Source organism: Pseudomonas sp. PHC1 (assembly GCF_046487845.1).
GTDB classification, from domain to species: Bacteria; Pseudomonadota; Gammaproteobacteria; order Pseudomonadales; family Pseudomonadaceae; genus Aquipseudomonas; species Aquipseudomonas sputi.
In genome coordinates this window covers 114,551-228,696 of sequence record NZ_JBJXHJ010000002.1, presented here as the reverse complement: position 1 = coordinate 228,696, position 114,146 = coordinate 114,551, and the positions used below count along the sequence as shown (strand labels likewise).

Genomic DNA, 114,146 nt, shown 5'->3' with positions numbered 1-114,146 from the left:
CTGGTGCTGTTGGGTGTGATGGTGTTGCGGGTGTTGTGGCGTTTTGTCAGCCCACCGCCGCCAACGTTGCAAAGCTACAGCCGCATGACCCGCATCGGCGCCAGGTTCGGCCATGGGTTTCTGTACCTTGCGCTGTTCGCTGTGATGATTGCCGGTTACCTGATTTCCACCGCAGACGGTGTCGGGATCCCGGTGTTTGGCCTGTTTGAAGTTCCTGCACTGGTTTCCGGACTACCGGATCAGGCAGATACCGCCGGTGTGATTCATCTCTGGCTGGCATGGGCGCTGGTAATTTTTTCCGGCCTTCATGCGTTGGCAGCATTGAAGCACCACTTTATCGATCGTGATGCGACCCTGACACGAATGCTGGGACGCAAAGCCTGATGTTCAACCTCGACTCCAAAGGAAAACAAAGCATGTTGAAAAAGACTCTGGCCGCTCTGGCAATCGGCTCCGCCGTCCTGTCCGCCAACGTGATGGCCGCTGACTACGTGGTTGACAAAGAAGGCCAGCACGCCTTCGTCGACTTCAAGATCAGCCACCTCGGCTACAGCTACATCACCGGTACCTTCAAGGACATCAGCGGCAAGTTCAGCTTCGACGCCGCCAAGCCTGAAAACAGCAAGATCGAGTTCGACGTGAAAACCGCCAGCGTGTTCACCAACCACGCCGAGCGCGACAAGCACATCGCCAGCAAAGACTTCCTGGACGTGGGCAAATTCGCCGACGCCAAGTTCGTTTCCACCAGCGTCAAATCCACCGGCAAGAACGCCGCTGGCAAAGACACGGCTGACGTGACCGGCGACCTGACGCTGCACGGCGTGACCAAGCCGATCGTGGTCAAGGCTACGTTCCTGGGTGAAGGCAAGGATCCATGGGGCGGCTACCGTGCCGGCTTCGAAGGCACCACCAGCATCAAGCGCTCTGATTTCGGCAAGATGATGGATCTGGGCCCACAGTCCGACAACGTCGACCTGTACATCTCGTTTGAAGGTGTCAAAGCGAAGTAATTTTCGCCGGCCACACAAAACGCCCCCGGTCTTGCGGCCGGGGGCGTTTTTTATTGCCTGCAGAAACACTCATCTCGACAGGGCCCATAAAAATGCCCCGGTTTTCAGGCCGGGGCATTTTTCACTGCAGTCGAAAACTCAGCGATTGCGGGTCAACAAGGCCGGTTTTTCACCGCGTGGGCGGCTTGGCAGTTGATCCAGCTGCTCAGGCGTCGGGAAGCGGTCGGCTTTCGATTCCTTGTGCATGATCTTCGGCCCGCTGCTGCGCGGGTTCTGCACGGCCGGTTCAGCGCGTTGCTGATCGTCACGGGCCGGGCGGCGGTTGCGCGAGTTTTCGTCGCGACGACCCTGGCCGTCACGCGGTGCACCGTTGCGTGGGCCATTGCGTTTGCCTGGCGGGGTGCCGGTGCTCGAACCGTTGCTGTTACGCGGGCCGTTCTGGCGACCTTGCGACTGACCGCCGCGTGGTGCGCCCGAACCTGCGCCTTGCGCCGGAGCGCCTGGACGACGGTTGCGACCACCGGCCGGTGCCTGCTTCGGCACGTAATCGACACGGTTACCGAAGTTATCGATATCGTCGTCGAGGAACTCGTCCGGAGCACGGTCAGCAGCGGCGCGTGGCGGCTGGCTTGGCTGGCGCTGTTCGCGGGCCGGAGTGCCTTCACGCGGCTTTTGTTGACGGGCTGGACGCTCGCCACGTTCGCCGGCCGGTTTTTCCTTGCCCTTGTCTTTGCCTTTGTCTTTACGACCGCCGCCACCGCCGCCGCCATTCGGGCCGTCACCGCGTGGGCCGCGGGCATTGCGCGGGTTGCGCATGTCCGGACGTTCACGGGCTTCCGGCTTCTCGGCCTCGATGGTACTGGCATCGAAGCCCATCAGGTCGCCGTCGGCGATTTTCTGCTTGGTCATGCGTTCGATGCTTTTCAGCAGTTTTTCTTCGTCCGGCGCGACCAGCGAGATCGCCTCGCCCGAGCGACCGGCCCGGCCGGTACGGCCGATACGGTGCACGTAGTCTTCATCGACGTTCGGCAGTTCGAAGTTGACCACGTGTGGCAACTGGTCGATGTCCAGGCCACGGGCGGCGATGTCGGTGGCAACCAGGATGCGCACTTCACCGGCCTTGAAGTCGGCCAGGGCTTTGGTGCGGGCGTTCTGGCTCTTGTTGCCGTGGATCGCCACAGCCGGCAGGCCGTGTTTGTCCAGGTACTCGGCCAGACGGTTGGCGCCGTGCTTGGTGCGGGTGAACACCAGCACCTGTTCCCACGCGCCGGCGGTGATCAGGTGGGCCAGCAGCGCACGCTTGTGGCTGGCCGGCAGACGGAACACGCGTTGCTCGATGCGCTCGACCGTGGTGTTCGGCGGCGTCACTTCGATGCGTTCCGGGTTGTGCAGCAGCTTGCCGGCAAGGTCGGTGATGTCTTTGGAGAAGGTCGCCGAGAACAGCAGGTTCTGACGCTTGGCCGGCAGACGGGCGAGGACTTTCTTCACGTCGTGGACGAAGCCCATGTCGAGCATGCGGTCGGCTTCGTCGAGCACGAGGATTTCAACGTGGGACAGATCGACGCTGCCCTGGCCGCACAGGTCGAGCAGGCGACCCGGGCAGGCAACGAGGACGTCCACGCCACGGGACATGGCCTGAACCTGCGGGTTCATGCCGACGCCGCCGAAGATGCACGCGCTGACGAATTTCAGGTCGCGGGCGTAGATCTTGAAGCTGTCGTGGACCTGGGCCGCGAGTTCGCGGGTCGGCGTCAGGACCAGCACGCGCGGCTGGCGCGGGCCGTGGCGCTGGGATTTGTCCGGGTGGCCGTTGGGGAACAGCCGCTCCAGGATCGGAAGGGCGAAACCGCCGGTTTTACCAGTACCTGTCTGAGCCGCAACCATCAGGTCGCGACCTTGCAACACGGCGGGAATGGCCCGCTGTTGCACCGGAGTAGGCTCGGTATAGCCCGCATCTTCGATAGCGCGGACCAAAGCCTCGGAGAGACCGAGGGAAGCAAAGGACATGAGTAATCCTGTTTCAGTTAGGGCTTGGCCCAATGGGAGTCTTGCCTGGCGCGAATGGCGTTTAAGAGGACGCAATCCCGTCCGGTCCTGCTGCGGTTCCGAAGGCACGTCCGGAGCGCTCGCGCGGGCTGAAAAGCTGCGCTGTAGCGGGTCGGGAGGCCTGTTACGGTTCCGGGCGTCCGGGCGTGAGCCTGGCGGGAACGCCGGAGTATAACAGAGCAATCACTGCGCGCCGCTTTCCTGCTGCTCAACGGTTTTGCCGCTGGCGGTGGCGCTGCCCAGCGGCGTCGTCAGGGCCGGGGCCGCGCCGTAGCGGGCGCTGAGCTCGGCGTAGGCCGGCTCGCGCTTGAAACGCTTGAGTTCGGCGCCAAAGCGCTGCACCAGCAAATCCATCCCGGCATTGCGCCGCACGGCCAGAAACTGGCTCTGGCGGCTGATGACCGTGGGGTTTTCAGTGATCTTGTCGCGAATGCCCAGTTCATCGAGCAAATGCTGACCCACGCGGCGATCGGTGATCAGCAGGTCGATGCGCCCGCGCACCAGTTTGCCGAAGTTGGCTTCATGGGTCGGGGCCGGTTCGCGGGTGAACAACGTCGATTCGCGAAAATCGGAGCTGTACAGATAACCCGGTGAGGTGCCGATGGTCAGGCCCTTGAGGTCTTCCAGGCTGCGAAAAGGGTGCGGTCGCTCGTTGGCGTAAAACATCACGAACTCGACGTCCGACAGCGGTTCACTCGGGTAGAGCAGGGTGGCGTCGCGTTCATCGCTGTGGAAGATGTCCAGCGCGCCGTCGGCCTGGCCGGTTTCGAGCATCGACAGGCAGCGCTTCCATGGCAGGAACTGCCATTCGACTTCGATGCCCAGGCGCTTGAACACAATGGCGGTGGTTTCGTAGTCCAGTCCGAGGTTCTTGCCGTCTTGTTCATAGACGTACGGCGCCCACGGTTCGGTGACGATACGCAACTTCTCGCCCCGAGCGGCAAAGCTCAGGCAAGTAAAAACCAGCACGGCGAATAACTGCGTGATCAAAGGCATGGCTTGAGATTACGACGAGAAACGGCAAAGAGCCAGAAACTGGCCGCAGAAGCTCTGTTTCGGGCGTTAAAAGCAAAAGATCGCAGCGGCGAAAGCGCTGTAGGCGCGGTCGCGACTGCGATCTTCTGGTCCTGCAGTTACGTCTTTTAGCGCGGCAACTTCAGGTTGTTCCAGATCGCCAGGCTCGGTTCGGCCTGGTTCATGGAATAGAAGTGCAGGCCGGGTGCGCCGCCTTGCAGCAGGCGTTCGCACATTTCGCTGACGACCTGTTCGCCAAAGCGCTGAATGCTTTGAGTGTCATCACCGTAGGCTTCCAGCTGCTTGCGGATCCAGCGCGGGATTTCCGCACCGCAGGCGTCGGAGAAGCGCGCGAGTTTGCTGTAGTTGGTGATCGGCATGATCCCTGGCACGACCGGGATGTCCACGCCCAGCGCCTGCAAACGCTCGACAAAGTAGAAGTAACTGTCGGCGTTGAAGAAGTACTGGGTGATCGCGCTGTCGGCACCGGCACGGGCCTTGCGCACGAAGTTGGCCAGATCGTCCTCGTAGTTGCGCGCCTGCGGATGCATCTCCGGGTAGGCGGCGACTTCGATGTGGAAATGATTGCCGGTTTCTTCACGAATGAATTCAACCAGTTCATTGGCGTGACGCAGCTCGCCGCTGGTCATGCCCATGCCGGACGGCAGGTCGCCACGCAGGGCGACGATGCGCTTGATACCGGCAGCCTTGTATTCGTTCAGCAGGCCGCGCAAGTCGTCCTTGCTGTCGCCGACGCACGACAGGTGCGGAGCGGCGGGGATTTTGACTTCGCTTTCCAGCTGCAACACGGTGTTCAGCGTGCGGTCACGGGTCGAGCCGCCCGCGCCGTAGGTGCAGGAAAAGAAATCAGGGTTGTAGGTGGCCAACTGACGGGCAGTGGCGAGCAGTTTTTCATGCCCAGCATCGGTCTTGGTCGGGAAGAACTCGAAGCTGTAGCGACGGTCTTGGGACATGGAGGGGACCTCCAGCTACAAGCTGCAAGCTTCAAGCTGCAAGAGCAGCGGAGGTGCGCTGGTCTCTTGTGCCTGAAGCTTGCGGCCTGACACTGTTTTGACAAATAGGGGCAGAGCTTTCGGGCTTCGCGCGGCAAGCCTGGCTTGTGGCCCTGCTTGCCGCTTGAAGCTTGAAGCTCGCAGCTGCTCTTAGTAGCGGTAAGCGTGCGGCTTGAACGGGCCTTCGACGGTCACACCGATGTAGTCAGCCTGTTGCTTGGTCAGTTGAGTGACCACGCCGCCGAAGCCGCGAACCATTTCCAGGGCCACTTCTTCGTCGAGTTTCTTCGGCAGTACTTCAACGGTCAGGCGCTCGGCTTTCTGGGCTGGCGACAGGTCGGCGTATTTCTGGCCGAACAGGAAGATCTGCGCCAGCACCTGGTTGGCGAACGAACCGTCCATGATGCGGCTCGGGTGACCGGTGGCGTTGCCCAGGTTCACCAGACGGCCTTCGGCCAGCAGGATCAGGTAGTCGTCGTTCTGTGGGTCGAACGAGCCAGCACCGGTACGGTGGATCTTGTGTACCTGTGGCTTCACTTCTTCCCATGCCCAGTTCTTGCGCATGAAAGCGGTGTCGATTTCGTTGTCGAAGTGACCGATGTTGCAGACAACGGCGCGCTTTTTCAGGGCTTTGAGCATGTTCGCGTCGCAAACGTTGACGTTACCGGTGGTGGTCACGATCAGGTCGATCTTGCCCAGCAGCGCTTTGTCGATGCTTGCTTCGGTGCCGTCGTTGATACCGTCGATGAACGGCGAAACCAGTTCGAAACCGTCCATGCAAGCTTGCATGGCGCAGATCGGGTCGACTTCGGACACTTTGACGATCATGCCTTCCTGACGCAGGGACTGGGCCGAACCCTTGCCCACGTCACCGTAGCCGATGACCAGCGCTTGCTTGCCGGACAGCAGGTGGTCGGTGCCGCGCTTGATCGCATCGTTCAGGCTGTGACGGCAGCCATACTTGTTGTCGTTCTTGGACTTGGTCACCGAGTCGTTGACGTTGATGGCCGGGATTTTCAGCTCGCCCTTGGCCAGCATGTCCAGCAGACGGTGTACGCCGGTGGTGGTTTCTTCGGTCACGCCGTGAACGCGGTCCAGAACCTGTGGGTATTTCTTGTGCAGCAGCTCGGTCAGGTCGCCGCCGTCGTCGAGGATCATGTTGGCGTCCCATGGCTGGCCATCCTTCAGGATGGTCTGCTCCAGGCACCACTCGTACTCTTCTTCAGTCTCGCCTTTCCAGGCGAAAACCGGGATGCCGGCAGCGGCGATGGAAGCGGCGGCCTGGTCCTGAGTCGAGAAGATGTTGCAGGACGACCAGCGTACTTCGGCACCCAGGGCAACCAGGGTTTCGATCAGCACGGCGGTCTGAATGGTCATGTGGATGCAGCCGAGGATTTTTGCGCCTTTCAAAGGCTGCTCGGAAGCGTACTTGCGGCGCAGACCCATCAGGGCCGGCATTTCCGATTCGGCGATGATGGTTTCGCGACGGCCCCAGGCAGCGAGGGACATGTCGGCAACTTTGTAATCGTTAAAATCGGCAGGCGTGATAACAGCGCTCATGAAGAGCCTCCATTCGTAATGTATGCGAATGGGCGCCGTTGTGCGTTTAGTGTCCGGCGTGAGCCGGTCAACGCCCCATCCGAGCCTGACAGGTTGAACCTGCTGCAGCGCCCCTCGGACAGGTGGCGGGAAAACGGTAGCAAGTGAAGGTTACCGTTTTGAAACGGTGGCGATTATAGCCGTCTGGACTGATCTTCCAAAGGGTTTCTGTCGGCCAGATGAAGATCGCTTATCGCGACCATAGTAGAAGCCTGATGGAGCATGACCGCTCAGTCTGCCAAGATGGCGCCATCATTCGGCAAGACGCTCAGGAGTGAAGATGAATTTCCACACCCGCAAGTGGGTAAAACCCGAAGACCTCAACCCCAACGGCACCCTGTTCGGCGGCAGCCTGCTGCGCTGGATCGACGAAGAAGCCGCCATCTACGCCATCGTTCAACTGGGCAACCAGCGTGTGGTGACCAAGTACATTTCCGAGATCAATTTCGTCAGCGCCTCGCGCCAGGGCGACATCATCGAACTGGGCATCACCGCCACCGAGTTCGGTCGCACCTCGATCACCCTGACCTGCGAAGTGCGCAACAAGATCACCCGCAAGAGCATCCTGACCGTCGAGAAGATGGTCTTCGTCAACCTCGGCGAAGACGGCCTGCCGGCGCCGCACGGGCGAACCGAGATCAGATACGTCAAAGACCAGTTCAAGGATGACGTGCCCGTTACCGAGTAATCGCGTCACACCGGCGAACGGAAGCCGAGCGGCGCGTGTCGTAGCCTTATGACCCCGCCACCGGTTTCCCGCCATGACCACACCTACAGACGGCAAGACCCCCGACCTCTCGGCCAAGGAACAACACGAAGTCGAGAAAAACCAGCCGCCCCGCGCGGCGGTTCTGCATGAAATCATCCGCAAACAGGGCGACCAGGAACTGGAGCGCAGCATCGCCGCGCTGTGGTGGTCGGCGCTGGCAGCCGGGCTGACCATGGGCCTGTCGCTGATGGGCATGGGCCTGCTCAACTCGCGTCTGCCCGAGGGCGACGAATTCAAGGTGATTGCCAGTTTCGGCTACTGCGCAGGCTTTCTCGCGGTGATCCTCGCCCGCCAGCAACTGTTTACCGAAAACACCCTGACCGCTGTGCTCCCGGTGATGACGAAGCCGACCCTGGCCAATTTCGGCCGGCTGATCCGGCTCTGGACCGTGGTGCTGTTCGGCAACCTGTGCGGGACGATTCTGGTGGCGTACGTGATGCTCGAACTGCCGATCTTCGACAGCAAGACCGACTTGGCTTTCCTCGAAATCGGTCGCAAGGTCATGGAGAACCACGCCGGCCAGATGTTCGCCAAGGGCATCGTCTCGGGCTGGATGATCGCCACCATGGTCTGGATGATCCCGTCCATGGAGAGCGCAAAGATGTGGATCATCATCCTGATCACCTATTTCATGGCGCTGGGCGATTTCACGCACATCGTGGTGGGTTCGGCGGAGGTGTCGTATCTGGTGTTTGCCGGCGAGTTGCCGTGGAGTGATTTCTGGGCGGTGTTTGCCGGGCCGACGCTGGCGGGGAATATCATCGGCGGCAGTTTCATCTTTGCCCTGATCAGTCATGCGCAGATCCGCAGTGAAAGCGGCGCGCCGAAGGAGTCTGCGGATCAGGCCGGAAAGCCCGATCCGCAGTCGATCGAAAAATGATCAGTGGTGCGCGGGCTCGGCAGCGGTCGCCGGCTCATCGCGGGTTGCGTGCTTGACCAGTTTGCCGATGGTCAAGCCCTGCAACAGGATCGACGACAGCACCACGATGTAGGTGATGCTCAGCAACAGATCGCGCTCCGGGCCCAGCGGCAGGGCCAGGGCCAATGCCACCGAAACACCGCCGCGCAATCCGCCCCAGGTCAGGATCCGGATGGTGCCGCGTGGCACCGTGCGCCAGCGGCGCAGCAAGACAATGGCCGGGGCCACGGTGAGCAGGCGCGACAGCAGGATCGCCAGTGCCAGTAGACTCGCCGCCGCCACGTGCAGCCAGTTGAACGGTAGCAGCAACAGCTCCAGGCCGATCAATGCGAACAGCAGAGCGTTGAGCATGTCGTCGAGCAATTCCCAGAAACCGTCGAGGTATTTGCGGGTCATGTCGTTCATCGCCAGGTTGCGACCCAGGTTGCCGATGATCAGACCGGCGACCACCATCGCAATCGGCGCCGAGACGTGCAGTTCGGTGGCCATCGCCGAACCGCCGATCACCAGCGCCAGGGTCAGCATGACTTCGATCTGGTGTTGCTCGATGCTCTTGATCATCAGGTACACCAGATAACCGATCAGCCCGCCGAACAGCACACCGCCCACCGCTTCGTGGACGAACAGCATGGCCGTGGCACCGACGGTCGGGGTTTCGCCCAGTTGCGCGATGCCCAGCAACACGGTGAACACCACCACGGCGGTGCCATCGTTGAACAGCGATTCGCCGACGATGGTGGTTTTCAGCGGTTTCGAGGCATTGGCCGTACGCAACACACCGAGTACCGCAATCGGGTCGGTCGGGGAAATCAGCGCGCCGAACAACAGGCAGTAGAGAAAGCTCACGTGCCAGCCGAACAGGGCAAAAATGTAGTAGGCGAGGCTGCCGATCACGGCGGTGGCGATCAGTACGCCGAAGGTCGCCAGCAGGCCGATGGGCCAGCGGTAGCTGCGCAGGTCGTTCAGGTTCACGTGCAAGGCACCGGCGAACAGCAGGAACGAGAGCATCCAGTTCATCAGCAGATCACCGAAGTCGATCTGGCCGATCAGTTGCTGCACGCGCTCTTCCAGACCGGGGTAACCGAGCAGGCTCAAGCCTTGCAGCAACAGGGAAAACATCAGTGCGGTAACCATCACGCCGATGGTCGGAGGCAGGCCGATGAAGCGGAAATTGACGAAGGTGAGGAGGGTGGTGAGGCAGATGAAAGCGGCGACGAGTTCAAGCATCCGGGGTCCTTTGGATGGGGTGAGAAGACAGCGCGCCCATTCATGAGCGCAAGAGTTGGATGGGCTGACGCCGGGTGGGGACACAAACGTGTCCCCGGGAAAATCAGCCGGGCACATTGACCGCAGCGACACCGCGACGTTGCAGGTAGATGAAAAACAGCGCCGTCAGCACGGTCAGCACGCCCACCAGCGCGCCGGTCCAGGGCAAGTCCGCGAGGTCCGCGCCACTGGCTACCACCAGCCCGCCGATCCATGCGCCGGCAGCATTGCCGAGGTTGAAGGCGCTCTGGTTCAGGGTCGAACCGAGGTTCGGTGCTTCATGCGCCTGATCGATGATCAGCAGTTGCAGGATCGGGCACAGGGCGAAGGCAAAGATCCCCCACAGCACCAGCGTGATCGCCGCCGGAACCACCGAACGACTGGTCTGGCTGAACGCCGCCAGAATCACCACCACCGCCAGCGCCACACCCACCAGCGACGGCAGCAGGCGGCTGTCGGCCAGGCGCCCGCCGAGCATGCTGCCGCCGGTCAGGCCGACACCGAACAACAACAGCATCACTGTCACGCCGTGAGGGCTGACACCGGTGATGTCCTGCAGAATCGGCGCGATGTAGGTGAACACGCTTAACAGACTGGTGGACGCCAGCACGCTCATGCCCAGCGCCAGCAACACGTTGACCTTGCCCAGCACCTTGAACTCGCTGGCGAGGTTGGCCTTGTCCATCGGGATGTGTTTCGGCAGCCACAGCCATTGGGCGAGGGCGGCGATCACGCCGATCACCGAGACCGCCCAGAAGGTCGAGCGCCAGCCGGCGTACTGGCCGAGCGCGGTGCCCAGCGGTACGCCGAGGACGTTGGCCAGGGTCAGGCCGGTGAACATCATGGCAATCGCCTGCGCCCGTTTGTTCGGTGCGACCAGCCCGGCGGCCACCACCGAACCGATGCCGAAGAACGCCCCGTGGCACAGCGCGGTGACCACCCGCGCCGCCATCAGCGTCGCGTAGTTCGGTGCCAGTGCGCACAGCACGTTGCCGAGGATAAACATCAGCGTCATGCCCAGCAGCGTGGCCTTGCGCGGCATGTTGGCGGTGCCGATCGCCAGGATCGGCGCACCGAATACCACGCCCAGGGCATAGCCGGTGATCAACAGGCCGGCGTGGGGAATGCTCACCGCGAGGTCGCGGGCAACATCGGGCAGCAGGCCCATGATGACGAATTCAGTGGTGCCGATGCCGAAAGCGGCAACAGCGAGGGCAAGCAAGGCGAGTGGCATGCGCAAGGTCTCTGTCGGTAGTCTTGACGCTTTGATCAGGCATACGCAGGCCGGCAACCGGTCTCGGGCGAGAGCGGGGCAGGCAGGAATTATTGGAATTTATCTGTGCGCAACTGAGTGCGGCGTGGTCGCTTGCAGTATAAACAGCTGCTGACACATCGCGAATCAATAATCTGACTAATTGGCTCAGGCTCAACAACAAGAACAAAGGAGTGGCACGTGCTGGCGACAGCTCTGGTGTTGGTGGCGGCGCTGCTGCACGCGGCGTGGAACACGTTGATCAAGTTCAGCGCCGAACGGCTGCTGGTGGTGGCCTGCATGGACACCGTGGCGCTGTTGTTCGTGGCGCTGGCGTTGCCCTTCATCAGCCTGCCGCCGCCGGAAATCTGGCCGTGGATTCTGGCGTCGGCGGCGTTCGAGCTGCTCTATCGCTATCTGTTGATCCAGGCCTATCGGGTCGGCGATCTGGGGCTGGTCTATCCGTTGATGCGCGGATTGTCGCCGCTGGTGGTACTGGCGCTGACCCTGATCTTCGCCGGCGAAGTGCTGACCCCCCAGCAGATCTTCGGGATCCTGTTGATCCCGCTGGGCATGGCTTGTCTGCTCTGGCAGGGCGGCGGCGGGAAACACTTGCCGTGGTCGATGCTGCCGGTGGTGGCGCTGATCGGGTTGTGCATCGGTTGCTACACCTACATCGATGGCCAGGCGTTGCGGCGTTGGTCACATCCGCTGGACTACCTGGTCTGGGTCACGCTGCTCAGTGCCTGGCCGTTCCCGTTGCTGGCGTGGGTGGCCAAACGGCCGGCGTTCATGCTGTTCTGGCGCGAGCAATGGACGCTGGGACTGGCGGTCGGGTTCTGCGTGTTGTTCAGCTACGCTCTGGTGCTGTGGGCGATGCAGTTGGGCTCGATTGCCGAAGCAGCGGCGTTGCGTGAAATCAGTGTGATCCTGGTGGTGCTGTTCGGTATGCGTTACCTGAAAGAACCTTTCGGCCGGCCGCGGCTCTTAGCCTGTGGGCTGGTGCTGATCGGCATGCTGGTGATGAAGCTCTGACCGCCCGGAAACTCTAAAACTCGAAAGAAGGACGGCGTTATGACAGTGGCTTTGTGGTGTGTGTTGATCGCGATCTTTCTGCCCTATCTGTGCACCGTCGTGGCCAAGGCCTCGGGCGGTTTCAGACTGCGGGACAATCATGATCCCCGGGACTTTCTGGACAGCGTGGATGGCGTGGCCCGGCGTGCCCATGCGGCGCAACTGAACAGTTTTGAAGTGACCCCGGCGTTTGCGGCGGCGGTGATCGTCGCGCACCTGGTGGGCACGGCAGAATTGGTGACGGTCAATGTGCTGGCGGTGCTGTTCATCACCAGTCGCCTGCTCTACATCATTTGCTATCTGGCGGACTGGGCGGCTTTGCGCTCGTTGGTCTGGTTTGTCGGGATGGCGCTGATTGCCAGCTTCTTCTTCGTTTCGGTCTGAACCTGAAAAGATCGCAAGCTGACGAGGCCTGCGATCTTTTGCGTTGTGCTTACGGCTTGTCGGCCACCTGCGGCACTTGCGGCAACGCCGCGCCTTTCGGCCAGAGCATCCAGATCTGCCCTTGCTGCTTCATGTCGCCAGCCAGTTGACCGGCGGCATCGCCGGTGCCCCAGAACAGATCCGCACGAACCTCACCGGCAATCGCGCCGCCAGTGTCCTGTGCAGCCACCGGGCGTACCAGCGGCGTGCCGTCGGGGCGAGTGGTTGATAGCCACAACAGGCTGCCCAACGGAATCACTTTGCGGTCCACCGCCGCGCTGTAACCGGCGGTCAGCGGTACGTTCAGCGAGCCGCGCGGCCCTTCGTTGCTGTCCGGGTTGCGGGTGAAGAACACGTAGCTCGGATTGCTCGCCAGCAGTTCCGGAATGCGCGACGGGTTGGCCTTGGCCCAGTTGCTGATCGCGCCCATGGTCACCTCTTCTTTTTTCAGCTCGCCCTGTTCCACCAGCCAACGGCCGATCGGCCGGTACGGGTGACCGTTCTGGTCGGCGTAGGCGATGCGCAGTTGGCGACCGTCATCGGTCTGGATCCGCCCCGAACCCTGAATCTGCAGGAATTGCAGGTTCATCGGGTCGGTCAGCCAGGCCACGACCGGTGCCTTGACGCCCTGACTCTCGATGGTCGCCGCATCGTCGTAAGGCTTGAGCACGCGACCTTCGAGGCGACCGCGCAGGCGCTTGCCTTTCAGTTCCGGGTAAATGCTGTCCAGCGAGACAATGATCATGTCTTCGGGCACGCCGTACACCGGCACGTTGGCGGTGGCAGTTTGCGTCAGGCTGCCGGGATAGACCGGTTCGTAGTAGCCGGTGATCAGACCGTTGGGATTGTCGTTCTCGGCGCGCAGGCCGAAGACGTCGAGGTTCTGCTTGAGGAAGGCGCGGATGTCCCCAGCACTTTGCGGGACGTTGGCGGCGGCTGCACAGGTCGGGCCCCAGACCGGGTCAGCCTTGAGCCGGGTGCAGGCGCTGCGCCAGGAACCGAAACCGGCCACCAGATCGCTGTCGGACACTGCGGGCAGGGCTTCCCAGGTGGCACTTGAGTACGTGGCCAGGGCGTGGGTTTTCGGCTTGGCGCTGTCGCCACCGGTGCAGCCGGCGAGGATCGCCAGCAGTGGGAGCGTGACGATGAGCGGATGACGCCAGGCCTTGAAACGGCTGTTCATGGAGAGTTTCCTGTGCCGGTTGCAGAAGTGCTCCATGCGCTCCAGCAACCCGTATTGTTAATAGGGCTATTGGTGTTTGGCGGTGACCCGAGGATACTGGCCGCCGATTTCCGCGACCTGAAGCCACCATGACTCTTAAACGAATTTCTGTTGTATTGCTGGCCTGCCTGACCTTGTCCGCCTGTGGCGGCGTCGACCCGAATTCCCCGCTGGGCCAGCGCAAGGCGATCTTCAAGCAGATGCTCAAGACCGGTGAAGACCTGGGAGGCATGTTGCGTGGGCGCATCCCGTTCGACGGAGCGAAATTCGCCGAAGGCGCGGTCAAGCTCGATGCGTTGTCCCATGAGCCGTGGAAACATTTCCCGCAGGTGCGCGAAGAAGATCACACCAGTGCCAAGGACGATGTCTGGCAGAAACAGGCCCGTTTCCAGGAGATGGCCCGCACCCTTGAAGCGGCCACCGGTGAACTGGTGATCGCCAGCCAGGTGCAACCCTACAAGGCCAGCAACCTGGGGCCGGCCGTGCAGAAAGTCGAAGATGCCTGCAGTGCCTGCCATAAAGAGTTTCGCGACCACTGATGTTCGAGGAATCACGGCTTTTGGCTGTGATTCCTGGCTTTCTTACTTGTCGAGTTCGTCCAGCGCGTCCTGCAATTCCTTGCGCGATTCGGCGAGCTTGTTCTTGCGCTTGTCGATCTTCTCCGGATCGCCTTTCTTCATGGCCTTGTCCAGATCGGCCTGACGCCTGCTCACTTCGTGCTTGGCGTCGAGCACCTTGTTTTCGCGTTCTTTCTTCAGGCCAGCGTCGGTGCAGTGTTCGGTGACTTCGCGCAGTGCGGTTTCGAGACCGGCCTGCTGGTCGGCGTTACCGCGGGACTTGGCCTGTTCGATCTGGTTGATGATGCCTTGCTTCTTGGCAGCACAACCGGTCAGGCCCGGTGCGTCTTCGTCGGCCATCACGGGGGCGGCGAGGACGGCGCAGAAAGACAGCAGGGCGAGCGGTGCGAGAAATTTCATAAAAGCTCCATGTGCAAAGGCAATCGTATCGGTGAAGCACTGCGCTGTTGGAGCGCTCCGGCGGAGTTGGGTTCCCGGCGGGCCGGGGACTGCGTGTTCAGAAGCCGTCGACACCGGCGGCTTGCAGGGTTTCACTCAGGGCCAGTACCTGCGGGTCGCGAAAAAAGGCGCTCAATTGCGCCGCGCGGCCCGGGCCGATTCCGGCTTCTGCCTGCCATTGTTCGGTGCTGCGTTGTGCCAGCGCCTGCCATGAGTCGGCGAGTGTTGCCTGACCGGTCGGTGGCAACCCCAGGGCTTTGAGCCACTGTAGGAACGGCCGTTGGCGGGCGCTGTGAAAACTGTGCAGCAGGCGGGCGCTGCTGCGCTCGCCGAGACCGGCAATGTTAGCAAGCTCCGGTCCGTCGAGGGCCAACCAATCCAGCAGGCTGTTCAGGCGGCCTGTTTCCAGAAGTTTCTCCCAGGTGCCGCGCCCCACATGGGGCAGGGCCAGTCCCTGTTTGCCGCTCAGCCAGGTCAGGCGCGCGAGGAACTGGCTTTCGCAGCCCGGCGTCGGCTGCCAGCAGCTCAGAGCATGAAAGTCACTGGCCAGCGGAACGTCCAGCTCGGCTCGTGCGGTGCTGCGCAGCACCACGCTGTCGAGACGTGGAATCGTCAGCCCGGCCAGACTGATTGCGACCTGATCGCCGGGGCGGATGTCTAGTTCCTGCCAGCGCCTGAGCGAACTGACGCTGACCCGTTTGATCTGCCGGTCATCGAGCATCACCGGCGACAGCTCGAGCACCGGCGTGATGCGCCCGGTGCGGCCGACCTTGAAGTTCACCTTGCGCACATCGGCCAGTGCCTGGGCGAACGGGTATTTCCAGGCGACGGCCCAGTAGGGCGGACGAGCTTGCCAGCGTTCGGCCGGCGGTCGCTGGCTCTGGCGCAGGACCACCCCGTCCGTGGCGAATGGCAAGGGCGAGTGGTACCAGTGATCGCGCCAGTGTTGAGCATCGTTCAGGTTGGCGACGGCCTGGGTGTAGGGTTCGGTGGTGGGAAAGCCGAATTGCGCCAGGGCCGCGATTCGCTCCGGCACGTCCTTCGGCCCTTGCGGCCAGTCCCAGACAAACAGCCCGATGCCGGCGGCGTGTTCCGCGTCGAGATCCTTGCGCCCCAACAGACCGGCCACGGTGGCGCGGGCGTTGGCGCTGCCGGCACGTGCCTGCATGTGCCCGTTCAAGCGCCAGTAGAGTTCGCCTTGCACCAGCAGATCCTGCGGTTGCGTCAGTCGTTGCGGAATGGCTTCGATCTTTTTTGCCGAAGCCGTCCAGTCCTGCCCGCGTACGCCATCCCCGCGACTGATCGCCTGATGCAATCGGCCGTTGCGGTAGATCAGGGTGACCGCCACGCCATCGATCTTGGGTTGCACCCAGACGTTTTGGCGGTCGTGCAGCCAGTTTGCGATGTCCGTGGCGTCATGCAGTTTGTCCAGGCCAGTGTGTGCGACCGGGTGCGCAACCGGGCCTGATGCGGTGCGCAACGGCTCGGGCGGTGAAGGAAGCTTGAAGCACTGGCGCCATTGGTTCAGGCGCAAGCGGGACTGATCGTAGAGCTCATCGGCGATCACCGAGCGACCTTCTCGATGATAGGCGTCGTCCCAGCGGTCGATCTGTTGCTGCAGGGCGGCGACTTCGCTCGATGCCCGGGCAGCGGCCCAGTCAGGGCAGTCATCAGCGAAGGCGTTGAAGTGCAAAACTGGCAGGAAAAACAAAAACAGGCGCAGTGTGGCAAGCATCGTGAGCGTCCTTGCTCAGAGAGATACCTGAAGGCTAGCCGGGATTTCGAAGTGGGCCGGGCGGCTGTTTTGCCGGTTGTTTCGCGGCCATGAAAAAGCCCCGCACGGCGAACCGTGCGGGGCTTCTTGTACCGCCAGGAAAATTACAGGCCGGCAGCGGAACGCAGAGCGTCGGCGCGGTCGGTTTTTTCCCAGGTGAACGTGGAGAAGGTGTCTTCGCCAACGGTCTTGGTCTGCGGAGCGCGGCCGAAGTGGCCGTAGGCTGCGGTTTCCTGGTACATCGGGTGCAGCAGGTCCAGCATGGTGGTGATCGCGTATGGACGCAGGTCGAACACTTCACGCACCAGTTTGATGATCTTGTCGTCGCTGATCTTGCCGGTGCCGAAGGTGTTCAGCGAGATCGAGGTAGGCTGGGCCACACCGATCGCGTAGGAAACCTGGATCTCGCAACGCTCGGCCAGGCCGGCAGCGACGATGTTCTTGGCAACATAACGGCCAGCGTAGGCCGCCGAACGGTCAACCTTGGATGGATCTTTACCGGAGAACGCGCCGCCGCCGTGACGGGCCATGCCGCCGTAGCTGTCGACGATGATCTTGCGACCGGTCAGGCCGCAGTCACCTACCGGGCCGCCAATGATGAACTGGCCGGTCGGGTTGATGTGGAACTGGGTGTCCTTGCTCAGCAGTTCGGCAGGCAGCACGTGCTTGACGATCAGCTCCATCACGCCTTCGCGCAGGTCGTTGTACGACACTTCAGGGTTGTGCTGGGTCGACAGGACCACGGCGTCGATACCCACAACCTTGCCGCCTTCGTAACGGCAGGTCACTTGCGACTTGGCGTCCGGACGCAGCCAAGGCAGCAGGCCGGATTTACGGGCTTCGGCCTGACGCTGCACCAGTTGGTGCGAGAAGGTGATCGGTGCCGGCATCAGCACGTCGGTTTCGTTGCTGGCGTAGCCGAACATCAGGCCCTGGTCGCCGGCGCCCTGATCTTCAGGCTTGGCGCGGTCAACACCCTGGTTGATGTCAGGGGACTGCTTGCCAATGATGTTCATCACGCCGCAGGTCGCGCCGTCGAAGCCGACGTCGGAGCTGGTGTAGCCGATGTCGCAGATCACGTCACGAACGATCTGCTCCAGGTCGACCCAGGCGCTGGTGGTCACTTCACCGGCAACGATGGCCACGCCGGTCTTGACCAGGGTTTCCACCGCAACGCGTGCGTGCTTGTCCTGGGCGATGATGGCGTCCAGCACTGCATCGGAAATCTGGTCGGCGATTTTGTCCGGATGCCCTTCAGACACGGACTCGGAGGTGAAGAGGGAGTATTCGCTCATCTCGATGTTTTCCTGAATTTACCGATGGTGAGTGTCGCCAGCCGGTCGCTGAAAATGGCGAACCTGGATCTGGAAACCATTACGTAAGCCTACATAGAGGCTTTCCCCGGGAACGAGTCCCGCAGCGGTGGCCCAACGGGCCAGATCGTCCTGTTCAAACCCCAACCACAGATCACCGCAGGCCTCCCTGGCCCAACTCTGGTTGTGGCTACATAACTCTGTCACGAGCAGGCTACCGCCCGGTTGCAGCAGGCCGGCCAGGTGCTTGAGCGCTTCGGCCGGCGCGGCGAAATGGTGCAACACCATGTTCAACACCACGCAATCGGCCTGAAGGCTTGTGCCATTCAATGCATCGGCCAATTGCAGGCTGACGTTAGCCAGCTGTTCACGTTCACATACCTGACGGGCCAGTTCGAGCATCGCCGCGCTGTTGTCCAGAGCGGTTACGGTGCCGAAGCGACGCGCCAGTTCCGGCAGGAATGCACCATCACCGGGGCCGACTTCAATGGCCGTGGCTGCGCCATCGAAATTCAGTTTGTCGAGCAGGGCCAGCACGCTTTCACGGTATTGCGGCAGGCCGGCAATCAAATCCTGCTGGGCGCGGAATTTCTCCGCGACCCGGGCGAAAAAGTCCTGGCTGTTGGCGGCGCGTTGCCCGTGAACCTGTGCGATCCGGGTTTCCACGTCGGCCGGCAGCGGCAGATTGTCGACTTCTTCTAACAACGCCGCGTGCAACTTGCCGCCCAGCAACTCGGTGTGGGGCAGGGCGCGACGATAGAACACCGCATTGCCTTCACGGCGAGTCGCCACCAGATCGGCCTGCGCCAACACCTTCAGGTGATGGCTCATGCCGGACTGGCCGATACCGAAAATCTGCGCCAGTTCCAGTACGCCGAACGAGTCGTTGGCCAGGGCGCGCAATACATTCAGCCGCAGCGGATCGCCGCCGGCCTTGCACAGGGCCGCCAGCTCGTCGCAATCGTCATGGCGAATGGAAGGCACGCGTAGGTTCATAGGGCTGGCAGTCTAGTGACGGCCCGGATGCATCGCAAGGTCTATATCAAAAAGTTTTGATATTGCTCGATGGATGGTGCATCCGATTGCACTTCTCACTGCCCGCTCAACTCTACAAAAGAACAGCGGAAAGGTTTCACCTGCCGAAACCGATGTTATCCAATGGAAAAACGCCTCCGGATGACTATCTGTCATTGCCCCGAGGCGCTCGGGTGAGGGAAAATGCCCTCCTTTTTTCCGTTTCAATCTATTCACACCCAGGAGATCAGCGATGCCTAGCCGTCGTGAGCGTGCCAACGCCATTCGTGCCCTCAGCATGGATGCCGTGCAAAAAGCCAACAGCGGCCATCCCGGTGCCCCCATGGGTATGGCAGATATCGCCGAAGTGCTTTGGCGCGACTACCTCAAGCACAACCCGAGCAACCCGTCGTTCGCCGACCGTGACCGCTTCGTGCTGTCCAACGGCCACGGCTCGATGTTGATCTACTCGCTGCTGCACCTGACCGGTTACGACCTGTCGATCGACGACCTCAAGCAGTTCCGTCAACTGCACAGCCGCACCCCGGGCCACCCGGAGTTCGGTTACACCCCGGGCGTTGAAACCACCACCGGCCCGCTGGGTCAGGGTCTGGCCAATGCCGTGGGCTTCGCCCTGGCTGAAAAAGTCCTAGGTGCGCAGTTCAACCGTCCTGGCCACAACATCGTCGACCACCACACCTACGTGTTCCTGGGTGATGGCTGCATGATGGAAGGCATTTCCCACGAAGTCGCTTCCCTGGCCGGCACTCTGGGCCTGGGCAAGCTGATTGCCTTCTACGATGACAACGGCATCTCCATCGACGGCGAAGTCGAAGGCTGGTTCACCGACGACACGCCGAAGCGTTTCGAATCGTACAACTGGCAAGTGATCCGCAACGTCGACGGTCACGACCCGGAAGAGATCAAGACCGCCATCGAGACCGCGCGCAAGAGCCCGCTGCCGACCCTGATCTGCTGCAAGACCACCATCGGTTTCGGTTCGCCGAACAAGCAAGGCAAGGAAGATTGCCACGGCGCCCCGCTGGGTGACGCGGAAATCGCCCTGACCCGTCAGGCGCTGAACTGGAACCACGGCCCGTTCGAAATCCCGGCCGATATCTATGCCGAGTGGGATGCCAAGGAAAAGGGCCGCGCTGTCGAAGCCGAGTGGGACCAGCGTTTCGCTGCCTACTCCGCCGCGTTCCCGACCGAAGCCAACGAACTGATCCGTCGCTTGAGCGGCGAACTGCCGGCCGACTTCTCCGAGAAGGCTGATGCCTACATCGCCGACGTTGCGGCAAAAGGCGAAACCATCGCCAGCCGCAAAGCCAGCCAGAACGCCCTGAACGCGTTCGGCCCGCTGCTGCCGGAAGTACTGGGCGGTTCGGCTGACCTGGCCGGTTCCAACCTGACCCTGTGGAAAGGCTGCAAAGGCGTCAGCGCCGAAGACGCCAGCGGCAACTACATGTACTACGGCGTGCGTGAGTTCGGCATGACCGCGATCATGAACGGCGTTGCCCTGCACGGGGGTCTGGTGCCTTACGGCGCGACCTTCCTGATGTTCATGGAATACGCCCGCAACGCCGTGCGCATGTCCGCTCTGATGAAGCAGCGCGTGATCCACGTCTATACCCACGACTCCATCGGTCTGGGCGAAGACGGCCCGACGCACCAGCCGATCGAGCAACTGACCAGCCTGCGCAGCACGCCGAACCTCGACACCTGGCGTCCAGCCGACGCCGTTGAATCGGCGGTGGCCTGGAAAAACGCTCTGGAGCGCAAGGACGGCCCGTCGGCGCTGATCTTCTCGCGTCAGAACCTGCAGCACCAAACCCGTGATGCCGGCCAGATCGCCGACATCAGCCGTGGCGGTTATGTGCTGAAGGACTGCGCAGGCGAGCCTGAGCTGATCCTGATCGCCACCGGTTCGGAAGTCGGCCTGGCCGTTCAGGCCTACGACAAACTGACCGAGCAAGGCCGCAAGGTGCGCGTGGTTTCCATGCCGTGCACCAGCGCGTTCGACGCTCAGGACGCCAGCTACAAGCAATCGGTCCTGCCGTTGCAGGTCAGCGCGCGGATCGCGATCGAAGCGGCCCACGCCGACTTCTGGTTCAAGTACGTGGGTCTGGAAGGTCGCGTGATCGGCATGACCACCTACGGCGAATCGGCTCCGGCTTCGGCACTGTTCGAAGAGTTCGGCTTCACCCTGGAAAACATCCTGGGTCAGGCTGAAGAGCTGCTGGAAGACTGATCCAGATCAGGTGTCGTCCGGACTGACGCCCTCGCGAGCAAGCTCGCTCCCACAGGTTCTTTGGTGTACACAAAATGTGTGACCAACCTAGAACACTGTGGGAGCGAGCTTGCTCGCGAAAGCGGTGGCTCTGACCACACTGCAATAACGGATTTACCACGGTAATCGAGAACCCCATGCCTCAACCGCGTCCCTACAAAGTTGCACTCAACGGCTACGGCCGGATTGGTCGTTGCGTCTTGCGTGCGTTGTTCGAGCGAGGCGAAAAGGCCGGGTTCGAGATTGTCGCGATCAACGATCTGGCCGACATGGCCAGCATCGAATACCTGACACGCTTCGACTCCACGCATGGCCGGTTCCCCGGCGAGGTGAAGGTCGATGGCGATTGTCTGCATATTAATGGCGACTGCGTGAAGGTCCTGCGCAGTGCCACCCCCGAAGGCATCGATTGGGCGTCGCTGGGCGTCGATCTGGTGCTCGAATGCTCCGGCGCCTGGCACACCCGCGCAGACGGCCAGCGTTTTCTCGACGCCGGCGCGCCGCGTGTGCTGTTTTCCCAGCCGATGGCCAGCGAGGCGGATGTCGATGCCACCATCGTCTACGGCGTCAATCAGGATTGCCTGACCGGCGACGAACTGCTGGTGTCCAACGCCTCCTGCACCACCAACTGCGGCGTACCGCTGTTGCGTCTGCTGGATCAGGCGGTCGGCCTGGATTACGTGTCGATCACTACGATCCACTCGGCGATGAACGATCAGCCGGTGATCGACGCCTATCACCACGAAGACCTGCGCCGCACCCGTTCGGCGTTCCAGTCGGTGATCCCGGTGTCCACCGGTCTGGCGCGCGGCATCGAGCGCCTGCTGCCGGAACTTGCCGGGCGAATCCAGGCCAAAGCCGTACGCGTGCCGACGGTCAACGTGTCCTGCCTCGACATCACGATGCAGACCGCAAGCGACACCGACGCGGGCGAGGTCAACCGGATCCTGCGCGACGCCGCCACCAGCGGCCCGCTCAAAGGTCTGCTGGCCTACACCGAATTGCCTCACGCCAGTTGTGATTTCAACCATGACCCACATTCGGCCATCGTCGATGCCAGTCAGACCCGCGTTTCCGGCCCTCGGCTGGTGAACATCCTGGCCTGGTTCGACAACGAATGGGGTTTTGCCAACCGAATGCTGGATGTTGCAGAACACTATCTGCAAACAGCGACTTCAAAAAAACCGTAGGAAGTGCGACCCATGACCGTGTTGAAGATGTCCGACCTCGATCTGCAAGGTAAGCGCGTATTGATCCGCGAAGACCTCAACGTCCCAGTCAAGGACGGTGTTGTCACCAGCGATGCGCGTATCCTGGCTTCGCTGCCGACCATCAAGCTGGCCCTGGAAAAAGGCGCGGCCGTGATGGTCTGCTCGCACCTGGGTCGTCCGACCGAAGGCGAATTCTCCGCCGAGAACAGCCTCAAGCCAGTCGCTGAGTACCTGAGCAAGGCCCTGGGCCGCGAAGTGCCGCTGGTGGCCGATTACCTGGGCGGCGTTGACGTCAAGGCCGGCGATATCGTGCTGTTCGAAAACGTGCGCTTCAACAAGGGCGAGAAAAAGAACGCCGACGAGTTGGCCCAGCAATACGCTGCCCTGTGCGACGTGTTCGTGATGGACGCTTTCGGTACCGCTCACCGCGCCGAAGGTTCGACCCACGGCGTGGCCAGGTTCGCCAAGGTCGCCGCTGCCGGCCCGCTGCTGGCTGCTGAGCTCGACGCGCTGGGCAAAGCCCTGGGCGCACCGGCCAAGCCGATGGCGGCCATCGTTGCCGGCTCCAAGGTGTCGACCAAACTCGACGTACTGAACAGCCTGAGCCAGATCTGCGATCAACTGATCGTCGGCGGCGGCATCGCCAACACCTTCCTCGCTGCGGCCGGTCACCCGGTCGGCAAGTCGCTGTACGAGCCGGACCTGCTGGACACTGCGCGGGCCATCGCCGCCAAGGTCAGCGTTCCGCTGCCGGTGGACGTGGTGGTTGCCAAGGAATTCGCCGAGAGCGCCGAAGCGACTGTAAAACTGATCGCTGACGTGGCTGCCGACGACATGATCCTCGACATCGGCCCGCAAACCGCGGCCAACTTCGCCGAACTGCTGAAGTCGTCGAAAACCATCCTGTGGAACGGCCCGGTCGGCGTCTTCGAATTCGACCAGTTCGGCAACGGCACCAAAGTACTGGCCGAAGCCATCGCCGAAAGCGCGGCGTTCTCGATTGCCGGCGGTGGCGACACCCTGGCGGCCATCGATAAATATGGCGTGGCGCAAAAGATCTCCTACATTTCCACCGGCGGTGGTGCGTTTCTCGAATTCGTCGAAGGCAAGGTGCTGCCGGCCGTTGAAGTCCTGGAAAGCCGGGCCAAGGCCTGAGGCCGCCCGTTTGGCCAGGCAAAGGAGTGTTCAGATGGTCAAGTCGTTAGCGCTGTTGCTGCTGACCGGTGCGCTGGCGGCCTGCGGGAGCAACCCGAAGGCCGAGCCGACACCGGCACCGGGCGAGGCCCGGAAAGGTTGCTACCAGGCCGACTGGCAGGCCGAAACCAACCCGGTGCTGAACAAGCGCTCGGGGCCGGAAGGCCTGGACAAATACGAGACGCAAACCCCGGCCAAGGAACATGGTTGTCCTTGACCGGTCTGACTCTTTAACTCAGGGCCGGCGGCGTGCGCTGCCGGTCGAGGAACACGGATGAAAGGCTTGATCGCCGTTGCGGCACTGGGCTTGTTGGGTGGTTGCGCGCAGTGGAACCCGTTCCAGTCGTCCAGCCCTGTGGATAACTGGACCACCTGGACCTGCGACAGCCAGGCCAAGGTGCTGTGGCGCTACACCGATGCCGCCCGCCAGGAAGTCGATGTGCGCCTGGGCGGCGGCGATCAGGTCTATCGCCTGAAAGAAGAGCCGGGTGCCTCGGGCGCGCTGTACAGCGACGACATGCTGGCGTTTCACATCAAAGGTGAGGAAGGCCTGGTTTACTGGGTCGCCACCAATGATCTGATCGGCCGTGGCTGCAAGGCCGAATAAAACAGAATTTGCTTTATCGAATCACCAGGCCGGGCCTCAACCCCCGATCTGCAATCACTTGAATAGCCGCCGCCGCTCCGGCAGGCTGGCACGATTAACGACCCAAACCGGGAGAGAGACACACAATGGCACTTATCAGCATGCGCCAGATGCTGGACCACGCAGCCGAGTTCGGCTACGGCGTTCCAGCCTTCAACGTCAACAACCTTGAGCAGATGCGCGCCATCATGGAAGCCGCTGACAAGACTGACTCCCCGGTGATCGTCCAGGCTTCGGCCGGTGCCCGCAAATACGCCGGCGCCCCGTTCCTGCGTCACCTGATCCTGGCCGCGATCGAAGAATTCCCGCACATCCCGGTGTGCATGCACCAGGACCACGGCACCAGCCCTGACGTCTGCCAGCGCTCCATTCAACTGGGCTTCAGCTCGGTCATGATGGACGGCTCCCTCGGCGAAGACGGCAAGACCCCGACCGACTACGAATACAACGTCCGCGTGACCCAACAAACCGTCGCCATGGCCCACGCCTGCGGCGTTTCGGTTGAAGGCGAGCTGGGCTGCCTGGGTTCGCTGGAAACCGGCATGGCCGGTGAAGAAGACGGCATCGGCGCCGAAGGCGTTCTGGATCACAGCCAGATGCTGACCGACCCGGAAGAAGCCGCTGACTTCGTCAAGAAGACCCAGGTTGATGCCCTGGCCATCGCCATCGGCACCAGCCACGGCGCCTACAAGTTCACCAAGCCACCTACCGGTGACGTGCTGGCGATCGACCGCATCAAGGAAATCCACAAACGCATCCCGAACACCCACCTGGTGATGCACGGTTCCTCGTCGGTGCCACAAGAGTGGCTGGCGATCATCAACCAGTACGGTGGCGACATCAAAGAAACCTACGGCGTACCGGTTGAAGAAATCGTCGAAGGCATCAAGCACGGCGTGCGCAAGGTCAACATCGACACCGACCTGCGTCTGGCCTCCACCGGCGCCATGCGTCGCCTGATGGCCACCAACCCGAGCGAGTTCGACCCACGTAAATTCTTCGGCGAAACCGTGAAGGCGATGCGCGATGTATGTATCGCTCGTTATGAGGCTTTCGGTACTGCTGGCAACGCTTCGAAGATCAAGCCGATCTCGCTGGAAAGCATGTATCAGCGTTATCTGAAGGGTGAGTTGAACGCCAAGGTCAATTGAGACTGGGTGTTGAGCTGAGTTGAAAGAAACCCGCCTTGAGGCGGGTTTTCTTTTGTCTGAACTCTCATGGTGAGCTCATATTTCTGCTGCGTGAAATATCACCTGTAACGGACAATATCTGGATTTGTTGGGCCGAAGTCCGATATGGGTGAAATTTTATGATCTGCGCAGCTTGTAGCAGTTTTAGTGTGAAATTGATGGTTAATTAAATTCGCCCCTTTTGCTTCTTTCTGTCGGGGGCCTTATCGAAGGGGGAGGCGTACTAGGGATTCCAGAATCCATAGAAAGGACGAGTGACCGCGTAAGCCGTGCCTGCAATCGATATTTCTGCCCAAACTTCATAGCCAGGATCGAGTACAAAACCTTCCGTCCCATTAACGTTATTTTGATAAGGAAGGGTGAACATGGTTGCAGAGTTAGGAGAGGTGATCGTCACCGGAACAAATGAAGTTGTTGGCAGCGGCGAGTTATAAGGTTGGCCATTAGCAGACATGACACGGTCTGCATATATTGTGAGGAGGCTGCCAGGAACGACGTTTGGCGTGGGTAGAAAAATGAAGCGTGTTCCCGACGCATATTTATAGGGGCCGGGATTTCTTTGGAAACCGGCTGGCAGAAGATTTCCGTTGACTCCCGGCGTTCCAGCGGGAAGAAACTCAGTAGATTGCAAAGCGGGCGCAATGAAAAATGGAGGAGGGGTGGTAGGCGTTGCCATGACGTTCACCTTTCATGCTGTTGGGTTGTTTTTCTTGTGTTGATTGGTTGTTGTTAAATTAGAGCTAAGAGGTCTTGAGTTGTCCCATAAGTTGCGATTGTCCCTTTGGTTGGCTTTGATTTTCCTTCCTTCGGTTGTCCATTTATTTCGGCATGGTCGTTATGTCTGATTTTAGTACAAAAAACATGGAAAGAAATAACCGGCCTCCTGGCAATGACGTAATATCCATATTATTGATGTCCAAAGTCGAGTGGAGAATTGTAGGTAGTTCTGGAACCTTAACTGAATGGGGTGTAGATTTATTTGCTGATTCTGGTATTTGTGGTTTTGGCCTTTGTGCATCGGCTGGGTTGTGTAGCGTGAACTGTGTATGACCTTGAGTGTCAACGTAGTTTGCAAATCTGATTAATACCAGCGCCTTCTCTAATGAATTTTCTGTGAGGTGTAACGCCTTGATGGAATCGAGAGGAGCAGTTGTTTCTATATTTGTTTCCAGATTTTTTATTGTAATGATTTTGCTGGCTTCGTTGATGTCGGTGACCAATCCTGAAACGTTTTTATGTTTGCCATTTGTCAGGATTACACAATCCAGTTTAAGCTCTTTAGTGTCTAAAAGCAGTATGGGTGTATTTTCTGAATTTTCCATGGCTGATTTTCCTTCTGTTGTGGTACTTGCTTGTTGGGAAATTTTATCCGTACGAACGTAGAGGTCTACTGTCAAAAATGACCCTCTTTTATAACTTTTTGATGTTGCAGCTATTCCGGCTGAAAATAAAAACTGGCTTGATTGATTTCTGACTAGGGCGTGATGGCGGGTTAAATCAAGAACCCGCCATAAGCAGGGCGAGTTTTTCTCGCATGCAGTCATTACATTTTCGGTTCCACATGATCCAGCGTCTGACTCACCGCCAATTTCCCCAGCATCACCACTTGCGCGATATCCATCGCGGTCTTGCGGTGGGATGGTGGGAGGATCGCGGCGAAGTCGTTGAGCATTTCGCTGGCGGAGTCGAGGGTTACGCTGGTGTTGGCCAGCAGGGATTCGGTGTTGTAGGCGGGGTTGGCGAGGAATAGGGGGGCGGGTTCATTGATCGAGCCGATCTCGCCGGAAGGCATGTGTCAGCGTTATCTGAAAGGTGAATTGAGCGCCAAGGTCAATTGAGGCTGGGTGTTGAGCTGAGTAGAAAGAAACCCGCCTTGAGGCGGGTTTCTTTTATCCGGGTTTTATGTCGAACTCATATCCCGTTGCCTGGAGTGCCCGTTTGATAAGACGCGTCAGCACTTTGTGAAGGAAATGTTATAGGTTTTACCTACATTCGGTCCGCCGCGATCGACTCGAACTGTCCCATTTAAATTGGAGCAACCTCCGTCCGTTGAACTCATGCTAATGGCGAGCAGATTAAATTCAGGGCCTCCGGCCTGTGCTTGCAGATTTAAATTTACGGCGGATCCATATATTGGGCTTTGAGGAAAAAAACTTCCAATAACGTTAAAGTGAAGCCCAAAGTACGCCATGCTGGCTTGATTTATGGTGCTTGTATACGGGTCTGATGAATTAATTGTCAACGTAGCGTTGTGACTCTCGCCGGCATCATATACGCGTCCATTGTAAGTCCCATTAAGATTGATCTGGCTCATTCTTTACCTTCATCTGTTTGTGAGAGATGTTTGGCTCAGGTGGGATGTTTTTATTTGTCCCGCCCTGGTTTTTAATTGTTTCGCTCACGAGGATGAACTCCGTATTTGTTTCAGTAACCTGTTAAAAGTAGCAGTTTCTTATAGTTTTTCGGAATAATCATGTGAGACCTCTAAAAATAACGTCTGGTAAATCCTCCCTCCGGGAACCGTGAGCAGATTGAAAAAAGCGTAGGCATTACAGTTCGATGCATGGCCGTGGAAACGTTGATGTCGATGCTGGGTAATTTGTCTTCTACCTTAGGCTTTAACGACAAAAACATAGAGGGCTGCTATAAAAAATCAATTTTAAACTCCGAACAAGACTATAAACCTGTCAACTATGACAGGTGCAAAAACTCAGAAATTCGCTCAAGCTGACTCCATCACCCAGAAAGAAAGGAGCATCAAAATGGAAGTTCAGAGCGAAGAGATCTGCGTTGTCTATGGCCTTGGATCCAAGATTCTTGCAGTACAAGTCAAAAAAGGAAGGTCGAAAGTAGTTGATGGAGAGATAGAAAGCATCGATCAAGATACTAACAGTGTATCAGTCAAGGACAGCCAGTCAGGATTGACAGAGCACGTTAACATTAGTGAAATTCGATCCATTGAATTGACCAAAGAGTTTCTCGATGATGCCGTTGCACTAGGTAAATGGTACCAAAATTCAAACGGTAGTTTTGAAATGCAAAGTGAATCTATACCTAAACCTGCACCTATACCCACACAGTCAATGCACGTTTTCGGTCACATTGATTCCGGTAAAGCTCCGACACAGTCTCCTCTTTTAAAACTGGTTGGATCATCTAAACGTATTGTCGTTGGGAGACATGCACTATCAGAAAACCGCGTAATTATTTTCCGCCTGGATGGTCAGTAAATATTTACCTTCACAGCTCTCTAAGTTGTCTTAAACAACCAAAACGGCATCGCCGCAAAGATCATACTGGTTGCCGGTAAAGTTTTCCAGATCCATACACAAACACATTGATAGCAGCAGGGTACCGCCCCTGCAATCCCGCATTGAAAGATAGCGTTATCACTGACCAAACAAGGAAGCTCGCCATGCCCAAATATATTGTAGTTAACCAACCATTCAAACAATTCTATTCGGACACGGACGATGAGCCAGCATCGCCTGTTATGGGTGTAGATCCCACAGACTTAAACAATGTTGCCTACACTGTGTACAACAAGCCATTTAGCCTGTTTCAGTATTTGGGTGGTTGTTGCTTCATTTGGCCAAGCACCATTCCTTACCAACCAGGCATGGTTGTAGATTGTTATGCGGAAAACAACACAACAGGCATCACTGCAAATTCCTTCAGCAAACAAATGATGATACCCCTCTATTACAACAGTACTACTAAAGTAAAAACAACCATGGGCATGCCTGACATGCTTAAACTGGGTGCTGGCCAGATTGAAGTTTCTGGCTCAGTGACAGACACAGTGAATGACATTGTCTATGTCATGCGGTCGTTTTTTTTCACAATCCAGATGCCCTGAATTACCAAGGGCAGCGTGCAGATACTTTCCTTCGCTCAGGGAAACATCTGCATGCGCGCATAAATTAAATGGAAATGGGAGGCGGATTTGTTGACCGTAGAAATAAAAAATTAAATCCGTACCGATTGGCTCTAGCATCAATCGCAGGTTCGTAGTGGCTGGGTAACGCGGAAGCTATGAAGTGTACTTATGACATTCAGAAGTGAAGCTGTTATTTTTACAGGTTTTTTGAGCTCATTCATTTGTTAGGCTGTAAAGGTATGAGCTTGGTTTTAATCATCCAGCGAGCATCTTTTATCCACATAGGCTGAATATGAATATCGCCCCGATAGTACCAGGACCGGTAAATCTGATTGGGCAGGGTACTGCGACCATGCCATCGGCTTTCGATCCTAATCCTTATCCATTTGTTCAGATGAGAAGCGTGGCTCCGTTGCTGGTGCAAGTGCCGGGAACGGTGTTCGTTGCTTTGCATTACGCGCTACCAGACGCTACCCGGGTGGGCGATGAACTGGAAGTGTTGCTGGTTGACCAAAACTTGTTTCCGACGTCGGTTTTAAAGATTCATCTCGATGACTATCGGATTTTTTTGGCTCTTAGAAGGCAGCAAGGTGTATTTATCCAGAACGAGATCAATACAAGCCGTTGGCCCGCCCTGGGTATTACGCCCGGTATCTATGATGTTGAAGTCGTTCACTCTGGTGCGACTCCACCGGGTGTGCCGACGCCGCCCTCTCCGGCCCCTCAAGTGCCCGCGACTCCCAGTCGAGTGGTGGCTCTCAGCTTTCTTCGCCCGTATTTGATTACGTGAGTCAGGATGATATGGAGGCTGCGTTTCAGGCCATTTCTTTACAGCAAACCCGCGTCGATAAATTTAATGCAACTTTTTTGAAGCTGTTATTGCTATTTTTTATAAAGAACTGTCAACTTTGACAGTTCTTTAAAGTATTAGGATCGTCTAATCTTGAACCGGGAACGATTTTATTAGTGTTTAATTTAATCTGGAAAGGAAAAATGTTATGGCTTATCACTCCACGTACAAAGGCTATGAAATTCATGAAGATCTGACAGGTGGCTATTACGATAGTAATGGAAGTTTAGTGGGGCAGTCCGTCGGTTATACCTACAGAAAACCGGGGGGGGAAGTCATCGGAATGGTACAGTCGTCAGTTAAAGAGGCTCAACAAAGGATTGATAAATTGATCAATCCGCCGCCAACAATTAGAGGCTAAAAATCACCCGCGACGGGGACGGATTTATTTAATGCGGCTCGCTGGATGCACTAAATAAATCCGTCCCGAATGGCACTATCATTTTTTGTTATCAATTAAAAATGGTTAATTAGTTAACGTTTTAAACTATCTTTATTTTACGCTGGTTGGTGGCCACAGTCTTGCCAAGGCCTTACCCGAGAATGGATAGGAGTCGCAGCGCTCGTGACTGTTAGTAGACCTGAAAATCGTGTGGAGTTCGGGGATAAAAAGAAGTGAGTGGCCACCTCCGGCATCTATCGGGATCAAGATTGGCCCCGGGCGGAAGATTCTGGCCTTGGCGACTGGTATATTCCTAAGAGTGCCAGTTTCATCTCTTATGATGACTTCTTGATTTTTTGCATTGATACCTTCGAATGTTCCATCAGTCCTTTTATTCTCCATTAAGACGAACAACTCTAGCCCCACATATACGTCAATTAGTAGGTCGCACTGAGGGATTTTGTATTCAGAACCTACAGTGTCCATTGTGAGGTTTTCCATTTAAATCACCATTCCTTGATTGACGAGATTACATTCTTTTATCAAATGCGAGGGTCGTCTACTGTCAGAAGTAACAGGTGTTTAGCTGTATTTTTCATTTAAAATGTATGGCCTATTTCTTTGTGTCTGATCGTCAACTTTTAGAGGTTCTAAGTGCAGACAGAAGAGCGTGCAATTCAGGAAAAACGCCAATCTCCTTACGGAACTACGGCGTTTTTTCTGGATTTGGCTGAGCAATGGAGTTCTTGGTTGAGTTAGCGGCTTCGAAAACGGCACTGCGCTAAAAAGCGCTTGTGATTGGCCAGGGATTCAGTGTGGCTGCATTGCGCAGGTCGCCGCTACTGCTTTGACCGCAACGGGGACAGGTCTCTTTAATGCGGTACTCAAGGTGGCAAGGCGGTCATTGTGGTGGCGAATGAAATGTAAATAATGGGTCGTGCGCCAGGTGAAGCTAAGGGGGGCTGTACGGTTATGACGAATTCCAGGACCCCTGCCTCGAGATTCTGACGCATAAGGTAAGGCGGAATAAATTGGTATGGCCATATAGTATTGGCGTTAACAGTCTGGGTTTGGCTGACTGGCGTTGTGGTGGCGGCAGGAGATATGTTTGTAATATCCAGGGTAATGAGTGTTCCTGGTGTGAAGGATGGCATCATCTGGAACTCGATAAAGTAACCGTCGCACACACCGGTGTGTCCATAAGTTGTGTATTCAACACAGTTCTGATTGTTTCAGTCTACTCCGACTACTCTTCGTGCGGTGATGTAGGTTCTGTTTCGGTCTATAAGCCGAATTAGGGGGGGCGCATAACTCACCTCGGTACTATTCAGCAGGGATGTTTGTGCTGTTTTAAGAGGTTTATTCCGGAACGTGAGAGGCGAACTGTTTTAATTTAAAGAGGTGGAGAAAAAGATACATTCAGGTAAGCGGCTGGATGATAGTGTTGGCATTTTTAGTTACTCCTGAAACCTGCGGATTGCTGTGTCCGCAGGTATGGGCTGGTTCTGGTTGAAAAAGGCCGCCATGTCGAAATCGCTTGATTTCACTGTGTATATCTCATCACCATTAGGGGAGGGCAAGAAGCAAAACGGGTTCAGGTTCAGGTTCAGGTTCAGGTTCAGGTTCAGGTGGAAAGACCTTCTTAAAGTCTAACTCCACTAAAAGCTCAGTATCGCCTATAGAAACTGCTTTGGGTTTGGGGGAACCAACTCCCTCTAGGATCAGGCATTGGCTTTTTACATCAAAGTCAAGAATTCTCGTAAAGTGAATTCTTTGTCCTATTACACATGTGACTTCATCGCCTGCGTAAACGGCGATTGTTGATTTGATTTTAGATACAATTCTCATTTTATGGTCCTCAATTAAATATGGTTAAGTAGTTAATAGTTAGTGGCGTCGCGGCAGTAATGCCGAGACTGTACCTGAGAAACTAAAATATTCGGATCGCTGGTAACGCCTAATAGATTCGGGTGTTGTTTTAAATTCAGGTGAAATATCAGATGGGTTGTCGCTTCCAGCATCTAGCTGGCTCAACCTTTCCAAGGGGCAGAAGATTCTCGCCTTGGCGACTGGTATATTCCTAAGAGTGCCAGTTTCATCTCTTATGTTGACTTCTTGATTTTTTGCATCGATACCTTCGAATGTTCCAGCATAATCGCGATCTGGCATCCAAACGTACAAAAAAAGCCCGCTATCAAGTGTGACAGTTGGTTGTTTACGCTGAAAGATATCGTATTCAGGATCAGGGTACTTTGTGAGCAGCTCCATTTGAATCACCATTCCTTTATTGATGAGATTACATTCTTTTATCAAATGCGAGGCTCGTCTACTGTCAGAAATAACAGGTGTTTAGTTGTATTCTTCATTTAGAATGTATGGTTTATTTCTTTATGTCTGATCGTCTTGTGCAATTCCCAGCGCGGTTTTGCGGTGGGACGGCGGGAGTATCGCGGCGAAATTGGTATTTTGCTGGCGTTGGCCAGCAGCGATTCGGTGTTGTAGGCGGGGTTGGCGAAGTACATGGGGTCGGGTTCGTTGACCGTGGCCATGATGCGGGCGCCGGGGCAGAGGTAGTGGTCGAGGGCGCGTTCGGCGGCTTCGTTGAGGCTTCTGACCGCAACGGGGACAGATCTCTTTAATGCGGCATCGTTAGGTGCACTAAATAAGTCCGTCCCCTCAAGGTTTTCAAGATTTTATCTTGATCTCTTGACCCCCTTGTCTCTTAAAGGTGACGCATTCATTTGTTTTGGTTTTCTTGGGTTTCGGAAGGTGTATATTCGATAAGACTGAAAGTAACGGGGATCTTCAATGTTTCTGTTGTTTTCGTTGCATGAACGGTTATGGTTAGTATTGTTTCATTTGAAGATGGCTGTGGGTGGCTGTTATTCATAGATATTGATGAATCATTATTGAATTTTCTGTTCCAGTCGGTGGGCGAAATGCCGGCTGGTGGATGGATGATGCGAGTTGTTGGTAAAAATTCCATGGCTTCTTGACGTACTGTGATCGAGTGGACTTTCCAGGTTAGTGGTGTTGGCAAGGAGGGAGAGTGGGTGGTTTGTTTTGGATCCGGGATACCTTGGGTAGTAGAGAAGGGACCAGAAGCAGCCAATATAGCGTAACTTAGTGAGTGATTCGGGTCTTGGTAATCCAATACAGGAGCGGATGGAGAAGTAGAGCAGAATTCTCGATGTCCAGCAGCACAGAGTTCATTAATCTGACCTTTAGAAAGCATTGGTAGGTCTCTTGCGCTCGACATTACACTGCTGGAAGCATTTTGCGTTAGTGGATTAGAGGCTCGATCTGTGTTCGGATTGTCGATGATTATTGCTCGTATTTCTGATACAAGAATCTTAACAACAGGGCCGGTGTTCTGGATGATACAAACGGAGTCATTTTTTATTTCACTTATTGTTCCGCTCACTAATTTTGTTTTGTTGGCTACATTTGCTATCCATTGAATTTTATTGGACTGAAAGTAGCTCACGCAAATTGTGTCCTCGTTGATGCTCATTAGAGTTCTCCATTAAAGAATGAAAAGTTGACGGGTTTGTTTTGAAGGTGTGTGTTTGCCTGGTAAATAAGTCCGTCCTCTCAAGGTTAAATATTTACTTCCAAGTGATAGAGAGAAACACACATTCAGGTAAGCGACCGGATGACAGTGTTGGTATGTCGAGTTGCTACAGATACCTGCGGATTGCAGTATCCGCAGGTGTGGGCTGTTTTTGGTTGAAAAGACCAATATGTCGAATTTGATTGGTTTTTACTGTCTATTTCTCACCATCATTCTTGGGTATAATTAAAAAATACTCATGCTCAGGTTCAAGGATGTGGTCGAAGCTTATTTGAATATAAGGCTTGAACTCACGTAGAGGAACTACTTTGGGACCAGTGGATTCACTTGTTTTCACGATAACGTTTCCTTGATCGTAATCAATGGCAAGGACTTCTACACTGGCGAGTTTGGTGTTGAAATCCGAATAAAGTGGGGGTGGGCGGAGGGGGGTATTGGAGAATTGGTATGCTGCTATAGCGGCGCTATATTCGGACGGCATATTCTCGAATTCCGGATCGATTAGCTTTGTTCTTAAATTCATTTTTAATATCCTCAATTAAATATGATCAAGGTGCTTCATCTCTTAATCCATATGCTAGTGACGCCACTCTTCTCAAGGCTATACCAAGGTTAATGATTTTTTCGGAATCTTTACGGCCGATAATTTCCACGGGGAGCAGGATTGTGGAACCGTCGACTGGTATATTCCTAGGAGTGTCGGAGCCATTTTTCAGGATGATTTCTCGAGTATCTTTATTGATGCCTGCGAATTGTCCATCAAAACATGTATGGTCCCTCCAGATGCGCAACTTTTGCCCTTCATGTAGCCTGATAAGTGGTGGTATTTGAGTCTCAATCGATACGGAAATAAGATCCGAAGTGTGTAATACGGGGATTGCCATTTGAATTGCCATTATTTGATTGACGGGATTACATTCTTTTATCTAGTGCGAGACTCGTCTACTGTCAGAAATAACAGGTGTTTAGTTTTTTTATTCATTTAAGGTGTATGGCTTATTTCTTTATGTCTGATCGTCGGCGTTTGGAGGTTTAATTGCGGACAGAAAAACGTGCAATCCAGGAAACACGCCAGTCTCCTTGCGGAACCATGGCGTTTTTCCTGGAATTGGGTGAGAGATGGAGGCCCTGGTTTAGTTAGCGGCTTCGAAAACTGCACTGCGCTAAAGGGCGCTTGTGATTGGCCAGTGATTCAGTGTGGCTGCATTGCGCTGGTCGCCGCTACGGCTTTGGTTCTACGTGATCCAGCGCCTGATTCACCGCCAGTTCCCCCAGCATCACCAGTTGTGCAATGCCAATCGCGGTTTTGCGCTCGGCGGGGGAGAGCGTGGCGGCGAAGTTGTTGAGCATTTCGCTGGCGTTGGCCAGCAGCGATTCGGTGTTGTAGGCGGGTTGGCGAAGTACATGGGGTCGGGTTCGTTGACCGCGGCCATGATGCGGGCGCCGGGGCAGAGGTAGTGGTCGAGGGCGCGTTCGGCGGCTTCGTTGAGTTTTCGGGAATTGATTGATTCGTATGGGAAGTCGGGTCTGTTATCGGCGGATGCGACAAATGAATCGGTCACCGTTTTCGGAAGTTGCGAGGGTAGACTAGTTTATTAAACATATCTGTCCCCTCAAGCTTTTGGATGGGACCGCCGCGTCTCTCTGGGCGCTCAGCGAAGATGTGTTCATGAAATTATGAACAGATGGGGAAAGCATACCGCTGTTATCCTGCCACTGGCATTTTTAAACAATAAAGTAACTTCGAAGTCGCCTGGCCTGATTGGGTGATTAAGAACTTCAATTCCAAAATAGCTGAAATTGGCGTTTGTCAGGTCAGTCAAGAATTGCAAAGTCAGGGCGTGAGAGATGACCGGTGTTGTAGAGGGTGGGGCGCCCACTGGGTCGATGTAAATCTCACAAATATCATCGACTCTTGTAGTTTGAGGTAAGTATATCGAAAACCCTAAGTATGTGTTTGTTCCTCTGGGAGTCTGGTTCAGCTGCAGCTTTGGAGCAAGCGCTACCTGCGCGTTATTGATAGGTGCGTTGTTGATGGATGCAGCACTAATGGCCGGGGTGTTGGGCCATGACGGTAGAAAAGGAACCTGTAATGTTAAGATAGGCATGGTTTGACTCTTCGATAAGCTCTATATTTTTTCTTTCTGAGACGCTTGCATGATCGATGTTCAAGGTGGCAAGGCGGTCATTGTGGTGGCGAATGAAATGTAAATAATAGGTCGTGCGCCAGGTGAAGCTAAGGGGGGCTGTACGGTTATGACGAATTCCAGGACCCCTGCCCCGAGATTCTGGCGCATAAGGTAAGGCGGAATAAATTGGTATGGCCATATAGTATTGGCGTTAACAGTCTGGTTTTGGCTGACTGGGGTTGTGGTGGCGGCAGGAGATATGTTTGTAATATCCAGGGTAACGAGTGTTCCTGGTGTGAAGGATGACATTTTCTGGAACTCGACAAAGTAACCGTCGCACACGCCGGTGTATCCATAAGTTGTATATTCAACACACTTCGGATTGTTGTAGTCTACTCCGACTGCTCTTCGTGCGGTGATGTCGGTTCTGTTTCGGTCTATAAGCCGAATTCGGGGGGCGGGCATTGATCTGTAAATAGGGACTGGCATAACTCACCTCGGGACTATTCAGCAGGAGTATTTGTGCTGTTTAAACAAGTTTGTTCAACCGCGACGGGGACAGATTTATTTAATGTGGCGTCGCTTGATGCACCAATAAATCAGTCCCCATCCCCCCGTGGATGATACAAATGGAGTCATTTTTTATTTCAGTATTGTTTCGCTCACTCATTTTATTTTGTTGGCTAAATTTGCTATCCATTGAATTTTATTGGATGGAAAGCAGCTCGCACGAATCGTGTCCTCGTTGATGCTCATTAGAATTCTCAATTAGAGAATGAAAGTTGATGGGTTTGTTTGTTTTGAGGGTGTGTGTATTTGCCTGATAAATAAACCCGTCCCCTCAAGCTCTGTCCCTTCAAGCTTTAGGGCGGTTTGAGCCACTATGAACCAAAGGAACGTATTCCGGATTATGAAGGAGTCTACTAAAGTCTAAAGAAATATGAGTGGTTACATCGTCCAGAGGAACTGCTTCGGGTCTAGTTGAACCATCTTTCTGCAGGATAATGGCATTGTTTTGTTTGTCAATGCCAAGAATTTTTGCAGTGTAAAGTTTATTTTTGATTTCACATCTGACTATATCGCCCACTTCAATGGCGAGTTCTTTTTCGGTACGATTAAAAACTCTCATTTTTTGTGTCCTCAATTAAATATGGCTAATGAGTTAACGATATGGCAATGGTCTGTCCATTATTGCCACGGCTGTACACGGGCGTGTGGGGTTGTTATCTTTATTAAAGTAGAGCATTTCTCCTAAAAAACGTAAACCTCGGTCTTTAGTTTCAGTTTCGTTAACTGCAGGGGTCATGGGGATCGTTAATGTGTCAGCGTCGACTGATATGCTCTTCAGATTGCCAGATTCATCTTTTATGATGATTTCTTGTTTATCGTTATCAACATCTTCGAATGTTACAGTATTTTTTTTACCTTCACCCCAGTAGCTCAGCAGTGTCCCTTTTTCTAGCTTGAAAGTTAATTGTTCAGATGTAAAGCGTTCGGTGCTAAATTCGGATGCTCTTACGTAGGTTTGCATTTTGATCACCACTTTTGATTGACGAGATTACATTCTTTTATCTAATGCGAGACTCGTCTACTGTCAGAAATAACAGGTGTTTAGTTTTTTTCTTCATTTAAGGTGTATGGTTTATTTCTTTATGTCTGATCGTCGGCGTTTGGAGGTTTAATTGCGGACAGAAAAACGTGCAATCCAGGAAACACGCCAGTCTCCTTGCGGAACCATGGCGTTTTTCCTGGAATTGGGTGAGAGATGGAGGCCCTGGTTTAGTTAGCGGCTTCGAAAACTGCACTGCGCTAAAGGGCGCTTGTGATTGGCCAGTGATTCAGTGTGGCTGCATTGCGCTGGTCGCCGCTACGGCTTTGGTTCTACGTGATCCAGCGCCTGATTCACCGCCAGTTCCCCCAGCATCACCAGTTGTGCAATGCCAATCGCGGTTTTGCGCTCGGCGGGGGAGAGCGTGGCGGCGAAGTTGTTGAGCATTTCGCTGGCGGAGCCGAGGGTTTCGCTGGCGTTGGCCAGCAGGGATTCGGTGTTGTAGGCGGGGTTGGCGAAGTACATGGGGTCGGGTTCGTTGACCGTGGCCATGATGCGGGCGCCGGGGCAGAGGTAGTGGTCGAGGGCGCGTTCGGCGGCTTCGTTGAGTTTGGTGGGGTCGAGGGGATCGTAGGGGGAGGCCGGGTCTGTGACCGGCGGGTGAGGCGTAGATTTAATCATTTGCTCGAAACCTGATTGGAGTGCCCCCGCTCTGGCTACTAATCAAAGTGGAGGCAACTGTACGCAGGTTAGTAGACCGGGGTTTCGAGCAAGCCGGCGCACCCGAAGGTGCCCTGCGCACAGTCGCCATCAGGTGCAGGAATCGAAATTCCTGACTGATAGATGCTTGTGCACAAGCTCGAAGCCGCGGGCTACTAAACCCGATCACTGCGAATCAGTGACCCGAATCAAGTTACCGATGGCCCTCCAGGCGCACAAGCCGGCGGATTCTGGCGTACCGGTAGGCTGCGACGCAAGCCGTTGTAGGCTTCGGGACGTTACGCGCACTGCCTTTAAACAGAAGCCTTAAACGGTCGCGCGGCTGCTATTTATTGTGATCGATATCGAGTTTGGAGAACGTCACCTGCCCACCCTCACTGGTGTACCCGGTGTTGTCCTGCACATACACGCCTGCCTTGAAATACAGCGGCTTGTTGCGCCACGTCGCGCTGATCTGCGAATCCCACTGATACCCGGCCGCACTCACGCCCAGCGCACCGCCGGGGCTCAGGTGAATGAGGTAGTTGAACTCGCGATTGAGTTTGATCCCGGTGGCGAGGGTGATGACGCGGCTTTCGTCCTGATCCGGATGGGTGCGCAGCTTGATCACCAGGTTGCCGGTTTGGGTTTTTTCTTTGTATTGGTATTCAAGCTTGAGCATCGGCTTCTGGCTTTCATAGGCGTGGATCTGGCCGATGACGATCTTGCCGGAGCTGGGCACCTTGTTGACCGAAAGGGTCGCGCGCAGCAGGTTGTCGGCGTCGGGGTAATACCAGTTGCGCAATGTTCCATTGCTGTAGGTCTCGCGCAGTTCAGTGCGCGGGTAAATGGCGTTTTCGGTTTTCGAGCCGGTCACCGGGGACCAGAAGAACAGGGTGCCGGTGTCGGAATGGAAGTACTGATCCTTGAAGCCGTTCACCAGTTTGGAGGTTTCGACAGTGTAGGGCGGGCTGCCAACGGGAACGCTGAGGTTCCAGGTTGCGAGGTCGATCATGTCGGTTCTTCCACTCTATTTCTCTTGCACGCGCGTGCCAGAAGCTCTAGCCCGCGCCTCTTGGGGGCGGCCTTTATAAGCGTAGAGGGATTTTTTGTTAACGGCCGTCTGGCGGATGATTGGCGTCAACATCCTGTCGAAATGCCACCTTTCCCGGAATTCGGGGCTTGCGGCCGTGACCGTTAGTCGGCTGATGACCGGTTTGGTTAAATGATGGCTGGATGACAGCTATTGCTTTTACAGATCCCGGACTAGAGTGAAGACTCGGTGACTGTACGGTTTTCATAAAAAACCGCGCAGCGTACTGACTCGAGAGGCCACGACACGAGATGTCCCGAAAAGAGAAGCAGCATGGAATGCGCGCAACCCCAGCCAGGTGAAGGCAGCTCAGTCCTTTTGATCGTTGATGATTACCCTGAAAACCTGATCAGCATGCGCGCGTTGCTGCAGCGCCAGGATTGGCAGGTCTTGACCGCCGCCTCTGGTTTCGAAGCGCTCAGCCTGCTGCTCGAACACGACATCGACCTGGTGCTGCTGGATGTGCAGATGCCGGGGATGGACGGTTTCGAAGTCGCGCGCCTGATGCGCGGCAGCCAGCGCACACGCCTGACCCCTATCATTTTCCTAACCGCCAACGAGCAGTCCCAGGACGCCGTGATCAAAGGCTACGCCAGCGGTGCGGTGGATTACCTGTTCAAACCCTTCGATCCGCAGATTCTCAAGCCGAAAGTCCAGGCGTTGCTCGAGCACCAGCGCAATCGCCGGGCCTTGCAGCGCTTGAGTCAGGATCTGGAATCGGCGCGAGCCTTCAATGCCTCGGTGCTGGATAACGCCGCCGAAGGCATTCTGGTGTTGGGTGAGGATGGCTTGATCCGTTTCGCCAATCCGGCGATTTCCCGGTTGCTCAATGCGCCGGTGAAGGAGCTGGAAGGGCAGGAGTTTCTCGATTTCCTGCAGAAGCCGCACATTCCGCTGTGGGCCGATTCCGAGTTTTACGCCGGCTACAAGCGTGGCGAGACGTTGCGTCTACACGACGCGTTGCTGCGTACCGCTCCGGGGCAGCAGGTGCCGGTGGCCTTGTCCTGTGCGCCGCTGCCCAGTGAACAGCACGCGATGGTGGTGACGGTACTGGACATGTCGGTGGTGCGCCATCTGCATCAGCAGCTGGAGTTTCAGGCCGTCACCGACCCGCTGACCGGGCTGCTCAATCGCCGGGGCTTTTACCAGACCGTGGAGAACCTGCTGCTGCGCGGTGAACGCACGGACAGCAGTTGGGTGTTGATGTACCTCGATCTCGATGGCTTCAAGCGGGTCAATGATTCCCTTGGGCATGATGCCGGGGACCGAGTGCTGCGCTGGGTCTCCGAACAATTGAAAACCTGTCTGCGGCCCTTCGACATTCTGGCGCGGATGGGCGGTGATGAGTTCACTGCGCTGCTGGATCTGGAGTTCCCCGAACAAGCGGCGAAGATTGCCGAGAAGCTCATCGAGCGGGTGTCGATCTGTCAGCAGATCGAAGGCCTGGATATTGCTCTGGGTGCGAGCATCGGCATCGCCACCTACCCGGACTGCGGCAACAACCTCGACGGTTTGCTGCGCGCCTCGGACATCGCCATGTACGAGGCCAAGCGGGCCGGGCGTCAGCAATATCGCTTCTACGATCATGAAATGAACGGCCGCGCGCGGTCGCGGCTGATGCTGGAAGAGAGCGTGCGCAGCGCCATCGAGAACCGCGATTTCAATCTGGTGTATCAGCCGCAGGTGGCCATTGGTGATGGTCGCGTTCGTGGTTTCGAGGCGCTGCTGCGCTGGCAGCACCCGAGTGTCGGCGACGTGCCGCCGGGACTGTTCCTGCCGTTGCTGGAGGAGGCCACGCTGATCAGCCGGCTCGGCAGCTGGATCTATCATCGCAGCGCCGGGCAACGTAAGGCGTGGGAGTCCGAATTTTCCAGGGATCTGGTCATTGGCGTGAGCCTGAGCAACACCCAGTTCGGCCTGCCGAATCTGGTCACCGAATTGCGTCAGGTGCTGGAGCGCCATGGTTTGCAGCCGCACCAGATGGAAGTGGAAGTGACCGAGGACGCGCTGACGATCAACCCGGATGAAACCCGCAAACAACTGAAGCTGCTGCGCAATCTCGGGGTGCGGGTGGCGCTGGACGATTTCGGTTCCGGCGCCTGCTCGCTGGCGCATCTGCGTGATCTGGAACTGGACACCCTCAAGCTCGATCGACACCTGATCGCCCGATTGCCGGACTCCTCCCGCGACGCTTCGCTGGTGCGCATGGTCATCGATCTGTGCAAGGAATACGGCTTGCTGGTGATTGCCGAAGGCGTGGAAACCGTCGAGCAATACCAGTGGTTGCGAGCCCATGGTTGTGAGTACGTGCAAGGGTTTCTGGTGGCGCGGCCGTTGGTCGCCGAGGACACCGTCCGCTTTACCGAGCCGTTCGACTGGAGCGCGTTGGCCGGTTGAATTCGCTACACTGGCGACCTTTTCATGACCCGTGCCGCCCGATGACTGCGTTGAAATACCTCCAGGCCTATCCCGCGAATCTGCAGGATCAGGTGCGCCAATTGATCGCCGACAACCGCCTCGGTGACTATCTGAACCAGCGCTATCCGGGCCGCCACGATGTGCAGAGCGACAAGGCGCTGTACGGCTACGCGCTGGACCTGAAACAGGAATACCTGCGCAACGCCCCGGCCATCGACAAGGTCCTGTTCGACAACCGCCTCGACCTGACCCACCGCGCCCTCGGCCTGCACACCACGGTCTCGCGGGTGCAGGGCGGCAAGCTCAAGGCCAAGAAAGAGATTCGCATCGCCTCGCTGTTCAAGGACGCCGCGCCGGAGTTTCTGAAGATGATCGTGGTGCACGAGCTGGCGCACTTCAAGGAGTCGGATCACAACAAGGCGTTCTATAAGTTATGTGAGCACATGCTGCCGGGCTACCACCAGGTCGAGTTCGACCTGCGGGTGTACCTGACGTGGCGGGACATGCAATAAGACATCAAACAACGGAGCGCATGCATGGACGTGAGCAAGACCAAGAGCAGTTTCTACCGGCGCTTGTACGTGGCGTACCTGATCGACAGTGGCCTGGCCAGCAGCGTGCCGGCGCTGACCGAGGTCACCGGCATGCCCCGGCGTACGGCGCAGGACACGATTGCGGCGCTGGCGGATCTGGATATCGTCTGCGAGTTCGAACAGGAAGAGGGCGCGCGCAACCATGCGGGGCGCTACCGGATTCGCGAGTGGGGGGCGATTGATCGGGGGTGGATCGAGCGGAATTTGCGGCAGGTCAAGGCGGTTCTCGAGTATCCCTGAACTTGCAGCCCTTCGCGGGCAAGCCCGCGAAGGGGGCATCTCAAGACCTGCGCATGCCAATGTGCGGAATGTCATCCTCCAGGTATTCCTCACCCGCCGCCACAAACCCGTACCGCCCGTAATACCTCTGCAAATGCGCCTGGGCCGACAGATAGATCGGCACTTCGGGCCAACGCCTTTCGGCCTGTTTCAGCGCCTGTTCCATCATTTCATGGCCCAGCCCCTTGCCGCGTGCGGCCGGCGCCGTCAGCACGCGGCCGATCACCACGTCGCCGCCCTGGGATTGCGGATCCAGCAGGCGCAGGTACGCCACCAGTTGATTACCGTCCCAGCCCATCAAATGGCAGGTGTCGCCATCCAGATCCTGTCCGTCCGGATCCAGGTACGCGCAGCGCTGTTCGACCACGAACACTTCCGAGCGCAATTTCAAAATGGCGTACAGCTGCTCCAGTCCCAGATCGCTGTGATGTTTGCAAACCCACTCGATTGTCATCTTCTGATTCCTTGAACTATGTCGCCCGATACTAAGCGCAGCGCCGAAATATGTCTGTATGGCTTAGAAATCTGTGACAAAGGCCAAAATGCCATCATTCCAATATCGCGGTCCGCCGAACTTTGTGTAATCTGCTGGGAAGCGCTGTGCGATGGCTTCAATGAGCTAATGTTAGGGCCTGGGATTCGCCGGTAAGGGGCCTTGGGGTTTTGACTGAAAACACGCCGGGCGGCCCGCCCGCTAAGGATTTTCAAGCATGCCGCGATTGCATCGAGCCTTTGCTTTGATCGGATTGCTGTTGCTGGGTCAAAGCGCTGCAGCGGAGAAATTGCGTCTGGTGTTCGACGTCTGGCCGCCCTTTACCGATGACACGCTGGTCAACGGTGGGCTGGCCACCGACATCGTCAGCACGGCCCTGGCCCGTGCCGGTTATGCCAGCGGTTATGAGCAGGTGCCGTGGGCGCGGGCGCTGATGGGGGTCGGCGAGGGACGTTACGACGTGCTGGTCAACGCCTGGTACAACGACGAGCGCACGAAGATCGGGCAGTTTTCTGCCGAGTACCTGCTCAATCGAGTGCGTTTCTTGAAGCGCAAAGATGCGCCCATCGAATACAACAACCTGCAGGAACTGCACACCTATCCGATTGCGGTGGTGCGCGGCTACGCCTATTCGGCGCCGTTCGATGCCGACACCGCGTTGCAGAAGGTCCCTGTGCATAACTTCGCCATGGCCGTGCGCATGCTCGCGGCCGATCGGGTCAAGCTGACCCTGGAAGACGAATACGTCGCCCGTTACTACCTGGCCCGGGAATCAGCGAAAGTGCGCAACACGGTGGAGTTTTTGCCCAAGCCGCTGAGCGAGAACAGCCTGCACATTCTGGTCAGCCTGAAGAACCCGCATCATGAGCAGATCGTGGCCGGGTTCGACAAGGCGATTGCGTCGATGAAGGCCGATGGCAGCTATGACAAGTTGCTGAGGCAGCATGGGATGTGAGCAACTCAGTCTTCGGCGGTGTCCTTGATCAAATGCGCCGCCAGCGTGCGCAACGGCCCGAGCTGGCGGCAGATCAGTGCCAGTTGTGTCTGTACCAGCCGCTGGCCTTCGTCGATTTCGTCCGGCATCTGCTCCAGTTCATTGGCCAGCGCTTCTTCCTCGTCGCTCTGAATCGCGATCGGTTGTTTGCTCGCCAGACCCTGGGCGATTTCATCGATGCTCGCCGCCAGACTCACCCCGGCACCGTCGATCAGGTGTTCGCGCACCTCGGCCGGCAGTTGGGTTTCCCGGTGTGCGCCGAGGCCTGACAGATAGCTGAGCAAGGTGTGCGACAGCACCAGGAAGCGGAAGCCCACGTCGGCTTCCTTCCGGAAATGCCCCGGTTCCATCAGCATGTTCGCCAGCGTCGTTGATAGTGCGGCGTCGGCGTTGTGCGCGTTGCGCCGGGCCAGGCGATAGGCGAGGTCGTCGCTCTTGCCGGCAGCGTATTGCTGCATGATCTGGCGCAGGTAAATGCTGTTGCAGGTGAGGGTGTTGGCCAGCACTTTGTTCAGGCGCCGACCCTGCCAGTCCGGCAGGAACAGGAACACCGCAAGCCCGGCGATCAGGCTGCCGAGCAGGGTATCGAACAGCCGCGGCAAAAACAGCCCGTAGCCGTCACCCACCTGGTTGAAGCAGAACAGCACCATGATCGTGATCGCGGCGGTGGCCACGGTGTAGCGGGTGGTGCGGTTGGTAAAGAACACCACGCCGGCAGCGATGGCGAAGCACGACTGCACCAGCGGACTCGGGAACAGATCGAACAGCGCCCAGGCAATCGTCAGGCCGATCGCCGTGCCGAAAATCCGTTGGCCGAGTTTGCGCCGGGTGGCGCCGTAGTTGGGTTGGCAGACGAACAGCGTGGTAAGGATGATCCAGTAACCCTGCGACGGGTGAATCAGGTGCACCATGCCGTAGCCGATGCTCAACGCCAGCGGCAAACGCAGCGCGTGGCGGAACAGCAGCGAAGTCGGCGTCAGTTGCGTGCGCAGACGAATCCATACGTCCTTGAAGTTGCGCGGCGAGCGGTCGAGCAGGCTGCTGTCGGTGGCATCGGCGAGGGCGTCGGGGTTGCTGGCGTCGCTGAGCAAACGGTCGAGGGTGCCGAGGTTGGCCGCCAGTGCGCGCAATGAACGCAGCAGCCCGCGCCAGGCCGGGTTGCTCTGGATGCGCAGGTGTTCGAGGGAGGCGTGCAGGTCGCTCAGGGCTTCGGCGAAACTCGCGTCGTAGGTGAACGGCTGGCGCATCTGAATCGACTCGGCCAGCGCCCGACAGGCCTTGCCTTGCTGGCGCAGCAAGCGCTGGCAGCGGAACAGCACGTCGCTGTGGAAGAACGCATCGGCCAGGGCGTTGTACGGGTAGTGCGAAGAACTGGCGCGCTCGTGAATGTCCTGGGCGAGGAAGTACAGCTTCAGGTAGCGGCTGACCTTTGAGCCGGGGCGCCCATTGCCGACCCGGTGCAGGATGATTTCCTTGGCGCTGTTCAGGGCCGCCACGACCCGGCCGTTTTGCTGGGCCAGTTCCAGGCGCCGCGCTTCGACGTCCAGCTGACGGATCGGTTCGAACAGCGAGGCTTTCAGCTTCAGGTAATAACCGAGTTCGCGGAACAGCCGCGCCAGACTCTGCTGCACCGGCTGATTGGAGAACATCGCCTGCCACAGCACCGACAGCAGGCCGTACCAGGCGGCGCCGGCCACCAGCAGCATCGGCTCATGCCAGAAATCCGTGACCGCGCCGCCACGCTGATCCACGCCGATCATGGTGTAGACGGAAAGAATCAGGGTCGCCGAGGCAATCGCCCCGTAACGTTCGCCGAGCGCACCGAGCATGGTCAGGCCGAAGCTGGCCAGTGCCAACGCAATCACGAACACGATGGGGTAGGGGAAGAGCAGCTCCACGGACAGCGCCGCGATGCTGAAGCACACCAGCGTCACCGCCAGGGCATTGAGGCGGCCCTGCCAACTGTCGTCGGTCTCGGCCAGGGCGCTGGCGATGATCCCCAGGAACAGCGGGATCAGCAGCCCCATTTCATCCTGATACCAGCACAGCGCCATGCTGCCGGTCAGGGCGATGAACACCCGCACGCTGTAGCTGAATTTATCCAGCGCCCACAGGCGCCGCAAAGACTGACGAAACGAGGTCGAGGACATGAAGTGCGAAGGCCTTCCGAGGCGATGCCGCTAAATTGAGCCAGTAATGACGCCGACGCAATGGCGCCGATCACATCTGACAGCAAAAAGTGTTCCTTTCATGCACCACATACCCCTGAGGGAGCAAGCTTGCTCCCTCAGGCATCTGTGTTTGTCAGACGTACTGCGCGGCGGCGTAACCCGATGCCCAGGCCCACTGGAAGTTGAACCCGCCCAGATGCCCGGTAACGTCGAGCACTTCGCCGACGAAGTAGAGGCCCGGGCTTTTCAGCGATTCCATGGTCTTGGACGACACTTCGCGGGTATCGACGCCACCGAGGGTGACTTCGGCGGTGCGGTAGCCTTCGGTGCCGGCCGGGACGACTTTCCAGCTGCCCAGCTTCTCGGCGATGTCCGCCAGTTCGGCGTGGGTGTACTGCTTCATCGGTTTGGAGACGAACCAGTGGTCGGCCAGCAGGTTGGCCATCTTCTTGGTGAAGATTTCGCCGAGCAGGGTTTTCAGTTCGCTGTTCGGACGTTCGGCAGTCTGCTGTTGCAGCCAGCTCGCGGCGTCGTGATCGGGCAGCAGGTTGATCTCGACCGTGTCGCCCGGCTCCCAGAACGAAGAAATCTGCAGGATCGCCGGGCCGCTGAGGCCACGGTGAGTGAACAGGATGTTCTCGCGAAAGCTCTGGTCGTTGCAGCTGACCAGGCAATCCACCGAGGTGCCGGACAGTTCGGTGCACAAGTCCTTGAGCTGATCGGTGATGGTGAACGGCACCAGCCCGGCGCGGGTCGGCAGCAGTTCATGGCCGAACTGTCTGGCGACCTGATAACCGAAACCGGTCGCGCCCAGCGTCGGGATCGACAGGCCGCCGGTGGCGATCACCAGTGACTGGCACTGGATCTGGCCGAGGGTGGTGTCGAGCAGGTAACCGCCCTCGACTTTCTCGATGGTCTGGATCGAGGTGTCCAGGTGCAGGTTGACGCCGACCTGATCGCACTCGTCCAGCAGCATGCCGAGGATGTCGCTGGATTTGTTATCGCAGAACAGTTGGCCGAGTTTCTTTTCGTGGTACGGCACGCCGTGTTTGGCGACCATGCCGATGAAATCCCACTGGGTGTAACGGGCCAGCGCGGACTTGCAGAAATGTGGATTCTGCGAGAGGAAATTGCTCGGTTCGGTGTACAGGTTGGTGAAGTTGCAGCGCCCACCGCCGGACATCAGGATTTTCTTGCCGGCCTTGTTCGCGTGGTCGAGCAGCAATACCTGACGCCCGCGCTCGGCGGCGGTCAGTGCACACATCAACCCTGCGGCGCCAGCGCCAATGATCACGACTTCGGTAGAGCGCAAAACGGTGTCCTCACACAATGACCACGCAGATCGTTCCCACGTCGAACCGTCTGCGTGGGAATGCATCCTGTGACGCTCCGCGTCACGATTTAAAAGCGGACGCAGAGCGTCCATGGCGGCATTCCCACGCGGACGGTTCGACGCCTCGACGTGGGAACGATCAGTATCGGTAATGCTCGGGTCAGAGGACGCGAACGCGCAGCGAACGCCCCTTGATCTTGCCGTTGTTCAAGCGCTGTAGCGCCTGCATGACCACGGTGCGCTCGACGGCCACATACGACTGGAAGTCGAAGATCGCGATCTTGCCGACCTGGGCGCCCGGAATGCCGGCTTCACCGGTCAGTGCGCCCAGAATGTCGCCCGGACGTACCTTGTCCTTGCGCCCGCCAGCGATGCACAGCGTGCTCATCGGCGGTTGCAGCGGGGCACCGCCCTGGGACTTGAGGTTGTCCACCTGATCCCAGTTCAGCGGGGTTTTCTGCAATTGTTCGATGGCTTGCGCGCGGTGCGCTTCGGACGGCGCCACCAGGCTGACCGCGATGCCTTTCTCGCCGGCACGACCGGTACGGCCGACGCGGTGAATGTGGATTTCCGAGTCGCGGGCCAGTTCGACGTTGATCACCATGTCCAGCGCATCGATGTCCAGACCACGGGCGGCCACGTCGGTGGCAACCAATACTGAAGTGCTGCGGTTGGCGAACATCGCCAGTACCTGGTCGCGGTCACGCTGTTCCAGATCGCCGTGCAGGCCGACGGCGGAAATGCCTTTGGACGTCAGGTGATCGACGGTTTCCTGCACTTGCTGCTTGGTGAAGCAGAACGCCACGGTGGAGGCCGGACGGAAGTGGTGCAGAACCTTGGTCACCGCGCTCATGCGCTCTTCCGGGGAAATCTCGTAGAAGCGCTGTTCGATCTGGGTATCGTCGTGGAACGCTTCGGCTTTCACCGTTTGCGGGTCGCGCATGAACTTCGACGCCAGTTGCTTGATGCCCACCGGGTAGGTGGCCGAGAACAGCAGGGTCTGACGGCGGGCCGGGGTCTGCTCGATGATGTCTTCGATGGCGTCGTAGAAACCCATGTCGAGCATGCGGTCGGCTTCGTCGAGGATCAGCGTGTTGAGGCCGTCGAGGACCAGCGAACCCTTGCGCAGGTGCTGCTGGATGCGGCCCGGAGTGCCGACGATGATGTGCGCACCGTGCTCCAGCGAGCCGATCTGCGGGCCGAAGGACACGCCGCCGCACAGGGTCAGGACCTTGATGTTGTCTTCGGCGCGGGCCAGACGACGGATTTCCTTGGCGACCTGGTCGGCCAGCTCGCGCGTCGGGCAAATCACCAGCGCCTGGCAGCCGAAGTAGCGCGGATTGATCGGGTTCAGCAGGCCGATGCCGAATGCGGCGGTCTTGCCGCTGCCGGTCTTGGCCTGGGCGATCAGGTCCATCCCCTTGAGGATCACCGGCAAGCTCTGCGCCTGGATCGGCGTCATCTGGGCATAACCGAGGGAGTCGAGGTTAGCCAGCATGGCGGCGGACAGCGGCAAAGTATTAAAAGCGGTGGCGATGGTGGTCACGGGACTGGCCTGCAAAACAAAATGTCGCGCAGTGTAGCAGCCTCTGGCCACTTTCCTCGAAAGTTCTGGACGAACGCAAAGCCTGTGACGAGGGCGGATTCCCTCGCCACGCAGGTCCCGGTCAATGCTCGATGTGTTCATCCCGGCGCTTGGCGCGCCGTCCGTCCTCTTTCGAGAGCTGCGAGAAAATCGTCGCGGCCAGCATCGCCATGACTCCGACGGTCACGAACGTGAGCTGGAAAGCGCCCAACACGGTCTCGACGCCGTCGTTGCCGACTTCCGCCGTAAAGCCGCCAAGCAGCGCACCGGCGCATGCCACGCCAAGGCTCAGCGACAACTGCGCCACCACCGACAGCAGGCTGTTGCCGCTGCTGGCGCTGGCGTCGTCGAGGTCGATCAGGGTCACGGTGTTCATCGCGGTGAATTGCAGCGAGTTGATCGCCCCGAGAACCGCCAGCAGGCACAGCAGCAGCCAGTACGGCGTCTGCTCGCTGACCAGCCCCATGCTCGCCAGCATGATCCCCAGAAGCAGGGTATTGCCGGTCAGCACGATGCGATAGCCCAGACGTTCGATCAGCGGCCGCGCGCCCCACTTGGCGACCATCGCGGCCGCCGCCAGCGGCAGCATGCTCATCCCGGCCTGGGACGGCGAATAACCCAGCGCCACTTGCAGCAGCAACGGCACCAGAAACGGCAGGGCACCGCTGCCCAGGCGAGCGAACAAGTTGCCCAGGATGCCGACCGCAAAGGTGCGGGTCTTGAACAGCGACGGCGCGAACAGCGGGTTTTCAATGTGCCCGGCACGCAACCAGTACGCCGCCAGACAGGCCATGCCGCCGAACAGCAACAGCATCACCCGCAGGTGCGGCAGGTGCAGTTCGCCGAGGCCTTCCATGGCGATGGTGATCAGCACCATCGCCGCGCCGAACAGCAGGAACCCCAGGCTATCGAAGCGCGTGCGCTCGGTGCCGCGCAGGTCGGGGATGAACTTCCACACCGCGTAGCAACCGATGAGGCCGACCGGCAGGTTGATCAGGAAGATCCAGTGCCACGTCAGGTATTCCACCATCCAGCCGCCCATGGTCGGGCCGATCAGCGGGCCGAGCAGGCCGGGAATGGTGATGAAGCCCATGATCCGTACCAGCTCCGAGCGCGGGTAGGCACGCAGCACCACCAGACGCCCGACCGGCAGCATCAGCGCACCGCCAAGGCCCTGGATCACGCGCGCGCCGATCAGCATGCTCAGGCTGCTCGACAAGGCGCAGAGCAGCGAGCCGAGGCTGAACAGCAGGATCGCGCCGAAGAAGATTTTCTTGGTACCGAAGCGGTCGGCGATCCAGCCCGAGGCGGGAATCAGCAGGGCCACGGTGAGCATGTAGGCGATGATCACGCCCTGCATGCGCAGCGGGTCTTCGGCCAGGTCCCGGGCCATGGCCGGCAGGGCGGTGTTGAGGATGGTCCCGTCGAGGGACTGCATGAAGAAAGCGATGGCGACGACCCATGGCAACCAGCGGGCGGTGATGGCGTCGAGAGGCGGGCGGTTGGGCATGGAACCTCTTGTTGGTTGATTGATCGTTCCCACGCAGAGCGTGGGAACGATCAGGTCCGGGATTTACAGGGTCAGGGTCAATCGGCTCACCAGCGCCCCCGGCAGCAGCGCCGACGAGGTATTGCGCTGGCTGTAGGTGCTCGCCGACAGCAGCAACTCGCGCTCGGCAGTCAACGCTTCCAGCTGCGAACCCAGCAGGCTGTAGGCGCTGTCGTCGAAACGCATGGTGCTGACCGGTGCCTGAATCTCGCCGTTCTCGACCCAGAACGTGGCAAACCGGGTCATGCCGGTAAGGCGTGCCGCTGGTTGATCGGAGAAGTTCAGGTACCACAGGTTGCTGATGTACAGACCGGTGCCCAACTGCTTGAGGATTTCAGCCTGCGGCAGATCACCCGCGCCCATGTTCAGCGCGCTCGGCGATTCGCCACCGCCGGCGCCGTTGGCCGTCAGACCGTACTCGGCGGCACTGCGCGAACCGACCAACTGATCACCCGCTTTGCCTTCGATGATCAACCGCAGATCGCTGCGCGGGTAACCTTCGCCGGAGAACGCCGGGCTCAGCGAGTCGCTGACTTTCTCGTCGAGGGACACCAGCGGACTGAATGCCTGATCGCCGGCATACAGCTTCTGCAGCGGGCTGCTTTTGCTGGCAATCGACTGCGCCGAGAAACCGCCCCAGCACAGCATGCCCATGATTTCTTCCAGGGCTGCGGGCGCCAGATAGGCGCGGTATTGGCCGGGCGGCAAGGTGCGCAGCGGTCGACCGAGAAACTCGAGTTGTTCGCGGGCCTGCTGGATGCGTTTGGCGAAGTCTTCGCTGTTCCAGTTATGCCCGGCGTAGCTGGCCTTCACCGCTTCGCCGTTCTCGTGGAACAGGCTGAAGTCGAAGTTGAAGCTGTTGGCCTGATGCCAGCCGAACGCCCCGGAAGAACTGGCGAAACCACGACTGATCGGGCCTGCGGCGTAGAAACCGACCAGATCCAGACCTTCGGCAGCCTCGGCAATTTGCGCCACGACCTGTTCGGTGTCCGGCAGCGGATGCTCCTGCACATGTTGGCTCTGCCAGCTGTTGTGGTTGAGCAACAGGTACGGATCCTGCGGCAGCAGCGGCAGGGTTTCGCGCAGCTGTTGCAGGCCTTCGGCAAGGCGTTGCAGGTCGGCTTCCAGATCACCGGACAAGGTGATCTGCAGGTCGGCATGGCGACCGTCGTCAATCAGTTTCAGGCCGATACCGGCTTGTTGTACTTGCCCGGCCTGACGCACTCTGGCGTGGTTGAAGCGCACGAAGGCCGAGGATTCGGCGTCGTAACTCAGGGTGAACTGTTCCGGCTCGCGCACGGCATCGCGCAGCCAGTTGACCAGCACCTTGAACGCCTCGGACTGGCTCTTGGAAATACTCATCAGGCGTCTCCCCCAAACACATCAACATTGCTGAACACGCAGGCCGGTGAAGCGTGGCCGACGCGGATCACCTGGTTCGGTTCGCCCTTGCCGCAGTTCGGCGTGCCCAGCACCTGGGTGGTGGCGGCGTTGCCGACGGCGCGCAGACTCTTCCAGAAGTGCGCGGAAATGCCCCGGTAGTTCGGGTTTTTCACCACGCCCTTGAGTTCGCCGTTTTCGATCAACTGGCCCCATTCGCAGCCGAACTGGAATTTGTTGCGTGCATCGTCGATTGACCAGGAACGGTTGGTGCTCATCAGAATGCCGTTTTCGATGCCGCCGATCAGTTGCTCCAGTGAATGGTCGCCCGGCTCGATGTTGAGGTTGGCCATGCGGTCGATCGGCGGTCGGTTCCAGCTGCAGGCGCGGCTGTTGGCGACGCCGTCGAGCCCGGCGCGAAATTGCGACAGTGCCCCGCCCAACGGGCGCACCAGCAGGCCCTCGCGAATCAGGAATTGTTTGCTGGCGGCCGTGCCGTCGTCGTCATGGCCGTAGCTGGCGAGCTCTTCCGGGATGCCCGGATCGAACGTCACGTTGAGCAGTGTCGAGCCGTATTGCAGGCGGCCGAAATCCGAGGCTTTGACGAAACTGGTGCCGGCGTAATTGCGCTCGTCGCCGAGGATCCGGTCGAGCTCCAGCGGGTGGCCGATGGATTCGTGGATCTGCAGCATCATCTGGTCAGGCATCAGCAGCAGGTCGCGCGGGCCTTGCGGGGTGTTCGGCGCGAGCAGCAGTTGCAGCGCCTGATCGGCGACTTGCGGGCCGGCGCCGATCAGGCCGCAACGGTTGATTACGTCGGCGCCGCCCTGCTGGCCGAAGTTCTCGCGGCCGAGGCTGCGGGTCTGGCTGTCGTTGCCGTCGTAGGCGGTGACGTCGAGGCCCGGGTAGACAAAGCGCTGGGCCTGGCGCAGTTCGGCGCCGGCGCTGCTCAGGTAGATCTGTTCGACGTGGGTGATGCCGATGCTCACTTGCCAATTCACCAGGCGCTCATCCTTGGGCACCGAAGCGGATTCCGCGCCGAGCAGTTCGAAGCATTCACTCAGGGACGGGAAGGGTTGTTCCAGATTGGGTGAAAAATAGTCGGCGCGGTCGCTGGACACCGGCTGCTGGCTCAGGTCGAGCAGGGCGTGAGGCTTGAGCCGCCGGGCCTGTTGCTCGGCCCGCTCGAGGGCGGCTTGCAGGCCCTGTTGCGACAGGTCATTGGTCGCGGCGTAGGCTTCGACGCCGTTGACCCGGACGGTGAGCATCGCGCCTTCGTCGCGGCTCAGGCTCGGCGGCTCGGCGACATTCTTGCGCACCGACAGGTACTGCCCGGATTCGCGCACATACCGCAGGGAAAAAAAATCGGCGCCCGTGCGCAAGGCAGCGAAGCGCTGCTTGAGCTGGGGGTGGAAATCGAACATCAGGGAACCTCCTTGTCATGGGAGCAGCGGCGAAGCGGATTCGGCGGGGAGGGGGTGAAACGATTGGGCGAGGACTAGAGTAGGCCTGCGTGGGGGGGAGTATCAAGGGTAGCGCTTGAGAGGGAAATACATTCTGTGAGTGACCGTCATCCCGTCAGGCAAAAGGGGCGTACTTGAGCAAGCGTGTCCAAGGGCCCCTGGTCGGCTCTGCGGTAAAACTTCAGTTATTCAAATAGACGAATGCGAGTACGTAAATCAGCAGGCTGGCAAAGAAACCTGGCAGAATTTTTCGGGTTCTGGCCACGACGGCAAATGTTCCGACTAACAGCAGCAGTTTCAGCGCATCCAGAATCTGAAACTGTTGCATCAGACTCGGGCCATCCAGCCTGGCAAATGCCGTGTCATAAATGATCACTCCCAACATCGCTTGGGCGCTGTAACTGACGAAGCGGTAAAAAGAACCTTCGGTGCGCGTCAACGCCGTGGTGTTTTTGAAAGCAAACGGTAATGCTCGAAATGCAAAAGCCGTGATTGCGGAAAAGCCGATCAGCATCCAGAGATTCATTGGAAAGCCGTTCCTTGGCGAGTACAGATATTTTCAATCATTACGAGCATGCCGCCGATCACAAAGGGCGTGATCAGCAAGTTGTAGTCCTTGAAGAGCAACACCAGCAAAGGCGCACCGATGAAACCCAGCCAATAGCTGGAGATTTCCATGTAATGCGGCCAGTGCTTGCCGGCCAATGCAGTGAACTGAAGTGGCAAGAGCATCGTCATGGCGGCTGCAATGACCGGTGAGGCAAAACCTGCGCCGGCCATAAAGCCGATGTAAGTGCAGATGATCGACAAGGCGAAGATGGGTGTGCCTACGCCAACAAAATAAGCGAACGGGAAACTCGTTTTGTGTTTGAAGCGCGTTATGCATGCCGTGAAGATCGAGGGCGTCAGCAGTATCAATGACGCGAGAGTCTTACGCGTCGACGTCTGCTTGAGGTGCGGTGCCAACGTCGCTGAAAGCAAAACGAATCTGACGTTGAGTGCCAGAATAATCGGGATCAGTAACCATCCGTCGTTGTAGTTTTGTATGAGTAGAAACTGTAATGGCGTCGAAAAAATCAACAGGGTCGTTGCCATCGTCTGACTCAACGTCAGCGCTTGGGCAGCGCCCACCATTCCGATGGATAAATACAGAAAGATGAACGCGATGCCGAAGGTGATAGCGTCGCGCCCTCCCGCCTTGAGCGTTTGCGCGAAGGTGGAGTCGGATGAAGACTGGCAGCCGTTCATCAAGCCGCTCCTCGGACAGCCTGTTTTTCGTCCAGCGAGTAATACTGCTTGCGAGGCCCTTTGCTGCGAAACAACAAGCGTGGCGTGGTGGTCAGCGTCGAAGTTGCGGCTCGCGAGCGAACCTCATCGGCGCTGATGTTCAGAGTCGGGCGAGCATGCAATATCTTGTTATTGGCAATGATCAGAAACGTGCCGGTCTGCGCTGTGGAGACATTGCACCTGGCAGTGGGTAGTCCTGCACGGATTTTATCCAACACCTCTTGCCCACCGTTGAACGCGCGCATTCGCTCGCCGCTGTGAATGTCGATGCGGAAATCCAGTGCAACCCGGTAGCCATACAGTTCATTGTATTCAACGACATTTCGAACGCGCTCCTTCGAGCCACTGACGTTTTTGCCTGAAACAAAAATCGCCTGCATGCCAAGTAATGTTTGAATTTCTTTATCATCAAGTGATAACAGCAAGTCCGCCGGGAAGTAATAGGCGGTGGGCGTGTGTGTAGTGTCTCGGCACACAGTGAGTGCAAGAAAGTCAACGTCCAGGCTTTCATACAAATCATCTGAATGCGGGGTGATGTCGCCATAACCATTACCCCATTCCCTATACTTTTCAGCGGAAGGCTTCAAGTACAGGGCTTTATGGTCTTCATATTCGTACTTTATATCGGTCAAATGGAACAGGTCGGCCAGCGCTTCATGGACGGTGAGGGCAAGCGCAGGGCAGTCAATGGTGAAAATGTTTTTGATACACACGGCGGCGACACCTTTGTTGGTGCCGACCTGATCAAAATAGAGTGTGTCTTCTGGGTGGAGATAATTAAGGAATAAATTTGTCAGTTGTATTTTTAAGGTGTGGAGGTTTTGCTCCTTGTTCTTTTCCCACCACGATTCGATCACGCCGCTTAAATAGCCGAAGTCCAGAGATATGGTTTTTTCTTTAGATAATGCCTGTCGAAACAGGCTGGCGGAAATATTCTCGTTTGCGCAGTTGAGTAACATTGTTCTTCCTTGGTTTGTTTTTTCAAGGCGCGCATTCTAGTGTGTTTGGTTGAGAGGTAAAGTTGGCAATTATTGCGAGTTTTGTTCGATTGAAACTGTACTGTTGAAGAATAGCGAGGGTTAAATAAAAAACCGCCAGCCTCTGAAAGAGGTGGCGGTTTTTAGTGGCGGTGCTAGTTGGTTGTCAGTGAGCGGCCGGCGCTACTTCACGCAGCGCCTTGCCTTTCACCGGCGCATCGCCAGCGACGTAGTAAGGCGCGTTGCTGCGCGGCAAGGGCTTGCGGCCACGGATCTTGTCGGCGATTTTCTCGGCGATCATGATCGTCGGCGCGTTCAGGTTGCCGGTGGTGATGATCGGCATGATCGAAGCATCGACCACACGCAGACCCTGCATGCCATGCACGCGGCCTTCGCCGTCCACCACCGCCATCTCGTCGGTGCCCATCTTGCACGAGCAGGACGGGTGGAACGCGGTTTCGGCGTGTTCGCGGATGAACTTGTCCAGCTGCTCATCGGTTTGCACGTCGATGCCCGGGCTGATTTCGCGGCCACGGAAAGCGTCCAGTGCAGGCTGTTGCATGATTTCACGGGTCAGGCGGATGCCGTCGCGAAATTCCTGCCAGTCCTGCTCGGTGGCCATGTAGTTGAACAGGATGCTCGGGTGCTGGCGCGGGTCCTTGGATTTGACCTGGACGCGACCGCGGCTTGGCGAACGCATGGACCCCATATGCGCCTGGAAACCGTGCTCTTTCACACCGTTGCTGCCGTTGTAGTTAATCGCCACCGGCAGGAAGTGGTACTGGATGTTCGGCCATTCGAATTCCGGACGGGTGCGGATGAAACCGCCGGCTTCGAACTGGTTGCTGGCGCCGATGCCGGTGCCGTTGAACAGCCACTCGGCACCGATGGCCGGCTGGTTGTACCAGAGCAGCGACGGGTACAGCGACACCGGTTGGGTGCAGGCGTATTGCAGGTACAGCTCAAGGTGATCCTGCAGGTTTTCACCGACGCCCGGCAGGTCGTGAACGACCGGAATGTCGAGGCTTTCCAGCAGTTTCGCCGGGCCGACGCCGGAGCGTTGCAGCAGTTGCGGCGAAGCGATCGCGCCGGAGCAGACGATGACTTCCTTGCGGGCGCGGGCTTCAACGCGCTCTTCAGCCGCGCCAACCAGATAACGTACGCCGACCGCACGCTTGCCTTCGAACAGAACCTTGTCGGTCAGGGCGTGGGTGACGATGGTCAGGGTCGAACGCTTCTTGGCCACGTCCAGATAACCACGGGCGGTGGAAGCACGGCGGCCGTTCGGCGTCACGGTGCGGTCCATCGGGCCGAAGCCTTCCTGCTGGTAGCCGTTGAGGTCTTCGGTGCGCGGGTAACCGGCCTGCACGCCAGCTTCAACCATGGCGTGGAACAGCGGGTTGTTGCCGGCTTTCGGCGTGGTCACGCTGACCGGGCCGTCGCCACCGTGGTAGTCGTTCGGGCCGATGTCACGGGTTTCCGCTTTGCGGAAGTACGGCAGGCAGTCGAGGTAGGACCAGTCTTCCAGGCCTGGCAGTTTGGCCCAGCCGTCGTAGTCCATTGCGTTGCCGCGGATGTAGCACATGCCGTTGATCAGCGAGGAACCGCCGAGGCCCTTGCCGCGACCGCATTCCATCCGGCGACCGTCCATGTGTGGTTCCGGATCGGTTTCATACGCCCAGTTGTAGCGACGGCCTTGCAGCGGGAATGCCAGGGCGGCCGGCATCTGCGTGCGGAAGTCGAAACGGTAGTCCGGGCCGCCGGCTTCGAGCAGCAGGACGGTGACGCCTTCGTCTTCAGTCAGACGGGTCGCCAGGGTGTTACCGGCAGAGCCGGCACCGACGATGATGTAATCGAATTCTTGGGACATTGAATGCACCCTCTTTGAAAATGGGTCAGGTCAGGCCTGGCGAGTGCTTGGCACTCGCTTCGCGGGAAAGCCCGCTTCCACACTGGAATGGACGCTTGTGTGGGAGCGAGCTTGCTCGCGAAGGCGGCCTCGCGAGCAATACAGAACTCGGGTCTTAGAACACCGAGACGTAATCGCCCAGCTCGACCTGTACCGATTTGATGCGAGTGAAGTTGTTCAGCGAGCTGATGCCGTTCTCACGGCCGACGCCCGACTGCTTGTAACCGCCAACCGGCATTTTTGCGTCGGACTCGCCCCAGGCGTTGATCCAGCAGATACCGGCTTCCAGTTGATGAATCACGCGGTGGGCGCGGTTCAGGTCGCGGGTGACGATGCCGGCGGCCAGGCCGAAGTCGGTATCGTTGGCGCGGCGGATGACTTCTTCTTCGGTTTCGTAGCTCAGGATCGCCATCACCGGGCCGAAGATTTCTTCACGGACGATCGTCATGTCGTCGGTGCAGTCGGTGAACACGGTCGGGGCCACGAACGCGCCTTTGGCGAATTCGCCGTCGGTCAGACGCTCGCCGCCGCACAGGACACGGGCGCCTTCTTCTTTACCCTTGGCGATGTAGCCCAGCACGCTTTCCATGTGCGGGAAGCTGACCAGCGGGCCGAAGTTGGTGTTTTCGTCTTCCGGGTTGCCAACGCGGATGCGGGCAACGCGCTCGACGATCTTGGCCTCGAAAGCAGCTTTCAGGTGGCTCGGTACGAATACGCGAGTGCCATTGGTGCAGACCTGACCGGAGCTGTAGAAGTTGGCCATCATGGCGGTGTCGGCGGCGCGATCCAGGTCGGCGTCGTCGCAGATGATCAGCGGGGACTTGCCACCCAGTTCCATGGTCACGTCTTTGAGCGACGAAGCCGAAGCGCTGGCCATGACCTTCTTGCCGGTGTCGGTGCCGCCGGTGAAGGAGATCTTTTCAATGCGCGGGTGCTCGGTCAGCCAGGTGCCGACTTCACGGCCGCTGCCGGTCAGCACGTTGAACACACCGTTTGGAACGCCGGCTTCGGTGTAGATTTCGGCCAGTTTCAGGGTGGTCAGCGAGGTGACTTCGCTTGGTTTGAAGATCATCGCGTTACCGGCCGCCAGGGCAGGGGCGGATTTCCACAGGGCGATCTGGATCGGGTAGTTCCACGCGCCGATGCCGGCGACCACGCCCAGCGGTTCGCGACGGGTGTAGACGAAGGACGTGTCACGCAGCGGGATCTGCTCGCCTTCGATGGCGGGTACCAGGCCTGCGTAGTATTCCAGCACGTCGGCGCCGGTGACGATGTCGACGTACTTGGTTTCAGAGAAGGCTTTACCGGTGTCCAGGGTTTCCAGGGCCGCCAGTTCATCGTTGCGCTCGCGCAGGATGTCGACGGCGCGGCGCAGGATGCGCGAACGCTCCATGGCGGTCATCGCGGCCCAGATTTTCTGGCCCTTTTCGGCGCTGACCACAGCACGCTCGACGTCTTCCTTGGTCGCACGTTGCACCAATGCGAGGACTTCACCGTTAGCCGGGTTGATGGCTTCGAAAGTGGCATCGCTGCCGGCGTCGGAGTACGCGCCATCGATGTAGAGTTTTTGCAGTTCGAAACGGGCCATAGTGTCCTCGCAAGTGCATTAGTGGTTGGCGTTGGTCACCGGGTGAGCCATGTAGCTGTGGCATCGCCGGTCGGTGACAGTTCAGGGACCGAGCGTTTTTTCTGTGCTCTAGCTCACCTGCTTGGCCAATTGGAAATCCATGTATTCGTAAGCGATCTGTTGCGCCTGCGCAGTGTCGAAAGCGTCTCCCGACAGCGCGCCGCGCAACCACAAACCGTCGATCAGAGCTGCCAGTCCACGGGCGGCGGTGCGCGCATCTTCGAGCGGCAACGCACGGCGGAACTCGCAGCACAGGTTGGAATACAGACGGTGATCGTTGATCCGCTGCAACCTGTGCAAAGACGGCTGGTGCATGCTGGTGGCCCAGAAGGCCAGCCAGGTTTTCATTGCCGGGCCATTGACCTGGCTGGCGTCGAAGTTGCCTTCGATGATCACCTGCAGATGCGCCCGGGGGCTGCTGTCTGCCAGCGCCTGACGGCGCGCGGTGACGCTCTCGCTGAGGGCGGTCATCAGATACCGCATCGTGGCGGCGATCAGGCCATTCTTGTCCTGAAAATAGTGACTGATGATGCCATTCGAGACACCGGCCAAACGGGCGATCAGCGCAATGCTGGCGTCCCCCATTCCGACCTGATCAACCGCCTGCAAAGTGGCTTCGATCAGTTGTTGGCGGCGGATGGGTTGCATACCGACCTTGGGCATCTTGCACATCTCCTTAGGCCTTCCGACGGACGACAAACGCCTATCGGATTGAGGGCCAGTCTATTTTGTTTTGATTGAACGTTCAATCAACAAAGAATAAGATCTGCGACAAATCGTCGCTGCCTACAGAATTTTCTTACGTGTAAGTGGCGATAAAACCGACATCTGAAAATGCTCGAAACCTGCGCGGGGCAAGGCGCGGTTCGACGTTCGATGGACGTGTTGAATGGGCAAGACGCTCAAGGCCAGGTTTCGGATGAACGTCCATGCCTCGGCCACGACGGCGATTCGCGATGCCATCTCTGCAGGTTCGGGCTTTTTTCGGGGTGTCTTTATATCACCCGCCGGTCGGCTGCCAACTAACCGATTGGTCGGGTTCCGTGTTGCCTTGTGTTCTTCTCTCGCACTGCCTGGAGCATTTGTGCCATGAGTTCTGCCTCGCTTATAAAGACCCCGCCCGAGAAGGTGACGGTCAACGGTTGGGTGTTCTACACCTCTACCGCGCTGATTCTGTTGTTGACCGCCATTCTGATCATCGCCCCGCAAGAGGCCGGCAGAATGCTGGGAGTGGCTCAGGCCTGGTTGTCCCGCAGCTTCAGCTGGTACTACATGGTGGTGATCGCCGCTTACCTCGTGTTTGTGGTCGGCCTGGCGTTTTCCTCCTACGGCAAACTCAAACTGGGTAGCAAGGACGACACCCCGGATTTCAGCTATGGCGCCTGGGCGGGGATGCTGTTCTCGTCGGGTATCGGTATTTCGCTGCTGTACTTCGGCGCCTCCGAGCCGCTGGATCACTACTTCAATCCGCCGGAAGGCGCGTCCGCTACCAACCTGGCGGCACGTCAGGCTGTCCAGCTGACCTTCCTGCACTGGGGCCTGCACGGCTGGGCGATCTACGCGCTGGTCGGTCTGGCCGTGGCCTATTTCGCTTACCGTCACAATCAGCCGCTGGCCCTTCGTTCGGCGCTGTATCCACTGGTGGGCGAGCGTTGGGTCAAGGGCGCTGCCGGTCATGCGGTGGACGGCTTCGGCATGTTCGTGACCCTGCTGGGTCTGGTGACCAACCTGGGGATCGGCTCGCTGCAAGTGTCTTCGGGTCTGGAAAACCTGTTCGGCATGGAGCACAGCAACACCAACCTGCTGATCGTGATCATCGTGATGAGCACCGTGGCCACCATCGCTGCCGTGTCCGGTGTGGAAAACGGCATCCGTCGTCTGTCCAACCTCAACATCATTCTGTTCAGCGGCCTGCTGATTTTCGTGCTGCTGTTCGGCCCGACCCTGCACCTGCTCAACGGCTTCGTGCAGAACATCGGCGACTACCTCAACGGCGTGGTGCTGAAGACCTTCGACCTGTACGTCTATGAAGGCGACAGCGAGAAGTCCGACCGCTGGTTGGGTCTGTGGACGCTGTTCTACTGGGCGTGGTGGATTTCCTGGGCTCCATTCGTCGGCATGTTCATTGCGCGTATTTCCCGTGGTCGTACCGTGCGTGAGCTGGTGGCGGGCGTGCTGCTGATTCCGCTGGGTTTCACCCTGGCGTGGCTGTCGATCTTCGGTAACTCGGCACTGGATCTGGTGATGAACCAGGGCGCGGTGGAACTGGGCAAGACGGCGCTGGAACAGCCGTCGATGGCGATCTATCAGTTGCTTGAGCACTACCCGGCGTCGAAAGTCGTCATCGGTGTGTCGATCTTTGTTGGTTTCGTGCTGTTCCTGACCCCGGCGGACTCCGGCGCGGTGATGATGGCGAACCTGTCCTGCAAGGGCGGCAACGTCGACGAAGACGCCCCGCACTGGTTGCGGATTTTCTGGTCGGTCGTGATCACCCTGGTGACTATCGGCCTGCTGTTTGCCGGTAACTTCGAAGCCATGCAGACCATGGTAGTGCTGGCCGGTCTGCCGTTCTCGGTGGTGCTGGTGTGCTTCATGTTCGGCCTGCACAAGGCGATGCGCCAGGACATGCAGATCGAACAGGAGCAGGCGCAACTGGCTGAGCGCGGTCGTCGTGGTTTCAGTGAGCGCCTGACCCAGCTGGACCTGCAACCGAGCCAGGCGGTGGTGCAGCGCTTCATGGACAAACACGTCAGCCCGGCGCTGGAAGATGCCGCTGCGCAAATGCGTGCACAGGGTCTGGAAGTGCAGACGCTGCTGGGCAAATCCAAACGCTGCATGGGCGTGCGGGTCGAGATGGAAGAGGGCAACCCTTTTGTCTACGAAGTGAGCCTGGACGGCTACCTGGCAACCCCGAGCGAGTCGGTGCAGTCCGATGAAGCGCGTCAGCGGTTCTACCGCGCCGAGGTGTACCTGCACAACGGCAGCCAGGACTACGACCTGATGGGCTTCACACAGGATCAGATCACGCGCGATGTGCTCGATCAGTTTGAAAGCCATCGGCAGCTCCTTGGCCGGGTGTACAGCTGAGTTGTGAAGTGATCTTTCCTGCACGTTGTGCGGGAATACAATGGGGGCTCAAGTTGAGCCCCTTTTTTGTGCCTGATCGTTCCCACGCTCTGCGTGGGAACGATCAACGTGGGAGCGATCATCATGCAAACAAAAACGCCGCGATCCTCTCGCGGCGTTTTTGTGTCTGCTCTCTTTATCCCAGGTTCTTGCCGAGCAGCGCGTGGTAAAGCTCGCTGTCCCCGAGAATCCCCACCACATGGTTGTTGTCGTGCAGCACGAGTTTGTTGCCGGTCTGGTAACGGATCTGCAGCGCGTCACGCATGCCGATGTTCGAGTCCACCAGCGTCGGCTTGCGTTCCAGGCCTTCCACGGCTTGCCCCGGTGCCCAGTTCTGCAGGTTCAGCACCGAACCGTTCTGCCGCGCACCCTTGATGGTGTTGCCTTCGGCCAGGTCCAGCCATGAATCGCCGCCCGGGTCCAGGCACACCGAACCATTGATGCGTTTGCAGTTGTCCAGGGTGCGCATCAGGCTGCGACCGCACAGCACGTTCAGCGGATTGGTGTGGGCGACGAAGGTGCGCACATAGTCGTCCGCCGGGTTGAGCACGATCTCTTCCGGCACGCTGTACTGGATGATCCGGCCGTCTTTCATGATTGCGATGCGGCTGCCGAGTTTGAGCGCTTCGTCGAGGTCGTGGCTGACGAACACGATGGTCTTGCTCAGCTTGCGTTGCAGTTCCAGCAGTTCATCCTGCAGACCCTGACGGATCAGCGGGTCGAGCGCCGAGAACGGTTCGTCCATCAGCAGGATGTCGGCGTCCATCGCCAGCGCACGGGCCAGGCCTACACGCTGTTGCATACCGCCGGACAGCTCGTTGGGTTTCTTGTTGCGCCACTGGGTCAGGCCCACGAGCTCAAGCTTGTCGTCGACCAGTTTGCGGCGTTCTTTCTCGGGACGACCCTGCATTTCCAGACCGAAGCTGATGTTTTCGCGCACTGTCAGCCAGGGCATCAGGGCGAATTTCTGGAACACCATCGCAATGCGCTTGGTGCGCATCATTTTCAGTTCGGCAGGGCTGCAGGACGCGATGTCGATCTGCTTGCCTTCGTGTTCGACGAACAGCTTGCCGCGGCTCACGGTGTTGAGGCCGTTGATGCAACGCAGCAGGCTGGATTTGCCGGAGCCGGACAAGCCCATCAGTACGCAGATCTCGCCTTTCTCGATATCCAGGCTGGCTTTTTCAACGCCGACAATCTGCCCGGTCTTTTTCAGGATCTCGTTACGGGTCATGCCCTGATCCAGCAGCTTGAGCGCCTCGCGTGGATCCTTGGCGAAGATAACGTCAACGTTATCGAAGCGAATAATGCTCATGCGTCACCCCCTACTTTGGCGTCGGGTTGTTTGCAGATACGGTCGAGCATGATCGCCAGCAGTACGATCGCCAGGCCCGCTTCGAAGCCCAGGGCGATATCAGCAGTGTTCAGTGCGTTGACCACCGGTTTGCCGAGTCCGTCGGCGCCCACCAGTGCCGCGATCACCACCATCGACAGCGACAGCATGATGCACTGGGTGATGCCGGCTGCGATGCTCGGCATGGCGTGGGGCAGTTCGATCCGTGAAAGCAATTGGCGACGCGAGCAGCCGAAGGCCTTGCCGGCGTCCATCAGTTCTTCCGGGACATCGCGGATGCCCAGGTAGGTCAGGCGGATCGGCGCAGCGATGGCGAACACCACCGTGGAGATCAGGCCCGGCACTACTCCCAGCCCGAAGAGGGTCAGGGTAGGAATGAGGTAAACGAAGGTCGGTACGGTCTGCATCAGATCGAGTACCGGCCTCATCAAAGTGTAGAACATCGGTTTGTGCGCGGCGACGATGCCCAGCGGCACGCCGATCAACACGCAGACCAGGGTGGCGAACATGACCTGGGCGAGGGTTTCCATGGTTTCCTGCCAGTACCCCAGGTTGAGGATCAGCAGGAAGGAGGCGACCACGAACGCGGTCAGGCCCCATTTGCGTTGGATGAGGTGGGCCAGCAGGGCGATGAGGCCGATCAGCACCAGCGGGTTGAACCAGGTCAGCGCAAACGTCACGCCGTGGATCATCGTTTCCAGGGTCACGGCGATTGCGTCGAAGGTGTTGGCGCCATGTTGCGTCAACCAATCAACGAAGTCCGCGATGTACTGGCCTAAAGGGATTTTCTGATCAATCAGCATGGTAGTGAACGTCCGCATGCAAGGAAATAAACAGCCCGGGCGGTTAGCCCGCCCGGCATAAGCGATGCCTTTTTAATTCAAGGCTGAGTCAGCTTGGCTTTCACGGCTTCCAGGCCAGGTTTACCGTCAATGGTGGTCACGCCAGCGAGCCAGGTATCGAGCACCTGTGGATTCTTTTTCAGCCAGGCCATGGCGGCCGCATCAGGCTTCATCTTGTCGTCCAGGATGTTGCCCATCAGTTCGCTTTCCATGTCGACGGTGAACTCCAGGTTTTTCAGCAGTTGGCCAACGTTGCTGCATTCCTCGGCGTAGCCCTTGCGGGTGTTGGTCGCCACGGTGGCGGCGCCGAAATCCGGGCCGAAGTAATCGTCACCGCCGGTCAGGTACTGAATCTTGAAGCGCTTGTTCATCGGGTGCGGCGCCCAGCCGAGGAAGACCACGGCGGTGTCGCGTCTCTGTGCTCGGTCAACCTGCGACAGCATGCCCGCTTCGCTGGATTCGACAACCTTGAAGCCGGCGTCTTTCAGGCCGAAGGCGTTCTTGTCGATCATGCTCTGGATCAGGCGGTTGCCGTCGTTGCCCGGCTCGATCCCGTAGATCTTGCCGTCGAGTTCCTTCTTGAATTTGGCGATGTCGGCGAAGTCGTGCAGGCCCTTGTCATATAAAGCCTGGGGAACGGCGAGGGTGTATTTGGCGCCCTTGAGGTTGGTGCGCACGGTTTCCACGGTGCCGGCGTCGCGGTAGGCCTTGATGTCGTTTTCCATGGTCGGCATCCAGTTGCCGAGGAACACGTCCATGTTCTTGCCGTCGGCCAGCGACTTGTAGGTCACGGGTACGGAAATCATGGTGGTCTTGGTCTTGTAGCCGAGGGCGTTGAGCACGACGGAGGTGGTGGCGGTGGTTGCGGTGATGTCGGTCCAGCCGACATCGGAGAAGTTCACGGTACTGCATTGCGCCGGTTCTGCGGCTTGAGCCAGTAACGGCAGACTCAGCATGGCGGCCAACAACAACGACGGGGAACCTTTCATGAATGGACTCCTTGGTGTTTTTTTTGGCAGTGTTCCGATTGGACCACCGCACTTATGGGTTGCGGTTGGATGGCGTTCTGGAGACAGCTCTACCGCAGCGCCTTGCAATCGAGTCGATACGATCATGTACCAGTGAAAATCTGACGCCTACCGGGTGCGTCGTATCCAGTACAGGGATGGTCGCATCCAGTGTCAGTGACGTCGTTTACAGCTTTTTTCTGCCCTTTCTGGCCATCTGAACCGCATAAAAACGGCGAAAACACGGGCTGAAACCGGCACGGCGTTTGTGGGCATGAGTACGTCGGTGTGAGACGCCGAACGACCCGGGAAAAGCCTGATGATGCGGGCATTCCGGCGGATCGCAGCTTGAGCGTAGCAGCTCCGCCAGCGGGCGCTTCACGCCCCGGACCGGCATTCTCAGGAGCTCTGCAGCAATGGCTATCAGCGTTTTCGACCTGTTCAAAATCGGCATCGGCCCTTCCAGTTCCCACACCGTCGGCCCCATGCGCGCCGCCGCTCTGTTTGTCGAGTCATTGCGCGACAGGCACCTGCTGGAGCAAGTACGTCGCGTCGAGGTGCAGTTGTTCGGTTCGCTGTCCGCCACCGGTGTCGGTCATGGCAGTGACAACGCGGTGATCATGGGCCTGATGGGCGAGTGGCCGGACGCGATCGACCCGTCGCAGATCGGCCCGCGGATCCAGGCCTTGCGCGAAACCCACACGCTGTTGCTCGACGGTCGTTTGTCGGTGCCCTTTATATGGGCCCGCGACATGCGTCTGATCGACGAGAACCTGCCGTTCCACCCCAACGCCATGACCCTGGTTGCCGAAGGCGATCACGGTGAACTGCATCGCGACACCTACTATTCGGTCGGCGGCGGTTTTGTGGTGGACGAGGCGCAGGCCTCCAGCGGCGTGGTGGATCTGGATCGCACCGAGTTGCCCTATGATTTTTCCAGCGCGGTAGAGCTGTTGGAACTGTGCAAGACCCACAACCTGCGCGTGGCCGAATTGATGATGGCCAACGAGAAGGTCTGGCGCAGCGAAGAGGAAATCCGCGCCGGCCTGATGAAGCTCTGGCGAGCGATGCAGGATTGCGTCGAGCAGGGCCTCAAGCACGAGGGCATCCTGCCCGGCGGTCTCAATGTGCGCCGTCGCGCGGCGAAGTTGCACCGCAGCCTTCAGGAACTGAACAAGCCCAACGTGATCGGCTCGACCCTCAGCGCCATGGAGTGGGTCAACCTGTTCGCCCTCGCGGTGAACGAGGAAAACGCCGCCGGCGGTCGCATGGTCACGGCACCCACCAACGGCGCGGCGGGGATCATTCCGGCGGTGCTGCACTATTTCATGAAATTCAGCGAGGCGGTGACCGACGCCAACGTGGTCGACTACTTCCTCGGGGCGGCGGCGGTGGGAATACTGTGCAAGAAGAACGCCTCGATCTCCGGCGCTGAAGTGGGTTGCCAGGGGGAGGTCGGTTCGGCCTGTGCGATGGCGGCTGCAGGGCTGGCCGAAATCCTCGGCGCAAGCCCGGAACAGTTGTGCAACGCGGCGGAAATCGGCCTCGAACATAACCTCGGCCTGACCTGCGATCCGGTGGGCGGTCTGGTGCAAGTGCCGTGCATCGAACGCAATGCGATTGCGGCGGTGAAGGCGATCAACGCGGCACAGATGGCGTTGCGTGGGGACGGTCAGCACTTCATCTCGCTGGACCGGGTGATCCGCACCATGCGTGATACCGGCGCCGACATGCATGACAAATATAAAGAGACCTCTCGGGGCGGCTTGGCGGTCAGCGCGGTGGAATGCTGATACCGCCAGACCAGTCAAAACTGCGCACCAAGTGAGCACCGGATATCAAACGCGCCACCTTTTGGCGCGTCGCTATCAGATAAGAGCCTTTCCCACCTCCAGCGCCTGATTCGAAGACGCTACCGTCCGTCACCTGTGCCTGCGGTGACACTGTAGGACAATCGCGCGCAGGCCAGTTCCCACAAGTGCTACCGATTTGCTCACACGCTCCGGGGCAGGGCTTTCGCGGCCGCTGATGGCACTTCGAATTAGCCTTCGGCGGAGCGCTTGTATAGACGCATCGCTACGTCGTTTTCAGGAGTTATTGAACAGCCATTCAAATTTAGGCATGGCATTTGCTCTGTCATAACCAAGCCCGTCTCACGCAAGAGAACGATGGCAATAACAAGAGCCTCCGCCTGAGGCCATCACCCGCTTTGTGTGAGGAGATACCGCGATGACGTCGTTCAACTCAGGGGCTCAAACCCAGAACCGTGCGCCTCAATCCATCGGCTTTCTGCTGCTGGACAATTTCACGCTGATTTCCCTTGCGTCGGCAGTCGAACCGCTGCGCATGGCGAACCAGTTGTCCGGTCGCGAGCTGTATCGCTGGACCACCCTCACCGTCGACGGCGGTCAGGTCTGGGCCAGTGACGGTCTGCAGATCACCCCCGACGCCTCCATGCATAAAGCCCCGGCCCTCGACACCGTTATCGTGTGCGGCGGGATCGGCATTCAACGCACGGTGACCCGTGAACACGTCTCGTGGCTGCAAAGCCAGGCGCGCCAGTCGCGCCGCCTCGGTGCCGTGTGCACCGGCAGCTGGGCCCTGGCCTGCGCCGGCCTGCTCGACGGTTTCGATTGCAGCGTGCACTGGGAATGTCTGGCGGCGATGCAGGAAGCTTTCCCGCGCGTTGCGATGAGCACCCGTTTGTTCACCCTCGACCGCAACCGTTTCACCAGCTCCGGCGGCACCGCGCCGCTGGACATGATGCTGCACCTGATCAGCCGCGATCACGGCCGTGAACTGTCCGCCGCGATCTCCGAGATGTTCGTCTACGAACGCATCCGCAACGAACAGGATCACCAGCGCGTACCGCTCAAGCACATGCTCGGCACCAACCAGCCGAAACTGCAGGAAATCGTTGCGCTGATGGAAGCCAACCTGGAAGAGCCGATCGACCTCGACGAACTGGCGGTGTACGTCGCCGTGTCCCGTCGCCAGCTCGAACGCCTGTTCCAGAAATACCTGCACTGCTCGCCGTCGCGCTACTACCTCAAGCTGCGCCTGATCCGCGCCCGGCAATTGCTCAAGCAGACGCCGATGTCGATCATCGAAGTGGCGTCGGTCTGCGGCTTCGTCTCGACGCCGCACTTCTCCAAGTGCTACCGCGAGTATTTCGGCATTCCGCCGCGTGACGAGCGCGTCGGCTCCAATACCACCCAGCAGGTGGCGATGATGCCGCTGCCGCAGGCCATCGTGATGTCGCCGCTGTCCGGGCCGATGTCGGCGCTGAGCCAGGCGCGCAACGAGTCAACGTTCGCCAGCGTGCGTCTCTAAAAGAAAGATCGCAGCCTGAAGGATCGTTCCCACGCTCTGCGTGGGAACGCAGCCCGGGACGCTCTGCGTCCCCAGAGACCGAACGCGGAGCGTCCGTTGAGGCATTCCCACGCGGACGGTTCGACGCCTCGACGTGGGAACGATCACGCCCAAGTCTTCAGGCGCGGGTTTGCTGATACTGCGCCAGGGCCGGCAGCAACTGCTTGTCGATGGCTTCGCGCACGATCGGCTGAATGCTCGCACTGCTGGTGTACATTTGCTTGACCATGGTGCGCAGCGTGTTGGCGCGCACATCGTCCAGACCCCGCACCGCGCACTCGCAGGCTTGCTGGGCAGTAGAGCCCGACGGTACTTCGAATCCCAACGACTTGAGCTGGCCCAGCAGGTCTTCCTGATCAATCAAATCGGCATACATCATGACGCGAATCCTTCTTCGGCAACGGAGGTCGTGGCTCGATTCTGGTAGGCCTGCACAGACACGGCAAGGGCGATTTGTCGCAGTGGCCGCGACGGCTATGAACAGGTCGTTTTCGACTAACTCGCCGGCAGGGGGAGTGGGCACACTGGCTTCAGCTTGCTTCACGAAGGTTTGGTCACCCTCGCCACGGCAGCTCCTCAACAGTACCCTCGCCCCGATCCTGTCACGGCTTGTATCGGGGCTTTTTTTGCCTGCGAACAGCGTTGACGCGGGCTAGCGCTGCAACACCAGAATCCGCGACAGCAACTCATCCCGGTCGATGTAGCAGCCCTGAAAATGCCGGGCTCCGGTGGCCGGATCGAACGCGTTGCGTGCGTGCAGGGTACGGCGGTTGTCGAAGCACCAGAGCTCGCCCGGACTGAGCCGCTGCACCACCCGAAAGCGTGGCTCGCGGGTCATGGCGATGAAGCGTCGGTAAGCGCGATACAGCAGGGGCATCTGCTCCACGGACGTGTCGAACGCGCCCCGCAGGAAGTTGGCCATGCGGATTTCCGCAACCCGGCCCAACGCATCCAGGGCGATGATCGGCGCCAGGCAGCGATAGTCGCTGTGGCGATCCTTGTTGCGAAACTCCACCGGGATCTCGCACAGCGCCCGAAACGACGCGGGATCTTCCTGGCGCAGGGCTTCGGCAATCGCAAAGCCGTCGACGAAAATGCTCTCGCCGCCCTCCGCGTCGTTCACCAGACAATGCAGAAATTGCAGCCCCGGTTGCAGCTCGCGGGTTGGCAGGTCGGTGTGCAATGGCAGGTTGAATGCGGTGTAGGCGTTGCTGTCGGCGTCGGCCTTCGATTGCACGTTGAACAACACGCCGAAGTTGCTCTCGCGGATGAACGAAATGCGCTGGGCGATCAGCTTCAGTGAACCGGGTGCGGTGGGCACGCCGCGCACCTGGGTCAGGCCGATGTCGCGTACCGCCAGCAACCATTGCAGCAACGCGGCGTTGTCGTTCATCAGGGCTGCATAGTCGAACACCGGCAACTGCAAATCGCTGCGCCACAGGAAGGGTTTCGGTTTGGCGGCGAGGCGTTCGTGGCGGGATTCGTCGTCGTAGGCATGGGCGCGCAACCAGCCGGCATCGAAGCGGCTGAGGTGGCCGTCCTGCCAGTCGATGCGCAGACAGCCATCGGTGTCGATGTGCACGGCGGAGGGCGACAGATCCTGCGCCACATCGACGATCTCGAACACCTGTTCGCGGGTGACGCTGTAGACGCAGTGCGGACACGGACAGTTGTCGCGCAGCCACACATGGTGGAACGGGCTGACGCGCCCGTCGGCCCATTCGATCAGGACGCGATCCGCCAGGTTCTGCACGCCGTTCAGCGCGCTGATCAACGGATAGGTACGGAAATCGGCAACGGCGGCGGTTTGCATGACGGCTCCTTTCGATGGGTGGATTTACCGGGCTGGGGGCAGGGCGATGACCCGGCCGATGTAAGCGGGAGCGGTCAGATCGGCCTGCTCGGCGACGATGGCTTGCAGACGGCCCAGGGTGTCCGGGGTAAACGGTGCGGAACGCGGCCCGGCCAGATCGACGTGCAACAGCATCTGTTCGTTGCCGGCCAGCTCCTTGTCACCGCCGGCCAGGTGCAGGCTGTGATAGAGGTGCAGGCGTTTCTGGTCGTGGCCGATGATCTGCGTGCGCACCTCGACTTCAGCATCGAGCTTCACTTCGTGCAGGTAGTTGAGGTGCAGTTCGAGGGTGAACAGCGAGTGACCACTGGCTTCGCGGTTGTTGCTGTCCATGCCGAGGCGATCCATCAGGGCGTCGGTGGCGTAGCTGAAAATCAGCAGATAGAAGGCGTCGCGCAGGTGGCCGTTGTAGTCGACCCAGTCGGGGATGATGCGGGTTTGGTAGGTGGTGAGGGTGGGCATGTTTTCTCCTGATGCGATCGTTCCCACGCTCTGCGTGGGAACGCCTCCTGTGACGCTCTGCGTCACGCTTTTGGGACGCGGAGCGTCCCGGGCTGCATTCCCACGCAGACGGTTCGACGCCTCGACGTGGGAACGATCGGTTACTCGCTGAAACTCATCCCGTGCTTTTCTTTGGTGGTCTTCACCGCCTCAAGCACCGCCAGCAGGCAATCATCACGATAGCGCTCCAGCGCCGAAATACTGTGCCGGCCCAGTTGCTCGCGGGTGCCGTCCACCACATCGTCGATCAACTTGTCGGTCAGTTCCGGTGCCGGCAGGTAGGTCCATGGCAGTTGCAGCGCCGGGCCGAACTGCGACATGAAGTGACGCATGCCGGCATCGCCACCGGCCAGGGTGTAGGTCAAAAACGTACCCATGAATGACCAGCGCAGACCGGCGCCAAAGCGGATCGCATCGTCGATTTCGCCGGTAGTTGCCACTCCGTCGTTGACCAGATGCAGCGCCTCGCGCCACAGCGCTTCGAGCAGGCGGTCGGCGATAAAGCCCGGCACTTCCTTGCGCACATGCAGCGGGCGCATGCCGAGGGCTTCGTAGACTTTCATCGCCGCCTGAATCGCTTGCGGCGCGGTGTTCTTGCCGCCGACCACTTCCACCAGTGGCAGCAGGTAAACCGGGTTGAACGGGTGACCGACCACGCAGCGTTCCGGGTGGGTCGAGCTCTCGTAGAACTCGCTCGGCAACAGGCCGGAGGTGCTGGAGCCGATCAACGCATTCGGCTTGGCCGCTGCACTGATCTTGCTGTGCAGCTCCAGTTTCAGTTCGAGGCGTTCCGGGGCGCTTTCCTGGATGAAATCCGCATCGCGCACGCATTCTTCAATGGTCGCCACAAAGCGCAGGCGATCCTGCGAAGCACCCGGCGCCAGACCGTTTTTCTCCAGTGCGCCCCAGGCGTTGGCCACGCGCTTGCGCAGCGCCGCTTCGGCGCCCGGCGCCGGGTCCCAGGCCACCACGTCGAGGCCGTGGGCGAGGGCGCGGGCGACCCAGCCGCTGCCGATGACGCCGCTGCCCAGTGCTGCGAAGGTTTTGATTTCGGTGATAAAGCTCATGGTCACTTCCTGGAATGAGGCAAAAAAACGGTGGGCGTCAATGGCCCGCCCACCGGGGGAAAGGGGGATGTCAGCCGCGCTGGGTCAGGCCCATTTTCTTGCGACCTTCAGCCGGGGTCAGCACGCGGGCGCCGAGGCGGCTGAGGATCTCGGTGGCGCGTTCGACCAGTTGGCCGTTGGTCGCCAGCACGCCTTTGTCCAGCCACAGGTTGTCTTCCAGGCCGACCCGCACGTTGCCGCCGAGCAGCACCGCCTGCGCCGCCATCGGCATCTGCATCCGGCCGATGCCGAACCCGGCCCACACCGCGTCGGCGGGCAGGTTGTCGACCATGGCTTTCATGGTGGTGGTGTCGGCCGGCGCACCCCACGGAATGCCCAGGCACAGCTGGAACAGCGGGTTGTCGAGCAGGCCTTCCTTGATCATCTGTTTGGCGAACCACAGGTGACCGGTGTCGAAAATCTCCAGCTCGGCCTTAACGCCCAGTTCGGTGATGCGTTTGGCACCGGCGCGCAGTTGGGCCGGGGTGGAGACATAAATGGTGTCGCCGTCGCCGAAATTCAGGGTGCCGCAATCCAGGGTGCAGATTTCCGGCAGCAGTTCTTCGACGTGGGCCAGGCGGGTCAGCGGCCCGACCAGATCGGTGTTCGGGCCGAACTCCATCGGGCTCTCGCCCGGGCCGATTTCCAGGTCGCCGCCCATGCCGGCGGTGAGATTGACGATGATGTCGACGTCGGCTTCGCGAATGCGCTCCATGACTTCGCGGTACAGCGCCACGTCGCGGCTGAACTTGCCGGTCTGCGGGTCACGGACGTGGCAGTGCACGACCGTGGCGCCGGCCTTGGCCGCTTCCACCGCGGCAGCGGCGATCTGTTTCGGGGTGACCGGCACGTGTGGGCTCTTGGCGGTCGTGTCGCCAGCACCGGTGAGTGCGCAGGTGATGATGACGTCGTGGTTCATGGTGCGTTTTCCTTCAGGCGTGATGGGTCTGTTCGCAGCCCGTGGCGGGCTGCGAAGTGGTTCGTTCGTTGCGGTTTACTTGCTGGTGAGCTGGAGGTTCTCAGCCGCCGGTTTGCCATCGAAAGTGGTGACGCCTTCGAGCCAGCGCTGTTTGTCCTGCGGGTGATCCTTGAGCCATTGTTTGGCCGATTCGAAAGCGTCCTTGTGATCGAGCAGCGGCTGCATCATCCGGCTCTCGTCTTCGGCGGTGAACGTCAGGTTGCTCAGCAGGCGGCTGACGTTCGGGCATTGTTCGGCGTATTTCGGCGCGGTGACGGTCCACACGGTGGCCATGCCTTCGTTCGGGCCGAGGGCGTCGTCGCTGCCGGTCAGGTAGGTCATCTGCACGTTGACGTTCATCGGGTGCGGCGCCCAGCCGAAGAACACCACGGCCTCCTTGCGACGCACGGCGCGGTCAACGGCGGCGAGCATCCCGGCCTCGCTCGATTCCACGAGCTGGAACTTGCCGAGACCGAACTGGTTCTTGGCGATCATCGCCTTGATCTGGGTGTTGGCGCCCGAGCCGGGTTCGATGCCGTAGATCTTGCCGCCCAGTTCTTTCTCGAATTTGGCGATGTCGGCGAAGGTTTTCAGGCCCTTGTCGGCCAGATAGGTCGGCACGGCGAGGGTGGCGCGCGCGTCCTTGAGGCTTGGCGCTTCAAGCACCTTGACCTGGTTGGCTTCGACGAACGGGGTGATGGTCTGGGTCATCAGCGGGTTCCAGTAGCCGAGGAACAGGTCCAGACGCTGGTCGCGGATCCCGGCGAAGACGATTTGCTGGGACGCGCTGGTTTGTTTGGTGCTGTAGCCGAGGCCGTCGAGCAGTACCTGAGCCATGGCGCTGGTGGCGATCACGTCGGTCCAGTTCACGACGCCCATGCGTACGTTCTGACAGGATGCGGCATCGGCTGCCATGACACTGGCGCTTAAAAACGCGGTACCACTGAGTGCGAGAACACAGCTGCTGATCAGTCGTTTCATGTCGGGTTCCTCGGCAGGTCGTTATTGTGGGTTCCGGTGTCTGATGCGCCGGTGATGCTCAAATTACGCAGCAATGCCCCCGTAAAAACGCACTGCGGCGACCAGCTATTGCACTGCAGCGACCTGTGCTCTTGAATGCCGCCGACAACTGGCGTATCAACGTTGCACGCTACCCGCGAATCGAGTGCGCGCCATGTCCCAGGATTTCTACTTTCTGTTGATGCCGGGTTTTTCCGCCATCGGTTTCATCTCTGCGATCGAACCGCTGCGGGTGGCCAATCGCTTTCGCGGCGAGCTGTACCGCTGGCACGTGTTGAGCGCCGATGGCGGGGCGGTGCTGGCTAGCAACGGGATGTCGGTCAACGCCGATGCGGCGCTGGAGCCGCTGAAGAAAGGGGCAACGCTGCTGGTAGTCGCCGGTTTTGAACCGCTGAAATTCGCCACCCCGGCGCTGGAGCACTGGCTGCGACGGCTGGACAACGAAGGCGTGACCCTCGGCGCCATCGACACCGGCAGCTTCGTCCTTGCCGAGGCGGGCCTGCTCGATGGCCATCGCCTGACCCTGCACTGGGAGGCCATCGACGCCTTCAAGGAATCTTATCCACAGCTCAGCGTTACTCAGGAGCTGTTCGAGATCGACCGTCGGCGCATCACGTCTGCCGGCGGCACCGCGTCCATCGATCTGATGCTCGACCTGATCGCCCAGGCCCATGGCCCGCAACTGGCGATCCAGGTCAGCGAGCAGTTTGTATTGGGGCGGATTCGTCCGCGCAAGGACCACCAACGCATGGAAGTCGCCACGCGCTACGGCATCAGCAACAAGAAACTGGTGCATGTGATTGGCGAGATGGAGCAGCACAGCGAACCACCGCTGACCACGCTGGAGCTGGCGGAATCGATCAAGGTGACGCGCCGGCAACTGGAGCGGTTGTTCCGTCTGCACCTGAACGACACGCCGAGCAATTTCTATCTGCGCTTGAGACTGGAAAAGGCCCGGCAACTGTTGCGCCAGACCGACATGAGCGTGCTGGAAGTCAGCATCGCCTGCGGGTTTGAATCACCGTCGTATTTCACCCGCAGCTACCGGGCGAAGTTTGCTCGGTGTCCGCGGGAGGACCGACGACGGGAGACCGTTTGACGGACAATTATAGTTAATTATACTTTGTGGTATAAATTATAGTTGTTTGAATAATTGAGTGTAAAAACCATGTCCAGAAGCAACGGCTTCGTCTTCCGCCGCCCCGCTCTGGCCCGCAGCGTTGCCGATGGTCTGGTGGGTGCAGGTTTGCAGGATTTCACCTCCGGCCTGTTTCTGGCAGCGCCGCGTCGCACGGGCAAAAGTACCTTTCTTCGAGAGGATCTGATCCCGGAATGCCAGGCCCGAGGCTGGCTGACGGTTTACGTCGACTTGTGGGCCGACAAGGAAAAAGACCCTGCCGACCTGATCGCCAGTGCCATTGCCGGTGCCTTGGCACCCTTTGAAAAGGGCATCCGCAAACTGGCGAAGAATCTCGGCATCGAAAAACTCAGCTTTCTGCGCACCTTGTCCTGGGATTTCACCAAGCCGCAACTGCCGGCCGGCGCGACCCTGACGCAAGCGCTGGAACTGCTCCACAGCGCCGCCGAAAAATCCGTCGTGCTGGTGATCGATGAGGCCCAGCACGCGCTCACCACCGCCGCGGGCATCAACGCGATGTTTGCCCTGAAGGCTGCACGGGATCAGCTCAATCAGGGACGGGAAGGCGAGGGCAGCGGTTTGCATCTGGTGTTCACCGGTTCCAATCGCGACAAACTCGCCCATCTGGTGCTGGGCAAGAGCCAACCGTTTTTCGGCTCGAGCATCACACCCTTCCCGTTGTTGGGGAGAGAGTTCACCCAGGCGTACACCTTGCACCTCAACGCCCATCTGGCCGAGACCAATCAGTTCAGTGCCGCCGATATCGACGATGCCTTTGAGTTGGTGGGGCGGCGCCCGGAGATGTTGCGCACCATCATTGGTGAGGTGGCACTGGAGCTGGGCGAGGCCAGCAATCTGGGGCGGTTGCTGCAGAGCCGTGCCGAACTGTTGCGCGCAGGCGTGTGGACCGAGTTCGAGAGCGCCTGGAACGCGCTGACCATCCCTCAGCGCGCCGTGCTGGAGGTGATGGTGGAGCGCTCACGAAACAACGAGCCATTTGCGCCGTTCACTGACAGCACGCTCATGGCCGTCGGCAAGGCCCTGGAAAACATGGGCAGCGACGTGGTGCCGGGCACCCAGACCATTCAGGCCTGCATCGATGCCCTGCGCGACAAGGAGCTGGTGTGGAAGTCGAGCCGTGGGGGCTATGCGCTGGAAGACAAGTCCTTCGGCGACTGGCTGAGCGCGCGTAAAACGGGCTAGTTACTTCTTCACCAATGCCGAGCACGCTGCCTTGTAGGCTTCATGCTGATACTTGTTCAGCGTGCCCGGCAGCTCGAAATTGTGCTTCTTGGCCTGGGCATTGATCGTCTGCGGCGACAGCAGCGTCACCTCGCAACCGTCCAGCAACTGAAACACACCCTCGATCTTGAACGTGGTCGGCCCACCGGCAAACTCGCCCTTCTTGCTGCGCTTCTTGATCGCGATGCGATCAATGGCGTTCTCGCGCACGAACGATGCGACCTGCGCGGCGAACCGTTTGACGTTGGCCGCCTCGTCGTCATCGTCCAGCGCTATTTTCTTGGTGCTCAGCGCCACATGGCTCAGCACCGAACCGTCGAGGGACGCCACGGCGATGATTGCTTCACTGCCTTTGATTTCGATACCGCAGATATTCATGTGAATCCCTTGATTGGCTGAAGAGGTGCAGCTTACAGCTCAAGCTGGTTGGCGGTGATGCCAAATGCCGCTGCAATCTTCGCGCAAGTAGCCTTGCACCGAAGCTCGGTAAGGGCGACGCCGAATTTCCGTTTGTCGGATACAGACCGCTACCTGTTATTTCTGACAGTAGATCCTTATCGACATTGCTTCGAAGATTGATGCGAGGGCCATCACCGGTTCTGAACCCAAGAACGACTGTTCCGGCAAAGGAGTCGCACAATGATCGTCAGGAAAGAAATTCGCTCGCACACAGCCTTCGAGCGGGCCGCATTCATCAACTGTCTGCTCGCCCTCAAGCGCAATGGGGGGTACGACAAATATGTGCACTGGCATCACCAAGTGATGAAACCCACTGTGCATCCTTGGGAACCGCAAGATCCTGAGTATCGAAATGGAGCCCACCTCGGTCCGGCATTTCTGCCATGGCATCGAGAAATGTTGATGCAGTTCGAGGCGGATTTGCTTGCGATTGATCCTCAAGTGACTCTGCCGTATTGGGACTGGACTCAGGACGCGTTTGATCCGACAAACTCACCCGTCTGGAGTGATGAATGGATGGGCGGCAATGGCAGCCCAGGTGATCATGATCGAGTACAGACCGGACCTTTTGCTCACCAGTACGGAAACTGGCCGGTTCCGGCCTACCCGGAAAACGGTGAGACGGAACCTGGTCTCAAGCGTCAGTTCGGCGTTCTTGTGACCTCGCTTCCGACGTCTGCAGACGTAGACATGGCGATGCGAGAGTGGTTGTACGACACGCCGCCTTACGATTCCGGCCCATACACCAGGGGATTTCGCAATCGACTGGAGGGGTGGATCACGCAACGAGGTGATCCTCAGGTCACAACCCCGGGTTCGCAGCTGCACAACCGCGTCCATCTGTGGATAGGGGGCAACATGTTGGCCATGACCTCCCCTGAAGATCCGGTGTTCTTCCTGCACCACTGCAATATCGACAGGATCTGGGCGAATTGGCAGGCACAAATGGCGCTGGACAATCCGCAATGGGCTCCGCATTACACGCCGATCAGTGGTGGGCCACCCGGTCATAACCTTGATGACACGCTGGCGCCATGGACGAGAACCGTCAGACACGTCATGGACATCCGCGCGTTGGGTTATGAATACGCGCCCATCCCGTCGTTGCAGAAGCGTCCCTTCAAGTCGCCTTTCATGGCGTCATGAGAATGGGGTGTCATCATTCCTGCCCGATTCTTGCGGGAACGCTCCTCACTCCTGCCCGATCGACTCCAAAAATTCCGACCGCTCGTCACTCATCCGCGCCACGCAGTCATTCTGCGCAATCTTGAACGCCTTGCTGCCGTCCGTCGCCGGGAAGGCTTCGACGGCGCAGTCGGCGTCGCGGGTTTTCAGCCATTGTTGCTGGGCGGCCTTGAGTTTGGCGGTGATGTCGGCCAGTTGCGCCGGGTTCTTGCCGTAGGTGGTCTGCATGCGCTCGCTCAGGCTGGCGTAGTTGTCCTTGAGCAAGTCCTCGGCGGTGGTGCGGCTGTAGGCCGAGCATTCCAGGGTCTGGATGTCGTTTTCCACCGCGTCGCACGGGTTGTTGTCGGACTCTTCGGCGGCGTGTATGCCGGTCGCAATCAGGGCCAGGGCCAGGAAGATCGATTTCATTGATGTCGCCGCTCTAATCCAGTGGTGTTTCCGGGATGCGGCAGATTCTGGCTCAAGCTCGCGGGCTTGAACAGGTGGCCGCTCGGACCGGTTGGCGACCCTTTGTCGCGGATTGACGCTTTCGGCAATTCCCCTGTCGTTTTTGCACCCGGCTGGTCGCGCACCGAGGCATATGCTGGCCCCAAAGCGCCGGCAGACGATTCGGCGCATGAATCGCCAATAAGGGGACGCCTGATGAGCCCAGCCGAATTACACGCCGACAGCATCGTTATCGACGGTCTGATCATTGCCAAATGGAACCGCGAGCTGTTCGAAGACATGCGCAAGGGCGGTCTGACGGCGGCCAACTGCACCGTGTCGGTGTGGGAAGGCTTTCAGGCAACGGTCAACAACATCGCCGCCAGCCAGAAACTGATTCGCGAAAACAGCGATCTGGTGATCCCCGTCCGCACCACCGCCGACATCCGCAAGGCCAAGGAGCAGGGCAAGACCGGCATCCTCTTCGGCTTCCAGAACGCTCATGCGTTCGAAGACCAGATCGGCTATGTCGAGGTGTTCAAGCAGCTCGGCGTCGGCATCGTGCAGATGTGCTACAACACCCAGAACCTGGTGGGCACCGGTTGCTACGAACGTGACGGCGGCCTGTCGGGCTTCGGTCGCGAAATCGTCGCCGAGATGAACCGCGTCGGCGTCATGTGCGACCTGTCTCACGTCGGCTCCAAGACCTCCGAGGAAGTCATCCTCGAATCGAAAAAACCGGTCTGCTATTCCCACTGCCTGCCGTCGGGGCTCAAAGAGCACCCGCGCAACAAGTCCGATGAAGAGCTTAAGTTTATTGCTGACCACGGCGGTTTCGTCGGCGTGACCATGTTCGCGCCGTTCCTGGCCAAGGGCATCGATTCGACCATCGACGACTACGCCGAAGCCATCGAGTACACCATGAACCTGGTCGGCGAAGACGCCATTGGCATCGGCACCGACTTCACCCAGGGGCACGGTCAGGACTTCTTCGAATACCTGACCCACGACAAGGGCTACGCCCGCCGTCTGACCAACTTCGGCAAGATCATCAACCCGCTGGGCATCCGCACTGTCGGCGAGTTCCCGAACCTGACCGAAACCCTGCTCAAGCGCGGCCACTCCGAGCGAGTCGTACGCAAGATCATGGGCGAAAACTGGGTGAACGTCCTCAAGGACGTCTGGGGCGAATAAGCCGCCGCTTCCCGAATACTTTCCCCCGGCCGTCCGCGCCGGGGGCAACACCAAAATTTTTCTGGAGTTAAGTTTCCATGGCCAAGATCGCCCCGCAATTGCCAATCGAAGTCGACAGCGAGACCGGTGTCTGGACCTCCGACGCCCTGCCGATGCTGTACGTGCCACGCCACTTCTTCGTCAACAACCACATGGGCATCGAAGAAGTGCTGGGCGCCGATGCCTACGCCGAAATCCTCTACAAGGCCGGCTACAAATCCGCCTGGCACTGGTGTGAAAAAGAAGCCGAGTGCCACGGCCTGGAAGGCGTCGCGGTGTTCGAGCACTACATGAAGCGCCTGTCGCAGCGCGGCTGGGGTCTGTTCAAGATCCAGGACATCGACCTGGACAAAGGCACTGCCAGCGTCAAGCTCGAGCACTCGGCATTCGTCTACGTCTACGGCAAGGTCGGGCGCAAGGTCGACTACATGTTCACCGGCTGGTTTGCCGGTGCCATGGACCAGATCCTCGCCGCCCGCGGCAGCCAGATCCGCACCGTGGCCGAGCAGGTCTACGGTGGCTCCGAAGAAGGCCACGACGACGGCCTGTTCACCGTCAAGCCGTTGTAAGTCGAGGAACCCGCCATGGCTTTCGAAGCAATGTTTCAGCCGATCCAGATCGGCAAACTGACCATCCGCAACCGCGTGCTCAGCACCGCACACGCCGAGGTCTACGCGACCGACGGCGGCATGACCACCGAACGGTACGTCAAATATTACGAAGAGAAAGCCAAGGGCGGCATCGGCCTGGCGATCTGTGGCGGTTCGTCCGTGGTGGCGATCGACAGCCCGCAGCAATGGTGGAGTTCGGTGAACCTGTCCACCGACCGGATCATTCCGCACTTCCAGAATCTTGCCGACGCCATGCACAAGCACGGCGCCAAGATCATGATCCAGATTACCCACATGGGCCGTCGCTCCCGTTGGGACGGTTTCCACTGGCCGACCCTGATGTCGCCGTCGGGCATCCGTGAACCGGTGCACCGCGCCACTTGCAAGACCATCGAGCCGGAAGAAATCTGGCGGGTGATCGGCAACTATGCGCAAGCGGCTCGCCGCGCCAAGGCCGGTGGCCTGGACGGCGTCGAACTGTCGGCCGTGCACCAGCACATGATCGACCAGTTCTGGAGCCCGCGCGTCAACAAGCGGACCGACGAATGGGGCGGCACCTTTGAAGGCCGGATGAAGTTCGGTCTGGAAGTCCTGAAAGCGGTGCGTGCCGAGGTCGGTGACGACTTCTGCGTCGGCATGCGCATCTGCGGTGACGAGTTCCACCCGGACGGTCTGTCCCACGAAGACATGAAGCAGATCGCCAAGTATTACGACGACACCGGCATGCTCGATTTCATCGGCGTCGTGGGCTCGGGTTGCGACACCCACAACACCCTGGCCAACGTGATTCCGAACATGAGTTACCCGCCGGAGCCGTTCCTGCACCTGGCGGCCGGGATCAAGGAAGTGGTCAAGGTTCCGGTGCTGCACGCGCAGAACATCAAGGACCCGAACCAGGCGACGCGGATCCTCGAGGGCGGTTACGTCGACATGGTCGGCATGACCCGCGCCCACATCGCCGACCCGCACCTGATCGCCAAGATCAAGATGGGCCAGGTCGACCAGATCAAGCAGTGCGTCGGTGCCAACTATTGCATCGACCGTCAGTACCAGGGTCTGGACGTGCTGTGCATCCAGAACGCCGCGACCTCCCGTGAATACATGGGCGTGCCGCACATCATCGAGAAATCCACCGGGCCGAAACGCAAGGTGGTGATCGTCGGTGCCGGCCCGGCGGGGATGGAAGCTGCCCGCGTGGCGGCCGAGCGTGGCCACGACGTGACCCTGTTCGAGAAGAAGGAATTCATCGGCGGGCAGATCACCACGGCTTCGAAAGCGCCGCAGCGTGACCAGATCGCCGGCATCACTCGCTGGTTCCAGCTGGAACTGGCACGCCTGAAAGTCGACCTGCGCCTGGGCACTGCTGCCGATGCCGACACCATCATGGACCTGCGCCCGGACATCGTGGTGCTGGCCGTTGGCGGGCATCCGTACCTGGAACAGAACGAACACTGGGGCGCCGCCGAAGGGCTGGTGGTCAGCAGCTGGGACGTGCTCGACGGCAAGGTCGCGCCGGGCAAGAACGTGCTGGTCTACGACACCATCTGCGAATTCACCGGGATGTCGGTGGCCGACTTCCTTGCCGACAAGGGCAGCCAGGTCGAGATCGTCACCGACGACATCAAGCCGGGCGTGGCTATCGGCGGTACGTCGTTCCCGACCTACTACCGCAGCATGTACCCGAAAGAAGTGATCATGACCGGCGACATGATGCTGGAGAAGGTCTACCGCGAAGGCGACAAGCTCGTCGCGGTGCTGGAGAACGAATACACCGGCGCCAAAGAGGAGCGGGTGGTGGATCAGGTGGTCGTCGAGAACGGCGTGCGCCCGGACGAGGAAATCTACTACGCCCTCAAGGACGGCTCGCGCAACAAGGGTCAGATCGACGTCGAGGCGCTGTTCGCGATCCAGCCGCAACCTTCGCTGAGCAGCACTGGCGACGGTTACCTGCTGTTCCGCATCGGTGACTGCGTGGCGCAGCGCAATACCCACGCCGCCATCTACGACGCCCTGCGGTTGTGCAAGGACTTCTAAAAGTTTGCACATGACCCTGTGGGAGCGGGCTTGCCCGCGAATGCATGCTGTCAGTCACCGCTGCATCGACTGACCCGGCGCTTTCGCGAGCAAGCCCGCTCCCACAGGAACACGCCGAACGTGTTTCTCCAGGCTTTACTGGTGGGAGCTTCACCATGTTGAACACCCTTCTTCCAATCCTGTTGTTCGCCGCCCTGGCCCTCGCGGTGCTGGGGGCGTTGCGGCGGGTGGCCATGTGGCGCCGGGGCAGGGCCTCGAAGGTCGATCTGATCGGCGGCCTGTTCGCCATGCCCAAGCGTTACATGGTCGATCTGCACCACGTGGTGGCGCGGGACAAATACATCGCCAACACCCACGTCGCCACGGCGGGCGGGGCGGTGGCGTCGATCGTTCTGGCGATTCTGGTGCACGGTTTCGGTCTGCATAACCGTATCCTCGGCTATGCGTTGCTGCTGATGACGGCGGTGATGTTCGTCGGGGCGATCTTCGTGTATCGGCGTCGGCTCAACCCGCCGTCGCGGCTGTCGAAAGGCCCGTGGATGCGCCTGCCGAAAAGCCTGCTGGCGTTCTCGGCCTCGTTCTTCCTGGTGACCTTGCCGGTGGCCGGGATCCTGCCGGAGAACTTCGGCGGCTGGGTGCTGGCAGCGATTCTCGGGATCGGCGTGCTGTGGGGCGTGTCCGAGCTGTTCTTCGGCATGACCTGGGGCGGCCCGATGAAGCACGCCTTCGCCGGTGCCCTGCACCTGGCCTGGCACCGTCGCGCCGAACGTTTTGGCGGCGGTCGCTCCACCGGTTTGAAACCGCTGGATCTGAATGATCCGACCGCGCCACTGGGCGTGGAGAAACCCAAGGATTTCACCTGGAACCAGTTGCTCGGTTTCGACGCCTGCGTGCAGTGCGGCAAGTGCGAAGCCGCGTGCCCGGCATTTGCCGCCGGCCAGCCGCTGAACCCGAAAAAGCTGATTCAGGACATGGTCGTCGGCCTCGCCGGCGGCACCGATGCCAAGTTCGCCGGCAGCCCTTATCCGGGCAAACCGGTCGGTGAACACCGCGGCAATCCGCATCAACCGATCGTCAACGGTCTGGTCGATGCCGAAACCCTGTGGTCGTGCACCACCTGCCGCGCCTGCGTCGAGGAATGCCCGATGATGATCGAACACGTCGATGCCATCGTCGACATGCGCCGTCATCTGACCCTGGAAAAAGGCGCGACCCCGAACAAGGGCGCTGAAGTCCTGGAAAACCTGATCGCCACCGACAACCCTGGCGGTTTCGCTCCGGGCGGGCGGATGAACTGGGCGGCAGACCTCAACCTCAATCTGCTCAGCGAGAAGAAGTCCACCGACGTGCTGTTCTGGGTCGGTGATGGCGCCTTCGACATGCGCAACCAGCGCACCTTGCGTGCCTTCGTCAAAGTGCTGAAAGCGGCCAGGGTCGACTTCGCGGTGCTTGGGCTGGAAGAGCGCGACAGCGGCGACGTGGCCCGACGTCTTGGCGACGAAGCGACTTTCCAGTTGCTCGCCAAGCGCAACATCCAGACCCTGGCCAAATACAGCTTCAACCGCATCGTCACCTGCGATCCGCACAGTTTCCATGTGCTGAAAAACGAATACGGCGCGTTCGATGGCAACTACCTCGTGCAGCACCACAGCACTTATCTGGCGGAAATCATCCAGGCCGGCGCGCTGAACCTCGGTCAGCACAAAGGCAACAGCGTGACCTATCACGATCCGTGCTACCTCGGCCGCTACAACGGCGAGTACGAAGCGCCGCGCGAAGTGCTGCGCGCCCTCGGCATCGAGATCAAGGAAATGCAACGTTCCGGCTTCCGCTCGCGCTGCTGCGGCGGCGGTGGCGGGGCGCCGATCACCGACATTCCGGGCAAGCAGCGGATCCCCGACATGCGCATGGAAGACATCCGCGAGACCGGCGCCGAACTGGTGGCCGTGGGTTGTCCACAGTGTACGGCGATGCTCGAAGGCGTGGTCGAACCGCGTCCGCTGATCAAGGACATCGCCGAACTGGTGGCCGACGCGCTGCTGGAAGACGCCGCGCCGAACAAGCCTGCCACCCCGGCCAAACTTGAACCTGCGGAGGCCCACTGATGAGCGACATAATCCGCCGTGACCCCCGCGCCGAATGGATCGCACGCAACCGCCTGCACCCGCTGCACGCGGCCATGCAACCGGCGCAACACAGCTGGATGGGCCCCAACGGGATCATCCGCAAGAACCTGCACGGCATCGGCTTCATCGGGCCGAACGGCATCAAGCGCATTGACCGCAGCGGCGCCCAGCAGGGCGGGGCGGTCAAACGCTCGGCAGCGGTCGAAGTGCAATTGCCGCTGCATCAGGTGCCGGCCCCGGCGTTTTACATCAGCGTGGTGCCGGACATGGTCGGCGGCCGCTTGAGCAGTCACGACCGCGACCTGCTCGGTCTGGCCCATCAACTGGCGGGCAGCGACGGTGCGGTGCTGGCCGTGGTGTTCGGCGAGCACAAGGAAAACGCGTTCGCCACGGCGGGCGTTGACCGCTTGCTGGTGCTGGAAGGTGATGCGTTCAGCGGTTATGCACCGGAGCAACGGATCCAGGGCCTGCGGGCTGTGGATAACCAGTTCAACCCGCGTCACTGGCTGCTGCCGGACAGCCGCAGCGGTGGCGGCGAACTCGGCCGGCGCTTTGCTGCCGCGCTGGGCGAACGCCCGGCCACACGGGTGTGGCAGGTCAAGGATCAGGAGTGCATCGGCCGCGCCGGTGCCGGGCTTCAGGATCTGGCACGGCCGGTGGCGCGCTTGATTCTGGCCTCGGCCGAATGTGCAGAACCGGTCAGCGAAACCCGTCACGAAGCCCTGCCGGTGGAGTTATCCACACCCGTCGCGCGGAGCCTGTCGCGGATCGAGGATCTGGGCGCCGTGGCGGTGGACCCGGCGGCGATTCCGATGGCGGAGGCCGAGTTCATTTTCTCTGGCGGCAACGGGGTCAAGGACTGGGATCTTTTCCACAAGACCGCCGCGGCCCTCGGCGCCACCGAAGGCGCTTCGCGGGTGGCGGTGGACGACGGCTTCATGGCCCGCGACCGTCAGGTCGGCGCGTCGGGCACCTGGGTCACCGCGCGGGTTTACGTGGCCGTGGGGATTTCCGGGGCGATCCAGCACCTGCAAGGCATTGGTGCCTGCGACAAGGTGGTGGCGATCAACCTCGATCCGGGCTGCGACATGATCAAGCGCGCCGACCTGTCGGTGATTGGCGAAAGCGCGGAAATTCTCCAGGCCTTGATCGCGGCGGTAGAGGCTTACCGCAACGAAGCCAAGCGCGATGCGGCTTAAGGAACGGTTATGAGCACAAAGATCATCAGTCTGGTTTCAATCGGCGCCCACCCGACTTCCGGCCGGCCGCGCCGTGCCGATCAGGACGCCCGCGCGGTGGAACTCGGTCTGCAACTGGCGGGGGATAACCTGCAAGTGCTGCACGCTGGCGACATCGCGGAACCGGCGCTGCGCGCCTATCTGGGCATGGGACTGGAACAGCTGCATGTGCTGGAACAACCGGCCGGTGCCGACGCGTTGCCGGCATTGACCGAGTATCTGCGTGACGCCGGTGCCCAGGTCGTGCTGGCTGGCAGCCAGGCGGAAACCGGCGAAGGCTCGGGGATGCTGCCGTTCCTGCTGGCCGAAGGGCTGGGCTGGCCGCTGGTGGTGGGGCTGGCGCAGGTCGAATCGATCAACGACGGTTCGGCACTGGTGCTGCAAGCGTTGCCTCGCGGGCAACGGCGCCGGCTGAAGGTGCGCCTGCCATTTCTCGCGACTGTGGATAACGCTGCGCCCAAACCTCGGCAAAGCGCTTACGGCCCGGCGCGCCGTGGGGTTTTGCAGGCGGAAGATGTGGAAGTGGTGGACGACGAATTGCTCGCGGTGGCGACCCTGCAACCGGCCAAACCCCGGCCGAAACGGTTGAAGGTGATCAAGGCCAAGAGCGGGGCTGACCGGATGAAAGCGGCGACGGCCAAGGCCAGCGGTGGCGGTGGGCAGGTGCTCAAGGGCGTGACGGCGCAGGCCGGTGCGCAGGCCATTCTCAAGCTGCTGATCGAGGAAGGTGTTGTCCGCTGAAAACCTCTTCTGAATCCCTCTCCTCCGGGAGAGGGCGGTTTACCCACAATCCCTGTTGGCGGATCTGTGGATAACGTGTTCGCCTCTCCCTGCACCCCACGCCAATCAAGCTCTCCAGCCATCAGGTCAAAAAATAACCACCCTGACTCGCGGTTTTTACGAGCTTTTTCCCCAGGCCAACACCCAGACTTGCCCCCAATCTCTGTTGGCGCTTCTGTGGATAAGATGTTCGCTATCCGCTAAGAACCCTATAAGCCGTGGGCTACAAAGGTCTGATCAAAAAATGTTCAATTCACCCTTTTAACCCACCAATCCCCACGCAAATCCCGATTTATCAACGCCTCCAGCGCTTTTCCACAGCACCCGCCAAGTTACCCCCGAACTCTGTTGGCGCTTCTGTGGATAAGGTGTTCGCCATCCTCTGCAAGCCATGTAATACGTGGTCTGTAGATGTTTGATCAAAAAACAATCAATCGTTCAGGCCAGCCCTGCTTCTGGATAAGTCACGGTTTTTCTTCACAAATCCCCAACTATTTTTTCATGTCATCCACAGTTGTCCCCATTAGCTGTGGGTGTCTATGTGGATAACTTGTTCGCCAAACCCTGCGGCCCCCGGCGGGCTTAGTCCATAAGGCAATTGATCAGATTTCATACAGTTCTAAGGGCTTGCCTTGACTTCGATCCGGTGCCTGTCTTCACTGCAATGGCACAAGGACAGCCGTCACTTATCCACATCTGGTTCAGGGAGAACGCGTGATGGATACCCCGCCACACCGCTTACCCCTCAGTCCCTGCACGGTCCGCGCGCTGCCGGCACCTTCGCCGCGCAAGCGCACGTTGCGTCGTGCCGCCAATCAGCACGCCCGTCTGTAGCGCCTGATTCCTGCCCAAACCGTTGTACTGCCGTCGGGATTGCCCGGAGGCCAGGTGCCCGTTCGCCCATCGATTGCAGGCAACCGCAGAGTTGCCCCATCTGCCTGAGAGAGGACCCCCTCATGACACGGATCGCAACGCCCATCAGCGAAATCAAGGAACACTACGACGTGATCGTCATCGGCTCCGGGTACGGCGGCGGCATTGCCGCGTCGCGCCTGTCCCGGGCCGGTAAAAAGGTCTGTCTGCTGGAGCGCGGTCGGGAGATCCAGCCCGGCGAATACCCCAACACCATGATCGCCGCGACCGAAGAGTTGCAGGTGCACGACCCGGACGGCCACATCGGTTCGCGCACCGGGTTGTTCGACCTGCACGTCAACGCGCAGCAGAACGTGGTGGTCGGTTGCGGTCTCGGCGGCACGTCGCTGATCAATGCCAACGTTTCCCTGGAGCCGACGCCCGATGTGTTCCAGGATCCCCGCTGGCCATTGGCGGTGCGTGAGGACCGCGACGGTTTGCTCAAGGCGGGCTACGCCAAGGCCCGGGAGATGCTCAAACCCAATCCCTACCCGAGCACCGCGCCGAACCTGCCGAAACTCGACGCCAACCAGAAATCCGCGGACTTCCTCAAGCAAGGCGCACACTTCTACAAGCCGCCGATCAACGTGACCTTCGACAAACTGCCCAACAACCTCAACCACGTCGGCGTCGAGCAGCTGCCGTGCAACCACTGCGGCGACTGCGTGTCGGGCTGTAACAACAAGGCCAAGAACACCACGCTGATGAACTACCTGCCGGACGCCACTAACCACGGCGCAGAGATTTTCTGTCAGGCCCAGGTGCGGCATCTGGAGCGTGACGGCAACGGTTGGATCGTGCACTTTCAGTATCTGGACAGCGGCCGCGAGAAGTTCGACGCCCCGACCTTGTTCGTGAAGGCTGACATCGTCGTGGTGTCCGCCGGCACCCTCGGCTCTACTGAAATTCTGCTGCGCTCACGGGACAAAGGCCTGGTGATGTCCGGTCAGCTCGGCGAGAACATGAGCGGCAACGGCGACATCCTGGGCTTCGGCCACAACTGCGAACAGACCATCAACGGCATCGGTTTCGGCGCGCATTCGGCCAAGGAAATGCAACCGGTCGGCCCGTGCATCACCTCGATCATCGACATGCGCACCGAGGGTGACCGCAGCAGTCGCATGGTCATCGAGGAAGGCTCGATCCCCGGCGCACTCGGCCGGCCGATGGTGCCGGCGATGGCCGGGTTCGCCGAGATGATCGGCAAGCCGACCGACGACAGCTTCAGCGGCAAGGTGAAGTACAAGGAGCGCGAAGCCCAAAGCTTCCTGCGCGGGCCGTATCACGGGGCGCTGCACAACATGCAAACTTACCTGATCATGAGCCACGACAGCGGGCAGGGACGCATGGTCCTCGACAGCAAGGATCAGCTGCGCATCGACTGGCCGGGTGTCGGCGAGCAGGAAAACTTCAAGATCGGCAACGAACGGCTGCATCAGAGCACCAAGGCCTTGGGCGGGATCTGGGTCGAAAATCCTATCTGGACCCAGTTGCTCAAGCACAGCATCGTCTCGGTGCATCCGCTGGGCGGTTGCGTGATGGGCGAGGACGCCGCGCAAGGCGTGGTCAACCACAAGGGCCAGGTGTTCAGCGGCGCCAGCGGCACCGATGTCTACCCCAACCTGTACGTGACCGACGGTGCGGTGATCCCGACGTCACTGGCGGTCAATCCGCTGCTGACCATCTCCGCCGTCAGTGAGCGCAACATGGGCCTGCTGGCCGCCGACCGGGGCTGGACGATCGATTACACGCTGCCTTCGGCCCCGCGCAAACAGACCGCGCCGCCAACCCTCGGCGTGCAGTTCACCGAAACCATGAAAGGCTACTTCTCCCGCGCTTTCACCGCTGCGCAAAGCACCGACCTCAAAGTCTATGAAGCCGCCGCCAAACGCGGCGAGGCGGACAACTCGCCGATCGACTTCACCCTGACCATTACCGCCAACGACCTCAACCGGATGATCAAGGAGCCGGAACACGCCGCGACCATCGTCGGCACGGTGATCGCCCCCGCGCTGTCGCCGGAACCGCTGACCGCCAGCAACGGCGTGTTCAACCTGTTCGAGCAATTCGAGCAGCAGGTCGATACGCGCCACATGAAGTACGACATGAAGCTGACCGCGGAGGACGGCAACGACTATTTCTTCAGCGCCTTCAAGACCGTGCCGGAAGACAACGGCGTGCTGAATATCTGGCACGACACCAGTACCCTCTACGTCACGCTGTATCGCGGGCCGGACAAGACCGGCGAGGTGATCGGCTCCGGTGTGATGCACATCAAACCGACCGATTTCGCCAAACAGATGACCACCATGAAAGTCCTCAATGCGCGCAACGAGCGTGAGCGGATCGAAGGGCTGGCGCGGTTCGGCAAGTTCTTCGCCGGGATTCTCTGGGAGAGTTATGGCGGGGTGTTTGCCGGTGACAAATACTTCAATCCCGACGCACCGCCACGGCTGAAGCGGCCACTGGATGCGCCGACGCCGGCCGTGCATTTCTTCTCCACCGAAGACGGCGTGCAGTTGCGCCTGACCCGTTATCAGGCCGGCAGCAAAGGCCCGGTGATGCTGGTGCATGGTTTGGGTGTGGGCTCGAATATCTTTTCCACCGATACGATCCAGACCAACCTGCTGGAATTTCTGTGCAAGCACGACTACGACGTGTGGCTGCTGGATTTCCGGGTGAGCATCCTATTGCCGGCGAGCAAGAAGGAATGGAACGGCGACCAGATCGCCCAGTACGACTTCAAGGCCGCCATCGCGCAGATCCAGCAGGAAACCCGGGCCAAAGACGTGCAGTGCGTAGTGCATTGCTACGGCGCGACCACGTTCTTCATGTCGCTGCTCGCCGGTTTGCAGGGCGTGCGTTCGGTGGTCTGCTCGCAGATCGCCGCCGACACGGTGGTGGCGACGGCAACGGGGCTGAAGGCCGGTCTGCACTTGCCGGGGATGCTCGACGCGATCGGCATCAAATCGATGACCGCCTACGCCGACAGCAAGGAGAACTGGTTCAACCGGCTCTACGACAAGGCGCTCAACGGCTACGCGCGGATCGAGGCCCAGGGCTATTGCACCAACCCGGTGTGCCACCGCATCACTTTCATGTACGCCTCGCTGTACCGCCACGACACCCTCAACGAGACCCTGCACGACAACCTGCACGAGTTGTTCGGCGAGTCGAACATCGAGACCTTCGAGCACCTGGCGCTGATTGTGCGCAAAGGGCATCTGGTGGATTTCAAAGGCCACGACGTGTACATGCCGCACTTCGATCGCCTGACCATGCCGATCTGCTTTATCAGCGGTGCCGACAACCAGTGTTATCTGCCGGAAAGCACGCTCAAGACCTATCAGCGGGTTTGCGAGAAGCACGGGCCGGAACGCTACAGCCGGCATGTGGTGCCGGGTTACGGCCACATCGATTGCATGTTCGGCAAGAACGCGGTGGTCGATGTGTATCCGATCATCCTTGAGCACCTGGAGAAAACAGCCCTCGGATAGCACCCGATCGTTCCCACGTCGAGGCGTCGAAGCGTCCACGTGGGAATGCATTCCGGGACGCTCTGCGTCCCAAGAGCGGACGCAGAGCGTCCATGGCGGCATTCCCCCGCGGAGCGGGGGAACGATCTGGGGAACTGATATGGACAGCTACATCCGCTGGTTTCAACGCTTCATCTGGCTTGGCATTGCGATGAACATGGTGTTCGCGATCCCGGCGCTGTTCGCGCCGGGGTTGCTGACCTCGGTGGTCGGCCTGCCGCCGCAACTCTCCGACCCGTGGCTGGAGAACGCCGGGATGCTACTGGTGGGCATCAGCGTGTTCTACATGCCGTCGGGCTTCAACGCGCCGCGCTACGTGGTGCATTCCTGGCTGTGCGTGCTGACGCGGCTGATCGCCGTGGTGTTCTGGATCTACCTGATCAACACCAGCAGCCAGGGCTCGGTGTTCGTGCCGATGCTGATGGGCGACCTGAGCTTTTTCCTGATCCTCGGCATCCTGTTGTACCTGGGCACCCCCCCTGAAAACCGACCCTTGGCCCTGCTCTGTGACGGCTGGCGCGAATGGCGGGCGGCGTGGGCTCGGCACTGGCGGAGTCATGCATTCAAGGTCGGCACGCTGGTGGTGGTGGCGCTGCTGGCGTTCATCGGTTACCAGACCTGGTATCAGATGCTGCGGGTGGTGCCGGAGCAGGAATACGCCTCCGACGAAGATCATTACAAATACGCTGCGATTGGCCTGGGCATCGAAGCGCGGATTCCCTATTACCTGTTCTCGGTACTGCCGCAGATGTGCCCGGAAAAACTGCCGAAACCCGGCGGCTGGGAGGTGTTCGGTTTTCTCTTTGAAAACGGCAAGGACCTGCCGATCGGCATGGCCAAGCGGCAGATCGGCTACCCGACCGTCGAGCCGAACTGCGCGCTGTGCCACACCGGGTCCTACCGGGCGAATGCCAGCGACGTCGCGGTGAATGTGCCGAGTGCTCCGGCCAACACCCTGCAACTGCAAGCCTTCCAGTGGTTCGCCTACGATTGCGCCAGCGATCCGAAATTCACCACCGACGCGGTGATGGCGGCGATCAACAGCAAGTTCCAGCTCGGTTTTTTCGAGAAGATCTACAACCGCTACCTGATCATCCCGATGGCCAAGACTGCGTTGCTCAAACAGAAGCAGGCCTACGCCTGGCAGAAGCTGCGCCCGCAACAGGGACCGGGGCGTACCGACACCTTCAACCCGACGAAAATGGTGGTGTTCGGCTTCCCGGATGACTCGACCATCGGCACCGTCGACCTGCCGCAAGTGTGGAACCAGAAACCCCGGGAATCGATGTACCTGCACTGGGACGGCAATAACAACAAGATCCACGAACGCAACTACGCTGCCGCGATGGCCGTGGGCGCGACGCCGGAATCGGTGCTGCCGCCGAGTTTCAACCGGGTGACCAACTGGCTGCTCGGGCACAAGGCGCCGGCGTGGCCATGGGCACTGGATCAGGCCAAAGTCGCCCAGGGCAAACCGATCTGGGAAACCAATTGCGCCAGTTGTCATGATTTCGGGCGTACCGACACCGGGCAGGTGACCACCAACATCGACCAGCTCGGCACCGATCCGCACCGGCTGAACTCGTTCACCACCGGGCTGGTGGCAGCGTTCCACACCTTCAAGAAACCGCCGTTCGATTTCGGCGCCTATCGCAAGACCCAGAGCTACAGCAACACGCCCACCGACGGCATCTGGCTGCGTGCGCCGTACCTGCACAACGGCTCGGTGCCGACCCTGTGGGACTTGCTGCAACCGCCGGAACAACGTCCACAGGTGTTCATCACCGGCTCCGATGTCTACGACCCGGTCAATGTCGGCTTCGTGACCAGCGGCGCCCAGGCCAAAGCCTCGGCGGACTTCACCTACGACACGCGCCTGGAGGGCAACCACAACAGCGGTCACCTGTACGGCACGACGCTGTCGGACGACGACAAGCGTGCGCTGATCGAATTCATGAAAACCCTGTGAACCCTTACGGATAGAGGATTACGCCATGTCAGCGGTCGGACATCTGAAACACGAATACGACAAGGTCAAAGTGCGCCTGCACGGGCTGTTCACACGCATCGAAATGGCCTGGATGAAGCTCATCAGTGAACTCGAACCCAAGGAATTCGAGGCCATCATCAAGTTGCTCCAGCGCGGTCACGATCAGGCGCAATACGTGCTCAAGCACGGCGAGTTGCCGACCGACGAGCCGGCCGTGCCGTGGGAGTTGTCCCACGGCCTGTCGATCCTGCGTATCGGCAACGCGACGCCGTTGCCGCAATCGCCCGATCAACTGCAGACCAAGGTGCTCAAGGACGGCACGCTGCTGGGCTGTCGCAAATGGGAGCTGCTGGATCTGCTGTGGAGCGAGGCGCTGCTCAAGTGGATCGAGAACCTGCGCCATCACGCGACCTTCGGCACCGATCCGGCCCTGGTGACCATGGAGCGCGAAGTGACGCTGGCAATTGCCGGCGACTGGGGCACCGGGCCGTTCAACAGCCATGCGCCGGCGGTGTCAGTGGCCAACCAGATGCAACTGGCCAATGCTGATTTCACCATTCACCTGGGGGACGTCTATTACGCCGGCACCCACTCCCAGGAAGACACCGACATGGCCGGCTGGCCGATGGGCACTCACGGTTCGTTCACCCTCAATTCCAACCACGAGATGTACAGCGGCGCCCACGGTTATTTCAAGGAACTGGCCGCGCGTTTTCCGGGGCAGCAGGGCACCAGCTACTTTGCCCTGATCAACGACGACTGGCTGATTGTCGGGCTGGACACCGCGTACGCCTCGGACGTCATGAACCTGTACATGGACGGCACCCTCAACAAACCGCAGATCGAGTGGATGAAAAGCCTGCCCAAACGCAAGAAACTCATGGTGCTCAGCCACCATCAGGGCTTCGACATCACCGGGCACAACAAGACTGCGCTGTATCAGCCGGTGTGCGATGCGCTGGGGCGCGAGCCGGATTACTGGTATTGGGGGCATCTGCACAATGGCATCGTCTATGCGCCGCAGGGTGGACTGCATGCGCGCTGCGCCGGACACGGAGCGATTCCCTACGGCACCACCAGCGAACTGAACGGGCATTCGCGGGTGCTGTTTTCGGAGACGCAGGATGCCAACGATCCGGACTATCCGCTGCGGGTGTTGAATGGCTACGCGAAGATCAGGTTGGTGGGGGAGGAGATTTTCGAGGAGTTTATCGGTGAGGACGGATCGGTGAGGTGGTCTTCGCAATGATCGTTCCCACGCAGAGCGTGGGAACGATCTGTCGGGTGCAATCAGCCTTGGACTGGGACGCCTTTGAGGTACGGCGCAGGTTCGGCACCGAGGTTGCTCAGCATCCGCTCGCTGTACCAATCGACGAAGTTGACCACGCCGAACTCATAGGTCTTGGAGTACGGACCCGGCTGGTAGGCGGTGGAGTTGATCCCGCGCTGGTTCTCTTCGGCCAGGCGACGGTCCTGATCGTTGGTTGCGTCCCACACCTGGCGCATGCGTTCGACGTCGTAATCCACGCCTTCGACCGCATCCTTGTGCACCAGCCATTTGGTGGTGACCATGGTTTCCTGGGCGCTGATCGGCCACACAGTGAACACAATGATGTGGTCGCCCATGCAGTGGTTCCACGAGTGCGGCAGGTGCAGGATGCGCATCGAGCCCAGGTCCGGGTTCTTGATCCGGCCCATCAGTTTGGCGCAGCCCTGTTTGCCGTCCATGGTCATCGACACGGTGCCCTTGAGCAGCGGCATGCGCACGATGCGGTTACGCAGGCCGAAACTGGCATGGGCGTAAGGGATTTTTTCGGCTTCCCATGCGGCAGCCGAGGCGGCGACGTGATCCTTGAACGCCTGATCGGCGCGCGGGTCGGTGACGTCGTCCCATTCCAGCAGGGTTTTCAGCAATTCCGGGTGCGAACCGCTGCAGTGGTAGCACTCGCGGTTGTTTTCCAGCACCAGTTTCCAGTTGGCCTTTTCCATCAAGGTGGTTTGCACCGCCACCTTGGTGTTTTCCATGTCGTACGGTTCCATGTAGTGGTTCAGGGTCGACAGGAAGTCATCGATGGCCGGCGGGTTCTCCGCCAGGCTGATGAAGATGTAACCGCCGGCGGTCTTCACGTTCACCGGTTTGAGGCCGTACTGCTTCATGTCGAAGTCGGCGCCCATTTCGGTGCCGGCGAACAGCAGGCGACCGTCCAGCTCGTACGTCCACTGGTGGTAGTGGCAGACCAGTTTGGCGACCTTGCCCTTGTCGCTGGTGCACAGGCGTGAGCCACGGTGACGGCAGACGTTGTGGAAGGCGTGCACCACGCCCTCGGCGCCACGAATGACGATGATCGGGTTTTTGCCGATCTGCAGGGTGATGTAGTTGCCCTTGGCCGGGATCTCGCAGGTCATGCCGGCGATCAACCACTCCTTCTGGAAGATCTCCTGCATGTCGATATCGAACAGCCGCTCGTCACAGTAGAACGGTTGCGGCAGCGAGAAGGTGCGCTCGCGTTCCTGCAGCATTTGTGCGGTGGCCTTGCGTGCGGGTTCCAGCGGGTCGCCCAGGCTGATTTTTGCGGTGTCCATCGATGTGATCCTCAAGGCCATCTGCGTGGCCGGCGAAAGTGGCTAATCAGGGTTGCAACGCAAGGTGTAAAGGAATCGTCTTTGTGTGGGGCGAGTGTGGGGCCGGCGCTGCCCGGAACCTTATCCATGGGCGACATGGTGCAATCTGTTCCCGACGCGCAACCCCCGGTGGTTGGGGGCTGGTCGCGATAAGTATGTCAATGTCGCGGATAGGTAAACGGGGCGTTCGCGCTATACGCAGAATCGCCACATGAAGGCCGACAGTCGGCCGTGGAGAACAGCATGTCGAACAGCTTCCTGAATCCGGTCACCACCCAGACCTGGGCCAATGGCCGACACATCGTCCGTTGCGTCAAAGTCATCCAGGAAACCTGGGATGTGCGCACCTTCTGCTTCATGGCCGACCAGCCGATCCTGTTCTTCTTCAAGCCCGGGCAGTTCGTGACCCTGGAGCTGGAGATCGAAGGCCAGCCGATCATGCGTTCGTACACCATCTCCAGTTCGCCGTCGGTGCCGTACAGCTTTTCGGTGACCATCAAGCGCGTACCGGGGGGCAAGGTCTCCAACTGGCTGCACGACACGCTGCATGAAGGCCAGGAACTGGCGGTACACGGCCCGGTCGGGCTGTTCAACGCCATCGATTTCCCGAGCCCGAAAGTGCTGTACCTGAGCGGCGGTGTCGGCATCACGCCGGTGATGTCCATGGCGCGCTGGTTCTACGACACCAACGGCAACGTCGACATGACGTTCATCCACAGCGCCCGCACGCCGAAAGACATCATTTATCACCGCGAGCTGGAACACATGGCGTCGCGGATCGACAACTTCAGTCTGCACCTGATCTGCGAGAAACACGGGCTGGGCGAGCCGTGGGCCGGCTATCGCGGCTACCTCAACCACAAGATGCTGGAACTGATGGTGCCGGACTTCCTCGAGCGCGAAGTGTTCTGCTGCGGTCCGACGCCGTACATGACGGCGGTCAAGCGCTTGCTGGAAAATGCCGGCTACGACATGAAGCGCTATCACGAGGAATCCTTCGGCGCCACACCGCCGGAAGCCCGTGCCGATGCGGTGGAGCAGGCCGAACAGGCGGCGGACGCACCGGAAGTGCCGGCGGCGGATCTGCACCTGGTGGAATTCACCTCGTCGGACAAGAGCATCCGGGTTGCGCCGGGCGAGACCGTGCATGCAGCGGCGGCCAAGGTCGGCCTGATGATTCCAAAAGCCTGCGGCATGGGGATTTGCGGGACGTGCAAGGTGCTCAAACTGGGCGGCGAAGTGGAGATGGATCACAACGGCGGGATCACCGAGGACGACGAGGCGGAGGGGTACATTCTTTCTTGCTGCAGCGTGCCGAAGGGGGATGTTCGGATCGAGTACTGACAGGCGCCGCAATTCCCTATAGGAGCGAGCCTGCTCGCAATGAGGCCGGGACATTCAATGATGGTGTCGACGGCCCACTGCTATCGCGAGCAGGCTCGCTCCTATAGGGGAAATCGGACGGGGATTTTCAATTGATATTTAAATTATGTTGAGTACTCCGAGAAAACCGAAAGCAAAAAAAGTGATACCGCAAAATAACTGACATCTGTGGAGTGTAAGCAGCGTGCGCTTAAAGTCTGGTGGGAATTTTTTAATGTCTTCCACACTCAATCTCTCATGATAAATATGGATTTCCGGACGTTTCAGGAAACGGGAAATCTCCCCCATCATGTAGATGCGTCCCCACATGCCTCCATGCCATAGCATCATAAGACTGTAGCGGATCGGGCTGTTTTTTAGGCTCCTCATGATTAGTCTTATTTTCGTTTTTGCGATGTATAGCCAGATGCAATTAACGATCAGGAGTGCGGCGAAATTTATGATGCTCACGAGGATTAATGCATCTTTTACAGTTTCAAAGCTCATCTGATCCTCTCGTAAATCCGCTCACCTGCACGTTCACCGCGATTTTCACCGATGTATCCGCCCGTAAAAGATCCAGCTCCCGCAGCCAGCACCCCGCATAGCACCCCACCGATTCCTGCACTCGTAACCCCGATTGCCACGCAAATTGTCGGGGCTGCGGCTGCACCCAGAGCAGAACCGACGGCCCCACCCAGAAAACTTCCGGCTTCGGTGTATTTCACCTTTTCGCATGCCTCGGCGTTCTCGTTCGTACAGACATCCTGAACCTTCATTACCGAGGCTCCGCCACTCACGGCCGTACCAATCCATCCGCCATATTTGACGTATTGCGAGGCCTTCACTACGCCTTGAATGTGAGTGGCATAACCGGGAATCCGGCTGATCGCGCCGGCCTTTCTCCAACGGTGAACGAGATTGGACGTATCGATGCCTAGCGCGGCTTTCAGATTTGGATGGTCAGGAAAACCAATTGCCCGTTTAGTCAGAAAGTTGAGTTGAATATCAAGGCGGGCCAGCAACGTTTTACGTTCACTGAGGAATGCCTGTGTGCTCCCCTTTCCCTCGAAAGTTCGGACGTGCAGGGTCTCCAGGTCACGTAAAACAGTTTTGATGCCATCCAGATGATTAGCCGCCATGGCAGTCCCGACACCAATAACTTTCGACCCATCTGAAAGCGTCCGTCTGATGACCTCATAGTGCTGGGCAAAAAAGTCCGCCTCTTCCACCGTCAACGGCGCCAGCGCCATGCTGACGATGTGCGCGGTTTCCATCAGCAGTGATTCTTCATAAGTGCATTGCTGATTGTCCGGATCGCTCAGGGCAATCAGCGTTCCGGCTTTCACCACGTCGTCCAGCGGATTGAGGCTTTTGAATTTGGCGATGACATTCGGGTTGGGCGACGGAAACAGTTGCGCCTGCAGTTTCTCGGCGGACAGACTTTTGGGCACGATGTAGAACCCAGGCTCCTCCGGTGCCGGCAATTCCTGGGGCCAGCGCTCGCTGGGAAAAAACTGCAGGTCTGGAAGCGGATGCGCAGACGGGACAGAAGCGACGTTGGAGCGCGAGACGTTCAGGTCCTGCAGGTGAACGGCGCGCAGCAGTCGTTCCGGATCAGGATTCGCTGCGGGCTGCGAGAGCATCGACTGCGATCGGGCGCTGGCCGTGCGGGTGATTGTTCGCTGCCTGTTTTGCAGCAAAAGCCGGGACTGGTTCAGGAGGTTTTGTTGTTCCTGTGCAAGTGCGTAGAGGCCTTGCTTCGGGGGTAAACGTCCGGCGGCAACATCTTCGATGATGTGCCTGACGAAGTTGGCTACTCCCTGATTGAACTGCACGCGCGCCATTCCGTAAGCCAGATGGCGAGCGCCAGTGGTCAGTGCCTGTGCCAGCAGTTTATGGGCAGAGCTCTGCACATCGCAGAGATCATGTCGCGGAGAATTCAATCCTCTTCGCCCCACGAGGCATAACCGGTGGTTCCTGCGATGTGATGGACCCAACTGATTTCTCGATAACGAAAGGCCAGTTGCTCTTGAGGTTCGGCGTCGTTTTGCAGGATCGCGTGTGGCAAATCCAGGGAGAGATCAACCAGCACGGCACCATCGATGGAGACGGAATAGAACTTCTCTTGCTGACCTTGAGGGGACGTTCGGTAGAGGCTGATCCTGCAGTTGACTTCTTCTCGGTTTGCAAGCGCCTGCGCCAGCAGCGGGGAGGACTTGTCGAGCCTTTTGGTGATGATGACCGGGGCATGCGTGGGGTGGTTGATGTTGCCGGCGTTGGTCATGTTGTGGCTGTAGGACAGCACCATGATTTCATCGGTGTGCGCCGCCTGAAAGGTATTGCCGACGGACTCGGCTGTTGAACATCCTGCTGAAATCAGTCCCTGGGTTTTACCCTTGATGGTCATGTAGCCGGGGCTCGCCATAGTCTGTACTCCTTGAAACGGGAGTCGGCAGTCTATGGCGAGGTTTGTTTGTTTTATGTAGGACTTGGCGTAGTCCGATTCTGAAATGATTCAGTCAATAAACAGATCGGGCATCAGTTTGTTCTGGCTGTCCGGCTCGTATCGATAGTGATCGAATTCGCTGACGCCGCTCTCGCGCAAGACCTGCTCATCGATCAACAAGCGTCCGGTGATTTGCCGCCCACTGCTGCTCAGAATCACATGCGCCGCATCCGCCATGATCTTCGGCGTCCGCGCATGCTTGAACGACTCCCGATTGCCCAGCTGAAATTCGATGGCCGCCGTGGCGATCATGGTCTGCGGCCACAGCGAATTCACACTGATCCCATAGTTGGCGAATTCCTCGCTCATCCCGACCGTCAGCATGCTCATGCCGTACTTGGTCACGGTGTAGGGGCTGTATTGGGCGAACCACTTGCTGGCGAGGTTCAGCGGCGGTGACAGGTTGAGGATGTGCCCGGAGGATTTCTTCAGGTAGGGCAGGGCCGCCTGGCTGCACAGCAACACCGCGCGGGTATTGATCTGGTGCATCAGGTCGAAACGCTTGAGCTCAATGTGCTGCACACCGGTCAGTTTGATCGCCCCGGCGTTGTTCACCAGCGCATCGATCCCGCCGAAATGTTGATTGGCCTGGGCCAGCGCCTGTCGCACCGCCTCCTCATCACGCACATCCAGTTGCAGCGCCAGTGCCTTGCCGCCCGCCGCTTCGACTTCCGCGGCGACGCTGTGGATGGTGCCGGGCAACTTGGCGTGCGGCTCGGCGCTCTTGGCCGCGATCACGATATTGGCCCCGTCCTTTGCTGCCCGCAGCGCAATCTCGCGCCCGATGCCACGACTGGCACCGGTGATGAACAGGGTTTTGCCTTTCAGCGACATGTGGATGCTCCTGCTTATTGTTATGTGAGCAATGGCTCGACAAACAATGTAGACGATGGAGCTGAAACGGTCCGTCCCTGATCGTTCCCACGCGGGGCCTGGGAACGAGCAGCGGGGAGGGAATCAGGCCGACATGACTTCACGGATGTCGCGGGCCAGTTCGCGTACGCGTTCTTCTTCGGTGTCCCACGAGCACATGAAGCGGGCGCCGCCCTTGCCGATGAAGGTGTAGAAGCGCCAGTTCCTGGCGGTCAGGGCGGCAATCGCCGGTTCCGAGAGTTGCAGGAACACGCCGTTGGCCTGGACCGGGAACATCAGTTCCACGCCCGGAATGTCGCTGACCAGTTCGGCCAGCAGTTGCGCGCAGTGGTTGGCGTGGCGGGCGTATTTGAGCCAGGCGTCGTTTTCCAGGATGCCGACCCATGGGGCCGACAGGAAACGCATCTTCGAGGCCAGTTGCCCGGCCTGTTTGCAGCGGTAGTCGAAGTCTTCGGCCAGTTTGTGATTGAAGAACAGGATCGCTTCACCCACCGCCATGCCGTTCTTGGTGCCGCCGAAGCACAGCACGTCGACGCCGGCCTTCCAGGTCAGGTCTGCCGGCGAGCAGCCGAGGAATGCGCAGGCGTTGGAGAAACGCGCGCCGTCCATGTGCAGGTTCAGGCCCAGTTCCTTGCAGGTGTCGCTGATGGCGCGAACTTCTTCCGGGGTGTAGACGCTGCCGACTTCGGTGGCCTGGGTCAGGGTTACCACGCGCGGTTTCGGGTAGTGGATGTCCTGGCGCTTGAGCGCGACTTCGCGGATCGAGGCCGGGGTGATCTTGCCGTTTTCAGTGCCGGCGATCAGCAGTTTCGAACCGTTGGAGAAAAATTCCGGGGCGCCGCATTCGTCGGTTTCGACGTGGGCGGTTTCCGAGCAGATCACGCTATGGTAACTCTGGCACAGCGACGACAGCGCCAACGAGTTGGCGGCGGTGCCGTTGAAGGCGAAGAACACTTCGCAGTCGGTCTCGAACAGCTTGCGGAAATCATCCGAGGCGCGGGCTGTCCATTCATCGTCGCCATAGGCGCGCTGGTGGCCATGGTTGGCCTGTTCCATGGCAGCCCAGGCTTCGGGGCAGATACCGGAATAGTTGTCGCTGGCGAATTGTTGGCTCTTGTCGGTCATGGCCGGCTTCCGTGGTCGGTGCGCTTGTGGCGCTCCGTTGGTCAATGAGGGTGCGCACTTTACCGAAGATCATCCGGGGAGCACACGGGATGTCGCTGTCAGAACTTTACAAGGATGCGAGCCGATTATGCACCTGAGCCAGCGCGACGGCGCACTCGATCTGCTCAAGTGGCTGGCATTGCTGAGCATGCTGCTCGATCACCTGCGATATGTCGGGATCAGCGCCGATTGGCTGTATGTGCCGGGGCGGCTGGCGTTTCCGTGGTTCTGCCTGGCGATGGCGGCGAATCTGGCGCGGGACGGCGCGCGCAAGACCGAATGGCGCTATCTGGGCTGGTTGCTGCTGTTCAGCCTGCTCAGCGAAATTCCCTACCGTTTGTACATTCCCGAGCCCGACACCCTGAACGTGATGCCCACCCTGGCGCTGGGCCTGCTGGCGGCGCGGGGCTGGCAGGATCGAACGGCGATTTCGCGACTGCTGGGCGTCAGCGCCTTACTGATAGCGGCGTTGTTCCCGGAGCGACTGATGTTCGGTCTGTTCGGTGTCCTGCTGCCGCTGGCGATGTTGCTGGTGTTTCGCAAGTCCTGGTATTTCAGCCTGCTGCCGGGGCTGGTGTGTCTGGCGGCGAATCAATGGCCGGTGCTCTTCGAATCCGCGCAGTTCGGGAATGCCGTCGCCATCCTCGGCATTGCGACCTGCCTGATCGCGCCACTGCTCGGAATGTGCCTGTTGCGACACGCCACTTACCTGCACGCGCCACCCATGCGGCGCTGGGCGTATGCGCTCTATCCCGCGCATTTCATGGTTCTTCTGGCCTTGCGCCAGCTGCTTGTTTGAGTCCGTCGCCGTCGCCATGTCGTAAACGCACCTTTGCGTGGCGTCCGTAGGCATTTGACCTCCCGGCGCCGGTCATACCATCGCATCAAAGGGCACTGCCGAAACGCCGTGCCTTACCGAGACGAATGGCGCACAGATGCCGCTGGGAGAGACGCGATGTTCAGCAAGCAAGACCAGATCCAGGGTTACGACGATGCACTGCTGGCGGCGATGAATGCCGAGGAGCAACGTCAGGAAGATCACATCGAGCTGATCGCGTCGGAGAACTACACCAGCAAACGCGTGATGCAAGCGCAAGGCAGCGGCCTGACCAACAAATACGCCGAAGGCTATCCGGGCAAGCGCTACTACGGTGGCTGCGAACACGTCGACAAGGTCGAGGCGCTGGCCATCGAGCGCGCCAAGCAACTGTTCGGCGCCGATTACGCCAACGTCCAGCCGCACTCCGGTTCCTCGGCCAACAGCGCCGTGTATCTGGCCCTGCTGCAAGCGGGCGACACCATTCTCGGCATGAGCCTGGCCCACGGTGGTCACCTGACCCACGGCGCCAAGGTCTCGTCCTCGGGCAAGCTGTACAACGCCGTGCAGTACGGCATCGACACCAACACCGGCCTGATCGATTACGACGAAGTCGAGCGTCTGGCTGTCGAGTGCAAACCGAAAATGATCGTCGCCGGTTTCTCGGCCTACTCGAAAACCCTCGACTTCCCGCGCTTCCGTCAGATCGCCGACAAGGTCGGTGCGCTGCTGTTCGTCGACATGGCCCACGTCGCCGGTCTGGTGGCGGCCGGTCTGTACCCGAATCCGCTGCCGTACGCCGACGTGGTCACCACCACCACCCACAAGACCCTGCGCGGTCCGCGTGGCGGCCTGATCCTGGCCAAGGCCAACGAAGAGATCGAGAAGAAGCTCAACGCCGCCGTATTCCCCGGCGCCCAGGGCGGCCCGCTGATGCACGTCATCGCCGGCAAGGCCGTGTGCTTCAAGGAAGCGCTGGAGCCTGGCTTCAAGGCCTATCAGCAACAAGTGATCGACAACGCCCAGGCGATGGCGAGCGTATTTATCAAACGTGGCTACGATGTAGTGTCCGGCGGCACCGACAATCACCTGTTCCTGGTCAGCCTGATCCGTCAGGGTCTCACCGGCAAAGACGCCGACGCCGCCCTCGGTCGTGCGCACATCACCGTCAACAAGAACGCCGTACCGAACGACCCGCAGTCGCCGTTCGTCACCTCCGGCCTGCGTATCGGCACCCCGGCGGTGACCACTCGCGGCTTCAAGGTGACCCAGTGCGTGACGCTGGCCGGCTGGATCTGCGACATCCTCGACAACCTCGGCGATGCCGATGTCGAGGCCAACGTTGCCCAGCAGGTTTCGGCCCTGTGCGCTGACTTCCCGGTTTATCGCTGAGCGTTCTGGAGTACATGACTATGCAACGCTATTCGGGCTTCGGCCTCTTCAAACACTCCCTCAGCCACCACGAAAACTGGCAGCGCATGTGGCGCACGCCGACCCCGAAAAAGGTCTACGACGTGGTCATCGTCGGCGGCGGCGGGCACGGTCTGGCGACTGCCTACTACCTGGCCAAAGAACACGGCATCACCAACGTGGCCGTGGTCGAGAAGGGCTGGCTGGGCGGCGGCAACACCGCGCGCAACACCACCATCGTCCGCTCCAACTACCTGTGGGACGAGTCGGCGCACCTGTACGAACACGCGATGAAACTGTGGGAAGGCCTTTCGCAAGACCTGAACTACAACGTGATGTTCTCCCAGCGCGGCGTCTACAACCTGTGCCACACCCTGCAGGACATCCGTGATTCCGAGCGTCGGGTCAGCGCCAACCGCCTCAACGGCGTCGACGGCGAACTGCTCAACGCCAAGCAGGTGGCGGACGAGATCCCGTACCTCGATTGCTCGAAAAACACCCGCTACCCGGTGATGGGCGCAACTGTCCAACGTCGCGGCGGCGTGGCCCGTCACGATGCCGTGGCCTGGGGCTTTGCCCGTGCGGCCGACGCCTTGGGTGTGGACTTGATCCAGCAGACCGAAGTGATCGGTTTCCGCAAGGAAAACGGCGTGTGCATCGGCGTTGAAACCAACAAGGGTTTCATCGGCGCCAAGCGCGTCGGTGTAGTGACCGCCGGTAACTCCGGGCACATGGCCAAGCTCGCCGGTTTCCGTCTGCCGATCGAATCCCACCCGCTGCAGGCGCTGGTGTCCGAGCCGATCAAACCGATTATCGACAGCGTGATCATGTCCAACGCCGTGCACGGTTACATCAGCCAGTCCGACAAGGGCGACCTGGTGATCGGCGCCGGTATCGACGGCTACAACGGTTACGGCCAGCGCGGTTCGTACCCGGTGATCGAGCACACCATCCAGGCCATCGTCGAGATGTTCCCGGTGCTGTCGCGAGTGCGCATGAACCGTCAGTGGGGCGGCATCGTCGACACCACGCCGGATGCCTGCCCGATCATTTCGAAAACCCCGGTACCGAACATGTTCTTCAACTGCGGTTGGGGCACCGGTGGCTTCAAGGCGACACCTGGCTCGGGCAACGTGTTTGCCGCAAGCCTGGCCAAGGGTGAAATGCACCCGCTGGCCGCACCTTTCTCCATCGACCGTTTCCACAACGGTGCGTTGATCGACGAACACGGCGCTGCGGCTGTCGCCCACTAACAGGAGAAATCCCCATGTTGCATATCTTCTGTCCTCACTGCGGCGAACTGCGCTCCGAAGAGGAATTCCACGCATCCGGCCAGGCGCACATTCCGCGTCCGCTGGATCCGAACAGCTGCACCGACGAGGAGTGGGGCGACTACATGTTCTTCCGCGACAACCCTCGCGGTCTGCACCACGAGTTGTGGGATCACGTCGCCGGTTGCCGCCAGTACTTCAACGTCACCCGCGACACCGTGACCTACGAGATTCTCGAAACCTACAAGATCGGCACCAAGCCGCAATTCACCGACAAGGCTGACACTGCGAAAACAGCCACGACGGCGCTGGGAGAGAAGGTATGAGCCAGACCAATCGCCTGTCCAACGGTGGACGGATCGACCGCAACAAAGTGCTGAGCTTCACCTTCAACGGCCAGACCTACAAAGGTTTTGAAGGCGACTCGCTGGCCGCAGCCCTGCTGGCCAACGGCGTCGACATCATTGGCCGCAGCTTCAAGTATTCGCGTCCGCGCGGCATCTTCGCCGCCGGTGCCGAAGAGCCGAACGCGGTGCTGCAGATCGGTGCGACCGAAGCGACCCAGATTCCTAACGTGCGCGCCACGCAACAGGCGTTGTACCAAGGGCTGGTTGCCACCAGCACCAACGGCTGGCCAAGCGTCAACAACGACATGATGGGGATTCTCGGCAAGGTCGGCGGCAAGCTGATGCCGCCGGGTTTCTACTACAAAACCTTCATGTACCCGCAATCGTTCTGGATGACTTACGAGAAGTACATTCGTAAGGCCGCGGGTTTAGGCCGTTCGCCGACCGAGGTCGATCCGGACACCTACGACTACATGAACCAGCATTGCGACGTGCTGATCGTCGGCGCCGGCCCGGCCGGTCTGGCCGCTGCCCTGGCGGCTGCGCGCAGCGGTGCGCGGGTGATCATCGTCGATGAACAGGAAGAGTTCGGCGGCAGCCTGCTCGACTCCCGCGAAAGCCTCGACGGCAAACCGGCGATGGAATGGGTGGCCGGCGTCATCGCTGAACTGAAGAACACCCCGGACGTGCTGCTGTTGCCGCGCGCCACGGTCAACGGCTACCACGACCACAACTTCCTGACCATTCACGAACGCCTCACCGATCACCTCGGTGACCGCGCGCCGATTGGCCAGGTGCGTCAGCGCATCCACCGCGTCCGCGCCAAGCGTGTGGTGCTGGCGACCGGCGCACACGAGCGTCCGCTGGTCTACGGCAACAACGACGTGCCGGGCAACATGCTCGCCGGCGCTGTGTCGACTTATGTGCGCCGTTATGGCGTGGCTCCGGGCAAGAAGCTGGTGCTGTCGACCAACAACGATCACGCCTACCGCGTGGCGCTGGACTGGCTCGACGCCAGCCTGCAAGTGGTCGCCATCGCCGACGCCCGCAGCAATCCGCGCGGCGCACTGGTTGAAGAAGCCCGCGCCAAAGGCATTCGCATCCTCACCGGCAGCGCCGTGATCGAGGCCCGTGGCAGCAAGCACGTGACCGCTGCCCGTGTGGCGGCCATCGATGTCAAAGGCCACAAGGTCACCAGCCCGGGCGAATGGCTCGACTGCGACCTGATCGCCAGCTCCGGCGGTTACAGCCCGGTGGTTCACCTGGCGTCGCACCTGGGTGGCAAGCCGATCTGGCGCGAAGACATCCTCGGTTTTGTACCGGGCGAAGCACCGCAGAAACGTGTGTGCGTCGGTGGCATCAACGGCGTGTACGGCCTCGGCGATTCCCTGGCTGACGGTTTCGAAGGCGGCGTGCGCGCTGCATCCGAAGCCGGTTTCCAGACCGTTGAAGCCGTGTTGCCGAAAGCCTTGAGCCGTGTGGAAGAACCAACCCTGGCGCTGTTCCAGGTGCCGCACGAAAAAGGCACTTCCCGGGCGCCGAAGCAATTCGTCGACTTGCAGAACGACGTGACCGCCGCCGCCATCGAACTGGCGACCCGCGAAGGTTTCGAGTCGGTCGAGCACGTCAAGCGCTACACCGCGCTGGGCTTCGGCACCGATCAGGGCAAGCTCGGCAACGTCAACGGCCTGGCGATTGCCGCCCGTTCGTTGAACGTGACCATCCCGCAGATGGGCACCACGATGTTCCGTCCGAACTACACGCCGGTGACGTTTGGCGCGGTAGCCGGTCGTCACTGCGGACACATCTTCGAACCGGTGCGTTACACCGCTCTGCATCAATGGCACCTGAAAAACGGCGCCGAGTTCGAAGACGTCGGCCAGTGGAAACGTCCGTGGTACTTCCCGAAAAACGGCGAAGACATGCATGCCGCGGTCAAACGCGAATGCAAGGCTGTGCGCGACAGCGTCGGTCTGCTGGACGCTTCGACCCTGGGCAAGATCGACATCCAGGGCCCGGACGCCCGCGAGTTCCTCAACCGCGTGTACACCAACGCCTGGACCAAGCTCGATGTGGGCAAGGCCCGTTACGGCCTGATGTGCAAGGAAGACGGCATGGTCTTCGACGACGGGGTGACGGCGTGTCTGGCCGACAACCACTTCGTCATGACCACCACCACCGGCGGCGCGGCTCGCGTGCTGCAGTGGCTGGAGCTGTACCACCAGACCGAATGGCCGGACCTGAAGGTGTACTTCACCTCCGTCACCGACCACTGGGCGACCATGACGCTGTCCGGCCCGAACAGCCGCAAGCTGCTCAGCGCCGTGACCGACATCGATCTGGCCAACGAAGCGTTCCCGTTCATGACCTGGAAAGAAGGTCTGGTCGGTGGTGTGCCGGCGCGGGTGTTCCGCATCTCGTTTACCGGTGAGCTGTCGTACGAAGTCAACGTCCAGGCCGATTACGCGATGGGCGTGCTGGAAAAAATCGTCGAGGCGGGCAAGCAGTACAACCTGACGCCGTACGGCACCGAAACCATGCACGTGCTGCGGGCCGAGAAGGGCTTCATCATCGTCGGCCAGGACACGGACGGCTCGATGACCCCGGACGACCTGAACATGGGCTGGTGCGTCGGTCGCACCAAACCGTTCTCGTGGATCGGCCAGCGCGGCATGAACCGTGAAGACTGCGTGCGTGACCAGCGTAAACAGCTGGTGGGCCTCAAGCCGATCGATCCGAACGTCTGGCTGCCGGAAGGTGCACAGCTGGTGTTCAACACCAAGCAGTCGATCCCGATGACCATGGTCGGCCACGTGACCTCCAGCTACGCGCACAACTCCCTCGGCTATTCGTTTGCCATGGGCGTGGTGAAGGGCGGTCTCAAGCGCATGGGCGAGCGGGTGTTCGCACCGCTGGCGGACGGCAGCGTGATCGAGGCGGAAATCGTTTCTTCGGTGTTCTTCGATCCGAAAGGCGATCGCCAGAACATTTGACACTGATCGTTCCCACGTCGAGGCGTCGAACCGTCTGCGTGGGAATGCATCCCGGGACGCTCCGCGTCCCAAGAGCGGACGCAGAGCGTCCATGGCGGCATTCCCACGCAGAGCGTGGGAACGATCAAACAAAAGAATAGGTGTTTTATGACCGCAGCCAACGTTTACCAACAACGCCCGACCACCGGGGCCAAGGCCGAGTCGTCGCTGCATCACGCCGACCTCGCCAGCCTGGTCGGCAAGGGCCGCAAGACCGCCGGCGTGACCGTGCGCGAGAAGAAACTCCTCGGCCATCTGACCATTCGTGGCGACGGCCACGATGCCGCGTTCGCTGCCGGTGTGCACAAGGCGCTGGGCATCGAATTGCCGGGTGCCCTGAGCGTGATCGTCAAAGGTGAATCCAGCCTGCAATGGATGGGCCCGGACGAGTGGCTGCTGATCGTGCCGAGCGGCGAAGAGTTCGCTGCCGAGCAGAAACTGCGCGAAGCGCTGGGCGATTTGCACATCGCGATCGTCAACGTCAGCGGTGGCCAGCAGTTGCTCGAACTGAGCGGCCCGAACGTGCGTCAGGTGCTGATGAAATCCACCAGCTACGACGTGCACCCGAACAACTTCCCGGTCGGCAAGGCTGTGGGCACGGTGTTCGCCAAGTCGCAGCTGATGATCCGCCACACCGCCGAAGACACCTGGGAGCTGCTGATTCGTCGCAGCTTCTCGGATTACTGGTGGCTGTGGTTGCAGGATGCTTCGGCTGAGTACGGGCTTAGCGTTCAGGCGTAAATGATCGTTCCCACGCTTTGCGTGGGAACGCATCCCGGGACGCTCCGCGTCCCAAGAGCGGACGCAGAGCGTCCATGGCGGCGTTCCCGCGCAGAGCGTGGGAACGATCAGAGGCCTGACCCAGGAGAAAACGATGAGCCGCGCCCCGGATACATGGATTCTGACCGCCGACTGCCCCAGCGTTCTCGGCACCGTGGACGCGGTGACGCGTTTTCTGTTCGAGCAGGGCTGCTACGTCACCGAGCACCACTCGTTCGATGACCGACTCTCGGGCCGGTTCTTCATTCGTGTGGAGTTCCGTCAGCCCGACGGCTTCGACGAGCAATCCTTCCGCGCCGGCCTCGCCGAACGCGGTCAGGCGTTCGGCATGATTTTCGAGCTGACGGCGCCGAACTACCGGCCAAAAGTGGTGATCATGGTCTCCAAGGCCGATCACTGCCTCAACGACTTGCTCTACCGCCAGCGCATCGGCCAGTTGTCGATGGACATGGCGGCGGTGGTGTCGAACCACCCGGACCTCAAGCCGCTGGCCGACTGGCACCAGATTCCCTACTACCATTTCCCTCTCGACCCCAACGACAAACCGGCCCAGGAGCGGCAGGTGTGGCAGGTGATCGAGGAGGCCGGTGCCGAACTGGTGATCCTCGCCCGCTACATGCAGGTGCTGTCGCCGGAGCTGTGCCGCAAGCTCGATGGCAAGGCGATCAACATTCATCACTCGCTGCTGCCGGGTTTCAAGGGCGCCAAGCCGTATCACCAGGCCTACAACAAGGGCGTGAAACTGGTGGGCGCCACCGCGCACTACATCAACAACGACCTCGACGAGGGGCCGATCATCGCCCAGGGCGTCGAGGCGGTGGATCACAGTCATTACCCCGAAGACCTGATCGCCAAGGGTCGCGACATCGAAGGCCTGACCCTGGCCCGGGCCGTGGGGTATCACATTGAGCGGAGGGTGTTTCTGAACGCCAATCGCACCGTCGTTCTTTGAGTCACAAGCAACGCAAAACCAACAAGCAATAACCCGAGCACTTAACGCGCGGCCTGCCTGGGCGGCGCGGTTCCATAAAAACAACAGCGAGGTGAAAGCATGTCTGGCAATCGTGGTGTGGTGTATCTCGGCGCTGGCAAGGTCGAAGTACAGAAAATCGACTATCCGAAAATGCAGGATCCGCGCGGCAGGAAGATCGAGCACGGTGTCATCCTGCGTGTGGTTTCAACCAACATTTGCGGCTCCGACCAGCACATGGTGCGCGGCCGTACCACCGCCCAGGTCGGTCTGGTGCTGGGGCACGAGATCACCGGTGAGGTGATCGAGAAGGGCAGCGACGTCGAAAGCCTGAAAATCGGCGATCTGGTGTCCGTGCCGTTCAACGTGGCTTGCGGGCGCTGCCGTTCCTGCAAGGAGCAACACACCGGCGTCTGCCTGACCGTCAACCCGGCCCGCGCTGGCGGTGCCTACGGTTACGTCGACATGGGCGACTGGACCGGCGGCCAGGCCGAATACGTGCTGGTGCCGTACGCCGACTTCAACCTGCTGAAACTGCCGGACCGCGACAAGGCCATGGAGAAAATCCGTGACCTGACCTGCCTCTCCGACATTCTGCCGACCGGTTACCACGGTGCCGTCACCGCTGGCGTCGGGCCGGGCAGCACCGTCTACATTGCCGGCGCCGGCCCGGTCGGTCTGGCCGCTGCCGCCTCCGCCCGTTTGCTCGGCGCTGCGGTGGTGATCGTCGGCGACGTCAACACCATCCGCCTGGCTCACGCCAAGGCTCAGGGTTTTGAAATCGTCGACCTGTCGAAAGACACCCCGCTGCACGAACAGATCGCCGCGCTGCTGGGCGAGCCTGAAGTGGATTGCGCGGTGGACTGTGTGGGCTTCGAAGCCCGTGGTCATGGTCACGACGGCGTCAAATCCGAAGCCCCGGCCACCGTGCTCAACTCGCTGATGGGCGTGGTGCGCGTCGCCGGCAAGATCGGTATTCCGGGCCTGTACGTGACCGAAGATCCGGGTGCCGTGGACGCTGCCGCGAAAATGGGCAGCCTGAGCATTCGCTTCGGCCTGGGCTGGGCCAAATCCCACAGCTTCCACACCGGTCAGACTCCAGTGATGAAGTACAACCGCCAACTGATGCAGGCGATCATGTGGGACCGCATCAACATCGCCGAAGTGGTGGGCGTACAGGTCATCAGCCTCGATCAGGCTCCGGAGGGGTATGGCGAGTTCGATGCGGGTGTGCCGAAGAAGTTTGTGATTGATCCGCACAAGTTGTTCAGTGCGGCGTAAGTTTCAGCCACAAAAAAGAGCAACCCGTCGGTTGCTCTTTTTTTTTAAATCAGTCCTGACTATTTGAATGCGCATTTGCTGGCATCACCGTCAGTAACCGCACAATCGTCACCTTTCCAATTGCTTCCCGTGCCCTTGACCGGAGTTTCGAGTCTGAGGCCAGATGAGGCACCAACGTCGTCTTTGCCTTCGTAACGGCAAATGACAAGTGAACTGTCGCTGCTTCCGTCCTTGATGCGTGCAGAGGTAAAGGTAAGGTCTTCGGCGCTACTCGAACCGGTTACCGAGAGCGTCGGACAGTTAACTGCATAGGCGCTGCTCATCATCGCCAGACAAATCAAGGCCCCCGACATCATTTTCAACTTCATTGCTTGTACTCCGTTACAGGATGGGAGGTCATATCCTCGGTTTTCCTTCTCGCCTTTCCTACTGTCATAAATGACAGTTTTTTAGATCTGTTTGTAATAGGTTCCTGAGTATTGAGAAGGCGACGAGCTATCGAACAGTGCTTGGCGGATCCCTCTGGAGTGAAACGGCTGGCCTCAGACGGAACATGCTGTCGCCTACCCGGTCAAACCGGCAGTTTGATCGCCTGTATCCAGGCGGTCTTCACGCCACAAGAGGATGTCTGAATGAAGATTTCACGCGGTTGTGCCCTGGCATCGCTCCTGACCCTGGCGGCAGGGCCGGTGTTTGCCGGTTTCAGTTTGAATGACGTGGCCGGCGTGGTATCGGGCATGCAGGGCGGGGACAAGGCTGCGACGGCAGCGCCGACCTCGGAAACCGCAGGTTTGTTGAGTGCGCTGAGCGCGCTGGACCTGACGCCTCAACAAGCGGTGGGTGGCACCAGTGCCATGTTGGGCCTGGCGAAGAATCAATTGAGCAGCACCGATTATTCCGAACTGGCCAAGGAAGTGCCGGGTATCGACCAGTTGTCGGGTGGCGCTGGCAGTCTGGCGGCGTTGAGCGGCTTGCTCGGCTCATCGGGCAAGTCCGCCGGGCTGGAAAATGCGCTGGGCAACGTCAAGGACACCAATGACCTGAACAACGCCTTCAGTGCGTTGGGCATGGACAGCGGGATGGTCGGCCAGTTTGCCCCGATCCTCCTGCAATACCTCGGTCAGCAGGGTGTCGGCGGCTCGCTGCTGCAAAGCCTGGGCAGCATCTGGGGCACCGGCATCAACGGTTGACTCAGCGGCGCTCGCCCTTGAGTTCGGCGATGCGCTGATCCTTGAGGGTCCAGAGCTGGTTGACCCAGTTCTGGACCTTCTCGCGAAACGCCGGATCGTTTTCGTAATCACCCTGCCACAGGGCCGGATCCAGCTCGCGGGTCTGGATGTCGACGATCACGCGTGGCACGTTGCCGCTGATCAGGTCCCAGAATCCCGGAATCTTCTGCTGTGGATAAACCACGGTCACATCGAGAATCGCGTCCAGCTGTTCACCCATCGCCGCCAGTACGAAGGCCACGCCGCCCGCCTTGGGCTTGAGCAGGTGGCTGAATGGTGACTGCTGCTGAGTGCTTTTGGCAGTGGTGTAACGGGTGCCTTCCAGATAATTCACCACCGTCACCGGCTGACGCTTGAACAGCTCGCAGGCGGCTTTGGTGATTTCCAGATCCTTGCCGGCCAGCTCCGGGTGTTTCGCCAGGAACGCCTTGGTGTAGCGCTTCATGAACGGGTAATCCAGCGCCCACCAGGCCAGGCCAAGAAACGGTACCCAGATCAGCTCTTTCTTGAGGAAAAACTTGAAGAACGGCGTGCGCCGGTTGAGGGTCTGGATCAGCGCCGGGATATCGACCCAGGACTGATGGTTGCTGATCACCAGGTAGGAAGTGTCGCTGCGCAGGTTTTCGCCGCCGCGAATGTCCCATTGCGTGGGGATGCACAGGCGAAAGATCAGCTTGTCGATTTCCGCCCAGGTTTCGGCGATCCACATCACCGCCCACGAGGCGTAATCGCGAAAGCGCCCCGGCAGGATCAGCTTGAGCAGGGCGAACACCATCAGCGGGCCGAAGAGCACGAGGGTGTTGGACAACAGCAGCAGGGTGACGAGACAGCCGGTGAGCAGGCGGCGCATAAGCAACTCTTGGAGAACGGATGGGCGCGCCATGATAAGTGGCTTCGGCCAACAGGCCAAATCCGCCGGTGACGAATGTTTCACCTGTGGTGCGATAACCTGCCGGGAACGT

At 59.5% G+C, this 114,146-nt stretch carries 102 protein-coding genes, 3 pseudogenes and 1 riboswitch (1 of these 106 cut by a window edge); of the genes and pseudogenes, 46 read left to right on the top strand and 59 right to left on the bottom strand.

Annotation, left to right across the window (positions count from 1 at the left end; all coding sequences use genetic code 11):
- Together ACKJSM_RS03575 and ACKJSM_RS03570 are read left to right on the top strand one after the other, a co-directional pair.
- A protein-coding gene (locus tag ACKJSM_RS03575; protein ID WP_236178851.1) for a cytochrome b crosses the window boundary here: on the top strand, positions 1–384 show its 3' portion. It extends 168 nt beyond the left edge of the window; 384 of the gene's 552 nt are visible here — the last part of the coding sequence; its start codon lies off the left edge, out of view; its stop codon occupies positions 382–384.
- Positions 385–416: 32 nt separating this feature from the next.
- A complete protein-coding gene (locus ACKJSM_RS03570) occupies positions 417–1,010 on the top strand; it encodes a YceI family protein (RefSeq protein WP_410236636.1) in 594 nt (197 codons plus the stop codon).
- A gap of 138 nt (positions 1,011–1,148) precedes the next feature.
- Here the strand turns inward: ACKJSM_RS03570 and ACKJSM_RS03565 are convergent, their stop codons facing one another.
- The 4 genes from ACKJSM_RS03565 to ahcY form a co-directional block, all read right to left on the bottom strand.
- Positions 1,149–3,017 (bottom strand): DEAD/DEAH box helicase, encoded by a 1,869-nt coding sequence (locus ACKJSM_RS03565; RefSeq protein WP_236178852.1) that lies wholly within the window; start codon positions 3,015–3,017, stop codon positions 1,149–1,151.
- Positions 3,018–3,239: 222 nt separating this feature from the next.
- Positions 3,240–4,052, bottom strand: a complete 813-nt coding sequence (locus ACKJSM_RS03560; RefSeq protein ID WP_236178853.1) for a substrate-binding periplasmic protein — start codon at positions 4,050–4,052, stop codon at positions 3,240–3,242.
- Positions 4,053–4,198: 146 nt separating this feature from the next.
- Positions 4,199–5,044: a methylenetetrahydrofolate reductase [NAD(P)H] gene (metF, locus tag ACKJSM_RS03555; RefSeq protein WP_236178854.1), complete on the bottom strand. Its 846-nt coding sequence runs from the start codon at positions 5,042–5,044 to the stop codon at positions 4,199–4,201.
- A 189-nt stretch (positions 5,045–5,233) separates the two neighbouring features.
- Entirely contained in the window at positions 5,234–6,643 is a 1,410-nt protein-coding gene (gene ahcY, locus ACKJSM_RS03550; RefSeq protein WP_039767963.1) for an adenosylhomocysteinase, read from the bottom strand.
- A gap of 23 nt (positions 6,644–6,666) precedes the next feature.
- Positions 6,667–6,765: riboswitch (S-adenosyl-L-homocysteine riboswitch) on the bottom strand.
- A gap of 197 nt (positions 6,766–6,962) precedes the next feature.
- Between ahcY and ACKJSM_RS03545 the strand changes: the two genes are divergently transcribed.
- Together ACKJSM_RS03545 and ACKJSM_RS03540 are read left to right on the top strand one after the other, a co-directional pair.
- Positions 6,963–7,370, top strand: a complete 408-nt coding sequence (locus tag ACKJSM_RS03545) for an acyl-CoA thioesterase (protein WP_011336338.1) — start codon at positions 6,963–6,965, stop codon at positions 7,368–7,370.
- Between the two features lie 73 nt (positions 7,371–7,443).
- Complete coding sequence (locus tag ACKJSM_RS03540) at positions 7,444–8,331, top strand: formate/nitrite transporter family protein (RefSeq protein ID WP_410236635.1); 888 nt, start codon at positions 7,444–7,446, stop codon at positions 8,329–8,331.
- On the opposite strand, the gene ACKJSM_RS03535 is transcribed toward ACKJSM_RS03540, so the two are convergent.
- Positions 8,332–9,597 carry a cation:proton antiporter gene (locus ACKJSM_RS03535; RefSeq protein ID WP_236178857.1) on the bottom strand — a complete coding sequence of 422 codons (1,266 nt, stop codon included), beginning with the start codon at positions 9,595–9,597 and terminating at the stop codon, positions 8,332–8,334.
- A 103-nt stretch (positions 9,598–9,700) separates the two neighbouring features.
- Positions 9,701–10,870: an MFS transporter gene (locus ACKJSM_RS03530; protein ID WP_410236634.1), complete on the bottom strand. Its 1,170-nt coding sequence runs from the start codon at positions 10,868–10,870 to the stop codon at positions 9,701–9,703.
- A 219-nt stretch (positions 10,871–11,089) separates the two neighbouring features.
- On the opposite strand from ACKJSM_RS03530, the gene ACKJSM_RS03525 reads away from it, so the two are divergent.
- Complete coding sequence (locus ACKJSM_RS03525) at positions 11,090–11,923, top strand: EamA family transporter (protein WP_410236633.1); 834 nt, start codon at positions 11,090–11,092, stop codon at positions 11,921–11,923.
- A gap of 39 nt (positions 11,924–11,962) precedes the next feature.
- A complete protein-coding gene (locus ACKJSM_RS03520; RefSeq protein WP_064380149.1) occupies positions 11,963–12,346 on the top strand; it encodes an MAPEG family protein in 384 nt (127 codons plus the stop codon).
- 49 nt (positions 12,347–12,395) lie between these two features.
- Here ACKJSM_RS03520 and ACKJSM_RS03515 read toward each other — a convergent pair whose 3' ends face one another.
- On the bottom strand, positions 12,396–13,568 hold the full coding sequence (locus tag ACKJSM_RS03515) for a murein transglycosylase A (protein ID WP_410236632.1): 1,173 nt from the start codon (positions 13,566–13,568) through the stop codon (positions 12,396–12,398).
- A 128-nt stretch (positions 13,569–13,696) separates the two neighbouring features.
- On the opposite strand from ACKJSM_RS03515, the gene ACKJSM_RS03510 reads away from it, so the two are divergent.
- Entirely contained in the window at positions 13,697–14,146 is a 450-nt protein-coding gene (locus tag ACKJSM_RS03510; RefSeq protein WP_236178861.1) for a c-type cytochrome, read from the top strand.
- Between the two features lie 42 nt (positions 14,147–14,188).
- On the opposite strand, the gene ACKJSM_RS03505 is transcribed toward ACKJSM_RS03510, so the two are convergent.
- The 4 genes from ACKJSM_RS03505 to ACKJSM_RS03490 all read right to left on the bottom strand — a co-directional run bounded on the left by ACKJSM_RS03505 (position 14,189) and on the right by ACKJSM_RS03490 (position 18,706).
- Positions 14,189–14,584, bottom strand: a complete 396-nt coding sequence (locus tag ACKJSM_RS03505; RefSeq protein WP_039767970.1) for a DUF1090 domain-containing protein — start codon at positions 14,582–14,584, stop codon at positions 14,189–14,191.
- Between the two features lie 97 nt (positions 14,585–14,681).
- Positions 14,682–16,358 (bottom strand): NAD-dependent DNA ligase LigB, encoded by a 1,677-nt coding sequence (ligB, locus tag ACKJSM_RS03500; RefSeq protein WP_410236631.1) that lies wholly within the window; start codon positions 16,356–16,358, stop codon positions 14,682–14,684.
- Between the two features lie 143 nt (positions 16,359–16,501).
- Positions 16,502–17,692, bottom strand: a complete 1,191-nt coding sequence (gene metK / locus ACKJSM_RS03495) for a methionine adenosyltransferase (protein WP_011336330.1) — start codon at positions 17,690–17,692, stop codon at positions 16,502–16,504.
- 18 nt (positions 17,693–17,710) lie between these two features.
- Positions 17,711–18,706, bottom strand: a complete 996-nt coding sequence (locus ACKJSM_RS03490; RefSeq protein ID WP_410236630.1) for an ArsR/SmtB family transcription factor — start codon at positions 18,704–18,706, stop codon at positions 17,711–17,713.
- 271 nt (positions 18,707–18,977) lie between these two features.
- On the opposite strand from ACKJSM_RS03490, the gene tkt reads away from it, so the two are divergent.
- The 6 genes from tkt to fba all read left to right on the top strand — a co-directional run bounded on the left by tkt (position 18,978) and on the right by fba (position 25,216).
- The gene (tkt, locus tag ACKJSM_RS03485; RefSeq protein ID WP_108563448.1) at positions 18,978–20,975 is read left to right on the top strand and encodes a transketolase; all 1,998 of its coding nucleotides are present in this window, start codon (positions 18,978–18,980) and stop codon (positions 20,973–20,975) included.
- 176 nt (positions 20,976–21,151) lie between these two features.
- Entirely contained in the window at positions 21,152–22,204 is a 1,053-nt protein-coding gene (epd, locus tag ACKJSM_RS03480; protein ID WP_039767974.1) for an erythrose-4-phosphate dehydrogenase, read from the top strand.
- A 12-nt stretch (positions 22,205–22,216) separates the two neighbouring features.
- The gene (locus tag ACKJSM_RS03475) at positions 22,217–23,380 is read left to right on the top strand and encodes a phosphoglycerate kinase (RefSeq protein WP_236178865.1); all 1,164 of its coding nucleotides are present in this window, start codon (positions 22,217–22,219) and stop codon (positions 23,378–23,380) included.
- Positions 23,381–23,414: 34 nt separating this feature from the next.
- Positions 23,415–23,636 carry a hypothetical protein gene (locus tag ACKJSM_RS03470; protein WP_236178866.1) on the top strand — a complete coding sequence of 74 codons (222 nt, stop codon included), beginning with the start codon at positions 23,415–23,417 and terminating at the stop codon, positions 23,634–23,636.
- 57 nt (positions 23,637–23,693) lie between these two features.
- Positions 23,694–24,026 (top strand): MliC family protein, encoded by a 333-nt coding sequence (locus ACKJSM_RS03465; RefSeq protein WP_236178867.1) that lies wholly within the window; start codon positions 23,694–23,696, stop codon positions 24,024–24,026.
- A gap of 125 nt (positions 24,027–24,151) precedes the next feature.
- Positions 24,152–25,216 (top strand): class II fructose-bisphosphate aldolase, encoded by a 1,065-nt coding sequence (gene fba, locus ACKJSM_RS03460; RefSeq protein ID WP_007959708.1) that lies wholly within the window; start codon positions 24,152–24,154, stop codon positions 25,214–25,216.
- A gap of 262 nt (positions 25,217–25,478) precedes the next feature.
- Here the strand turns inward: fba and ACKJSM_RS03455 are convergent, their stop codons facing one another.
- The 4 genes and pseudogenes from ACKJSM_RS03455 to ACKJSM_RS03440 all read right to left on the bottom strand — a co-directional run bounded on the left by ACKJSM_RS03455 (position 25,479) and on the right by ACKJSM_RS03440 (position 27,569).
- The gene (locus tag ACKJSM_RS03455) at positions 25,479–25,931 is read right to left on the bottom strand and encodes a hypothetical protein (RefSeq protein ID WP_410236629.1); all 453 of its coding nucleotides are present in this window, start codon (positions 25,929–25,931) and stop codon (positions 25,479–25,481) included.
- A gap of 142 nt (positions 25,932–26,073) precedes the next feature.
- The gene (locus ACKJSM_RS03450; RefSeq protein WP_410236628.1) at positions 26,074–26,799 is read right to left on the bottom strand and encodes a hypothetical protein; all 726 of its coding nucleotides are present in this window, start codon (positions 26,797–26,799) and stop codon (positions 26,074–26,076) included.
- Positions 26,799–27,032, bottom strand: a pseudogene (locus ACKJSM_RS03445) (DUF6124 family protein); the annotation flags it as partial. The pseudogene ACKJSM_RS03445 and the gene ACKJSM_RS03450, both read right to left, overlap by 1 nt.
- A gap of 174 nt (positions 27,033–27,206) precedes the next feature.
- Positions 27,207–27,569: a hypothetical protein gene (locus ACKJSM_RS03440; RefSeq protein ID WP_410236627.1), complete on the bottom strand. Its 363-nt coding sequence runs from the start codon at positions 27,567–27,569 to the stop codon at positions 27,207–27,209.
- Between the two features lie 448 nt (positions 27,570–28,017).
- Between ACKJSM_RS03440 and ACKJSM_RS03435 the strand changes: the two genes are divergently transcribed.
- From ACKJSM_RS03435 to ACKJSM_RS03420, 4 genes are all read left to right on the top strand, one after another.
- Positions 28,018–28,485, top strand: a complete 468-nt coding sequence (locus ACKJSM_RS03435) for a hypothetical protein (protein ID WP_410236626.1) — start codon at positions 28,018–28,020, stop codon at positions 28,483–28,485.
- A 185-nt stretch (positions 28,486–28,670) separates the two neighbouring features.
- Complete coding sequence (locus ACKJSM_RS03430) at positions 28,671–29,114, top strand: hypothetical protein (RefSeq protein WP_410236625.1); 444 nt, start codon at positions 28,671–28,673, stop codon at positions 29,112–29,114.
- A gap of 373 nt (positions 29,115–29,487) precedes the next feature.
- Entirely contained in the window at positions 29,488–29,925 is a 438-nt protein-coding gene (locus ACKJSM_RS03425; protein ID WP_410236624.1) for a hypothetical protein, read from the top strand.
- A 208-nt stretch (positions 29,926–30,133) separates the two neighbouring features.
- Entirely contained in the window at positions 30,134–30,346 is a 213-nt protein-coding gene (locus ACKJSM_RS03420; RefSeq protein ID WP_410236623.1) for a hypothetical protein, read from the top strand.
- A gap of 132 nt (positions 30,347–30,478) precedes the next feature.
- Here ACKJSM_RS03420 and ACKJSM_RS03415 read toward each other — a convergent pair whose 3' ends face one another.
- The 12 genes and pseudogenes from ACKJSM_RS03415 to ACKJSM_RS03360 form a co-directional block, all read right to left on the bottom strand.
- Complete coding sequence (locus tag ACKJSM_RS03415; protein WP_410236622.1) at positions 30,479–30,868, bottom strand: hypothetical protein; 390 nt, start codon at positions 30,866–30,868, stop codon at positions 30,479–30,481.
- Positions 30,869–31,933: 1,065 nt separating this feature from the next.
- On the bottom strand, positions 31,934–32,215 hold the full coding sequence (locus tag ACKJSM_RS03410; protein ID WP_410236621.1) for a hypothetical protein: 282 nt from the start codon (positions 32,213–32,215) through the stop codon (positions 31,934–31,936).
- Positions 32,216–32,254: 39 nt separating this feature from the next.
- The gene (locus ACKJSM_RS03405; RefSeq protein WP_410236620.1) at positions 32,255–32,635 is read right to left on the bottom strand and encodes a hypothetical protein; all 381 of its coding nucleotides are present in this window, start codon (positions 32,633–32,635) and stop codon (positions 32,255–32,257) included.
- Between the two features lie 120 nt (positions 32,636–32,755).
- Positions 32,756–32,979, bottom strand: a pseudogene (locus ACKJSM_RS03400) (hypothetical protein); the annotation flags it as partial.
- Positions 32,980–33,104: 125 nt separating this feature from the next.
- The gene (locus ACKJSM_RS03395; protein ID WP_410236619.1) at positions 33,105–33,881 is read right to left on the bottom strand and encodes a hypothetical protein; all 777 of its coding nucleotides are present in this window, start codon (positions 33,879–33,881) and stop codon (positions 33,105–33,107) included.
- 256 nt (positions 33,882–34,137) lie between these two features.
- Positions 34,138–34,464 (bottom strand): hypothetical protein, encoded by a 327-nt coding sequence (locus ACKJSM_RS03390; protein ID WP_410236618.1) that lies wholly within the window; start codon positions 34,462–34,464, stop codon positions 34,138–34,140.
- Positions 34,465–35,162: 698 nt separating this feature from the next.
- A pseudogene (locus ACKJSM_RS03385) lies at positions 35,163–35,496 on the bottom strand (DUF6124 family protein).
- A 112-nt stretch (positions 35,497–35,608) separates the two neighbouring features.
- Positions 35,609–36,049, bottom strand: coding sequence for a hypothetical protein (locus tag ACKJSM_RS03380; RefSeq protein WP_410236617.1), 441 nt, complete (start codon positions 36,047–36,049; stop codon positions 35,609–35,611).
- 877 nt (positions 36,050–36,926) lie between these two features.
- Positions 36,927–37,199, bottom strand: coding sequence for a hypothetical protein (locus ACKJSM_RS03375; RefSeq protein WP_410236616.1), 273 nt, complete (start codon positions 37,197–37,199; stop codon positions 36,927–36,929).
- Positions 37,200–37,232: 33 nt separating this feature from the next.
- A complete protein-coding gene (locus tag ACKJSM_RS03370; RefSeq protein ID WP_410236615.1) occupies positions 37,233–37,601 on the bottom strand; it encodes a hypothetical protein in 369 nt (122 codons plus the stop codon).
- Positions 37,602–37,937: 336 nt separating this feature from the next.
- Positions 37,938–38,300, bottom strand: a complete 363-nt coding sequence (locus ACKJSM_RS03365) for a DUF6124 family protein (protein WP_410236614.1) — start codon at positions 38,298–38,300, stop codon at positions 37,938–37,940.
- Positions 38,301–38,664: 364 nt separating this feature from the next.
- Positions 38,665–39,333: a polysaccharide lyase family 7 protein gene (locus tag ACKJSM_RS03360; RefSeq protein WP_236178869.1), complete on the bottom strand. Its 669-nt coding sequence runs from the start codon at positions 39,331–39,333 to the stop codon at positions 38,665–38,667.
- Positions 39,334–39,684: 351 nt separating this feature from the next.
- On the opposite strand from ACKJSM_RS03360, the gene ACKJSM_RS03355 reads away from it, so the two are divergent.
- The 3 genes from ACKJSM_RS03355 to ACKJSM_RS03345 are packed head-to-tail and all read left to right on the top strand — an operon-like array spanning position 39,685 to position 42,662.
- Entirely contained in the window at positions 39,685–41,808 is a 2,124-nt protein-coding gene (locus tag ACKJSM_RS03355) for a putative bifunctional diguanylate cyclase/phosphodiesterase (RefSeq protein WP_236178870.1), read from the top strand.
- Between the two features lie 41 nt (positions 41,809–41,849).
- Positions 41,850–42,341, top strand: a complete 492-nt coding sequence (locus tag ACKJSM_RS03350) for a M48 family metallopeptidase (protein ID WP_236178871.1) — start codon at positions 41,850–41,852, stop codon at positions 42,339–42,341.
- 24 nt (positions 42,342–42,365) lie between these two features.
- Positions 42,366–42,662, top strand: a complete 297-nt coding sequence (locus tag ACKJSM_RS03345) for a helix-turn-helix domain-containing protein (protein ID WP_236178872.1) — start codon at positions 42,366–42,368, stop codon at positions 42,660–42,662.
- A 40-nt stretch (positions 42,663–42,702) separates the two neighbouring features.
- Here the strand turns inward: ACKJSM_RS03345 and ACKJSM_RS03340 are convergent, their stop codons facing one another.
- Positions 42,703–43,155 (bottom strand): GNAT family N-acetyltransferase, encoded by a 453-nt coding sequence (locus ACKJSM_RS03340; RefSeq protein WP_410236613.1) that lies wholly within the window; start codon positions 43,153–43,155, stop codon positions 42,703–42,705.
- A 256-nt stretch (positions 43,156–43,411) separates the two neighbouring features.
- On the opposite strand from ACKJSM_RS03340, the gene ACKJSM_RS03335 reads away from it, so the two are divergent.
- On the top strand, positions 43,412–44,149 hold the full coding sequence (locus ACKJSM_RS03335; protein ID WP_339486646.1) for a substrate-binding periplasmic protein: 738 nt from the start codon (positions 43,412–43,414) through the stop codon (positions 44,147–44,149).
- Positions 44,150–44,154: 5 nt separating this feature from the next.
- On the opposite strand, the gene yccS is transcribed toward ACKJSM_RS03335, so the two are convergent.
- From yccS to betI, 12 genes are all read right to left on the bottom strand, one after another.
- Positions 44,155–46,338, bottom strand: coding sequence for a YccS family putative transporter (yccS, locus tag ACKJSM_RS03330; protein WP_236178875.1), 2,184 nt, complete (start codon positions 46,336–46,338; stop codon positions 44,155–44,157).
- Positions 46,339–46,492: 154 nt separating this feature from the next.
- Positions 46,493–47,671 (bottom strand): NAD(P)/FAD-dependent oxidoreductase, encoded by a 1,179-nt coding sequence (locus ACKJSM_RS03325; RefSeq protein ID WP_410236612.1) that lies wholly within the window; start codon positions 47,669–47,671, stop codon positions 46,493–46,495.
- 181 nt (positions 47,672–47,852) lie between these two features.
- Positions 47,853–49,238, bottom strand: coding sequence for an ATP-dependent RNA helicase DbpA (dbpA, locus tag ACKJSM_RS03320; protein WP_007959732.1), 1,386 nt, complete (start codon positions 49,236–49,238; stop codon positions 47,853–47,855).
- A gap of 121 nt (positions 49,239–49,359) precedes the next feature.
- The gene (mdtD, locus tag ACKJSM_RS03315) at positions 49,360–50,787 is read right to left on the bottom strand and encodes a multidrug transporter subunit MdtD (protein ID WP_410236611.1); all 1,428 of its coding nucleotides are present in this window, start codon (positions 50,785–50,787) and stop codon (positions 49,360–49,362) included.
- A 63-nt stretch (positions 50,788–50,850) separates the two neighbouring features.
- Positions 50,851–52,188: a TldD/PmbA family protein gene (locus tag ACKJSM_RS03310; protein WP_410236610.1), complete on the bottom strand. Its 1,338-nt coding sequence runs from the start codon at positions 52,186–52,188 to the stop codon at positions 50,851–50,853.
- Entirely contained in the window at positions 52,188–53,630 is a 1,443-nt protein-coding gene (locus ACKJSM_RS03305) for a TldD/PmbA family protein (RefSeq protein ID WP_410236609.1), read from the bottom strand. The genes ACKJSM_RS03310 and ACKJSM_RS03305 overlap by 1 nt, the downstream gene beginning before the upstream one ends.
- 220 nt (positions 53,631–53,850) lie before the next feature.
- Positions 53,851–54,195: an AzlD domain-containing protein gene (locus ACKJSM_RS03300; protein ID WP_236178880.1), complete on the bottom strand. Its 345-nt coding sequence runs from the start codon at positions 54,193–54,195 to the stop codon at positions 53,851–53,853.
- Complete coding sequence (locus tag ACKJSM_RS03295; RefSeq protein ID WP_236178881.1) at positions 54,192–54,917, bottom strand: AzlC family ABC transporter permease; 726 nt, start codon at positions 54,915–54,917, stop codon at positions 54,192–54,194. Before ACKJSM_RS03295 ends, ACKJSM_RS03300 begins: the two co-directional genes overlap by 4 nt.
- A complete protein-coding gene (locus ACKJSM_RS03290) occupies positions 54,917–55,915 on the bottom strand; it encodes a hypothetical protein (protein ID WP_410236608.1) in 999 nt (332 codons plus the stop codon). The genes ACKJSM_RS03295 and ACKJSM_RS03290 overlap by 1 nt, the downstream gene beginning before the upstream one ends.
- A gap of 184 nt (positions 55,916–56,099) precedes the next feature.
- Positions 56,100–57,803 carry a choline dehydrogenase gene (gene betA, locus ACKJSM_RS03285; RefSeq protein ID WP_236178883.1) on the bottom strand — a complete coding sequence of 568 codons (1,704 nt, stop codon included), beginning with the start codon at positions 57,801–57,803 and terminating at the stop codon, positions 56,100–56,102.
- A 154-nt stretch (positions 57,804–57,957) separates the two neighbouring features.
- On the bottom strand, positions 57,958–59,430 hold the full coding sequence (gene betB / locus ACKJSM_RS03280; RefSeq protein ID WP_064380209.1) for a betaine-aldehyde dehydrogenase: 1,473 nt from the start codon (positions 59,428–59,430) through the stop codon (positions 57,958–57,960).
- A 108-nt stretch (positions 59,431–59,538) separates the two neighbouring features.
- Positions 59,539–60,132, bottom strand: a complete 594-nt coding sequence (betI, locus tag ACKJSM_RS03275; RefSeq protein ID WP_410236607.1) for a transcriptional regulator BetI — start codon at positions 60,130–60,132, stop codon at positions 59,539–59,541.
- Between the two features lie 483 nt (positions 60,133–60,615).
- On the opposite strand from betI, the gene ACKJSM_RS03270 reads away from it, so the two are divergent.
- On the top strand, positions 60,616–62,556 hold the full coding sequence (locus ACKJSM_RS03270; protein WP_410236803.1) for a BCCT family transporter: 1,941 nt from the start codon (positions 60,616–60,618) through the stop codon (positions 62,554–62,556).
- A gap of 175 nt (positions 62,557–62,731) precedes the next feature.
- Here the strand turns inward: ACKJSM_RS03270 and choV are convergent, their stop codons facing one another.
- From choV to ACKJSM_RS03255, 3 genes are all read right to left on the bottom strand, one after another.
- Positions 62,732–63,910: a choline ABC transporter ATP-binding protein gene (gene choV, locus ACKJSM_RS03265; protein WP_207863756.1), complete on the bottom strand. Its 1,179-nt coding sequence runs from the start codon at positions 63,908–63,910 to the stop codon at positions 62,732–62,734.
- Positions 63,907–64,752 carry a choline ABC transporter permease subunit gene (gene choW, locus ACKJSM_RS03260; protein ID WP_236178885.1) on the bottom strand — a complete coding sequence of 282 codons (846 nt, stop codon included), beginning with the start codon at positions 64,750–64,752 and terminating at the stop codon, positions 63,907–63,909. Before choW ends, choV begins: the two co-directional genes overlap by 4 nt.
- Before the next feature lie 77 nt (positions 64,753–64,829).
- The gene (locus ACKJSM_RS03255; RefSeq protein WP_236178886.1) at positions 64,830–65,780 is read right to left on the bottom strand and encodes a choline ABC transporter substrate-binding protein; all 951 of its coding nucleotides are present in this window, start codon (positions 65,778–65,780) and stop codon (positions 64,830–64,832) included.
- Between the two features lie 434 nt (positions 65,781–66,214).
- Between ACKJSM_RS03255 and ACKJSM_RS03250 the strand changes: the two genes are divergently transcribed.
- Both ACKJSM_RS03250 and ACKJSM_RS03245 read left to right on the top strand, forming a co-directional pair.
- Positions 66,215–67,591: an L-serine ammonia-lyase gene (locus ACKJSM_RS03250; RefSeq protein WP_236178887.1), complete on the top strand. Its 1,377-nt coding sequence runs from the start codon at positions 66,215–66,217 to the stop codon at positions 67,589–67,591.
- Between the two features lie 436 nt (positions 67,592–68,027).
- Positions 68,028–69,131 carry a GlxA family transcriptional regulator gene (locus ACKJSM_RS03245; RefSeq protein ID WP_236178888.1) on the top strand — a complete coding sequence of 368 codons (1,104 nt, stop codon included), beginning with the start codon at positions 68,028–68,030 and terminating at the stop codon, positions 69,129–69,131.
- Positions 69,132–69,288: 157 nt separating this feature from the next.
- Here ACKJSM_RS03245 and ACKJSM_RS03240 read toward each other — a convergent pair whose 3' ends face one another.
- From ACKJSM_RS03240 to ACKJSM_RS03215, 6 genes are all read right to left on the bottom strand, one after another.
- Entirely contained in the window at positions 69,289–69,549 is a 261-nt protein-coding gene (locus ACKJSM_RS03240; protein WP_085688602.1) for a hypothetical protein, read from the bottom strand.
- A 273-nt stretch (positions 69,550–69,822) separates the two neighbouring features.
- Entirely contained in the window at positions 69,823–70,983 is a 1,161-nt protein-coding gene (locus ACKJSM_RS03235) for a gamma-butyrobetaine dioxygenase (RefSeq protein WP_410236606.1), read from the bottom strand.
- A 24-nt stretch (positions 70,984–71,007) separates the two neighbouring features.
- Positions 71,008–71,484: a thioesterase family protein gene (locus ACKJSM_RS03230; protein ID WP_410236605.1), complete on the bottom strand. Its 477-nt coding sequence runs from the start codon at positions 71,482–71,484 to the stop codon at positions 71,008–71,010.
- A 140-nt stretch (positions 71,485–71,624) separates the two neighbouring features.
- Positions 71,625–72,590: an L-carnitine dehydrogenase gene (locus ACKJSM_RS03225; protein ID WP_410236604.1), complete on the bottom strand. Its 966-nt coding sequence runs from the start codon at positions 72,588–72,590 to the stop codon at positions 71,625–71,627.
- A gap of 70 nt (positions 72,591–72,660) precedes the next feature.
- Positions 72,661–73,548 carry a 3-keto-5-aminohexanoate cleavage protein gene (locus ACKJSM_RS03220; RefSeq protein WP_039768000.1) on the bottom strand — a complete coding sequence of 296 codons (888 nt, stop codon included), beginning with the start codon at positions 73,546–73,548 and terminating at the stop codon, positions 72,661–72,663.
- 75 nt (positions 73,549–73,623) lie between these two features.
- Positions 73,624–74,568: a choline ABC transporter substrate-binding protein gene (locus ACKJSM_RS03215; RefSeq protein WP_236178891.1), complete on the bottom strand. Its 945-nt coding sequence runs from the start codon at positions 74,566–74,568 to the stop codon at positions 73,624–73,626.
- 193 nt (positions 74,569–74,761) lie between these two features.
- Between ACKJSM_RS03215 and ACKJSM_RS03210 the strand changes: the two genes are divergently transcribed.
- Positions 74,762–75,706, top strand: a complete 945-nt coding sequence (locus tag ACKJSM_RS03210; protein WP_065260197.1) for a GlxA family transcriptional regulator — start codon at positions 74,762–74,764, stop codon at positions 75,704–75,706.
- A 69-nt stretch (positions 75,707–75,775) separates the two neighbouring features.
- Positions 75,776–76,948, top strand: a complete 1,173-nt coding sequence (locus tag ACKJSM_RS03205; protein WP_410236603.1) for a hypothetical protein — start codon at positions 75,776–75,778, stop codon at positions 76,946–76,948.
- Here ACKJSM_RS03205 and ACKJSM_RS03200 read toward each other — a convergent pair whose 3' ends face one another.
- Positions 76,949–77,365, bottom strand: a complete 417-nt coding sequence (locus ACKJSM_RS03200) for a DUF3010 family protein (RefSeq protein WP_410236602.1) — start codon at positions 77,363–77,365, stop codon at positions 76,949–76,951.
- Between the two features lie 261 nt (positions 77,366–77,626).
- Here ACKJSM_RS03200 and ACKJSM_RS03195 point away from each other — a divergent pair, with 261 nt between their 5' ends.
- Positions 77,627–78,592, top strand: coding sequence for a tyrosinase family protein (locus tag ACKJSM_RS03195; protein WP_410236601.1), 966 nt, complete (start codon positions 77,627–77,629; stop codon positions 78,590–78,592).
- Between the two features lie 45 nt (positions 78,593–78,637).
- Here ACKJSM_RS03195 and ACKJSM_RS03190 read toward each other — a convergent pair whose 3' ends face one another.
- Positions 78,638–79,039: a lysozyme inhibitor LprI family protein gene (locus ACKJSM_RS03190; protein ID WP_410236600.1), complete on the bottom strand. Its 402-nt coding sequence runs from the start codon at positions 79,037–79,039 to the stop codon at positions 78,638–78,640.
- A 234-nt stretch (positions 79,040–79,273) separates the two neighbouring features.
- Between ACKJSM_RS03190 and ACKJSM_RS03185 the strand changes: the two genes are divergently transcribed.
- The 9 genes from ACKJSM_RS03185 to ACKJSM_RS03145 all read left to right on the top strand — a co-directional run bounded on the left by ACKJSM_RS03185 (position 79,274) and on the right by ACKJSM_RS03145 (position 94,766).
- Complete coding sequence (locus ACKJSM_RS03185) at positions 79,274–80,251, top strand: dipeptidase (RefSeq protein ID WP_039768004.1); 978 nt, start codon at positions 79,274–79,276, stop codon at positions 80,249–80,251.
- Between the two features lie 77 nt (positions 80,252–80,328).
- Complete coding sequence (locus ACKJSM_RS03180) at positions 80,329–80,859, top strand: DUF5943 domain-containing protein (RefSeq protein ID WP_011336290.1); 531 nt, start codon at positions 80,329–80,331, stop codon at positions 80,857–80,859.
- Between the two features lie 15 nt (positions 80,860–80,874).
- Positions 80,875–82,935 carry a dimethylglycine demethylation protein DgcA gene (gene dgcA, locus ACKJSM_RS03175; protein WP_064599960.1) on the top strand — a complete coding sequence of 687 codons (2,061 nt, stop codon included), beginning with the start codon at positions 80,875–80,877 and terminating at the stop codon, positions 82,933–82,935.
- Positions 82,936–83,090: 155 nt separating this feature from the next.
- On the top strand, positions 83,091–85,040 hold the full coding sequence (dgcB, locus tag ACKJSM_RS03170) for a dimethylglycine demethylation protein DgcB (protein ID WP_410236599.1): 1,950 nt from the start codon (positions 83,091–83,093) through the stop codon (positions 85,038–85,040).
- Positions 85,040–86,260 (top strand): electron transfer flavoprotein subunit alpha/FixB family protein, encoded by a 1,221-nt coding sequence (locus ACKJSM_RS03165; protein WP_236178896.1) that lies wholly within the window; start codon positions 85,040–85,042, stop codon positions 86,258–86,260. The genes dgcB and ACKJSM_RS03165 overlap by 1 nt, the downstream gene beginning before the upstream one ends.
- 9 nt (positions 86,261–86,269) lie before the next feature.
- Positions 86,270–87,040 (top strand): electron transfer flavoprotein subunit beta, encoded by a 771-nt coding sequence (locus ACKJSM_RS03160; RefSeq protein WP_410236598.1) that lies wholly within the window; start codon positions 86,270–86,272, stop codon positions 87,038–87,040.
- Between the two features lie 995 nt (positions 87,041–88,035).
- Positions 88,036–91,488 carry a GMC oxidoreductase gene (locus ACKJSM_RS03155; protein ID WP_236178898.1) on the top strand — a complete coding sequence of 1,151 codons (3,453 nt, stop codon included), beginning with the start codon at positions 88,036–88,038 and terminating at the stop codon, positions 91,486–91,488.
- A gap of 139 nt (positions 91,489–91,627) precedes the next feature.
- Complete coding sequence (locus ACKJSM_RS03150) at positions 91,628–93,496, top strand: hypothetical protein (RefSeq protein WP_236178899.1); 1,869 nt, start codon at positions 91,628–91,630, stop codon at positions 93,494–93,496.
- A 25-nt stretch (positions 93,497–93,521) separates the two neighbouring features.
- Positions 93,522–94,766 carry a metallophosphoesterase family protein gene (locus ACKJSM_RS03145; RefSeq protein WP_236178900.1) on the top strand — a complete coding sequence of 415 codons (1,245 nt, stop codon included), beginning with the start codon at positions 93,522–93,524 and terminating at the stop codon, positions 94,764–94,766.
- Between the two features lie 41 nt (positions 94,767–94,807).
- On the opposite strand, the gene gbcA is transcribed toward ACKJSM_RS03145, so the two are convergent.
- Positions 94,808–96,100, bottom strand: a complete 1,293-nt coding sequence (gene gbcA, locus ACKJSM_RS03140; protein ID WP_236178901.1) for a glycine-betaine demethylase subunit GbcA — start codon at positions 96,098–96,100, stop codon at positions 94,808–94,810.
- Positions 96,101–96,382: 282 nt separating this feature from the next.
- Between gbcA and gbcB the strand changes: the two genes are divergently transcribed.
- A complete protein-coding gene (gene gbcB, locus ACKJSM_RS03135) occupies positions 96,383–97,483 on the top strand; it encodes a glycine-betaine demethylase subunit GbcB (RefSeq protein ID WP_236178902.1) in 1,101 nt (366 codons plus the stop codon).
- A 138-nt stretch (positions 97,484–97,621) separates the two neighbouring features.
- Here gbcB and ACKJSM_RS03130 read toward each other — a convergent pair whose 3' ends face one another.
- From ACKJSM_RS03130 to ACKJSM_RS03110, 5 genes are all read right to left on the bottom strand, one after another.
- Positions 97,622–98,008, bottom strand: a complete 387-nt coding sequence (locus ACKJSM_RS03130; protein WP_410236597.1) for a hypothetical protein — start codon at positions 98,006–98,008, stop codon at positions 97,622–97,624.
- Positions 98,005–99,348, bottom strand: coding sequence for a hypothetical protein (locus ACKJSM_RS03125; RefSeq protein WP_410236802.1), 1,344 nt, complete (start codon positions 99,346–99,348; stop codon positions 98,005–98,007). The genes ACKJSM_RS03130 and ACKJSM_RS03125 overlap by 4 nt, the downstream gene beginning before the upstream one ends.
- A gap of 95 nt (positions 99,349–99,443) precedes the next feature.
- Complete coding sequence (locus tag ACKJSM_RS03120) at positions 99,444–99,929, bottom strand: Hcp family type VI secretion system effector (protein WP_410236596.1); 486 nt, start codon at positions 99,927–99,929, stop codon at positions 99,444–99,446.
- 90 nt (positions 99,930–100,019) lie between these two features.
- Positions 100,020–100,844, bottom strand: a complete 825-nt coding sequence (locus ACKJSM_RS03115) for an SDR family oxidoreductase (RefSeq protein WP_410236595.1) — start codon at positions 100,842–100,844, stop codon at positions 100,020–100,022.
- Between the two features lie 123 nt (positions 100,845–100,967).
- A complete protein-coding gene (locus tag ACKJSM_RS03110; protein WP_039768015.1) occupies positions 100,968–102,008 on the bottom strand; it encodes a low specificity L-threonine aldolase in 1,041 nt (346 codons plus the stop codon).
- A 127-nt stretch (positions 102,009–102,135) separates the two neighbouring features.
- Here ACKJSM_RS03110 and ACKJSM_RS03105 point away from each other — a divergent pair, with 127 nt between their 5' ends.
- The 8 genes from ACKJSM_RS03105 (at position 102,136) to fdhA (ending at position 111,955) form a co-directional block, all read left to right on the top strand.
- A complete protein-coding gene (locus tag ACKJSM_RS03105) occupies positions 102,136–102,846 on the top strand; it encodes a TraX family protein (RefSeq protein ID WP_410236594.1) in 711 nt (236 codons plus the stop codon).
- Positions 102,847–103,002: 156 nt separating this feature from the next.
- Positions 103,003–104,256 (top strand): serine hydroxymethyltransferase, encoded by a 1,254-nt coding sequence (glyA, locus tag ACKJSM_RS03100; RefSeq protein ID WP_236178908.1) that lies wholly within the window; start codon positions 103,003–103,005, stop codon positions 104,254–104,256.
- Positions 104,257–104,276: 20 nt separating this feature from the next.
- On the top strand, positions 104,277–105,527 hold the full coding sequence (locus ACKJSM_RS03095) for a sarcosine oxidase subunit beta (protein WP_003206307.1): 1,251 nt from the start codon (positions 104,277–104,279) through the stop codon (positions 105,525–105,527).
- A 14-nt stretch (positions 105,528–105,541) separates the two neighbouring features.
- Positions 105,542–105,871 carry a sarcosine oxidase subunit delta gene (locus tag ACKJSM_RS03090; RefSeq protein WP_011336273.1) on the top strand — a complete coding sequence of 110 codons (330 nt, stop codon included), beginning with the start codon at positions 105,542–105,544 and terminating at the stop codon, positions 105,869–105,871.
- Positions 105,868–108,885: a sarcosine oxidase subunit alpha gene (locus ACKJSM_RS03085; RefSeq protein ID WP_410236593.1), complete on the top strand. Its 3,018-nt coding sequence runs from the start codon at positions 105,868–105,870 to the stop codon at positions 108,883–108,885. Before ACKJSM_RS03090 ends, ACKJSM_RS03085 begins: the two co-directional genes overlap by 4 nt.
- A 147-nt stretch (positions 108,886–109,032) precedes the next feature.
- Positions 109,033–109,665 (top strand): sarcosine oxidase subunit gamma, encoded by a 633-nt coding sequence (locus ACKJSM_RS03080; RefSeq protein ID WP_236178910.1) that lies wholly within the window; start codon positions 109,033–109,035, stop codon positions 109,663–109,665.
- Between the two features lie 133 nt (positions 109,666–109,798).
- Positions 109,799–110,656, top strand: coding sequence for a formyltetrahydrofolate deformylase (purU, locus tag ACKJSM_RS03075; RefSeq protein ID WP_410236592.1), 858 nt, complete (start codon positions 109,799–109,801; stop codon positions 110,654–110,656).
- Positions 110,657–110,755: 99 nt separating this feature from the next.
- Positions 110,756–111,955, top strand: coding sequence for a formaldehyde dehydrogenase, glutathione-independent (gene fdhA, locus ACKJSM_RS03070; protein ID WP_011336270.1), 1,200 nt, complete (start codon positions 110,756–110,758; stop codon positions 111,953–111,955).
- A gap of 59 nt (positions 111,956–112,014) precedes the next feature.
- Here the strand turns inward: fdhA and ACKJSM_RS03065 are convergent, their stop codons facing one another.
- Positions 112,015–112,323: a hypothetical protein gene (locus tag ACKJSM_RS03065; protein ID WP_236178911.1), complete on the bottom strand. Its 309-nt coding sequence runs from the start codon at positions 112,321–112,323 to the stop codon at positions 112,015–112,017.
- A 264-nt stretch (positions 112,324–112,587) separates the two neighbouring features.
- Between ACKJSM_RS03065 and ACKJSM_RS03060 the strand changes: the two genes are divergently transcribed.
- Positions 112,588–113,145 (top strand): DUF2780 domain-containing protein, encoded by a 558-nt coding sequence (locus tag ACKJSM_RS03060; RefSeq protein ID WP_410236591.1) that lies wholly within the window; start codon positions 112,588–112,590, stop codon positions 113,143–113,145.
- Position 113,146: 1 nt separating this feature from the next.
- On the opposite strand, the gene ACKJSM_RS03055 is transcribed toward ACKJSM_RS03060, so the two are convergent.
- Positions 113,147–114,034, bottom strand: a complete 888-nt coding sequence (locus ACKJSM_RS03055) for an acyltransferase (RefSeq protein WP_410236590.1) — start codon at positions 114,032–114,034, stop codon at positions 113,147–113,149.
- Between the last annotated feature and the right edge of the window lie 112 nt (positions 114,035–114,146).

Excerpts from the sequence above, each read along its gene's own strand:
- ACKJSM_RS03570 (WP_410236636.1), top strand. The coding sequence starts at position 417 with ATGTTGAAAAAGACTCTGGCCGCTCTGGCAATCGGCTCCGCCGTCCTG.
- ACKJSM_RS03565 (WP_236178852.1), bottom strand. The coding sequence starts at position 3,017 with ATGTCCTTTGCTTCCCTCGGTCTCTCCGAGGCTTTGGTCCGCGCTATC.
- ACKJSM_RS03560 (WP_236178853.1), bottom strand. The coding sequence starts at position 4,052 with ATGCCTTTGATCACGCAGTTATTCGCCGTGCTGGTTTTTACTTGCCTG.
- metF (WP_236178854.1), bottom strand. The coding sequence starts at position 5,044 with ATGTCCCAAGACCGTCGCTACAGCTTCGAGTTCTTCCCGACCAAGACC.
- ahcY (WP_039767963.1), bottom strand. The coding sequence starts at position 6,643 with ATGAGCGCTGTTATCACGCCTGCCGATTTTAACGATTACAAAGTTGCC.
- ACKJSM_RS03545 (WP_011336338.1), top strand. The coding sequence starts at position 6,963 with ATGAATTTCCACACCCGCAAGTGGGTAAAACCCGAAGACCTCAACCCC.
- ACKJSM_RS03540 (WP_410236635.1), top strand. The coding sequence starts at position 7,444 with ATGACCACACCTACAGACGGCAAGACCCCCGACCTCTCGGCCAAGGAA.
- ACKJSM_RS03535 (WP_236178857.1), bottom strand. The coding sequence starts at position 9,597 with ATGCTTGAACTCGTCGCCGCTTTCATCTGCCTCACCACCCTCCTCACC.
- ACKJSM_RS03530 (WP_410236634.1), bottom strand. The coding sequence starts at position 10,870 with ATGCCACTCGCCTTGCTTGCCCTCGCTGTTGCCGCTTTCGGCATCGGC.
- ACKJSM_RS03520 (WP_064380149.1), top strand. The coding sequence starts at position 11,963 with ATGACAGTGGCTTTGTGGTGTGTGTTGATCGCGATCTTTCTGCCCTAT.
- ACKJSM_RS03515 (WP_410236632.1), bottom strand. The coding sequence starts at position 13,568 with ATGAACAGCCGTTTCAAGGCCTGGCGTCATCCGCTCATCGTCACGCTC.
- ACKJSM_RS03510 (WP_236178861.1), top strand. The coding sequence starts at position 13,697 with ATGACTCTTAAACGAATTTCTGTTGTATTGCTGGCCTGCCTGACCTTG.
- ACKJSM_RS03505 (WP_039767970.1), bottom strand. The coding sequence starts at position 14,584 with ATGAAATTTCTCGCACCGCTCGCCCTGCTGTCTTTCTGCGCCGTCCTC.
- ligB (WP_410236631.1), bottom strand. The coding sequence starts at position 16,358 with ATGCTTGCCACACTGCGCCTGTTTTTGTTTTTCCTGCCAGTTTTGCAC.
- metK (WP_011336330.1), bottom strand. The coding sequence starts at position 17,692 with ATGAGCGAATACTCCCTCTTCACCTCCGAGTCCGTGTCTGAAGGGCAT.
- ACKJSM_RS03490 (WP_410236630.1), bottom strand. The coding sequence starts at position 18,706 with ATGAACCTACGCGTGCCTTCCATTCGCCATGACGATTGCGACGAGCTG.
- tkt (WP_108563448.1), top strand. The coding sequence starts at position 18,978 with ATGCCTAGCCGTCGTGAGCGTGCCAACGCCATTCGTGCCCTCAGCATG.
- epd (WP_039767974.1), top strand. The coding sequence starts at position 21,152 with ATGCCTCAACCGCGTCCCTACAAAGTTGCACTCAACGGCTACGGCCGG.
- ACKJSM_RS03475 (WP_236178865.1), top strand. The coding sequence starts at position 22,217 with ATGACCGTGTTGAAGATGTCCGACCTCGATCTGCAAGGTAAGCGCGTA.
- ACKJSM_RS03470 (WP_236178866.1), top strand. The coding sequence starts at position 23,415 with ATGGTCAAGTCGTTAGCGCTGTTGCTGCTGACCGGTGCGCTGGCGGCC.
- ACKJSM_RS03465 (WP_236178867.1), top strand. The coding sequence starts at position 23,694 with ATGAAAGGCTTGATCGCCGTTGCGGCACTGGGCTTGTTGGGTGGTTGC.
- fba (WP_007959708.1), top strand. The coding sequence starts at position 24,152 with ATGGCACTTATCAGCATGCGCCAGATGCTGGACCACGCAGCCGAGTTC.
- ACKJSM_RS03455 (WP_410236629.1), bottom strand. The coding sequence starts at position 25,931 with ATGGCAACGCCTACCACCCCTCCTCCATTTTTCATTGCGCCCGCTTTG.
- ACKJSM_RS03450 (WP_410236628.1), bottom strand. The coding sequence starts at position 26,799 with ATGACTGCATGCGAGAAAAACTCGCCCTGCTTATGGCGGGTTCTTGAT.
- ACKJSM_RS03440 (WP_410236627.1), bottom strand. The coding sequence starts at position 27,569 with ATGAGCCAGATCAATCTTAATGGGACTTACAATGGACGCGTATATGAT.
- ACKJSM_RS03435 (WP_410236626.1), top strand. The coding sequence starts at position 28,018 with ATGGAAGTTCAGAGCGAAGAGATCTGCGTTGTCTATGGCCTTGGATCC.
- ACKJSM_RS03430 (WP_410236625.1), top strand. The coding sequence starts at position 28,671 with ATGCCCAAATATATTGTAGTTAACCAACCATTCAAACAATTCTATTCG.
- ACKJSM_RS03425 (WP_410236624.1), top strand. The coding sequence starts at position 29,488 with ATGCCATCGGCTTTCGATCCTAATCCTTATCCATTTGTTCAGATGAGA.
- ACKJSM_RS03420 (WP_410236623.1), top strand. The coding sequence starts at position 30,134 with ATGGCTTATCACTCCACGTACAAAGGCTATGAAATTCATGAAGATCTG.
- ACKJSM_RS03415 (WP_410236622.1), bottom strand. The coding sequence starts at position 30,868 with ATGGAAAACCTCACAATGGACACTGTAGGTTCTGAATACAAAATCCCT.
- ACKJSM_RS03410 (WP_410236621.1), bottom strand. The coding sequence starts at position 32,215 with ATGAGAATTGTATCTAAAATCAAATCAACAATCGCCGTTTACGCAGGC.
- ACKJSM_RS03405 (WP_410236620.1), bottom strand. The coding sequence starts at position 32,635 with ATGGAGCTGCTCACAAAGTACCCTGATCCTGAATACGATATCTTTCAG.
- ACKJSM_RS03395 (WP_410236619.1), bottom strand. The coding sequence starts at position 33,881 with ATGAGCATCAACGAGGACACAATTTGCGTGAGCTACTTTCAGTCCAAT.
- ACKJSM_RS03390 (WP_410236618.1), bottom strand. The coding sequence starts at position 34,464 with ATGAATTTAAGAACAAAGCTAATCGATCCGGAATTCGAGAATATGCCG.
- ACKJSM_RS03380 (WP_410236617.1), bottom strand. The coding sequence starts at position 36,049 with ATGCCTATCTTAACATTACAGGTTCCTTTTCTACCGTCATGGCCCAAC.
- ACKJSM_RS03375 (WP_410236616.1), bottom strand. The coding sequence starts at position 37,199 with ATGAGAGTTTTTAATCGTACCGAAAAAGAACTCGCCATTGAAGTGGGC.
- ACKJSM_RS03370 (WP_410236615.1), bottom strand. The coding sequence starts at position 37,601 with ATGCAAACCTACGTAAGAGCATCCGAATTTAGCACCGAACGCTTTACA.
- ACKJSM_RS03365 (WP_410236614.1), bottom strand. The coding sequence starts at position 38,300 with ATGATTAAATCTACGCCTCACCCGCCGGTCACAGACCCGGCCTCCCCC.
- ACKJSM_RS03360 (WP_236178869.1), bottom strand. The coding sequence starts at position 39,333 with ATGATCGACCTCGCAACCTGGAACCTCAGCGTTCCCGTTGGCAGCCCG.
- ACKJSM_RS03355 (WP_236178870.1), top strand. The coding sequence starts at position 39,685 with ATGGAATGCGCGCAACCCCAGCCAGGTGAAGGCAGCTCAGTCCTTTTG.
- ACKJSM_RS03350 (WP_236178871.1), top strand. The coding sequence starts at position 41,850 with ATGACTGCGTTGAAATACCTCCAGGCCTATCCCGCGAATCTGCAGGAT.
- ACKJSM_RS03345 (WP_236178872.1), top strand. The coding sequence starts at position 42,366 with ATGGACGTGAGCAAGACCAAGAGCAGTTTCTACCGGCGCTTGTACGTG.
- ACKJSM_RS03340 (WP_410236613.1), bottom strand. The coding sequence starts at position 43,155 with ATGACAATCGAGTGGGTTTGCAAACATCACAGCGATCTGGGACTGGAG.
- ACKJSM_RS03335 (WP_339486646.1), top strand. The coding sequence starts at position 43,412 with ATGCCGCGATTGCATCGAGCCTTTGCTTTGATCGGATTGCTGTTGCTG.
- yccS (WP_236178875.1), bottom strand. The coding sequence starts at position 46,338 with ATGTCCTCGACCTCGTTTCGTCAGTCTTTGCGGCGCCTGTGGGCGCTG.
- mdtD (WP_410236611.1), bottom strand. The coding sequence starts at position 50,787 with ATGCCCAACCGCCCGCCTCTCGACGCCATCACCGCCCGCTGGTTGCCA.
- ACKJSM_RS03310 (WP_410236610.1), bottom strand. The coding sequence starts at position 52,188 with ATGAGTATTTCCAAGAGCCAGTCCGAGGCGTTCAAGGTGCTGGTCAAC.
- ACKJSM_RS03305 (WP_410236609.1), bottom strand. The coding sequence starts at position 53,630 with ATGTTCGATTTCCACCCCCAGCTCAAGCAGCGCTTCGCTGCCTTGCGC.
- ACKJSM_RS03300 (WP_236178880.1), bottom strand. The coding sequence starts at position 54,195 with ATGAATCTCTGGATGCTGATCGGCTTTTCCGCAATCACGGCTTTTGCA.
- ACKJSM_RS03295 (WP_236178881.1), bottom strand. The coding sequence starts at position 54,917 with ATGAACGGCTGCCAGTCTTCATCCGACTCCACCTTCGCGCAAACGCTC.
- ACKJSM_RS03290 (WP_410236608.1), bottom strand. The coding sequence starts at position 55,915 with ATGTTACTCAACTGCGCAAACGAGAATATTTCCGCCAGCCTGTTTCGA.
- betA (WP_236178883.1), bottom strand. The coding sequence starts at position 57,803 with ATGTCCCAAGAATTCGATTACATCATCGTCGGTGCCGGCTCTGCCGGT.
- betB (WP_064380209.1), bottom strand. The coding sequence starts at position 59,430 with ATGGCCCGTTTCGAACTGCAAAAACTCTACATCGATGGCGCGTACTCC.
- betI (WP_410236607.1), bottom strand. The coding sequence starts at position 60,132 with ATGCCCAAGGTCGGTATGCAACCCATCCGCCGCCAACAACTGATCGAA.
- choV (WP_207863756.1), bottom strand. The coding sequence starts at position 63,910 with ATGAGCATTATTCGCTTCGATAACGTTGACGTTATCTTCGCCAAGGAT.
- choW (WP_236178885.1), bottom strand. The coding sequence starts at position 64,752 with ATGCTGATTGATCAGAAAATCCCTTTAGGCCAGTACATCGCGGACTTC.
- ACKJSM_RS03255 (WP_236178886.1), bottom strand. The coding sequence starts at position 65,780 with ATGAAAGGTTCCCCGTCGTTGTTGTTGGCCGCCATGCTGAGTCTGCCG.
- ACKJSM_RS03250 (WP_236178887.1), top strand. The coding sequence starts at position 66,215 with ATGGCTATCAGCGTTTTCGACCTGTTCAAAATCGGCATCGGCCCTTCC.
- ACKJSM_RS03245 (WP_236178888.1), top strand. The coding sequence starts at position 68,028 with ATGACGTCGTTCAACTCAGGGGCTCAAACCCAGAACCGTGCGCCTCAA.
- ACKJSM_RS03240 (WP_085688602.1), bottom strand. The coding sequence starts at position 69,549 with ATGATGTATGCCGATTTGATTGATCAGGAAGACCTGCTGGGCCAGCTC.
- ACKJSM_RS03235 (WP_410236606.1), bottom strand. The coding sequence starts at position 70,983 with ATGCAAACCGCCGCCGTTGCCGATTTCCGTACCTATCCGTTGATCAGC.
- ACKJSM_RS03230 (WP_410236605.1), bottom strand. The coding sequence starts at position 71,484 with ATGCCCACCCTCACCACCTACCAAACCCGCATCATCCCCGACTGGGTC.
- ACKJSM_RS03225 (WP_410236604.1), bottom strand. The coding sequence starts at position 72,590 with ATGAGCTTTATCACCGAAATCAAAACCTTCGCAGCACTGGGCAGCGGC.
- ACKJSM_RS03220 (WP_039768000.1), bottom strand. The coding sequence starts at position 73,548 with ATGAACCACGACGTCATCATCACCTGCGCACTCACCGGTGCTGGCGAC.
- ACKJSM_RS03215 (WP_236178891.1), bottom strand. The coding sequence starts at position 74,568 with ATGAAACGACTGATCAGCAGCTGTGTTCTCGCACTCAGTGGTACCGCG.
- ACKJSM_RS03210 (WP_065260197.1), top strand. The coding sequence starts at position 74,762 with ATGTCCCAGGATTTCTACTTTCTGTTGATGCCGGGTTTTTCCGCCATC.
- ACKJSM_RS03205 (WP_410236603.1), top strand. The coding sequence starts at position 75,776 with ATGTCCAGAAGCAACGGCTTCGTCTTCCGCCGCCCCGCTCTGGCCCGC.
- ACKJSM_RS03200 (WP_410236602.1), bottom strand. The coding sequence starts at position 77,365 with ATGAATATCTGCGGTATCGAAATCAAAGGCAGTGAAGCAATCATCGCC.
- ACKJSM_RS03195 (WP_410236601.1), top strand. The coding sequence starts at position 77,627 with ATGATCGTCAGGAAAGAAATTCGCTCGCACACAGCCTTCGAGCGGGCC.
- ACKJSM_RS03190 (WP_410236600.1), bottom strand. The coding sequence starts at position 79,039 with ATGAAATCGATCTTCCTGGCCCTGGCCCTGATTGCGACCGGCATACAC.
- ACKJSM_RS03185 (WP_039768004.1), top strand. The coding sequence starts at position 79,274 with ATGAGCCCAGCCGAATTACACGCCGACAGCATCGTTATCGACGGTCTG.
- ACKJSM_RS03180 (WP_011336290.1), top strand. The coding sequence starts at position 80,329 with ATGGCCAAGATCGCCCCGCAATTGCCAATCGAAGTCGACAGCGAGACC.
- dgcA (WP_064599960.1), top strand. The coding sequence starts at position 80,875 with ATGGCTTTCGAAGCAATGTTTCAGCCGATCCAGATCGGCAAACTGACC.
- dgcB (WP_410236599.1), top strand. The coding sequence starts at position 83,091 with ATGTTGAACACCCTTCTTCCAATCCTGTTGTTCGCCGCCCTGGCCCTC.
- ACKJSM_RS03165 (WP_236178896.1), top strand. The coding sequence starts at position 85,040 with ATGAGCGACATAATCCGCCGTGACCCCCGCGCCGAATGGATCGCACGC.
- ACKJSM_RS03160 (WP_410236598.1), top strand. The coding sequence starts at position 86,270 with ATGAGCACAAAGATCATCAGTCTGGTTTCAATCGGCGCCCACCCGACT.
- ACKJSM_RS03155 (WP_236178898.1), top strand. The coding sequence starts at position 88,036 with ATGACACGGATCGCAACGCCCATCAGCGAAATCAAGGAACACTACGAC.
- ACKJSM_RS03150 (WP_236178899.1), top strand. The coding sequence starts at position 91,628 with ATGGACAGCTACATCCGCTGGTTTCAACGCTTCATCTGGCTTGGCATT.
- ACKJSM_RS03145 (WP_236178900.1), top strand. The coding sequence starts at position 93,522 with ATGTCAGCGGTCGGACATCTGAAACACGAATACGACAAGGTCAAAGTG.
- gbcA (WP_236178901.1), bottom strand. The coding sequence starts at position 96,100 with ATGGACACCGCAAAAATCAGCCTGGGCGACCCGCTGGAACCCGCACGC.
- gbcB (WP_236178902.1), top strand. The coding sequence starts at position 96,383 with ATGTCGAACAGCTTCCTGAATCCGGTCACCACCCAGACCTGGGCCAAT.
- ACKJSM_RS03130 (WP_410236597.1), bottom strand. The coding sequence starts at position 98,008 with ATGAGCTTTGAAACTGTAAAAGATGCATTAATCCTCGTGAGCATCATA.
- ACKJSM_RS03125 (WP_410236802.1), bottom strand. The coding sequence starts at position 99,348 with ATGGCGCGCGTGCAGTTCAATCAGGGAGTAGCCAACTTCGTCAGGCAC.
- ACKJSM_RS03120 (WP_410236596.1), bottom strand. The coding sequence starts at position 99,929 with ATGGCGAGCCCCGGCTACATGACCATCAAGGGTAAAACCCAGGGACTG.
- ACKJSM_RS03115 (WP_410236595.1), bottom strand. The coding sequence starts at position 100,844 with ATGTCGCTGAAAGGCAAAACCCTGTTCATCACCGGTGCCAGTCGTGGC.
- ACKJSM_RS03110 (WP_039768015.1), bottom strand. The coding sequence starts at position 102,008 with ATGACCGACAAGAGCCAACAATTCGCCAGCGACAACTATTCCGGTATC.
- ACKJSM_RS03105 (WP_410236594.1), top strand. The coding sequence starts at position 102,136 with ATGCACCTGAGCCAGCGCGACGGCGCACTCGATCTGCTCAAGTGGCTG.
- glyA (WP_236178908.1), top strand. The coding sequence starts at position 103,003 with ATGTTCAGCAAGCAAGACCAGATCCAGGGTTACGACGATGCACTGCTG.
- ACKJSM_RS03095 (WP_003206307.1), top strand. The coding sequence starts at position 104,277 with ATGCAACGCTATTCGGGCTTCGGCCTCTTCAAACACTCCCTCAGCCAC.
- ACKJSM_RS03090 (WP_011336273.1), top strand. The coding sequence starts at position 105,542 with ATGTTGCATATCTTCTGTCCTCACTGCGGCGAACTGCGCTCCGAAGAG.
- ACKJSM_RS03085 (WP_410236593.1), top strand. The coding sequence starts at position 105,868 with ATGAGCCAGACCAATCGCCTGTCCAACGGTGGACGGATCGACCGCAAC.
- ACKJSM_RS03080 (WP_236178910.1), top strand. The coding sequence starts at position 109,033 with ATGACCGCAGCCAACGTTTACCAACAACGCCCGACCACCGGGGCCAAG.
- purU (WP_410236592.1), top strand. The coding sequence starts at position 109,799 with ATGAGCCGCGCCCCGGATACATGGATTCTGACCGCCGACTGCCCCAGC.
- fdhA (WP_011336270.1), top strand. The coding sequence starts at position 110,756 with ATGTCTGGCAATCGTGGTGTGGTGTATCTCGGCGCTGGCAAGGTCGAA.
- ACKJSM_RS03065 (WP_236178911.1), bottom strand. The coding sequence starts at position 112,323 with ATGAAGTTGAAAATGATGTCGGGGGCCTTGATTTGTCTGGCGATGATG.
- ACKJSM_RS03060 (WP_410236591.1), top strand. The coding sequence starts at position 112,588 with ATGAAGATTTCACGCGGTTGTGCCCTGGCATCGCTCCTGACCCTGGCG.
- ACKJSM_RS03055 (WP_410236590.1), bottom strand. The coding sequence starts at position 114,034 with ATGCGCCGCCTGCTCACCGGCTGTCTCGTCACCCTGCTGCTGTTGTCC.